103 protein-coding genes and 1 pseudogene are annotated in these 115,343 nt (G+C 44.0%); 58 read left to right on the plus strand and 46 right to left on the minus strand.

The window, feature by feature from the left end; genetic code table 11:
- Nucleotides 1–163: 163 nt before the first annotated feature.
- Nucleotides 164–497, plus strand: a pseudogene (locus tag ACRRS1_RS05965) (transposase); the annotation flags it as partial.
- A 209-nt stretch (nucleotides 498–706) separates the two neighbouring features.
- The gene (locus ACRRS1_RS05970) at nucleotides 707–1,477 is read left to right on the plus strand and encodes a ribonuclease H1 domain-containing protein (RefSeq protein ID WP_432468198.1); all 771 of its coding nucleotides are present in this window, start codon (nucleotides 707–709) and stop codon (nucleotides 1,475–1,477) included.
- 84 nt (nucleotides 1,478–1,561) lie between these two features.
- Here the strand turns inward: ACRRS1_RS05970 and ACRRS1_RS05975 are convergent, their stop codons facing one another.
- Nucleotides 1,562–2,968 carry a PepSY-associated TM helix domain-containing protein gene (locus ACRRS1_RS05975; protein WP_432468197.1) on the minus strand — a complete coding sequence of 469 codons (1,407 nt, stop codon included), beginning with the start codon at nucleotides 2,966–2,968 and terminating at the stop codon, nucleotides 1,562–1,564.
- A 1,315-nt stretch (nucleotides 2,969–4,283) separates the two neighbouring features.
- Here ACRRS1_RS05975 and ACRRS1_RS05980 point away from each other — a divergent pair.
- Nucleotides 4,284–5,522 carry an EAL domain-containing protein gene (locus tag ACRRS1_RS05980; RefSeq protein ID WP_432454062.1) on the plus strand — a complete coding sequence of 413 codons (1,239 nt, stop codon included), beginning with the start codon at nucleotides 4,284–4,286 and terminating at the stop codon, nucleotides 5,520–5,522.
- Between the two features lie 83 nt (nucleotides 5,523–5,605).
- Here the strand turns inward: ACRRS1_RS05980 and glgC are convergent, their stop codons facing one another.
- The 4 genes from glgC to ACRRS1_RS06000 all read right to left on the minus strand — a co-directional run bounded on the left by glgC (nucleotide 5,606) and on the right by ACRRS1_RS06000 (nucleotide 9,482).
- Nucleotides 5,606–6,859 (minus strand): glucose-1-phosphate adenylyltransferase, encoded by a 1,254-nt coding sequence (gene glgC / locus ACRRS1_RS05985; RefSeq protein ID WP_432454061.1) that lies wholly within the window; start codon nucleotides 6,857–6,859, stop codon nucleotides 5,606–5,608.
- 319 nt (nucleotides 6,860–7,178) lie between these two features.
- The gene (locus tag ACRRS1_RS05990) at nucleotides 7,179–7,808 is read right to left on the minus strand and encodes a hypothetical protein (RefSeq protein ID WP_432454060.1); all 630 of its coding nucleotides are present in this window, start codon (nucleotides 7,806–7,808) and stop codon (nucleotides 7,179–7,181) included.
- A gap of 302 nt (nucleotides 7,809–8,110) precedes the next feature.
- Nucleotides 8,111–8,659, minus strand: a complete 549-nt coding sequence (locus tag ACRRS1_RS05995) for an acyl-CoA thioesterase (RefSeq protein ID WP_432454059.1) — start codon at nucleotides 8,657–8,659, stop codon at nucleotides 8,111–8,113.
- A 295-nt stretch (nucleotides 8,660–8,954) separates the two neighbouring features.
- A complete protein-coding gene (locus ACRRS1_RS06000; protein ID WP_432454058.1) occupies nucleotides 8,955–9,482 on the minus strand; it encodes an NUDIX hydrolase in 528 nt (175 codons plus the stop codon).
- 302 nt (nucleotides 9,483–9,784) lie between these two features.
- Between ACRRS1_RS06000 and ACRRS1_RS06005 the strand changes: the two genes are divergently transcribed.
- On the plus strand, nucleotides 9,785–10,900 hold the full coding sequence (locus ACRRS1_RS06005; RefSeq protein WP_432458902.1) for a phosphoserine transaminase: 1,116 nt from the start codon (nucleotides 9,785–9,787) through the stop codon (nucleotides 10,898–10,900).
- Nucleotides 10,901–10,982: 82 nt separating this feature from the next.
- Nucleotides 10,983–12,161 carry a 3-phosphoglycerate dehydrogenase family protein gene (locus ACRRS1_RS06010; RefSeq protein WP_432454056.1) on the plus strand — a complete coding sequence of 393 codons (1,179 nt, stop codon included), beginning with the start codon at nucleotides 10,983–10,985 and terminating at the stop codon, nucleotides 12,159–12,161.
- On the opposite strand, the gene ACRRS1_RS06015 is transcribed toward ACRRS1_RS06010, so the two are convergent.
- Nucleotides 12,158–12,823 carry a trimeric intracellular cation channel family protein gene (locus ACRRS1_RS06015; RefSeq protein ID WP_432468195.1) on the minus strand — a complete coding sequence of 222 codons (666 nt, stop codon included), beginning with the start codon at nucleotides 12,821–12,823 and terminating at the stop codon, nucleotides 12,158–12,160. The two genes, ACRRS1_RS06010 and ACRRS1_RS06015, sit on opposite strands and share 4 nt — an antisense overlap.
- A 367-nt stretch (nucleotides 12,824–13,190) precedes the next feature.
- A complete protein-coding gene (locus ACRRS1_RS06020) occupies nucleotides 13,191–13,895 on the minus strand; it encodes an autoinducer binding domain-containing protein (RefSeq protein WP_432458904.1) in 705 nt (234 codons plus the stop codon).
- A 151-nt stretch (nucleotides 13,896–14,046) separates the two neighbouring features.
- Between ACRRS1_RS06020 and ACRRS1_RS06025 the strand changes: the two genes are divergently transcribed.
- Nucleotides 14,047–14,493, plus strand: a complete 447-nt coding sequence (locus ACRRS1_RS06025) for a DUF4902 domain-containing protein (protein ID WP_432454053.1) — start codon at nucleotides 14,047–14,049, stop codon at nucleotides 14,491–14,493.
- Here the strand turns inward: ACRRS1_RS06025 and ACRRS1_RS06030 are convergent.
- Nucleotides 14,490–15,041, minus strand: a complete 552-nt coding sequence (locus tag ACRRS1_RS06030) for an acyl-homoserine-lactone synthase (RefSeq protein ID WP_432454052.1) — start codon at nucleotides 15,039–15,041, stop codon at nucleotides 14,490–14,492. The two genes, ACRRS1_RS06025 and ACRRS1_RS06030, sit on opposite strands and share 4 nt — an antisense overlap.
- 185 nt (nucleotides 15,042–15,226) lie before the next feature.
- On the minus strand, nucleotides 15,227–15,715 hold the full coding sequence (locus tag ACRRS1_RS06035; protein WP_432468194.1) for a DUF6942 family protein: 489 nt from the start codon (nucleotides 15,713–15,715) through the stop codon (nucleotides 15,227–15,229).
- Nucleotides 15,716–15,832: 117 nt separating this feature from the next.
- On the opposite strand from ACRRS1_RS06035, the gene ACRRS1_RS06040 reads away from it, so the two are divergent.
- Nucleotides 15,833–17,566, plus strand: coding sequence for a GNAT family N-acyltransferase (locus ACRRS1_RS06040; protein ID WP_432454050.1), 1,734 nt, complete (start codon nucleotides 15,833–15,835; stop codon nucleotides 17,564–17,566).
- A 130-nt stretch (nucleotides 17,567–17,696) separates the two neighbouring features.
- Here the strand turns inward: ACRRS1_RS06040 and ACRRS1_RS06045 are convergent, their stop codons facing one another.
- On the minus strand, nucleotides 17,697–18,860 hold the full coding sequence (locus ACRRS1_RS06045) for a PLP-dependent aminotransferase family protein (RefSeq protein ID WP_432458908.1): 1,164 nt from the start codon (nucleotides 18,858–18,860) through the stop codon (nucleotides 17,697–17,699).
- 151 nt (nucleotides 18,861–19,011) lie between these two features.
- Between ACRRS1_RS06045 and ACRRS1_RS06050 the strand changes: the two genes are divergently transcribed.
- The 3 genes from ACRRS1_RS06050 (at nucleotide 19,012) to ACRRS1_RS06060 (ending at nucleotide 23,174) form a co-directional block, all read left to right on the plus strand.
- On the plus strand, nucleotides 19,012–19,905 hold the full coding sequence (locus ACRRS1_RS06050; protein WP_432458909.1) for an AraC family transcriptional regulator: 894 nt from the start codon (nucleotides 19,012–19,014) through the stop codon (nucleotides 19,903–19,905).
- A gap of 393 nt (nucleotides 19,906–20,298) precedes the next feature.
- Complete coding sequence (locus ACRRS1_RS06055) at nucleotides 20,299–22,218, plus strand: methyl-accepting chemotaxis protein (protein ID WP_432458910.1); 1,920 nt, start codon at nucleotides 20,299–20,301, stop codon at nucleotides 22,216–22,218.
- Nucleotides 22,219–22,325: 107 nt separating this feature from the next.
- Nucleotides 22,326–23,174 carry a CvfB family protein gene (locus ACRRS1_RS06060; RefSeq protein WP_432458911.1) on the plus strand — a complete coding sequence of 283 codons (849 nt, stop codon included), beginning with the start codon at nucleotides 22,326–22,328 and terminating at the stop codon, nucleotides 23,172–23,174.
- 97 nt (nucleotides 23,175–23,271) lie between these two features.
- Here ACRRS1_RS06060 and ACRRS1_RS06065 read toward each other — a convergent pair whose 3' ends face one another.
- Nucleotides 23,272–23,664, minus strand: a complete 393-nt coding sequence (locus ACRRS1_RS06065; protein WP_432458912.1) for a winged helix-turn-helix transcriptional regulator — start codon at nucleotides 23,662–23,664, stop codon at nucleotides 23,272–23,274.
- 79 nt (nucleotides 23,665–23,743) lie between these two features.
- Between ACRRS1_RS06065 and ACRRS1_RS06070 the strand changes: the two genes are divergently transcribed.
- The 3 genes from ACRRS1_RS06070 to ACRRS1_RS06080 all read left to right on the plus strand — a co-directional run bounded on the left by ACRRS1_RS06070 (nucleotide 23,744) and on the right by ACRRS1_RS06080 (nucleotide 25,778).
- Entirely contained in the window at nucleotides 23,744–24,496 is a 753-nt protein-coding gene (locus ACRRS1_RS06070; protein ID WP_432458913.1) for an SDR family oxidoreductase, read from the plus strand.
- A gap of 466 nt (nucleotides 24,497–24,962) precedes the next feature.
- Entirely contained in the window at nucleotides 24,963–25,364 is a 402-nt protein-coding gene (locus tag ACRRS1_RS06075; RefSeq protein ID WP_432458914.1) for a GFA family protein, read from the plus strand.
- A gap of 105 nt (nucleotides 25,365–25,469) precedes the next feature.
- Nucleotides 25,470–25,778 (plus strand): DUF1272 domain-containing protein, encoded by a 309-nt coding sequence (locus tag ACRRS1_RS06080; protein ID WP_432458915.1) that lies wholly within the window; start codon nucleotides 25,470–25,472, stop codon nucleotides 25,776–25,778.
- 186 nt (nucleotides 25,779–25,964) lie between these two features.
- Here ACRRS1_RS06080 and ACRRS1_RS06085 read toward each other — a convergent pair whose 3' ends face one another.
- Nucleotides 25,965–26,834, minus strand: coding sequence for an SMP-30/gluconolactonase/LRE family protein (locus ACRRS1_RS06085; protein ID WP_432458916.1), 870 nt, complete (start codon nucleotides 26,832–26,834; stop codon nucleotides 25,965–25,967).
- Between the two features lie 420 nt (nucleotides 26,835–27,254).
- Nucleotides 27,255–28,175, minus strand: a complete 921-nt coding sequence (locus tag ACRRS1_RS06090; RefSeq protein ID WP_432454040.1) for a LysR family transcriptional regulator — start codon at nucleotides 28,173–28,175, stop codon at nucleotides 27,255–27,257.
- Nucleotides 28,176–28,280: 105 nt separating this feature from the next.
- Here ACRRS1_RS06090 and ACRRS1_RS06095 point away from each other — a divergent pair, with 105 nt between their 5' ends.
- Nucleotides 28,281–29,213: a DMT family transporter gene (locus tag ACRRS1_RS06095; RefSeq protein ID WP_432454039.1), complete on the plus strand. Its 933-nt coding sequence runs from the start codon at nucleotides 28,281–28,283 to the stop codon at nucleotides 29,211–29,213.
- Nucleotides 29,214–29,350: 137 nt separating this feature from the next.
- On the opposite strand, the gene ACRRS1_RS06100 is transcribed toward ACRRS1_RS06095, so the two are convergent.
- Nucleotides 29,351–30,289: a LysR family transcriptional regulator gene (locus tag ACRRS1_RS06100; RefSeq protein ID WP_432458919.1), complete on the minus strand. Its 939-nt coding sequence runs from the start codon at nucleotides 30,287–30,289 to the stop codon at nucleotides 29,351–29,353.
- Nucleotides 30,290–30,341: 52 nt separating this feature from the next.
- Between ACRRS1_RS06100 and ACRRS1_RS06105 the strand changes: the two genes are divergently transcribed.
- From ACRRS1_RS06105 to ACRRS1_RS06115, 3 genes are all read left to right on the plus strand, one after another.
- Nucleotides 30,342–31,325, plus strand: coding sequence for an aldo/keto reductase (locus tag ACRRS1_RS06105; protein ID WP_432468192.1), 984 nt, complete (start codon nucleotides 30,342–30,344; stop codon nucleotides 31,323–31,325).
- 198 nt (nucleotides 31,326–31,523) lie between these two features.
- The gene (locus ACRRS1_RS06110) at nucleotides 31,524–32,402 is read left to right on the plus strand and encodes a WYL domain-containing protein (protein ID WP_432468190.1); all 879 of its coding nucleotides are present in this window, start codon (nucleotides 31,524–31,526) and stop codon (nucleotides 32,400–32,402) included.
- 39 nt (nucleotides 32,403–32,441) lie between these two features.
- Nucleotides 32,442–32,660, plus strand: coding sequence for a DUF6500 family protein (locus tag ACRRS1_RS06115; protein ID WP_432454035.1), 219 nt, complete (start codon nucleotides 32,442–32,444; stop codon nucleotides 32,658–32,660).
- Between the two features lie 57 nt (nucleotides 32,661–32,717).
- Here the strand turns inward: ACRRS1_RS06115 and ACRRS1_RS06120 are convergent, their stop codons facing one another.
- Entirely contained in the window at nucleotides 32,718–33,095 is a 378-nt protein-coding gene (locus tag ACRRS1_RS06120; protein ID WP_432454034.1) for a hypothetical protein, read from the minus strand.
- A gap of 476 nt (nucleotides 33,096–33,571) precedes the next feature.
- The gene (locus ACRRS1_RS06125) at nucleotides 33,572–34,453 is read right to left on the minus strand and encodes an NAD(P)-dependent oxidoreductase (RefSeq protein ID WP_432468188.1); all 882 of its coding nucleotides are present in this window, start codon (nucleotides 34,451–34,453) and stop codon (nucleotides 33,572–33,574) included.
- A 438-nt stretch (nucleotides 34,454–34,891) separates the two neighbouring features.
- Between ACRRS1_RS06125 and ACRRS1_RS06130 the strand changes: the two genes are divergently transcribed.
- The 10 genes from ACRRS1_RS06130 (at nucleotide 34,892) to ACRRS1_RS06175 (ending at nucleotide 45,574) form a co-directional block, all read left to right on the plus strand.
- Entirely contained in the window at nucleotides 34,892–35,695 is an 804-nt protein-coding gene (locus ACRRS1_RS06130; protein WP_432468186.1) for a substrate-binding periplasmic protein, read from the plus strand.
- Between the two features lie 213 nt (nucleotides 35,696–35,908).
- Complete coding sequence (locus tag ACRRS1_RS06135) at nucleotides 35,909–37,273, plus strand: PLP-dependent aminotransferase family protein (RefSeq protein WP_432468184.1); 1,365 nt, start codon at nucleotides 35,909–35,911, stop codon at nucleotides 37,271–37,273.
- Nucleotides 37,274–38,015: 742 nt separating this feature from the next.
- Entirely contained in the window at nucleotides 38,016–38,927 is a 912-nt protein-coding gene (locus tag ACRRS1_RS06140) for a sirohydrochlorin cobaltochelatase (protein WP_432468182.1), read from the plus strand.
- Between the two features lie 69 nt (nucleotides 38,928–38,996).
- Nucleotides 38,997–39,878: an ABC transporter ATP-binding protein gene (locus tag ACRRS1_RS06145; protein ID WP_432454029.1), complete on the plus strand. Its 882-nt coding sequence runs from the start codon at nucleotides 38,997–38,999 to the stop codon at nucleotides 39,876–39,878.
- A complete protein-coding gene (locus tag ACRRS1_RS06150; RefSeq protein ID WP_432468180.1) occupies nucleotides 39,871–40,611 on the plus strand; it encodes an ABC transporter permease in 741 nt (246 codons plus the stop codon). The genes ACRRS1_RS06145 and ACRRS1_RS06150 overlap by 8 nt, the downstream gene beginning before the upstream one ends.
- Nucleotides 40,608–41,558 (plus strand): FecCD family ABC transporter permease, encoded by a 951-nt coding sequence (locus ACRRS1_RS06155; protein WP_432468178.1) that lies wholly within the window; start codon nucleotides 40,608–40,610, stop codon nucleotides 41,556–41,558. The genes ACRRS1_RS06150 and ACRRS1_RS06155 overlap by 4 nt, the downstream gene beginning before the upstream one ends.
- Nucleotides 41,551–42,288, plus strand: a complete 738-nt coding sequence (locus ACRRS1_RS06160) for an ABC transporter ATP-binding protein (protein ID WP_432468176.1) — start codon at nucleotides 41,551–41,553, stop codon at nucleotides 42,286–42,288. Before ACRRS1_RS06155 ends, ACRRS1_RS06160 begins: the two co-directional genes overlap by 8 nt.
- Nucleotides 42,239–43,018 carry an ABC transporter substrate-binding protein gene (locus tag ACRRS1_RS06165; protein WP_432454025.1) on the plus strand — a complete coding sequence of 260 codons (780 nt, stop codon included), beginning with the start codon at nucleotides 42,239–42,241 and terminating at the stop codon, nucleotides 43,016–43,018. Before ACRRS1_RS06160 ends, ACRRS1_RS06165 begins: the two co-directional genes overlap by 50 nt.
- A gap of 1,028 nt (nucleotides 43,019–44,046) precedes the next feature.
- Entirely contained in the window at nucleotides 44,047–45,132 is a 1,086-nt protein-coding gene (locus ACRRS1_RS06170; RefSeq protein ID WP_432454024.1) for a glycerol dehydrogenase, read from the plus strand.
- Between the two features lie 331 nt (nucleotides 45,133–45,463).
- Nucleotides 45,464–45,574, plus strand: a complete 111-nt coding sequence (locus ACRRS1_RS06175; protein WP_432468174.1) for a DUF2834 domain-containing protein — start codon at nucleotides 45,464–45,466, stop codon at nucleotides 45,572–45,574.
- 171 nt (nucleotides 45,575–45,745) lie between these two features.
- On the opposite strand, the gene ACRRS1_RS06180 is transcribed toward ACRRS1_RS06175, so the two are convergent.
- The 8 genes from ACRRS1_RS06180 to ACRRS1_RS06215 all read right to left on the minus strand — a co-directional run bounded on the left by ACRRS1_RS06180 (nucleotide 45,746) and on the right by ACRRS1_RS06215 (nucleotide 56,126).
- Nucleotides 45,746–48,877 (minus strand): efflux RND transporter permease subunit, encoded by a 3,132-nt coding sequence (locus ACRRS1_RS06180; protein WP_432468172.1) that lies wholly within the window; start codon nucleotides 48,875–48,877, stop codon nucleotides 45,746–45,748.
- Nucleotides 48,874–50,196, minus strand: a complete 1,323-nt coding sequence (locus ACRRS1_RS06185) for an efflux RND transporter periplasmic adaptor subunit (protein WP_432468170.1) — start codon at nucleotides 50,194–50,196, stop codon at nucleotides 48,874–48,876. Before ACRRS1_RS06185 ends, ACRRS1_RS06180 begins: the two co-directional genes overlap by 4 nt.
- Nucleotides 50,197–50,305: 109 nt before the next feature.
- On the minus strand, nucleotides 50,306–50,674 hold the full coding sequence (locus ACRRS1_RS06190; RefSeq protein ID WP_432454021.1) for a hypothetical protein: 369 nt from the start codon (nucleotides 50,672–50,674) through the stop codon (nucleotides 50,306–50,308).
- 274 nt (nucleotides 50,675–50,948) lie between these two features.
- Nucleotides 50,949–52,033 (minus strand): IS3 family transposase gene (locus ACRRS1_RS06195; RefSeq protein WP_432468169.1). Its coding sequence is split into 2 segments (ribosomal slippage): nucleotides 50,949–51,784 and nucleotides 51,784–52,033, totalling 1,086 coding nucleotides; the frame shifts between segments, so codons are not numbered across the junction.
- Between the two features lie 461 nt (nucleotides 52,034–52,494).
- Complete coding sequence (locus tag ACRRS1_RS06200; protein WP_432454020.1) at nucleotides 52,495–52,839, minus strand: hypothetical protein; 345 nt, start codon at nucleotides 52,837–52,839, stop codon at nucleotides 52,495–52,497.
- A gap of 298 nt (nucleotides 52,840–53,137) precedes the next feature.
- Nucleotides 53,138–53,482 (minus strand): antibiotic biosynthesis monooxygenase family protein, encoded by a 345-nt coding sequence (locus tag ACRRS1_RS06205; protein WP_432468167.1) that lies wholly within the window; start codon nucleotides 53,480–53,482, stop codon nucleotides 53,138–53,140.
- A gap of 253 nt (nucleotides 53,483–53,735) precedes the next feature.
- Nucleotides 53,736–54,725 carry a transposase gene (locus ACRRS1_RS06210; protein ID WP_432468165.1) on the minus strand — a complete coding sequence of 330 codons (990 nt, stop codon included), beginning with the start codon at nucleotides 54,723–54,725 and terminating at the stop codon, nucleotides 53,736–53,738.
- A 543-nt stretch (nucleotides 54,726–55,268) separates the two neighbouring features.
- A complete protein-coding gene (locus ACRRS1_RS06215) occupies nucleotides 55,269–56,126 on the minus strand; it encodes an SDR family oxidoreductase (protein ID WP_432468163.1) in 858 nt (285 codons plus the stop codon).
- 83 nt (nucleotides 56,127–56,209) lie between these two features.
- Here ACRRS1_RS06215 and ACRRS1_RS06220 point away from each other — a divergent pair, with 83 nt between their 5' ends.
- On the plus strand, nucleotides 56,210–56,623 hold the full coding sequence (locus ACRRS1_RS06220; protein ID WP_432468161.1) for a winged helix-turn-helix transcriptional regulator: 414 nt from the start codon (nucleotides 56,210–56,212) through the stop codon (nucleotides 56,621–56,623).
- Between the two features lie 230 nt (nucleotides 56,624–56,853).
- Nucleotides 56,854–57,342, plus strand: coding sequence for an AAA family ATPase (locus ACRRS1_RS06225; protein WP_432468159.1), 489 nt, complete (start codon nucleotides 56,854–56,856; stop codon nucleotides 57,340–57,342).
- Between the two features lie 222 nt (nucleotides 57,343–57,564).
- On the opposite strand, the gene ACRRS1_RS06230 is transcribed toward ACRRS1_RS06225, so the two are convergent.
- Nucleotides 57,565–58,107, minus strand: coding sequence for a TetR/AcrR family transcriptional regulator (locus tag ACRRS1_RS06230; RefSeq protein ID WP_432468157.1), 543 nt, complete (start codon nucleotides 58,105–58,107; stop codon nucleotides 57,565–57,567).
- 202 nt (nucleotides 58,108–58,309) lie between these two features.
- On the opposite strand from ACRRS1_RS06230, the gene ACRRS1_RS06235 reads away from it, so the two are divergent.
- The 10 genes from ACRRS1_RS06235 to ACRRS1_RS06280 all read left to right on the plus strand — a co-directional run bounded on the left by ACRRS1_RS06235 (nucleotide 58,310) and on the right by ACRRS1_RS06280 (nucleotide 68,915).
- Nucleotides 58,310–58,909 (plus strand): hypothetical protein, encoded by a 600-nt coding sequence (locus tag ACRRS1_RS06235; RefSeq protein WP_432454015.1) that lies wholly within the window; start codon nucleotides 58,310–58,312, stop codon nucleotides 58,907–58,909.
- A 195-nt stretch (nucleotides 58,910–59,104) separates the two neighbouring features.
- Nucleotides 59,105–59,461 (plus strand): GFA family protein, encoded by a 357-nt coding sequence (locus tag ACRRS1_RS06240; RefSeq protein ID WP_432454014.1) that lies wholly within the window; start codon nucleotides 59,105–59,107, stop codon nucleotides 59,459–59,461.
- A gap of 167 nt (nucleotides 59,462–59,628) precedes the next feature.
- Nucleotides 59,629–60,198 (plus strand): hypothetical protein, encoded by a 570-nt coding sequence (locus ACRRS1_RS06245; protein ID WP_432468155.1) that lies wholly within the window; start codon nucleotides 59,629–59,631, stop codon nucleotides 60,196–60,198.
- A gap of 620 nt (nucleotides 60,199–60,818) precedes the next feature.
- Nucleotides 60,819–63,263 carry a beta-glucosidase gene (locus tag ACRRS1_RS06250; RefSeq protein ID WP_432468154.1) on the plus strand — a complete coding sequence of 815 codons (2,445 nt, stop codon included), beginning with the start codon at nucleotides 60,819–60,821 and terminating at the stop codon, nucleotides 63,261–63,263.
- A gap of 451 nt (nucleotides 63,264–63,714) precedes the next feature.
- Nucleotides 63,715–63,909, plus strand: coding sequence for a hypothetical protein (locus ACRRS1_RS06255; RefSeq protein WP_432454011.1), 195 nt, complete (start codon nucleotides 63,715–63,717; stop codon nucleotides 63,907–63,909).
- A 74-nt stretch (nucleotides 63,910–63,983) separates the two neighbouring features.
- The gene (locus tag ACRRS1_RS06260) at nucleotides 63,984–64,646 is read left to right on the plus strand and encodes a hypothetical protein (protein WP_432464610.1); all 663 of its coding nucleotides are present in this window, start codon (nucleotides 63,984–63,986) and stop codon (nucleotides 64,644–64,646) included.
- Nucleotides 64,618–65,355, plus strand: coding sequence for a hypothetical protein (locus tag ACRRS1_RS06265; RefSeq protein WP_432468152.1), 738 nt, complete (start codon nucleotides 64,618–64,620; stop codon nucleotides 65,353–65,355). The genes ACRRS1_RS06260 and ACRRS1_RS06265 overlap by 29 nt, the downstream gene beginning before the upstream one ends.
- Nucleotides 65,356–65,517: 162 nt before the next feature.
- A complete protein-coding gene (locus ACRRS1_RS06270; protein ID WP_432468150.1) occupies nucleotides 65,518–66,384 on the plus strand; it encodes a polysaccharide lyase family 7 protein in 867 nt (288 codons plus the stop codon).
- A gap of 84 nt (nucleotides 66,385–66,468) precedes the next feature.
- Nucleotides 66,469–68,418 (plus strand): RecQ family ATP-dependent DNA helicase, encoded by a 1,950-nt coding sequence (locus ACRRS1_RS06275; RefSeq protein WP_432464613.1) that lies wholly within the window; start codon nucleotides 66,469–66,471, stop codon nucleotides 68,416–68,418.
- A 116-nt stretch (nucleotides 68,419–68,534) separates the two neighbouring features.
- Nucleotides 68,535–68,915, plus strand: coding sequence for an STAS/SEC14 domain-containing protein (locus ACRRS1_RS06280; RefSeq protein ID WP_432454006.1), 381 nt, complete (start codon nucleotides 68,535–68,537; stop codon nucleotides 68,913–68,915).
- 77 nt (nucleotides 68,916–68,992) lie between these two features.
- Here the strand turns inward: ACRRS1_RS06280 and ACRRS1_RS06285 are convergent, their stop codons facing one another.
- From ACRRS1_RS06285 to ACRRS1_RS06300, 4 genes are all read right to left on the minus strand, one after another.
- On the minus strand, nucleotides 68,993–70,990 hold the full coding sequence (locus ACRRS1_RS06285) for a BCCT family transporter (protein WP_432454005.1): 1,998 nt from the start codon (nucleotides 70,988–70,990) through the stop codon (nucleotides 68,993–68,995).
- 219 nt (nucleotides 70,991–71,209) lie between these two features.
- Entirely contained in the window at nucleotides 71,210–71,512 is a 303-nt protein-coding gene (locus tag ACRRS1_RS06290) for an AzlD domain-containing protein (protein WP_432454004.1), read from the minus strand.
- The gene (locus tag ACRRS1_RS06295) at nucleotides 71,509–72,237 is read right to left on the minus strand and encodes an AzlC family ABC transporter permease (RefSeq protein ID WP_432461099.1); all 729 of its coding nucleotides are present in this window, start codon (nucleotides 72,235–72,237) and stop codon (nucleotides 71,509–71,511) included. The genes ACRRS1_RS06290 and ACRRS1_RS06295 overlap by 4 nt, the downstream gene beginning before the upstream one ends.
- A 6-nt stretch (nucleotides 72,238–72,243) precedes the next feature.
- Nucleotides 72,244–73,068: an AraC family transcriptional regulator gene (locus tag ACRRS1_RS06300; protein WP_432468149.1), complete on the minus strand. Its 825-nt coding sequence runs from the start codon at nucleotides 73,066–73,068 to the stop codon at nucleotides 72,244–72,246.
- A 477-nt stretch (nucleotides 73,069–73,545) separates the two neighbouring features.
- Between ACRRS1_RS06300 and ACRRS1_RS06305 the strand changes: the two genes are divergently transcribed.
- From ACRRS1_RS06305 to ACRRS1_RS06325, 5 genes are all read left to right on the plus strand, one after another.
- On the plus strand, nucleotides 73,546–73,929 hold the full coding sequence (locus ACRRS1_RS06305; RefSeq protein WP_432454002.1) for a VOC family protein: 384 nt from the start codon (nucleotides 73,546–73,548) through the stop codon (nucleotides 73,927–73,929).
- 70 nt (nucleotides 73,930–73,999) lie between these two features.
- Nucleotides 74,000–74,680 (plus strand): helix-turn-helix transcriptional regulator, encoded by a 681-nt coding sequence (locus ACRRS1_RS06310; RefSeq protein ID WP_432454001.1) that lies wholly within the window; start codon nucleotides 74,000–74,002, stop codon nucleotides 74,678–74,680.
- Between the two features lie 89 nt (nucleotides 74,681–74,769).
- Nucleotides 74,770–75,537: a hydratase gene (locus ACRRS1_RS06315; RefSeq protein ID WP_432454000.1), complete on the plus strand. Its 768-nt coding sequence runs from the start codon at nucleotides 74,770–74,772 to the stop codon at nucleotides 75,535–75,537.
- A 239-nt stretch (nucleotides 75,538–75,776) separates the two neighbouring features.
- The gene (locus ACRRS1_RS06320) at nucleotides 75,777–76,949 is read left to right on the plus strand and encodes a glycerophosphodiester phosphodiesterase family protein (protein ID WP_432453999.1); all 1,173 of its coding nucleotides are present in this window, start codon (nucleotides 75,777–75,779) and stop codon (nucleotides 76,947–76,949) included.
- Between the two features lie 174 nt (nucleotides 76,950–77,123).
- The gene (locus ACRRS1_RS06325; protein WP_432468147.1) at nucleotides 77,124–78,089 is read left to right on the plus strand and encodes a sensor domain-containing diguanylate cyclase; all 966 of its coding nucleotides are present in this window, start codon (nucleotides 77,124–77,126) and stop codon (nucleotides 78,087–78,089) included.
- Nucleotides 78,090–78,208: 119 nt separating this feature from the next.
- Here the strand turns inward: ACRRS1_RS06325 and cowN are convergent, their stop codons facing one another.
- A complete protein-coding gene (cowN, locus tag ACRRS1_RS06330) occupies nucleotides 78,209–78,499 on the minus strand; it encodes a N(2)-fixation sustaining protein CowN (RefSeq protein ID WP_432453997.1) in 291 nt (96 codons plus the stop codon).
- A 296-nt stretch (nucleotides 78,500–78,795) separates the two neighbouring features.
- Between cowN and ACRRS1_RS06335 the strand changes: the two genes are divergently transcribed.
- Nucleotides 78,796–79,047 (plus strand): DUF2999 family protein, encoded by a 252-nt coding sequence (locus tag ACRRS1_RS06335; RefSeq protein WP_432453996.1) that lies wholly within the window; start codon nucleotides 78,796–78,798, stop codon nucleotides 79,045–79,047.
- Nucleotides 79,048–79,237: 190 nt separating this feature from the next.
- Here ACRRS1_RS06335 and putP read toward each other — a convergent pair whose 3' ends face one another.
- From putP to ACRRS1_RS06355, 4 genes are all read right to left on the minus strand, one after another.
- On the minus strand, nucleotides 79,238–80,734 hold the full coding sequence (gene putP, locus ACRRS1_RS06340) for a sodium/proline symporter PutP (RefSeq protein WP_432468146.1): 1,497 nt from the start codon (nucleotides 80,732–80,734) through the stop codon (nucleotides 79,238–79,240).
- A gap of 186 nt (nucleotides 80,735–80,920) precedes the next feature.
- Nucleotides 80,921–81,628, minus strand: coding sequence for a hypothetical protein (locus ACRRS1_RS06345; RefSeq protein WP_432453994.1), 708 nt, complete (start codon nucleotides 81,626–81,628; stop codon nucleotides 80,921–80,923).
- 35 nt (nucleotides 81,629–81,663) lie between these two features.
- On the minus strand, nucleotides 81,664–84,795 hold the full coding sequence (gene putA, locus ACRRS1_RS06350; RefSeq protein WP_432468145.1) for a bifunctional proline dehydrogenase/L-glutamate gamma-semialdehyde dehydrogenase PutA: 3,132 nt from the start codon (nucleotides 84,793–84,795) through the stop codon (nucleotides 81,664–81,666).
- Between the two features lie 268 nt (nucleotides 84,796–85,063).
- On the minus strand, nucleotides 85,064–85,831 hold the full coding sequence (locus tag ACRRS1_RS06355) for a helix-turn-helix domain-containing protein (protein ID WP_432468144.1): 768 nt from the start codon (nucleotides 85,829–85,831) through the stop codon (nucleotides 85,064–85,066).
- A 339-nt stretch (nucleotides 85,832–86,170) separates the two neighbouring features.
- On the opposite strand from ACRRS1_RS06355, the gene ACRRS1_RS06360 reads away from it, so the two are divergent.
- A complete protein-coding gene (locus tag ACRRS1_RS06360) occupies nucleotides 86,171–86,788 on the plus strand; it encodes a hypothetical protein (protein ID WP_432468143.1) in 618 nt (205 codons plus the stop codon).
- A gap of 119 nt (nucleotides 86,789–86,907) precedes the next feature.
- Here ACRRS1_RS06360 and ACRRS1_RS06365 read toward each other — a convergent pair whose 3' ends face one another.
- Nucleotides 86,908–87,537, minus strand: a complete 630-nt coding sequence (locus ACRRS1_RS06365; protein WP_432468142.1) for a LysE family translocator — start codon at nucleotides 87,535–87,537, stop codon at nucleotides 86,908–86,910.
- A 287-nt stretch (nucleotides 87,538–87,824) separates the two neighbouring features.
- Nucleotides 87,825–88,838: a sugar ABC transporter substrate-binding protein gene (locus ACRRS1_RS06370; protein ID WP_432468141.1), complete on the minus strand. Its 1,014-nt coding sequence runs from the start codon at nucleotides 88,836–88,838 to the stop codon at nucleotides 87,825–87,827.
- A 385-nt stretch (nucleotides 88,839–89,223) separates the two neighbouring features.
- On the opposite strand from ACRRS1_RS06370, the gene ACRRS1_RS06375 reads away from it, so the two are divergent.
- Nucleotides 89,224–91,554 carry a methyl-accepting chemotaxis protein gene (locus tag ACRRS1_RS06375; protein WP_432453988.1) on the plus strand — a complete coding sequence of 777 codons (2,331 nt, stop codon included), beginning with the start codon at nucleotides 89,224–89,226 and terminating at the stop codon, nucleotides 91,552–91,554.
- Between the two features lie 789 nt (nucleotides 91,555–92,343).
- On the opposite strand, the gene ACRRS1_RS06380 is transcribed toward ACRRS1_RS06375, so the two are convergent.
- The 3 genes from ACRRS1_RS06380 to ACRRS1_RS06390 all read right to left on the minus strand — a co-directional run bounded on the left by ACRRS1_RS06380 (nucleotide 92,344) and on the right by ACRRS1_RS06390 (nucleotide 95,667).
- Nucleotides 92,344–93,342: a LacI family DNA-binding transcriptional regulator gene (locus ACRRS1_RS06380; protein ID WP_432453987.1), complete on the minus strand. Its 999-nt coding sequence runs from the start codon at nucleotides 93,340–93,342 to the stop codon at nucleotides 92,344–92,346.
- A 71-nt stretch (nucleotides 93,343–93,413) separates the two neighbouring features.
- A complete protein-coding gene (locus ACRRS1_RS06385; protein ID WP_432453986.1) occupies nucleotides 93,414–95,144 on the minus strand; it encodes a dihydroxy-acid dehydratase domain-containing protein in 1,731 nt (576 codons plus the stop codon).
- Nucleotides 95,137–95,667 carry a gluconokinase gene (locus ACRRS1_RS06390; protein ID WP_432453985.1) on the minus strand — a complete coding sequence of 177 codons (531 nt, stop codon included), beginning with the start codon at nucleotides 95,665–95,667 and terminating at the stop codon, nucleotides 95,137–95,139. The genes ACRRS1_RS06385 and ACRRS1_RS06390 overlap by 8 nt, the downstream gene beginning before the upstream one ends.
- Nucleotides 95,668–95,746: 79 nt before the next feature.
- On the opposite strand from ACRRS1_RS06390, the gene ACRRS1_RS06395 reads away from it, so the two are divergent.
- From ACRRS1_RS06395 to ACRRS1_RS06420, 6 genes are all read left to right on the plus strand, one after another.
- Entirely contained in the window at nucleotides 95,747–96,820 is a 1,074-nt protein-coding gene (locus tag ACRRS1_RS06395) for a zinc-binding dehydrogenase (RefSeq protein ID WP_432453984.1), read from the plus strand.
- A complete protein-coding gene (gene idnO / locus ACRRS1_RS06400; RefSeq protein ID WP_432453983.1) occupies nucleotides 96,804–97,568 on the plus strand; it encodes a gluconate 5-dehydrogenase in 765 nt (254 codons plus the stop codon). Before ACRRS1_RS06395 ends, idnO begins: the two co-directional genes overlap by 17 nt.
- A gap of 41 nt (nucleotides 97,569–97,609) precedes the next feature.
- Nucleotides 97,610–98,614 carry a TRAP transporter substrate-binding protein gene (locus ACRRS1_RS06405; RefSeq protein ID WP_432468140.1) on the plus strand — a complete coding sequence of 335 codons (1,005 nt, stop codon included), beginning with the start codon at nucleotides 97,610–97,612 and terminating at the stop codon, nucleotides 98,612–98,614.
- A 66-nt stretch (nucleotides 98,615–98,680) separates the two neighbouring features.
- A complete protein-coding gene (locus ACRRS1_RS06410) occupies nucleotides 98,681–99,220 on the plus strand; it encodes a TRAP transporter small permease subunit (protein ID WP_432453981.1) in 540 nt (179 codons plus the stop codon).
- Nucleotides 99,213–100,532 carry a TRAP transporter large permease gene (locus tag ACRRS1_RS06415; RefSeq protein WP_432453980.1) on the plus strand — a complete coding sequence of 440 codons (1,320 nt, stop codon included), beginning with the start codon at nucleotides 99,213–99,215 and terminating at the stop codon, nucleotides 100,530–100,532. The genes ACRRS1_RS06410 and ACRRS1_RS06415 overlap by 8 nt, the downstream gene beginning before the upstream one ends.
- 7 nt (nucleotides 100,533–100,539) lie before the next feature.
- Complete coding sequence (locus tag ACRRS1_RS06420; RefSeq protein ID WP_432468139.1) at nucleotides 100,540–101,172, plus strand: bifunctional 4-hydroxy-2-oxoglutarate aldolase/2-dehydro-3-deoxy-phosphogluconate aldolase; 633 nt, start codon at nucleotides 100,540–100,542, stop codon at nucleotides 101,170–101,172.
- Nucleotides 101,173–101,269: 97 nt separating this feature from the next.
- On the opposite strand, the gene ACRRS1_RS06425 is transcribed toward ACRRS1_RS06420, so the two are convergent.
- The 5 genes from ACRRS1_RS06425 to betB form a co-directional block, all read right to left on the minus strand.
- On the minus strand, nucleotides 101,270–101,758 hold the full coding sequence (locus ACRRS1_RS06425) for a GNAT family N-acetyltransferase (protein ID WP_432453978.1): 489 nt from the start codon (nucleotides 101,756–101,758) through the stop codon (nucleotides 101,270–101,272).
- A gap of 23 nt (nucleotides 101,759–101,781) precedes the next feature.
- Nucleotides 101,782–102,093, minus strand: coding sequence for an antibiotic biosynthesis monooxygenase family protein (locus tag ACRRS1_RS06430; protein WP_432453977.1), 312 nt, complete (start codon nucleotides 102,091–102,093; stop codon nucleotides 101,782–101,784).
- A gap of 591 nt (nucleotides 102,094–102,684) precedes the next feature.
- On the minus strand, nucleotides 102,685–103,902 hold the full coding sequence (locus tag ACRRS1_RS06435; RefSeq protein WP_432464710.1) for a BCCT family transporter: 1,218 nt from the start codon (nucleotides 103,900–103,902) through the stop codon (nucleotides 102,685–102,687).
- Nucleotides 103,903–104,157: 255 nt separating this feature from the next.
- The gene (gene betA / locus ACRRS1_RS06440) at nucleotides 104,158–105,843 is read right to left on the minus strand and encodes a choline dehydrogenase (protein WP_432468138.1); all 1,686 of its coding nucleotides are present in this window, start codon (nucleotides 105,841–105,843) and stop codon (nucleotides 104,158–104,160) included.
- A 9-nt stretch (nucleotides 105,844–105,852) separates the two neighbouring features.
- A complete protein-coding gene (betB, locus tag ACRRS1_RS06445; RefSeq protein WP_432468137.1) occupies nucleotides 105,853–107,319 on the minus strand; it encodes a betaine-aldehyde dehydrogenase in 1,467 nt (488 codons plus the stop codon).
- A 642-nt stretch (nucleotides 107,320–107,961) separates the two neighbouring features.
- Between betB and ACRRS1_RS06450 the strand changes: the two genes are divergently transcribed.
- The 4 genes from ACRRS1_RS06450 to ACRRS1_RS06465 all read left to right on the plus strand — a co-directional run bounded on the left by ACRRS1_RS06450 (nucleotide 107,962) and on the right by ACRRS1_RS06465 (nucleotide 112,452).
- Nucleotides 107,962–109,740, plus strand: coding sequence for a choline/carnitine O-acyltransferase (locus ACRRS1_RS06450; RefSeq protein WP_432468136.1), 1,779 nt, complete (start codon nucleotides 107,962–107,964; stop codon nucleotides 109,738–109,740).
- Nucleotides 109,741–110,369: 629 nt separating this feature from the next.
- The gene (locus tag ACRRS1_RS06455) at nucleotides 110,370–110,537 is read left to right on the plus strand and encodes a hypothetical protein (protein ID WP_439025080.1); all 168 of its coding nucleotides are present in this window, start codon (nucleotides 110,370–110,372) and stop codon (nucleotides 110,535–110,537) included.
- A 25-nt stretch (nucleotides 110,538–110,562) separates the two neighbouring features.
- On the plus strand, nucleotides 110,563–111,126 hold the full coding sequence (locus ACRRS1_RS06460; RefSeq protein ID WP_432453974.1) for a GNAT family N-acetyltransferase: 564 nt from the start codon (nucleotides 110,563–110,565) through the stop codon (nucleotides 111,124–111,126).
- Nucleotides 111,127–111,222: 96 nt separating this feature from the next.
- Nucleotides 111,223–112,452: a winged helix-turn-helix domain-containing protein gene (locus ACRRS1_RS06465; protein ID WP_432468135.1), complete on the plus strand. Its 1,230-nt coding sequence runs from the start codon at nucleotides 111,223–111,225 to the stop codon at nucleotides 112,450–112,452.
- 10 nt (nucleotides 112,453–112,462) lie between these two features.
- On the opposite strand, the gene ACRRS1_RS06470 is transcribed toward ACRRS1_RS06465, so the two are convergent.
- The gene (locus ACRRS1_RS06470) at nucleotides 112,463–113,353 is read right to left on the minus strand and encodes a LysR substrate-binding domain-containing protein (RefSeq protein ID WP_432468986.1); all 891 of its coding nucleotides are present in this window, start codon (nucleotides 113,351–113,353) and stop codon (nucleotides 112,463–112,465) included.
- A 114-nt stretch (nucleotides 113,354–113,467) separates the two neighbouring features.
- Here ACRRS1_RS06470 and ACRRS1_RS06475 point away from each other — a divergent pair, with 114 nt between their 5' ends.
- Entirely contained in the window at nucleotides 113,468–114,145 is a 678-nt protein-coding gene (locus tag ACRRS1_RS06475) for an FMN-dependent NADH-azoreductase (RefSeq protein WP_432468134.1), read from the plus strand.
- 295 nt (nucleotides 114,146–114,440) lie between these two features.
- Here the strand turns inward: ACRRS1_RS06475 and ACRRS1_RS06480 are convergent, their stop codons facing one another.
- Nucleotides 114,441–114,875: a GNAT family N-acetyltransferase gene (locus tag ACRRS1_RS06480; protein ID WP_432453971.1), complete on the minus strand. Its 435-nt coding sequence runs from the start codon at nucleotides 114,873–114,875 to the stop codon at nucleotides 114,441–114,443.
- Nucleotides 114,876–115,343 lie beyond the last annotated feature (468 nt).

Genomic DNA, 115,343 nt, shown 5'->3' on the forward strand with positions numbered 1-115,343 from the left:
ACATGTCTAAATCTAGAAAAATTATATAGACACCCATGATTGTCGTGAAATATTCGCCACGCTTCTACGCTTAAGTAAAGTCTTAGGCTAATCTCCCCCCCCCGAAAACTAACAGCAGTCAATCGTAGAGTTTTCTCGTAACATAAACGCAGTGAAATTCTGCATGAAAAAATCAAAATTTAGTGACAGCCAGATTCTGGCCATTCTCAAGCAAGCGGAGGTAGGAACACCAGTTCCTGAACTTTGCCGTGAGTACGGTATGAGTTGCGCGAGGCTCTATAAATGGCGTTCAAAGTACGGTGGAATGGATGCATCGCTCATGGCCCCATGAAAGAGCTGGAAGATGAAAACCGTCATTTTAAAAATAGGTATGCCGAAGAACGTCTTAAAGCAGAAGTCATTCAGCAAGCGATGGCAAAAAAGTGGTGAAGCCGAGTGAGCGGCGTATGCTCGCTCAGCAATCGGTGGCGCATCCCCTGACATTATCGCTTTGTTGTGACAAGCCCAGCGGCGAGTTGTTAAACATGCCAGATTATCCCGGTAAACCCTCCAGACCAACATGTGCACGCCAATACATGGCTCAGATGGATAAAAAACTAATTTTTGGACAGTAAAACAACGCTTGGCCTGGCATATTGGCTTTAAGGCTTCAGCATTGTTGCTTTGCTGGTAATATTAGCCAGCAGCTAACTTAAGAGACTTCAACATGGCAAAAAAATATTACGTGGTATGGCAGGGTCGGGAAACCGGCATTTTTAGCGATTGGGCGACTTGTAAAAAGCAAATCGATAAGTTTGCCGGGGCACGTTATAAGTCGTTTGCTAGTCTGGCTGAGGCCGAGGCTGCTTTTGGTGGTCGCGCCAGCTCTGCTATCAAAGCCGCGGGCGCAGGGCCTGCGGCTAAGCGATATAGCGCTCAAACGGTAAAAACCTATACTGCGGCTGAAATTGATAAACTCGCCGCAGAGGTGAAGATTTTTACCGATGGTGGCTGTGAGCCGAATCCGGGGAAAGCGGGTTCTGGTTTAGCGCTCTATCGAGATAAACAGCTTGCCGAGTTATGGTATGGCTTATATAACCCGATGGGAACTAATAATACCGCAGAGCTGAATGCCTTCAATCAGGCCTTGATTATGGCGGCTCAAGAAGTCGCTTTGGGGCAGCGAGTGGTTATCTTTTGCGATTCTAAATATTCGATTCAATGTGTGACGCAATGGGCGGTAGCTTGGCAGAAAAAAGGTTGGAAGAAGGCCGGAGGGGAAATTAAAAATCTCGTGCTGATCCAAGAGATGTTTGAGCGCTATCAGGCACTAAAAGATAAAATTCAGGTGTTACATGTGAATGGTCACGTTGGAGTTGAAGGCAATGAGTTGGCCGACCGCATGTCGATCCATGCCATTGCCGAAAAGCAGACAGGCTTTAAAGCTTATCCTCAAGCCCTGAATATTCAGGCTATCCTGGCGCTGCGCGCAGGCTAAGTTGGTGAAGCGGGAGCTTGTTCGGCTAGAGCACCGTAAATTGTGCTCTAGCCGGACGTTTGCCGATTCAGTATTTTAAGACTCTCAGCTTATAAAGCTTTTTAGTCGTGGGATCCGCGAGAATATAACAAAATCTAATAGTAAGAAGCTTAGTAAACACAGTCCTGCCATTGGAAACATCAGCGATACGGCGAACATCACTAGCGCCGCGCTTTTCCAAAGTGGCATGTTGGTGGGTAAGGGAGGCGCAGCGAGTTTTAATACCCCTTTAGGGCGGCGTAGCCACCACATCACCACACCCGAAATCGCAATCAAAATAAATGCTGCGCAAAGAAGCGTATCGATCAGGACATTTAACCAGCCCATCTCTCCTTGATGCAGAGCAATGCCTACAGCCATTAATTTAGCCATTAGGCTGTAATCAGACCATGCCGCTTCGGCTAATAATTGTCCCGAATATTGATCTAGGTGTGCAGTTCTGTCTTGAGTGGCATCACTTATATCACCGCTCATGGTGTTGGCTGAGACGGTATATACTGCGGTAGCTGAATTGGGTAAGTTGACCCTAAACCGAGTGAATCCATGTTGTTGGGCAAAGTTGACGATGCTATTGAGATTGGTGTGCTGTTTGGCTGGTTGGCCAGTATCGTCTGAGCTAGGTAGTCGCGTTTGTTCAAGATTCCAAGGAACCTCTTTGGTTTGGCTATGATTCATACTGGCGTGCTTGAGTGTTGAAAGTGGCACCGCATCCCATTTTTGTGCGGGGAAGCTATTCCATGCTTGCACGTATTTAGCCCCCCATATACCGGTCCATGAGAGTCCTGAGATTAAGAATAATAATAAAAATACTGAGGTTACTAAGCCTACGTTAGCGTGTAAATCACGCCACATTATTCTTGTACTGTTGTTGAATCTAATTTTGAACAATCCTGACTTACTGATTTTATCGCGTGGCCACCATAGGTAAATTCCAGTAATCAATAGCACGACGCTAAGGCTGGCGGCCATTTCTATCAGTCGATCTCCAGTATCGCCGAGCAATAAGCTGCCGTGAATGCTATTGGCTAAGTTATACCAGCTTTGGTCTCGATTGATCTGCCCGAGAACTTTACCAGTATAGGGATCTACGGTTATGAATAAGGATTCTCCTGCTGCCTTGACAGCAAACCGACTAGCTTGAGTGGCGCTCGCTGGCGTGATGTATTGTTGTATTGTGGCTTGTGGGTAGCTTGCTTGAACTGCTGCAAGCTGTGCGGCCGGGGATACGGTCGTGGGGTATGGTTTTACCTGAATAATATCTGCAAACTGGGCTTGCTCGATGGCGTCGTCGTAGAGCATGACTAAGCCAGTAATCGATAGCATCAGTAGGAAGGGAACCACAAATAGTCCCGCATAAAAGTGCCAACGCCAGGCAATCATATAGTAGCGTTTGGTCTTGGTTGCTGTTTGTTTTTCGGTGTTCGTCCGTTCTGTAGAGGTGCTGCGCAACATTTCATTCATCCTTTATGTTTTAGGCACAAGCATAAGCCCCCGTAGTGATACCTAAATCGCGCGACTCCGGTATGGCTAAGGGGTATGGCTTCATATTAAATAATGATCAGGCGTGACTAAATGCTGGTGGAGAGCGCGGTGTTTGGATGAGGTAACGATGGAAGCGAACCATAAAAATATAGTTATCATCGTTAGACATTATGAACAGTCGTTGAAAAACTGATGTAGCTAAAAGGACGTTGTGAAATGGAAAATAATGACAGAATAAGCACTGCTTTGAATGAACAGTATCTGCGGGTTGTTCGCTTCCTTCATCAATTTGTACCCATTTAAAACCGCTGAGGGTGCAAACCGACAGCCAAACACCAGCTGTGCGACTATGTGCATTGATGGCAGGCATTAATGAAAGCAGCAACCAGCAAAATAGCCATGCTGAAATCATTAGGTGTTTAAAGAATGTTTTGTTTATGTTAATTCTTCCATGAGTTATGTCGCACTCTATGTGGTAAACATAGAGCTTTGAATTTACTTTTTAACCGAAGGGGTGATTCTATTTAACATTTGAAAGCTTGCAAGTAATTATTATCATTTGATAGGGTGAATGCTGGAGGTGATTGAGTCATGAGCCTTTGGATTTGATTTTAATTTTAATTTTACAAAAGTAACAAGATCCGATAATGAATCTGATGAAACTGATTATGGTTTTCGCGCTTTGAGTCACCCAAGCTTGGGATATTTCGCACCAATTTAGTGCGTGGCTTTTGATGTTTGGCTGCAAACGGGATTTTTGAAATAGACTGAGAGCGAAGTATAGTGCAGGGTTGGTTTATTCCTAGAGCCAGTAAAGCAGTCTTAAGGGTGTCTTGTAGCAGTTGGATAAAGTGTGAGCTAAAGGCCAAACCAAAATGCGAGGATGATTGTGGAAGGTGATCATGAGCCACAAGTGTGCCGAAGAAGGATTTCTTTGGCGTTTGCCCCACTTTTCGACACCCATCTTATTGTAATGAGATAGTTTTCTTCTCAAAGGGAAATCAATGTTCGAAGATAGAATGCTTCCAGCAGTTCTCTTATTTGGTTGAGATGGTCGCTATACCCTCGCTCTATCATGACGATGAACAAAGCTTTATTGAGATGCTTAACAGCGCGTTTAAAGATTATTTGATGGTAAAAGTGAAACATTGAGCAACGGATCGAGGATTTATTTACAGAGTTATTAACTGCGAAATAAATTATATTGGCGTGTTTTGTGCTTGCTAAGTGACCTCTTTCAGGTTAATTATAAAATATTGGGTAAACGGATAGTATGGGATCGGGTTTGAGCGGTCGAAAGATAGTCAACATTAATTCTGCGACGCAGGTGACTAAGCAGCGGGTGTTAAATCCGCTGCATTACTTTCCGCATTTTCAACCGATAGTTTTTCTTCCTACGGGGCAAATTGCCGGTTATGAAGCCTTGGCTCGTACTCAAAATAAACTGGGAGAGGTGTTAAGCGCCGGAGGAATATTTTCTAATCAGGAATATACCTTGAACAATCGTCGTCAGGTGGATCGCAATGTGCGTAGACAGGCGTTAGAGCATTTTGCTCAGTCATCACAACAAGGCTTCATTACGCTTAATATTGTGCCTGATTGGGTCGATATGTTGAGCAAAAATATCTGCACTCCCACGATTTCTATGATCGATGAGCTGAATATTGATCCCTCAAAAGTTGTCATTGAAATCACTGAAGCTAGCGGTAATATCGATAATCTACAACGAGTTGTCAAAGATTACCATCGTGCAGGTTTAAGGGTGGCGATTGATGATTTTGGGGTAGGAGCCTCGCAAGTTGATCGAATTATCGCGCTTGAACCCGACATTATTAAATTGGATATGCGTTTGTTTAAGGACGCAGCTAAAGGCGGCTTGCCTGCGGATGTGGTGTTATCTATTTCTGAGTTGGTGCAGCGTGCAGGGTGTGAGTTAATCTGTGAAGGTGTGGAATCAGAGCAAGAGTTTCATTTTGGAGTGGAGTGTGGGGCGCGTTACATGCAAGGGTGGCTATTTTTCAAGGCCAGTGATGATTTTTTATCCGCTCAATTGAGTCATGCCAAGGTTCAGCAATTATTAGCCAGTTATCTGCAGCGTAAAAGTCTACGGACTCAGCAGACAGTGAAGCATAATGTGAATGTTAAATCACAGGTTTTGGCGTTAAAACATCATCTGCAAAATGTGCAATCGATACCTCGAATGAGTCAACAACTCGCTGAAGTGGGGATCCTCCGTTATTTTCTATGTAAGGTGGATGGCACGCAAGTCTCTCCGAATTACGATGTGACTGAACAGGACATCGTTGAAGATGATCGACTGGTTGGTGCAAATTGGAGCTTTCGTCCTTATTTCCATGCCTTAGTGGCTTTAGATTCGATTAAACCTCAGCAACTGATTTTATCTAAGATTTACCGCGATTCCAGCAGCCAAGAAATGTGTAAAACTTTTAGTACATATTTAGCGAAAGACTTGATATTGCTGGTCGATTGTAAGGTGCAAGATGATACTTTGTTTGTAGAGTAATCACCGCCTGTCGGAATTTTTATTTGTAAGGTAAAGTGCTTATTAAATGACCATTGACCCCAAAAGGTCAATGGTCTCTATTGTTAACGTAGCATGTCACTGGAAACAACGATTACACCATCTGCAGAAACGGTAAATCGACGATGGTCTTCAGTTTTGTCATAGCCGATGATTGTGTTATCGGGAATGATGCAGTCTTCGGTAATTATCGCGCGTCTTATCTTACAGTTCTTACCAATACTTGATCCGTTTAAAGCGATCACTTGGTCAAGTTCAGTATGTTCTTCCACTCTCACATCCAATGACAATAACGAACGGTGAACTTTGGCTCCCGATACGATTACCCCAGCAGAAAGTAATGAATCGGTTGCATAACCGCGACGTTGGGCTTCGTTAAAAATAAATTTGGCTCCGGGCCGTTGTTTTTGATCGGTAATGATGGGCCACTCTCGATCATAAAGGTCTAGCTCTGGATCTGGGGCGACTAAGTCCATATTTGCAGCAAAGTACTCATCGATATCTCCCACATCTCGCCAATAAGCGATGCGTCCTGGATGACCTTTTGCGGCAAAAATATAACCATATACTTTCCGGTCTTTTAGGATATTTGGGATCACATTGTGGCCAAAGTCATGTGAGTAACCGGGTTTTATTAGTCCTTCACGTAGCTCATGATCCAGTACATCCATATTAAATATATAGAGCCCCATTGAAACTAAGGCTTGTTCTGGATTACCTGGGTCAGACTTAGGATTTTCGGGCTTTTCTTCAAAATCAACGATTCGCCCCTCTTCATCCAAGCCCATGACGCCGAAAGAAGAGGCCTGAGAAATTGGTTTACGAATGCAAGCGACAGTAACATCGGCATCATTCTCTGCATGAAAGTTTATCATTCGAGAATAATCCATCTTGTAAATATGGTCGCCGCCGAGGATTAGCACTCGGTCGTAACGCTCATGATCAATAATATCTAGGTTTTGATACACGGCATCGGCAGTTCCTCGATACCAGTTTTCTCCAGTGCGCTGTTGTGCGGGAATAATTGACACTCGCTCATTGAGTGCCGGGTTTTGAATTTGCCAGCCCGATTGCAGGTGCATAATCAGGTCGTGGGCCATGTATTGGGTTAATACACCGATATTACGCACGCCAGAGTTTATACAATTCGATAGCGTGAAATCGATAATTCGATATTTTCCTCCGAATGATACCGCTGGTTTTGCGACTCTACTGGTTAATTGCTTTAGCCGAGTGCCTTTGCCTCCAGCCAAGACAAGGGCAACTGTACGCCTGACGAGGCGGTTACTGGAAGTATGAGAATAACGGTTTTCAGACATCTCCAATGTTTCCTTACAACGAGATTAGATAGCCCATGATAACCTTTTCAAAGTAAATGTAACGTCTATACATGACACATTTATTTATTTTGAGGTTTATATTAAATAAAAATAACAGCTTGTTCTGATAAAAAGTCTTTACTAGCGATTATTCTCTTTTTTATATCAGAATTTTAGTGTCTTTTCTATCATTAAGTGGTTTTGTTTTATCGTTTTTAGAATGGGTTATTAAACATTTTGTTATTTGTAATACTAAATTATATATATTAATTATTTGATTGGTAATCTCTTTCTCCAAATTCAAACAGTCATTCAATTTTTATTTGAAAAGTTGAGGCTGTTGGTTTTTTAATTTCTTTAATCCGTGGTTAAATTGATTTCTAAGCTGTTCGTTGTGAAATCCAAGTAAACGAGGTGAAATGGGTAATATATCGTGAAAGCTTACTTCTGGGAGTTGTTGACCTGCGGGCATTCGGGTTTGGTTAAGGTAGGCAAAGATACGTTTATCAATGATGATCACGTCCACTTGGCCGCGGTAGAGGCGTTCTAGTTGAGCATGTTGATTAGCCACTTCGGTGTACAGTTCACTTCTGCTAATCGCTTTAGTGTAGTCTTCGCCAAGAGAGTTTATCGCATTCTTAAAAGCCATCACTTTATACTGGCTGAGTTGAGCCACATGGTTTAGCGGCAATGCCCTCGCTTTAAGGGTGATAGCTGTATTTAGGTAAAATATTACGGGTTCAGAAAGGTAAAAATTTCTACTGGTAGTAGGGGCATTAACGATGGCATCGACCATAAGTTTTTCCATCAATCGTTCAGCTCGTAAATTTGAAGTAAAAACCACTTGTTTTACTTGATGCCCTGCAATTAGGAAAGCTTGCCTAATGATATCTAGTTGTATACCCGACTGAGGTTGTTCAATGATATAAGGCGGGATCGATCTGCTCATCGCAAGTGATATTTGTTTCGCCTGTACGAGGTGATTACCGAAAACATAGATGCATAGCACTGTAAAAATCGTGTTGAGTTGCAGTTGGAATGTTTTCATAAGGCTACGAATGATTAGCTTTAAACTTGAGTATGGTGGACAGCGCTCCATTTTTAAAGAAATCTCTAAGACCAGTGGCTCTTTTGGGGGCTACTTAGCATGGCGAGTACCATGAGCAAACGGCTTAGTCAGTAAGCGTTATTTTGAAAGATTGAATACGCTTAGGCCTGTAATGGAATTTGGGTTTAGCGTATGTGTTCAAGCTATTGTTGCAGTACCACCGCTGATTCTTGCTTTTTGGTGGAGAGCAGCTGCTTCCAGTGTATCACCCTTAAGGGGAGCTCTGGTGATGGCTGTGTATCGCCGATTAGATGAAGTAAATCGGTCATCGTTATGACAGATTTTCCTCGAATAAATACCCCCCGAACCAAGATACTGGCATACAAGGTATCTTGACCAATGAAACGATGTTCAAAGTACCAATATTTTTCATCCCAACCGAGTAATTTACTATGCAACTCTAGTTTGCTGAGTGGTTTAATGGGTCTGATATAAGTGATCGACTGAGCATTCACTACGCCTAACCAACGTTGTTTAAGACTCGCGGCAGCCAATCCTGTTTTTAGCATCATGTCGATCCGCCCTAAGTCTCCGAAGGCGAGATAGCGGGAGTTGGTTAGGTGCATATTGGCATCACAGTCAAAGGGTAGCGCCCGTAGGGAGATAACAAAGTCTTCGCTGACTGACGCTGCTGATTTTGAGCTGAACCAGTGACGAAATAGCAGACTGAATAAACGAAAATATAAATTCATAGTAAATCTCACACTCAAACTGTTTACATCTGTTTAACATATCTGGTCGGATGAGTAAAGCGAAGGGCGTATGCGCTGGTGATTGGTGTGATTAGAATGAGTGCAGTGTAGATGTGATTTTGTTGAAAGTTTAGGGCACTTGAACTTAAATAGTGAGTGCTGTAAGCATCTGGTTTTATCCGATATATTTCACGCATTATACTTGACAGTTAGTGCTTAAGTTACAAGCCGAAAGACTCGCTACATTCATCCAAAGCAAGGTATTAAGAAGATGCCGTTTATGCTGAGCCGGTCATCAGACCGTTTGAACTTGAGTCTGCAATTGCAGCAGGGCTTGATGTACAGAGCTGAAGGCTATTTTATGAAAGGGAAGTGCTGCAATAGGATGCCACTGCCAAGTTGCGACATCATCTAAGGCTTTTAGATTGGGCTGCTGATTCAGCTTACAGCTGAAAAAACTGTCGCAAGTATGATAAAGCACCTGTTTATAATGGTAACGATTGGCGAAAGATCCAAAATATTGTAGCGATTGTAGTTCTACCGATAGTTGTAATTCTTCATATAATTCGCGTTGTAAACCTTGCTCTAAACTTTCCCCATATTCAACGAAGCCGCCTGGTAGATCCCAATCGCCTTTTTGCGGTTTAACCGCTCTGGAAACCAGCAGTACTTGTTGTTGGTAGAGTAATATAGCCCCCGCGGTTGAGGCCATATTGTGAAAATATACAAATTGGCAGCTGTTGCAAGACCACTGTTTAACATCGATTTGCTGTAGCTTCGCTTGACCACATTGAGGGCAGTATTGGGGAATAAATCGATTCACATTTTATCGCTATTTAACGGTTTATGGATGAATGGTAACGATATATACAGGGTTTGCAAAGGAGATTGGGGTAGTCGCTAGTAGTAAATAGCAAGTAACTAGTTAAACATAGCGCACTCAGCGTTTATTTGCCGTTTATACGCTTGATTGTAATGGTTTGCTGTTTTAAGTCCATTGATTATCTTGAAGTTTTACCTCGCAAACAAAATTGGCTCTAAATCATTTTATGCGTCTTGGGTCTGACATATACTGCCTCAGTTTATTTCTATTTCCTTCAATGCTCTTGTTTACAAGGACCAATAATGAAACCCCAGTTGAAACCAAATTGCCCCAATTTTTCTTCAGGCCCTTGTGCCAAAAGGCCTGGCTATCAATTAGCTGAGTTGAATATTGAGACACTTGGACGCTCCCATCGAAGTAAAATAGGCAAAGCGACTCTTTCCCAAGCAATTGAACTCACTCAACAGTTACTGTTGTTACCCGAAGGATATCGGGTGGGGATTGTTCCAGGGTCTGATACGGGCGCCATGGAGATGGCTATGTGGTCTTTGCTAGGCCCCAGAGCAGTGGATATTTTCAGTTGGGAGTCATTTGGTAAAGGTTGGTTTACCGATGTGATTAAGCAACTTAAGTTAGAGCAGGTCCAGCATTACAGCTGTGATTACGGTTTGCTACCAGATCTACATCAAGCAAACTCGGAACATGATTGTATTTTCACTTGGAACGGCACCACTTCTGGTGTCGCTGTACCGAATGGAGATTGGATTGATAGTCAACGCGAAGGGCTCACCATTTGTGATGCTACTTCGGCGGTATTTGCGATGCCCCTCCCTTGGGAAAAACTAGATGTGGTTACATTTAGTTGGCAAAAAGTACTCGGTGGAGAAGGGGCTCATGGGGTGCTTATTCTTAGTCCACGGGCTGTTGAACGTTTAGAAAGTTATCAACCTAGCTGGCCTATGCCCAAAATTTTTCGTTTAACTCAAGGAGGAAAACTCATTGAAGGTATCTTCAAAGGCGAAACGATTAACACGCCGTCGATGTTATGTGTGGCAGACTATGTCGATGCACTCCAGTGGGTTGAATCGATGGGCGGAGTTGCCGAAAGTATTAATAAATCGCAGCAAAACCTCCAAGTCTTAAAGCAATTTGTCGCTGAAAATGATTGGATCCATTTTCTCGCTCAACAAGAGAACACACTCTCTAATACCAGTGTCTGTTTGACTCTCGATGCCAGCCCTGAACAAGTAAAAGAGATCATGAGCTTGCTTGAGCAAGAGCAGGTTGCTTTCGATATCGGAGCCTATAGAGACGCTCCTGCGGGACTGCGTATTTGGTGTGGCGCCACTGTAGAACAACAAGATTTGCAAGCGTTGATGCCATGGTTAAAGTGGGCTTATGCTCAGGTGTGCCTTTAAGTTTTAAGGAAACTATTTAGTTATTCTTTCGTGCTGCAGTTTGTCACGGAAACATCATTTAGGTTGTTTAGGGAGAAACTGTATGCCGAGTATTCGTACTATCAATCATATTCATCCGCAAGGGCTGGCTTGTTTTTCAAGTGACTATCAAGTCGCAGCAGAGTTAGCGACAGCGGATGCCATTATGTTACGCAGCGCCAATTTGCATGACTTTGATATTCCCAAAGCGGTCAAAGCTATCGCACGTTGTGGTGCCGGTGTGAATAACATTCCGATTGAACGTTGTACCAAGCAAGGGGTTGTTGTATTTAATACACCAGGGGCTAATGCCAATGCGGTTAAAGAATTAGTATTAGGCGGGATGTTAATCAGTGCTCGTAACGTGGTCTCTGGTTGGCAGTTTATTGACTCTTTATTACCCACCATGGATGCGAAGGCGCTTGCGCTGAGTGTCGAGCAAGAAAAGAAGCGTTTTGTGGGCTCTGAATTAGCAGGGAAAACTTTAGGCGTCATCGGGCTCGGAGCGATTGGTGCGGCCGTTGCTCACGCCGCTTTAGCTTTGGGGATGAAAGTGGTGGGTTTTGATCCCGCCTTAAGTATTCAAGCAGCATGGCGCCTATCTTCAGAGATTGAATGTGCCGAAGAACTGAAGCAGTTATTAAATGCTAGTGATTATGTCACCCTTCATGTGCCTGCCAATCAACATACGCAAGGCCTGATTAATGGAGATAATACCGGTGAATTCAAACGAGGTGCCATATTACTTAATTTTGCTCGTGGTAGCATCGTTGAGGAAGATGCACTCTTAACGGCCTTGGACCAGCAGCACTTATCTCTGTATGTAACTGATTTTCCCAGTGTGAATTTAATGAAGCACTCGAAAATTTTAATGCTGCCACATTTGGGCGCGAGCACTCAAGAGGCGGAACAAAATTGCGCGGTTATGGCGGCTCGTCAACTCATCGACTTTTTGGAGAATGGCAATATTCACAACTCGGTGAATTTTCCCAGTATTAAATTAAGTCGCAGTGAAGGCTACCGAATTGCTTTTGCCAATGACAACGTGCCCAAAATATTAAGCCAGGTATTAGCGTTATTATCGGATATGAATATTAATGTGGTCGATATGCTGAATAAAAGCCGTAACGATATCGCTTATACGCTGATGGATATTGATATTCCTGCAACTCAGCAGATGTTAGATGCGATCGCGGCTATCGATCACGTATTTCATGTGAACGCTATTGGCGAGCATGCCTAAGGCTTGTTTTGTTGTTTTCTGATTTCCCGGTTTTGTAACTTAGATAGTTTGAAGCTGGGAAAGCGAAGCTCAAAGTGGAGCGCTAATACACGAAGTAAGAACGCAGCGCTGCTTGATAACAAAATATTATGGACTTCGTTGATGCCTAATAGGCCTAATAGTACATAGCTGGTACTGCCAAGTAGACAAACAGTTACGTAGATTTCTGGTTCAAAAATCACGAGTTTTGTCTGTAACATTAAGTCGCGAATCGCTGAGCCAAGCGTAGAGCTAATCACCCCCATGAGTATGGCGACCAGAGGCGTTGCTTCATAACTCAGTGCTTTGCTGGTGCCGAGTACCGCAAACAAGGCGATACCCGCAGCATCTAGCCACAATAAAAACCGGTCAATTCTAATCACCCAATGGGCGAAGAAATAAGTCATGACCGATGCGGTAATACATACGCTTAGATAACTAGGATCAGCAATCCAAAATATTTTTTCGGTTTGTAGTAAGAGATCGCGAATCGTTCCACCGCCAATGCCCGTGACGATACCCACAAAAATAAAGGCAAGTATATCCAATTCGCGTTTGGCGGCCGCTAAAGCGCCAGTTAAGGCAAACACAAACACTGCGATTAAGCCGAATTGATATAAGGCTGAATTAAAATCTAAGATCATGATTCACAAATACAATAAAAGAAAGTGTAACGATTATAGTTGCTGATGAACTTTAGCGGCAGTTAGAATTTTGTGAATATTTTGGCTGTTGATTAAGGTTTATTTCGATGAAGCTGGATTTGCTGAAAAATTCTAATTTATAGCATCATGAGCAGATATGGAATGAATGAAGTAATAGTGCAAACCTGAAGGTTTACTGAAGTGAAGGTATGTCGGCTTTTATTTTTGGCTAGGAAGTCGGATCGTGATTAAATTTGTTCACTCGGCACTCTTCGCATCGAGGTTCAACTCTTGTTATCTCAACTCATCATGGTTCATGAAACAGAGTTGCCTACAATTTATTTTGACTGCTAATGTTTTTACTGGATTAAATCAGCCCCATGACCGCAGCCTTAACCGTTGCCGCAGTTTTGTTGACGACTTCGAGTTTACGCATTGCTTGGCTTATATGAAAATTCACGGTGCGAGCAGTGATGCTTAAAATCGTTGCAATTTCTTCTGATGTCTTGCCATCTGCTGTCCACTTCAGCATTTCTAGTTCTCGCTGACTAAGTACCGGGATCTGAAGTTTTTCGGCAGTGATTCTAGCGGATAAACCGTGATGGGTAACCTGAGTTAACCAGAGCAGTTGGTAGCGATAGCGAACTAACTCTGCGGGTGATAGCATTTCTGTTGATCTTGCCAGTGTTAACATTCCGACTGTGCCGTTGGCTTGTCTTGATGATTGAGCCCAGCCATATTCTAAACCTACGGCTCGAGCGTCTTCCATTAAATCTGGTGTTTGAGCAAATAACTGGTCACTCCAAACGATAGGGAGTTGCGAGGTCATGCCGTGATGTACTGTGGGATCAATCTCCAGATAGTTATTTTCTTTATAGGTTTGCTGCCATATTGTCGGGTAATTATTGAGCATTTCGGTGCGAGGCGCCGATAATGGATAGGGGATCCGTAGACCATAGGCGCAAAAATCAAAGCCTAATGCATTGGTGACTTTTGATAGTTCAGCAAAAAAATCGCTACTTGAGCCTTGCAGCTCTAGTAAACAGAATTGTTCTTCTAACCAAGCTTCCATGAATCCTTTATCTTCCTGTAACTATGCAAATATGACGCATAAATATAAACCTGTTTAAAATTGAGTATAGCGCAACTGTTAATGTTGACAATTGAAGCGAAATTTTGCGCGTGTTTTTATGAGCTAAGCTTCATATAACTAAAAATAAATAATGAAAATACGGGAAAGTAGACAAATTGTTGTCAAAGCTATTGATTATTTAGTCACGCCTTGCCCTGATGGTTTAGTTCGTTTGACTGTAGAGCAGCTATCAGCATTGACATTTGAGCATATAATATCGGGTTTAGATAGTGTTAGCGCGGTAGATTTTGAAAGTGAACGAGCCTCATTTTCGGGGTACACCGAATGGTTATTTGAAAATAGGTGCGCGATCACCCTCGGTTGGGATTGGCATTGGTTATGGCGTGACGGCCAAATGACGTGTTGTGTGAAAGCCTTACCGCGAAGTAATATTCAGTTATTAGAACAAGGGCTTGATGTGAGCCCTCGTCGAAATGATGAGCTATTGATAACCGTAATCAATCTTTTACCATGGCAAAAGATTACCGCGGAGGCGATCAGTAAGCGTTACCGTGAGTCTCCAATGAAGTTGCGTTAGTTAATATCGATGTAACAGGCAAATAGAGCGTAACCGTTGAGAATTTTTGGAGGGCCGGCTCGGTGATGACGAAATCCAGCATGACGGAGCATCCGTTCGATGCCTAAAGGTGACACTGAAATAAGCCGTTTGGCACCATGCTGTTTGGCACACTCGATGGCTGCTGTGAGTAAGCCGAGTGCTTGACTAGACATCAGTTGAGTTGGCGCTTCGTTATCATTGTCAAAATCTACAGCGGCAAAGCGAGATAGTTCCCAAATGTCATCTTGTTTTGGACAAGGCAGGCCATTGAGTAGTTCGGGAAAGACTTCTTCTAATAAGTAAGGTTGAGTTGTCGGAAGCAGGCGTGCGCAGCCACTGATGTTATTTTTCTCATTTTTAGCGATAACATAGACAGTATCGTCGCGGTCAAATTGGTCTTGCTCGATGCCTTTTGGGGTATTCAGTTCCCAGCCAAGCATTTCAACGAAGACTTGATGCCGATAATGATTTAAGTGATTCATGGTGGTTGCTGGTAATTGTTCGGCAAGGCCGTTAACGTAGTTCATGAGCATCTCCTTATGATGATGCTATGAGTACAATTCAGCTTGTTGATAATTTAAACTGTCAAATATGACAGCTAGCTAATTTGTCAAGGATCAGCTATGCTGTTGTTTTTGTTAGTTTTATCAGTAAGGGGGTTGTTTTTTTTAGCTAGATATGAATTTTGTAAACTTGTATATGTTTCAGTAACCTAGAAATATTCCCTCTTAGCTTCATCTTGCCAGCGTCGGTATTCGGCGACTAAAATATTGGGGAACTGGCGGTAATCGGGGTAGGGACAGAGTAAAATATTCGCGGCGATAAATTGTAATTTTTTATGACTTATAACATCTTTGGGTTGCACGATATGGTCAAATCGTTGCCAATTGTTTTTACCTGCAATGATGTGTTGTTTTGCTTTGCTGACTATTTTGTCGCCAAAGTTGATTTGTTGCTCTGCCAGTAAGCCCTGTTGTAGGTATTCCCTCCAGTTATCATCTGGTGCTGTTAGCTTGGCATAGATCGTTAATATTTTTCGCCAATTGTTATTGTTGTTGAGCAGTAGTTGCTGAGTCAATATAGCGGAATCAAGTTGCTCAAAATTTTCCGGTAAGTTTGGCAAACTGCTGTGCAGATATAAAACCGTATGGGCTTGTTCGCAGCCGATAAAAAGCTTGTTTTTCGCCGCTAGTTTTGGCATTCCCTCTCCCCCTGTGATTCCTCTTGTTGCTTATTGCTTGTCATATAATTGCCATTTTTCTGTTGCTTGTTTGTCATGTTTGGCTTCTAGCCTAGCGACGAATACAGGGAGAGAATCATGATTTCTGCGCAACAAGTACTCAATCAACATTTTCCTAGCTTAGTTCAGCACCCGCGTCGCCATCGCTTAGCGAAGTGGTTCTTTTCAAAAATACTGTTTGAAGATGAATTTCAAGCGTTTGCCGATAAACATCCCCATTTAAAGGGAGTTGCATTTATTGAGCAAGTGTTTACTGAATTAAATATAAGTTACCGAGTTAACCAGAATGAGCATGAGCGGATCCCTAGTGAAGGTCGGATCATCATTATTGCCAATCATCCTATTGGTTCCATCGATGGTTTGGCGCTATTACATCTGGTAAGCCAAGTGCGCCATGATGTTAAAATTGTGGCTAACGAAATTCTTTCTGCGATTGAGCCTTTGGCTGATTTGTTGTTACCCGTAGATAATATGCGAGGCAATAGCCAACGTAAGCAATTAAATGCGATTAGAACATTACTCGATGATGAAGGCGCTGTGATCATTTTTCCTGCGGGGGAAGTATCGCGACTCAAGGGCATTAAGGTGCTCGATGGTAAGTGGACTAAAGGTTTTGTGAGTATTGCGAAGAAAACCAATACACCTTTGCTCCCCATCTGTGTAAAAGCTAAAAATAGCTGGTTGTTCTATATTAGCTCCTTAATCTATCGTCCCTTGTCGACGCTGTTATTGGTGAAAGAGCTTTTTTTCCATCGAAATAAGGTTTTTTCGATGGTGGTTGGTGAGCAGATCCCAGTTAAAAGTTTTGGTTTGAGTGGGTTAGAGCGTTCGACTCAGGCTCAGTTATTAAAAAAGCACCTCTATCGAATTGGCAATAATAAAAAAGGTCTATTTCAAACAGAAGCAGCAATAGCCCACCCTGAACAACGCCTTCCTCTCAAACAAGCGATTAAGCAACTCGAAAAAATCGGAGAGACTCCCGATGGAAAGGGGATTTATATTTGTTATGGGAATACACAACCAGTGATTTTGTCGGAGTTAGGTCGTTTACGTGAATTGGCTTTCAGGGCTGTGGGTGAGGGAACGGGACGGCGTAACGATACCGACAAATATGATGCCCACTATATGCACTTGATCCTCTGGGATACCGAAGAGTTAGAAATTGCCGGTGCTTATCGTTTTGCCGATAGTCAACGTCAAATAAAGCAACTGGGGGTAGAGGCTCTGTATAGCCATTCACTCTTTGAATATGATCTTAACAGCTGTGGTTTTCTTGAATCAGGTATAGAGCTTGGGCGAAGCTTTGTTCAGCCAAAGTACTGGGGAAAGCGAAGTTTAGATTACTTATGGTTAGGGATTGGTGCGTTCTTGGCCCGTCATCCACAGTATCGTTATTTGTTTGGCCCAGTCAGCATAAGTGCGGCCATGCCGGAAGCGGGTCGAGACTTACTCATTTATTTCTACCAAACTTATTTTCCGGCAACACAGGTATTTGCCCGTTCGCGTCAGCCTTACCAGCGGGCGAAACAGATCAAGAATAATATTCATATTTCGTTTTCTGGCGAGGATTATAAGGCCGACTTTGCCCAGTTAAAAAGTGCGCTTGCCAGTATGGGAACCGCTGTACCCACTCTGTTTAAGCAATATACGGAATTATGTCATCGAGGCGGTGTACAATTTATCGACTTTAATGTTGACCCTGATTTTAACCAATGTATTGATGGTTTGGTCTTGGTTGATTTAACCCAGCTAAAAGATAAGAAGCGCGCCCGCTATATCGAGAGTCACCTTATGGTTGAAGCGGCTGTTTAAACAACTGTGTTCGATTTATTCTGAGGGCTTTATTCAGCTTGTAGTTGGTGTCCATATCAAGCCATTCGAAGCGCAATAGGTCTTTACTTCTTTGGGTTATATTTAAGAAGTAAAGACTATTGAGTTTATCTTACTCCGCGGTGATATCGCTTTGTTGCATGACTCTTGCTAAGCGGATGACTGCTTGCTCTAACTGCGGAGCGTCGAGGGCAGTATAGTTCAAGCGGATTGCTTGGTCGTGAATTTCGCTATTGGCTGGCCAAAACTCATCACCCGGAACCACCGCGACTTTTTCTTTTAGAGCTGCGGCGGCTATCTGATGGGCTTGGTGTCGTTTTAGGTGGCACCAGACAAACATTCCGCCTTCAGGTATCGTAAATTCAACATAGTCACTGAGATGCGTGTTGAGGGCGTTTACCAGCGCGTCTCTTCGGCTGCGATAATGCTGGGTTAATTGTTCCAGATGCTGCTTAAAATCAGGGTGGCAAATGGTCGATAACAACATTTTTTGCATTGGTAGCGCAGAGTGTAAATCACTGGCTTGTTTTACTTTCTTCAGTGGCGCGAGCAATTCTTTGGAGGTCATTACATAACCTACCCGCATACTTGGGGTGGCGATTTTAGAAAATGAGCCTAGGTAAAAAGCATCCCCATCACAGAGCTCGGTGACGGTCGGTAAGCTTGCGCCTTCAAAACGTAACTCTCGGTATGGGGCGTCTTCAATAAAGGCAACCTTGTACTTGGCGAGCAGTTCGGCCACTGCTTGGCGCTTGGCTAGGCTCCAGCAGCAGCTGCTTGGGTTTTGAAAATCGGGAACGGCATAGAATAACTTGATTTTCTGGCTTGCTAATAGCTGTTCCAGCTCTGCCAAGTTGGGGCCATCTGATTCACTCTTTACCGTTAGCGTTTGTGCTTCGGCAAGGTCGAATATTTGTAATGCGCCTAAATAACTGGGCGCTTCGCAAAGGACTTGGTCGCCAGGGTTTAAGTAACAGCGCGCAATTAAGTCCAGAGCCTGTTGTGAACCGCTGGTGACCATTACGTCATCGGCCAGCGCGACATGTTCAAGTAACCAATTGCGTAGTTCGCTTAGTCCTTCGGTGGCACCGTATTGATAAATGCTTGGTTGTTCGGCAAGCTCGGCGGCTGCTTGCGCCAAGATAGCTTGCGGAAAACGGCTGGCGTCTGGCAAACCGCCAGCCAGCGAAAGCATACCAGGTTGCTGGATTACTTTTAGGATATTACGGATGTAAGACTCTTTGGTCTGCTTTACCCGATTGCTTTGTTCTATCATGAGCTGCTCTATTATGGTTGTTAGGTTGCGTTTACAGGGGCACATCATTACAGATCTCAGCCCAATAAGGCATTAGTATTTATGTGCAAACTCTTGTCCATTTGTGCTATTTTTGGATAAATGTGTTGAGCGAATACTTTTAGGAAGTGCTATGTCATTGAATACCGATGTAAATAGACAAAGCCGGATCAATGACGTGCTTTATTATATTCATCAAACCATTGCCGAGCCGCTGAATGCCAAAGCCTTAGCTGCAATCGCCGCTTATTCGCCGTTTCATTTTCATCGTTGTTTTAAACAACTCACCGGGGAAAGTGTGAACGATTATATTCGGCGTACGCGTTTAGAGCGTTGTGCTAACTTACTGATTTTTTCACCTCATTTGACGGTGCAAGATGCAGCTCTAAGTTGCGGTTTTCAATCTCCAGCCTCTTTTTCTCAGGCTTTTAAGAAACATTTTGGGCAATCTCCTCGGCAATGGCGCGAAGGAGGCTACAGTGTTTATAGTCAAGCAAACTATCAGCAAAGTTGGAGTGAAGAATTACAGCAACGGATGCGACAGGCACAAACGCTTAGTTTACCAGTGGTAAGTGTTCGGCGTTTAGAGGCGCAAACCGTGGCTTATGTGCGCCATCAAGGCTACGATCGCAGCATTCGCCAAGCCTACGAAAAGCTTCAGGTTTGGGCCGATAGTCAGAAGATTGATTGGAGTCAGGACAAGCTTTTGGGCTTATACCATTCTAATCCCGATATCGTGCCTGCCCCCTTATGCCACTATGTTGCTTGTCTTGCTGTGGACACACCGTTTATTCGCCGTGGCCCTGTAAGTTGTTTAACGATTCCGGGCGGCATGCATGCAACTCTGGAAGTGGCTGGACAATATGGAGAGTTACTGCCAATGCTGCATCAGTTTTATATGCAATGGTTACCGAATAGCGGTTATCGTATGGGTAATATTCCGGCCTTTGTTCGTTATAAACAATGTCAGTTTATTGATCCTGAAGAACGCTTTGAGTTACAGCTTTGTGTGCCTATCACCCTCTAAATGAGCAATATGATTGAGCCGATGTTAGCGTTTAGTTGGATCTTTGTGTCATCTCTTCGCCTCGTTTTTGCTGTCATTAATTTGTCATAATTCCTTCATAATATCGCCACTTAATTTGGAGCCTAATAGCTGCCAATAACATGAACATCGGTCGACGATTTGTGATTGTTTTGGATGGCTTAGTCGTGCTTGCTGACGGCGTTCATTATCAGCATTGCTTGGAGGGTTTTGCCAAACGTTTTGCTGCTTTGTTGCTCGTTACTTGTTGAACACCGCTGACCTGCACAGAGCTCAAGAAACCTTAAAATTGAGCGAAAGTTAAATTCGAAAGGTCAATGACCCCTCGAATGCCAGAGCGGCTTTAGCGCTTCGTTAGTTGTATTAGGAGTTTTTATGCGAGTTTCAAAGTTTTCAAGCTTATCTGCTTTTTCCTTACTGGCAGTGAGCTCGATACTGATTGTGGCGCTGTATTTTTCTTTAGCGAAGTTGAATGTATCAAACCAACAGTTGCAGCACTATCAGTCGCTCAAGTCACAATTTAATCAGCACTTAGTGGCAAAGGTGAATCGCTATTTAAGCACTGGTAATGCCATCGAATTGAGTGATGCAGAGAGTTTACTAGAAGATTTAGTGGCTCGTACTGAAGGGTTGAAACTTAGTCAGTTATCTCAGCAGTTGAATGAACTGCTTGAGTCTTTGCATACTCGCTACTTGGCTCTCGGTAAATTAAGCGGCAATGAGCAGGGTTTATTGATTAATGCTGAGCGAGAGATGCGAGGCTGGGCCGATAGTTTTATTGATTACGGTTTAGCGGCAAAATATGACGATTCAGCCAAGGCCTATATCACCGGTGGCAGCGAATTGCTGAATTCGGTGGCGTCTTTGTCGATGCAGCGTAATCGCTACTTCGCAAATGCTTCAGAGCAAAGCAAGCTGGCTTATGATGATGCCTTGAAGCAGCTCCGCCAACAATTTGAGTTAATTGATAAACAGCCCTTGCTGGGAGTGATGAGTGAAGTGGAAGTGGATGAGTTTGCGCTCGGTGAGCCTGATGAAGCAGTCGATTTAGGGGAAGAAATTAAAGCGGAGCTAGGTAGCTTGATCCAACGTTATCCGAAAGAGCTCAACTCTTCTGCTGAGCTAATTCAGCAGCGAAACATCATGCGTGAGGCATTGCTTGCTGATATAAACCAGTTGACTCAACAGATTGACCAAGCTGAGCTGCAAGTGCTCGAACAGCGAGATGCGGTGATGCAGCGAGTGGCAGCGACTCTTTATAGTGTGGCGGGCTTGATTTTATTGATTGCGGTGGTGATGCAATGGGTTATGAAGCGCACGGTGCTAACACCTTTGCGCGAGTTACGTAATGGCTTTGCTATGTTGGTACAAAATGGCCTGATCGAACGCTTAAGAGTGAGACGTGATAACACTGAAATAGGTGAAATCGCGACTTTCTTTAACCAGTTGCTGGCCAAACAAGAGCAGTTAGAGAAACTTAAAAATCAACAGTTGTCGGTGGTTTCCAATTCACTTGACGCTGTTTCTGAACAGGTGCGCCAAGTCTATTTAACTTCTGAGCAAACTGATCATCAGGTCTCTGAGTCGCAACTGTTGATGGTGCAACTAGGGAAATTGACCGAGCAGTTAAATCAAATTTCCAGTGATGTGGAGCATAATGCAAACGCGACCGAACATGCGATGAATGAATCCCAGCAAGATGTCGCTCAAGTGATTGATGCCAATCAGCGAACCAGTACTGCGGTTGTTCAGGGTCGCGCTTCTTTAGCCAGTTTGGTGGGAGCGGTCAGTGATGTAAGTGCCATTTTGGATGTGATCCGCAATATTGCAGACCAAACTAACTTGTTGGCTCTAAACGCGGCAATCGAAGCGGCGCGGGCCGGAGAGCACGGCCGTGGTTTCTCGGTTGTGGCCGAAGAGGTGAGAAGTTTATCGATGCGGACCCAAACGTCGCTGGAAGAAATCACCGCCATTTTACAGCATCTTAAGCGCTCGTCATCTGAGCTAGAGGTGAATATTGGCGGGATTGAACAGGCCAGTGAACATCAACAACAAATATCCTCTAAGTTGATGGAAACTACTTATCAAGTAAGGGAGCAGGCACAAACTTCGGTAAAAGTGGCGCATCAAGCAGGCCAATTCATTCGTGAGCAGAGTCAACACATGGGAAGTTTCAGCAGTAAAATGAACACTGTGAAAGCTCAAGTGGAATCGGCCTATCAGCTCGCTACCAAAATTGAATCGGATGTTAGTTTGCAGGTTTTAACCATTGTGAACACTCTTAAACCCGCTTAGCGAAGCCTTTGTATTAAAGTGAGGGCATTAGTTAGAATTCGTTTTTAGCATGTTATACTGACATCTTGGCTCAGCAGGAGTCGGTTGAACGTAACAAGAGAGTGAGCATGTTGGAAATTGGACGCCTTAATCAATTAGCCGTGATTGAAATGGCTGACTTAGGTGCCTACCTAGATGGTGGCGAGTTTGGCGATGTATTATTACCATCCAAAGAAGTGCAGCCCGAGCTGGCGCTTGGAGATAGCTTATCGGTATTTGTTTATCGTGATAGTGAGCGTAACCTCATCGCCACTTTACAGCATCCGCAGGTGCAAGTGGGCCAGTGCGCTAACTTGCGAGTGAAAGATATCAATGATGTCGGTATTTTTCTCGATTGGGGTCTAGATAAAGATCTGTTCTTGCCTTTTGCAGAGCAGCAGCAACCAATGGAAGTCGACCGTCATTATGTGGTCTATGTTTACCTCGATAATGAACAACGTATCGCTGCGAGCAATAAATTAGATCGTTATATTGATAAGTCAGACCATCACTACAAAGATGGTGATAAAGTGGATTTGTTAGTCGCTGGGCGTACGGAGTTAGGCTACAAAGTGGTGGTTAACCATCAGCATTGGGGCGTATTGTATTATGACCAAGTGTTTAAGCGGATCCGTGCTGGCTATGCCTGCCGTGGTTATATTCAAAAAGTACGTGATGACCGAAAACTCGACTTGAGCTTAGAGCCCATCGGTATTCAAAAAGCGATTGATATTGGTGATACTATTTTAGCTAAGTTAAAAGAAGAGCAGGGCTATTTGGCGCTCAGCGATAAAAGTTCACCACAAGCGATTTCAGCCATTTTTGGGGTGAGTAAAGGTACCTTCAAAAAAGCCATTGGCCGTTTATATAAAGACGGTTTAATTACCATTAGCAAAACCGGCATCGTGTTAAATAAAGACGACTCAACTCAAGAGTAAATGGGTTGAGGCCAGCTTAGATTTTCGACGACAACAAGGTCTTCTCTCTGATGCTCATTATCCTATGAGCATCCACTCAATTCTTCGGTATTTGAGCTTAAGTATTATCAGATTGAATTAGCATATTTGTTAATAGCTCCTCCCGATGTTCGTTCATCCAGAGTGCCAGTAAATCGAGGGTCGGTTTTAATGTTTTACCCAGCTCGGTAATTTGATATTCGACACGAGGTGGCATTTCTGGATATACATGCCTTGATACGATCCCTAAAACTTCAAATGCTCTGAGTTGTTTGGTCAGCTCTTTCTGAGTAATCGTACCGATCGCTCTTTGTAAAGCCCCGAAGCGAATCACGTCATCGGTGATGATTAATCGGTATAGAATTGGGATGGCCCATTTTCCGGACACGATATTGACAAAATCTACCATGGGGCAGCGTGAGTTTTTTTGAAGTTTTTGGTCTCTCATATTCATTATCTCTTTAGTATCCATTTGGTACCTACTATCTAAATGATACAAGTCGGATAATAATATGTGCCTCCCCCTCAGGCAACTTGTGAAGGTAAAGCTCATGACAAAACGACTCCATAATAAATATGCACTGATTACTGGTGGTACTGCCGGGATTGGTTTAGAAACGGCCAAACAGTTTCAGCTGGAAGGTGCCACTATCGCAGTGACTGGTCGCAATGAAACAGGTTTAGTTGATGCTCAAGCGCTGTTGGGAAATCAGGCCTTAGTTCTAAAAAGTGATGCTTGTAATGTTGAGCAGCAAGCAGAATTAGCACAGCGTTTAATGGATGAATTTCCCAAGCTGGATATTGTCTATATCAATGCTGGCGATGTGACCCATAAGCCCCTGGAAGACTGGGATGAAACTAGTTTTGATCAAGTGATGAATACGAACTTAAAAGGCCCATTTTTTCTGATTCAATCTCTGTTACCACTATTATCCGACTCTGCATCAATTATTCTCTGTGGTAGTGTTTCCGCTCAAATAGGTTTAGCGCAAAGCAGTGTTTACGCAGCCAGCAAAGCGGGGCTGATCTCTTTGGCGAGAACCTTATCCGGCGAACTCAAAGAGCGAGGGATCCGAGTCAATAGTATTAGCCCTGGTCCAACGCAAACGGATGCTTTTAATAAATTTGGCTTGTCGAAAGAAAAACGCGAGGCTCTGATTGAAGAGGTAAAAGCATTGGTCCCCTTAAAAAGAATGGGCTCACCGTGGGAATTAGCACAAGCTGCAGTATTTATGGCCTCGGATGAGTCAGCTTATATGCTCGGATCTGAATTGTTGATCGACGGAGGCGTCGGCAATTTATAAGCAGATTTTGGCTCATCGAGGCTTGATAAGTTTATCACGATTTATTTGGCTCAAAGTGTCAACGAGGGTTGGTTGATACTTTGATGGTTTGCTTTAGAAGCCAACAAAGAGCGGCGCCTGAAACCTTCACTGAGGTTTGAATATTATATGGTGACTGGTGATTTTAACAGGGCTATATTGGCAGGCGATATGCCTGTGCGCCCCATAGATAGTTCAGGTATAAATATGCGCGGCATACATTAGACATAGAATTTTCGTAGTCGATGCCTATTCTGTTTTTAAATCAATTGGATACTCCTCTCGATCGTAAATAGCCCATAGATTTTTTAAGACTAGGCTTACCGATTTAGCTTGCTTTGAACCATGCTTATCCGGTTCTCGACAGTGGAAAATTCGGTTGTTAGGATGGCTGTCTGATTACTGTTAGTCTGGTTACTGTTGTTGATTTGTAAAGAGAGAAACTAATATGAGTTTGAAAGGCAGTTGTCTATGCGGTGGGATCCGCTACGAGATTAATGGAGAACTAAATCCAGCCATGTTTTGTCACTGTAGCAAATGTCGAAAGTCTAATGGTTCTGCCTTCGCATTAAATGCTCCGGTTAAGTCGCTTGATTTTAATTTTCTGGCAGGAGAGCACCTTTTACGGAGCTATGCTTCGTCAGACGATGCGAAGCGTTTTTTCTGTGACACTTGTGGTTCGCCAATATATAGTCAGCGTATGTCTATACCGGAAATTTTGCGGCTTCGAGTGGGTACTTTGGATGATGACATCGCTGTCGAAAAGGCGAGTCATATTTTTGTGGCCAGTAAAGCCTCATGGGATGATATTCACGATGACTTACCTCAATTTGCAGAGCGTCCTGAATAAAGTATCTATCAATTGTGGGCTCGATGACGTTTTTTCATGTGGCTTTGCTTCTATTTTTATGCGGCGCATACAGAAGCTTCATGTTTATCAACTTGGCGTTAGTATATGCTGCAAATTAGACCTAATTGTGAGTGCTGTGATAAAGATTTAGCGCCAGATTCTACAGAGGCAATGATTTGTACATACGAATGCACTTTCTGTGTCGCATGTGTAAGTGAGATATTAGAAAATGTATGTCCAAATTGTGGTGGTGGCTTTGTCTCTCGTCCTATTCGCCCTAAAATGGCGAGGCGCACTGGCGTAAGTATTGGCCACCAGCCTGCTTCAGTTGAAAGAGTGCATAGCAAATATAGTATCGAAGAACTGAAAGAATTTTCGGCAAGCGCTAAACATCTAAAACCGGAAGATCGATGATGCATCAATTTACATCATGATTATAGGTTTGCATTGCTTTATCGCGGGGTGCAGTTATTCGCGTTATATGACTCATAGCGGCTTTGGTGACGGGTTATTCTGAGCTGAATCGCCATATAAGCCGTTAATTTTCTGGGGGATGACTATTTGCCTGTGAGTCATCTCATGCCCACCATACTTGAGCTTTTAGCCTTTAAACTTCGGTTCAAGCAAGCCTGTCACTGCTAAGTTTATCGCAAATATGCTACCAGACAATGGATACTGAGCCTTCTCTGCTGGGTCATCTGTATCAGCGCTGGTAATAAATAAGGTATTTAGCGAATCACCACCAAACGCCACCATTGTTGGCTTTTTGGCTGGCACAGTAATCGTTGCAACTATTTTTCCCGCTGGACTGATACGTACAATTCGACCTCCATCGTAAAGCGCGCTCCAGTAATAACCTTCGCTATCAACGGCTGCGCCATCGGGACGTCCAAAACCATAAGGAAAACGGATAAATTCACGTTGCTTACTCACTGTCCCTGTATCGACATTATAATCACAGGCAAATATCACATGACGTGGCGTGTCCGAGTAATAAAGGGTTTTACCATCGGGACTAAATGCTAGGCCGTTCGAGGTCCAATTTTCCCCTACGATCTGACGCACTGAATGATCGATGTCTAGCGTATAGAAATGGCCACTATAGGCATCTTTGTTTGGATTCAACGTACCAGCAATAAAACGCCCAGCAGGATCACAGCGGCCGTCATTAAAGCGTTGTTGTGGTTTGTCTTGCTCCGGATCGACAATGGGCGTGATACCACCTTGCAAAGAATCGATGGTGACCAAGCCTGATCTTAGGCCAGCAACAAAGCCGCCTTTCTCCCGAATAGCGAAACAAGCAATTTCTTCATCTAATTGCAAAAAATCATCTTGTCCTGTTTTGGGATCAAATGCGTGTAATCGGCCTGCCTCAATATCAACCCAATATAGAAGCCGGCGCTCTGGATCCCAGCGTGGGCATTCTGCCAGTTGAGCACAATTGGCCAGCAGCGTGACGACTTCACTCATGATTTGAGTGCCGAAATGAATTCATAAAACTTTCCTAGGTGTTAGATACCAATCTAACTCATTGTCTGTTGATTGTCGCGGGCTTAAATCACCGCTAATTGCGTGATGTATCAGTCATTAGAGCCACGAGTTACTGCTCTTCATGGCTGGTTATCGACAGATTTATGCTGGGTAATCAGTTGCTCATATAATGAATCTGATTGGTATTCGCAGATGGGAAGATGCCCATAGGCGCTGCTGTTTGGTGTCTCGTCGTTAGACTCAATAGTTTGTATCTCAAGGTTTGTAGGTTCTCCTATTCGACCTTTTTACGATCTGAGCGATAAGCAAAAATGACCAGACTGGTTGTGCCTGCTCCTTAGCTTACGGGATAAGCATAGAACAGAGCTACATTCAGCGCTTGGAATGGAGTAAAGGGAGTCATGAGTTAGAATGGTCATAGCGTTCAGTCAGAAAGTCAATGAAGGCTTTAAGTTGATTCGGAATGTATTTTGATTGCGGGTACTGCGCAACAACATTTCCTTGGTAATCTCCTTTGATATGCCATTCGGGTAATACTTGAATAAGTTGCCCAGAGTCGAGGTATTTAGATACGGTAAAGTCTGGGAAAATCGAAATCCCCAAACCTTGCAATACAGCTTCTCTTCTTATTTCACTATGATTAACCGCCAGAGGTCCCTTAATTTTAATAGTATGTTTTTTATTGTGATGACTTAATGTCCATGAATTATCAGCAGCCGTTTCGCCATAACCGATGCATTGATGCTCCATGAGATCATTTGGATGCGTTGGTAAGCCATGTTGTTGGATATAATTGAGATTAGCGCAAGCAATACGTTTCACTCGGCCCATTTTTTTTGCAATTAAACCTTCAACAGGATTATCGGTAATATGAATCACGAGATCCACTTCTCCCCCAATTGGGTCAATATAATGATCAGCGATTTTCCATTTTAACGAGACATTGGGATAGGCTCGAATAAAAGCTAAAACTATTGGCATCAGAACTTGACGAGCTAAAGCTTTCGGCGCGGCAACCGTCAGGTCTCCTGACACTGTATTTTGATTGACTTGCGCAGCATCGACGGCTTGTTTAGCAAATTTAAGCATATCAAGACAAAGTTGAAATACATCTTCACCAATACTCGTTAGACGTAAGCTTCGAGTGGTTCTTTCAATCAGTTTTTGTTCCAGCATCTTTTCAAGTTTACTGATTGAACGGCTAACAGACGAGGGCATCACGCCTAGTTTGACTGCCGCTTTAGAAAAGCTCCCTTGTTCAATCACTGTCACAAAGGTGACCATTTCGGGCATCAAATTCATGATTCTATTTGTGTCCACAGTGCAATTATCCTTTGCGTATCAGCTGTATTGTTCCGTTTAAGTTACTCATTGATACTGTTGGTGTCAAACGACTTACCGTTAATGTGAATTTAAGGAGCGACTATGAATGACAGCATACAACTCGAAGTAAAAGTGACTAAAAAGAATCACCGGAAACTTTATGTTCCCGTCTTAGAAATTGCGCTTCTGTCGGTCGCTATTTTTTGGGGAACCAGTTATGGCTTAACGAAGCAGGCGCTCATTTATAGCTCAGTGATGGTGTTTATTATGCTCCGTTTTTCGGTTGCTTTTTTATCGTTGTTGCCGATGGCACTTCGAGATATCTACATGGGGCGTAGTAAAGATTGGAAAGTTGCTTTTCCAACGGGATCTATTTTGGCTGCAATTTTCTTTTTTGAAGTGACAGGAGTATTTCAAACCTCTGCGAGTAAAGCTGCATTTTTGATCAGTTTGTCGGTCATATTTACTTCGTTTGTTGAAGTCTTCATTAACAAAAACGCTATCAGCAGGGGGATGTTTTTTCTTGCGGTCTCAAGCGTTGTCGGGGTTTTCTTGTTAACCGATTCTAGTGGCTTGGAATTAACATTAAATCGAGGTGACTATTTTATTTTATCGGCGGCATTACTTCGAGCGATGATGGTGACAACGACTAAGCGAATCACTCAAGATAAGGTCATTACCAACGTAACGCTTACCTGCATTCAATCTTTAGTTGTCGCGGCCAGTGCTGGTGGTGTTATTTTATATAATTCGGGTTTGAATATGACATTTCCAACGAATGTCGAATTTTGGTTGATCATGGGATATTTGGTTGTGTGCTGTACCTTGTTTGCTTTTTTTGTGCAAAATCATGCGGTGAGAAAGTTATCCCCGACCAAGGTTTCACTATTAATGGGCAGTGAACCGATGTTTGGTGCTATTTTTGCGGTGATTTGGCTAAATGAATCCTTATCCGCGTTACAAGTTTTAGGCGGCTGCATTATTTTTGCGAGTGTGATGGTCGCTTCAATTCCTAAAAAAATTGAGCCAAATTGAGTCATAGAGAAAGTACGGACTCAATTATAAAATGGTGTCTAGATTCACTTGACCACTTTCACGGTCCCCGATATTTAGGTGGTATAAAGAGCACCGACTGGGGCTTTAAGTCCATCAATCTAATTGGTATTTGCGGGTCATTCCAGTTGATGTTGATTGGACTTCACTAAATCGCTTAAGAAGTCTGCCATGGCTCTGATCCTTGGCGAATGGCAGAGATCGGCTTGGATCACCAAATAAATAGCTTGATCTATGGCGACATCTGTATCGATACGTACTAAGCCTTGTTTGACCGCAAGAAGGTTAGGTAGCACCGCAAAACCAAGACCGGAGCAACAAGCTGAGAGCTGTGAAGCGACAGAGCTTGTGGTTAGTATTGGCTCACAACCTTTGAGTATTTGTTGCACCCATTGCGCTGCAGGTAGGTGACTTTCCGAGTCATTCCAGCTAATGAATGCATCGTTTTCGTTTACGGAATGGCTTGGCGTTAATTGCTGCTGTTCTAGAAATCCGAGGCTGGCGTATAGCCCGTAACCGAGTTGGCCGATGCGTTTAAAACTAACGTGACCGCTGCTTGGCCTTACCATTCGTAATGCAAGATCGGCATCGTTGCGGTGTAGGTTACTGGTATGGATCCCGGTGAGGATTTCTAATTTGAGTTGTGGGTATTGTTGATAAAACGCAGGCAACGCAGGCAGGATCAAATGGCTCGCTAAATTCTCCGCAGTGGCGAGGCGAATTTTACCCGATAAGCTTTGATTACATTCTGCATCCGAGATAAATGCTTGGCTTGCTGCCTCCATTTGTTCTGCTTTATTTAATAGCGCCTTTCCTTCTTCGCTGAGCAGGTAACCAGTTTGTTGGCGTATAAATAGAGGAAGCCCCAGAGCCTTCTCCAACCTTTCTATTCGTCGGGACAAGGTGGCGATACCGATGCCCATGGTTTGCGCTGACGCTGTCAAAGTGCCATTTCTGGCGAGCGCCAGAAAGCAGCGTGCATCATCCCAAACCAGTTGTGTAACGATGCTTTTTTCAATTTTGGAAGATTGATTGCTAGTTTTGTCTAAATATTTCATTTTTGGAATATGACATGATGTTTGCTTTGGATCAATAAGCTGAGAAATGAATATGAAACAAAGACAACTAGGGCAATCCTTGATGGTGTCATCTATGGGCTTAGGGTGTATGGGCATGAGTGAGTTTTATGGCCCTAAGAATGACGAGCAGTCGATGAAGGTATTAGCCCGCGCGGTAGAGCTTGGTGTCAATTTTTTTGATAGTGCAGATATGTATGGTTCTCATCATAATGAACAGCTGCTTGGTCGTTTTCTTGCGCAAAGTTCTGCCGATATAAAAATTGCCACTAAGTTTGGCATTGTGCGTGAACCCGGAGAATATGCTCGTCGTATTAATAATCATCCAAGTTATGCACGACAAGCATGCGAAGCATCATTACGTCGCTTAGGTGTCGAGCAAATTGATTTGTATTATGTGCATCGAATTGATGTTGAGCAACCCATTGAAGAAACCATGGCGGGTTTAGTTGACTTGGTGAAAGCTGGTAAAATTGCTCATATCGGTTTGTGCGAAGTAAATGCCAGTACCTTGCGAAGAGCGCATGCAGTGTATCCAATTACAGCGGTGCAAACCGAGTATTCTTTGTGGTCAAGGGAGGTTGAACAGCAAGTCTTACCAACTTGCCGAGAATTAGGCATTGGCTTTGTGCCTTATTCACCGCTGGGGCGTGGATTTCTCTCGGGTTTGTTTCGGCAACACCAAGCTTTTGAGCAAGGCGACTTTCGGGCTATGTTGCCACGCTTTTCCGCGCAGGCGATGGCCGAGAATCAACCCATTGCGTCTCTTATCGCACATATGGCGCAGCAAAAACAATGCAGCCCAGCGCAACTTTGTTTGGCTTGGCTATTGTCTAAGGGAGAAGACATTGTGCCGATTCCTGGAACGCGTCGCTTGTCCTTTTTAGAAGAGAATTGCGCGAGTCACGATATCGTTTTATCCGCGCAAGAACAAAGCGCCTTAGAGCAGCAGATTGAAAAGATGCCTTTGTCAGGCGATCGTTATCCGCCTGAGGGGATGGTGGGTTTGAATGCCTAAATGTCAGCCCATTGACTGCTCTCTGATGTGTCTTTTCGCATTTATTCGGTGATTCACTTCAATGGGGCCCCTAGTAAAGCGACAGATGTCGGACTTAGTGGCTTTGCCGCTTTATGCTTCAATACCCCTAATCATAATGATTGCCTATGGCGTATGCTGTTGATAGTATTTCCATTGTTGAAGATGGAGATTTTTGAGATGGAATTGAAGCAATTAAATCATGGACAACGAACTCGCTTGGCCTTTATTGATTTTAGTTTGGAATACTTTGGAGAAGTGAGTCGTAGCGATCTGATTAGTCGATTTCAGACTGGATTAGCGGCAGCGACTCGTGATTTAGCCGCCTATAAACAGCTCGCACCGACAAATGCGGTGCTGGATCATAAAGCCCGACGTTACCTGCGTAGAAACCAATTTGAACCGCTGTTTTCGCATAATCCAGAAGCGATATTAACGGGGTTGTCGCAGGGATTTGGCGATGGTTTATCTTTTCCTTTAGAACCAAGCGATAGCTGCTTTGATGCAGTTCGTCTGGTTCATCCTAAAGCAGAATTTATTGCTGCCATCATGCGCGCTATTCATCATCGAGTGGCATTAAGTTGTGCTTATGTTTCGGTTTCTTCTGGAGAGACTCGCCGCGAAATTGTGCCACATAGCTTAGTGAATAACGGTCATCGTTGGCATGTTCGCGCCTTTGATCGGCAGAGCCAGAGTTTTAGAGATTTTGTTTGTACTCGTTTTACTCAGCTTGCCTTACTCGATGCTTCAATATCCACCGTGGAAGGTCGACAATATGATAAGCAATGGAATCAAATGCTTGAGTTAAATTTGGTGCCGCATCCCCGTATTAAAAACTCATTAGCGATTGAGCTTGATTATGCGATGCAGGATGGTTGTTTAAGCTTAGTTGTGCGTGCTGCATTGGCTGGATATCTATTAAGACAATGGAATGTTGATTGCTCGGCTGAGCATGTTTTGAGTGGTGCTGAATATCAATTAGCTTTGCAGGACAGCTCGGTATTAGCAGGCGTGTCGGGTTTGGCGATTGCGCCAGGCTGGCAGGGCGATTTTAGTTGATGAGCGCTATGTTATTTAACAAACGATGGGTAGTTGAAGATGCGTCAAACTTTACGCGATAAAATTATTGCGGTATGTGAGCAAAAGATCCAGCAGAAGGGCGAGAGTGTTGGTTTGTCTTTTTACGCATTTTTTGCCAATAGAAATGATGACCCAGAATTACTGATGGAAGCTGCAAGCTGGTGGATCCTCGAACATAAACTCGATCATTTTGAGAAGGCATTCAAGATTAGAGCATTGGTAGAGCAGGGTAAATAACTGAGTTAATGGGTGATGTTCACGCCGGACTGAATCGGCGTGATAGTTCAAGCTATACTAGTTTGCGTAGCAGCTGTCCCAGTCTCCGTAGTTTGCATCACCCGCTAAAATATCTAGTTCAACGGGACCGGCAAGTTGGGTAATCACTTCGGTGGCGGTGGTTAATACTTCTTCGAGCGGAGTTTGTTCAGTCAAAAAGGTGATTGCCACATGATATTGTTGATTAAAGTAGGCAATAAATAACTCCCAAGTTTGCTGCTGTTGGACTTGCACTAGCGCTGCTTCAATTTCGTCAAATTTTTCAATATCAGTGACGAAACGAATTTCGGCACAGGTTTGAGCAAAAGGGCCAATCGCCATCTTTTTAAGGTGGCGTAGTTTGTGATGATTTCTAATTTCTGGTTTAGCTAATTCGGGAACGGCAATAATAGTCATTGACTTACCTATATCTGATAAATGTGGCGTGATTTCGCCAGGAAAATGTATGTCGCTACTGCGATTGGCCGCGAGCTTAGTCTAGCTTTGGAAGCGGTGCAAGTGAAAGCTTGGTGCTCTGTTGTAATCATTGAGCGGAATCCGCTTATGAATCGCTGTACCGTTATCCTTACAGTTGTTTAAATTTCATTCACCGGCTTGGTTGTTAATTGAGCTACTATACAGTGGTTAGCAGTATTTAAGCCAGTTTTAGGGGTTTGAATAAGTTTGAGCCAACGCTGCTAGTTCCGAGTCACTACGTGCCATACATGGATGAAGGCAAGAGTTGTCTCTTGGTTATCTGTCCTCTGGTGCCGCTGTATTGTACTCAATGTGTTTTACTTCTAATGTTTTTTAACTTTTGAACTAATACCCACGTTCTCGCGTGTGACTGACCTAAGGCCTGTGGCCTTAGGTTTTTTTTGTATTTTTATCGGTTATTTATCAAACTGTTTAATCAGTACCGAGGTATCGCTACGTGAGTAACCGCGCTGTTGCAGTTTCGCATACTCCGCATCAACTTGTTTAGCAAGGGGTAAATCAATTCCTAGATTTTCAGCTTCATCGAAACAAATGGCTAAGTCTTTGCGCATCCAATCGATCGCGAAACCAAAATCAAACTTGTCGTCAGCCATACTGTTTGCCCGATTTGCTAACTGCCAACTGCCGGCGGCACCGTGCTGAAGAACATTGACCACCGTATTGATGTCCAAGTCGGCCGCTTTTGCTAATTGTAGTGCTTCCGATAGGCCTTGCAAGACCCCAGCAATACACAGCTGATTGACCATTTTACAGCGTTGCCCATAGCCTGCACCTCCGACAAGATTAACCGCTTTGGCGTAGCTGTTAAGTACCGCTTGTACTTTATCTAAGGCGGCTTGTTCTCCGCCTACCATCACAGTTAAGGCACCGTTGATTGCTCCGGCCTCACCACCAGACACTGGGGCGTCTAAAAATTGCAGTTGCCGCTGTTGGGCTTGGGCGTAGAGTTCTCTCGCTAGGCCTGCCGAGGCGGTGGTATGGTCAACTAAGATGCTATTGGCCTTCGTTTTGGCGAAAATGCCATTTTCGCCGCAATAAACTTGTCTCACGTCTTCATCGTTACCAACACAAGTGAGTATAATATCGGCTTGAGCTGCGGCACCCCCCGGTGTGGCAGCTTGAGTCCCCTGATACTCACTCAACCAAGCCTTCGCCTTGGCGTCGCTGCGGTTATAAATGACCACCTTAAATCCTTGTTTACTTAAGTGGCCTGCCATGGGGTAACCCATTGTGCCTAAACCGATAAATGCAACGCTGCTGGTTTGAGATGTATCCATTGGTAATCTCCCTCTGTGGTTAGATGGCTTAAGATTTGTTGCAATGATAGTTACATTGAACTAGTTCAATTTCAAATGATGAGCATGTTTTCATCTTATTATTTGAAAATTGACTTATTTAGCTGAGTCAATCATGAGACCTCCAATGACTGTGAAACAGAATTTTGTTCGGGAGGGTAGTATTTCATCGCAGAGAGCCTTACGTGATTGAGGAATGAACGGTGTGAGCTGCGTATGTGGTCAACATTTTTACAAGCGCGAACGGTGATGAATAACGCCGACAGATTTAAAAGTTCGGCTATTTAATCATTTATAATTGAAGGGGCTGGCTACGATTATAGAGCGTTTGGATCAATATCCGCTCTATTTTGTAAGAGTAAGATGTAGTGAAGGTGGTTTTTGTTTCGTTCTTCAAATGGTATTGGAGATATCAACATCATGAAAAAAAGAGCAGTGACCCAACTTTTTTTAATGGTGTGTTGCTTTTTGGCGGAGCCTATAGAGGCATATGCTGAAGATAGTTCAATTAAACTGTCGGCCTGTGGCCATCATGATTATCCGCCTTGGAACTGGAGCAGTGGCTCGGAAATTAAAGGCGCGTGCGCAGAAGTCACTAAAACTTTGTTTGCAAATCTGGGGGTGGATGTTGATTTGACCTATGTGGGTCCATGGAAGCGTTGCCAAAGTTATATTGAAACGGGGCGGGTTGATATCAATATTTGCTCGTTTATTAATGAAACCAGAAAAAGCTATTCAACATTTATTGCCACCCCAATGGGCTTTAATGAGCAAGCTGTATTTGTGAACAAAAGTGCCCAATTAACCTTCCAAACTTGGCAAGATTTAGCAGGTAAGAAAGCGGGGATGGTACTTGGTGTGAGTATTGGGCAGCGTTTTGATCGATATCTAAAAAACAATACCAATATTGAGCGAGTGACAACTTATCGGCAGAATTTTCACAAATTGTTTCATCAGCGGGTTGATTTTATTCCGGTCGGGCGGTTTTCTGGTTTAGCGATGTTGCAAGCCTTTGGGATTAAGGATGACATCGTTGATTTACCCACTTCGATCCTCACTGGCAATTTGTATATCTCTATGTCTAAAAAGTCCCCCTATTTGTACCTATTGCCTGAAATTGAAAAACAGATGCAAAGCGATGACTATCCGGTATGGGTCAAATCGTTGCTGATTAAGTACGCGGGAGTATATGCAAAAGAGGCTCAACTGACACCGATAGAGTGAGGTTTAGCATTTTGTCATGGTTTACCTTAAGTCCAATGTGATTAAATAAGGACATCTGGTGGCTTACTTTGAGCAGAAGCACTGTTGCTCGGTTGAATTGAGCACTTCATTTTTCTTTGTTGCTATTGCTTGTTGAGTTGCTGGGATGATTGTTGTTGTGGGCAAAGTTGTTATAGTTGCGGCTATTCCAATAACGCCTATCAAGATGAAACGATGCAGCATTTATTAACTGGCTTTAATCCTCAGGCTCGACCACTTTACTTAGAAATTGCGCGATGTATTGAGAATGCCATTCTTAAGAAACAGCTTACCTTTCAGGACAAATTACCTGCTCATCGTCAGTTAGCGGCTTACATTGGGAGTAGCGCGGTCACAGTTCGTCAAGCTTATCAAGCATTGGAAGCCAAAGGCTTGCTGAGCGCGGGTGTGGGCAGAGGCACTTTCGTAATATTTAACGGTAATATGAGTGATGGTATCAAAGGACGCACCGATGGAGAGGTGAATCTGTCCTTGGTTGCCCCTTTAGTTAGTCCTTTGCTCGGGCCATTGCAACGACATCTAAAGCAATTTAGTGATGCAGATCTGGAACGTTATTGCGGTTATGAAGATGGTGCAGGTAATCCGCAACATCTCGCCACTTTTAGTCAATGGTTGCAGCGCCAAGGTGTTGTTTGTGAGGTTGAGCAAGTGATCCCTTGTCATGGCGCCCAGCATGGTTTGCTGCTTGCGATTCTTGCTTGTACTCAGGTGGGGGATCGGGTGGCGGTTGAGTCTCTCTGTTATCCGGGGATCTTAGCGGTATTGCGCCAAACTGGTCGTGTACCTGTGGCAGTGTCATTAGATGAACAGGGGCTTTGCCCACAATCTTTACGTGAACAGCATTCTCAGCAATCGATTCGAGCCTTGGTATTGGTTGCGTCTTGTCAAAACCCCACGGGGAGTGTGATGCCAAATAATCGCCGTGAGGTGCTTGCTGAGTTAGTGAAAGAGTTTGACATACAAGTAATCGATGACGATATCTATGGTTTTCTCAGCGAGGATGAAATCAAACCATTTTATTCATTTGCACCGAGTCAAACTATTTACTTGAATAGCTTATCGAAAAGTGTTTCGCCTAGCTTGCGATTGGGCCTATTGGTTGTGCCTAAAGCTCAGCGAGACGATTATATTCATTTGTTGCGAACAACCCTATGGCTTCCTTCTCCAATATTACAAGAATTGGCCTGTCGAATGATTCGCAGTGGTGACGTCGATCGAATTAGTCAGTGGCAAAAGCAGCAGGCAGGGCAGCGTCAGCAATTGGCGAAACAGATCTTTGCGCAATTTGATTTTGTTGATCAGCAATTGCCAAAGCATCATGCATTCCATATTTGGTTATTACTGCCTCAAGGTTGGAGCAGCCAAGTGTTTACCGAGTTGATGGCTAAACAGCATATTCGAGTGAGCGCCGACTATCACTTTGCGGTGGTCACTAATCAGCAGCCAGCGGTGCGAATTAGTCTCATGGGGTGTCGCAGTATGACACAACTAAAGCAGTCCTTGCTGCAAATTCGCGACGGTTTACTACGCCGCTGTTAGCGTTGATTGAGCGCTCGCGAGATACATTTTTTAAGTAAACCTTGGGTAAAGTCTGCGTTTCACTAAACTGCGTTAGCCGATGATCGACATTGACGTAGATGGCAACATTTCAGATGTATTTTATTGTTTTAGTCAGTGACTCACGGCTGTAAGAACAATCACTAGAATTCAATCAATCCTAGGCGCTTAGGGCAAATTTAAATGCTGTTAGCTGCTTGAATTAAGCTCAGTTTATCGCCAGAGATTTGCGTGCTTTGCATCGCCAAAGATAGAAAAATATTGTCGACTTGTAACAATATTTTACTGAGTCATTCAAATTAAAAAGCAATCCACAACTTGTTTACAGTGAGCTAGTTACAATGTTTTTTGTAGATGAATTACCTTGTTTGCAAGGAAAAATCAATAACAGGAAATGATCATCAGGCCTAGCCTGATCTTGCTCAAATGACGATTGATTTATTTTTGAGAAGATGAGGGGGCGTTGATGAGGTGTAATCAGCTACCGATGTTTGTGGTCGCCTTCGAGGCTATCAAGACGGCAATCATCTTAAATGCTGCGTTTCATTAATCAATCGCTTATAGACTCGCTTACAAGCAGCAAAAATTTGAGTTTATAGGCACCAATCTATTTATCGGTGAATATATGCAAATTTCGACAGTATTAACTCGGTCTATCCAGTATTTATGCCTGAGCCTCATTGGTTTCGCATTTACAACAAACTCATCCATGGCATCTGATTTAATGAATAAAAATGAACCGCATACATCCGCAATTGTATTAGCCGCTTTTGGTACCACATATGATTCTGCCGTCGAATCGCTGTTGGCGATTAAACGAAGCGTCGAAAAAGCCTACCCGAATACACCGGTACGTTACGCTTTTACCTCGAATATAATTCGCAAAAAATGGCATAAAAGACAAAGTGATCAGCAATATCAGCAAGACCACCCAGAAATTCCCGCGTCTTTTTATCAAGTGAAAAATGTATTGGGAACGTTGGCCGATTTACAGAATGAAGGCTACAACCAGATTGTTGTGCAAACCACTTTATTGTCTCATGGCGAAGAGTTTATCGACTTAAAAGCTTATGTGGATGCACTCAACTCTATTGAAACCATCAAGCCGGAATGGAAGCCTTTTAAGCAGATCGCCTTGGGTCGCCCCTTAATGGGAACTTGGGGGAAACAGTACTCTTATTCAGAGGATATAGAAAAATTGGCGACATCTTTAGTCGACGATGTTGAGCAAGCGAAAGCTCAGCACAGCGCCTTAGTTTATATGGGACACGGTAATGATCATCTCTCGACCGGTTTGTATTACGAGTTAGAAGAGCAGTTAAATCAGCTTTATCCTGACCTACAGATCTATGTTGGTTTGGTTGAAGGCCATCCTAATTTTGCTGCCTTATTGCAAAAGCTAAAAAATGACCGGATCCAAACCGTCATGATTAAACCACTGATGGTGGTTGCGGGTGACCATGCAAATAATGATATGGCTGGCGATGAAGATGATTCTTGGAAAGTAATGCTGAGCAAAAATGGGATTGCGGTTACTCCTATCCTCGAAGGTCTAGGCAGCAACGACAAGATCCAACAACTGTATTTGCAACACCTTCGCGATGCGGCAAAAGACGCCAACATTACTTTGAAATAATCAGTTAACGGAGCTGGGCGAAAAACTCGCTAAGTTCCGTATGTTCTCTTCATTAGGTAGACCATCCATTTGCACAAAGCGCTGAACCAAAGCTCAAAGGTCATTATTGAAGCAAGGCAATTAAGCCGTTGTTTTGATCGCACTATAGCTGTCGATAAGGTTGATTTTTCTCTGAACCGGGGGGAGATTTGTGCCTTCCTTGGTCCCAATGGCGCGGGTAAAACCACCATTATAAAAATGTTAACTGGGCTACTTGAGGCAAGTTCTGGGGAAATTTTATATGAAGGTGAACATTTCCATCCCCGCCGTTTAAATTTGAAGAAGTTGATCGGAGTGGTTCCGCAACACAATAACTTGGACCGAGAATTGAGCCTGGTCCAGAATCTGCGGGTGCATGGTATGTTATACCATTTACGAGGTAAGGCGCTGGAGCAGCAAATTGAGCAAAGTTTGCAATTTACTGATTTGTACGAGCATCGAAATAAACCTGCAGAAAAACTCTCTGGTGGTATGAAACGCAAGTTGGTGATCGCTCGCGCCTTAATGCATCAGCCAAAGATCTTATTTTTAGATGAGCCAACGGTGGGACTCGACCCACATAGTCGCCGGCAAATGTGGCAATTTCTGAGTCGGATTAACCAGCAGCAACAGTGCACCATATTTTTAACCACTCACTACATTGAAGAAGCCGAGCGTTTGGCGCAGCGGGTGATTTTTATTGAGCAAGGCAAACTGATCGCCGAGGGCACGCCCGAACAATTAAAAACCAAGGTTGGTCAGTTTGTACTCGACATTCAAGGTGAAAACTTAGAGCAAGAGTTTTTTGAACAGCGCCAAGATGCACTGAGTCGTTTGGCGAATATTACCGATGCACCAGTCAGCATTCGAGAAACCACGCTCGAAGATGTGTTTCTAACGCTCACCGGCAAGAGGCTAATCAAACATGCTTGATGGGATTTATGGCATTTACTATCGAGAGTGCACCATTTTACGTAAAAAATTAGTGCGTACGGTGTTGGCTGGAGCGGTTCCTCCTTTTTTATATTTGATGGCCTTTGGCTTTGGGGTTGGTAAAGAAACTCAGGTGGGGGGAATCGATTATCTCACCTTCTTATTGCCTGGTTTGCTGGCAATGTCGAGTATGAATCAAAGCTACAATATTGCCTCAGAAATTAATATTAGCCGTTTCTACTTAAAGATTTTCGAAGAGTTTTTGTTGGCACCCAATCAGCGTTGGCAAATTGTTGCGGGTGAAGTGTTATACGGTATGACCAAAGGCTTGATCCCTGTGGTGATTATTGCTGTTTATAGTGTGTTATGTGGCGTAAAACTGCACTTTTCAATACTGTTTTTTGCCTCATTAGTCTTGCACTTAGCGGCGTTTTCCTTGATTGGTTTTATTGTGGCATTAAAGATGAAAAATCATCGTGACCAAGCCACCATGAACGCCTTTATTATTACTCCCATGATGTTTCTCTCGGGGACTTTTTTCCCGGTTGATCAAATGCCAAGCATTATTCGGGTGGTGGCGGCATTTTCACCGCTGACATACAGCGCTGAGCTGCTCCGTTCGGCTTTGCTAAATCAAGGGACTTTTAGTTTTCAGTCTCTTGGGATTTTGTTGCTGCTTAATTCATTATTGCTGTGGATTGCTCACTACATTGTTCAGCGAGTTGAAACATGAAGCCGCTGTTGCTCAGCTTATTTATCGTTTCGGCGTTGCTCTCCACCATGGTCGGCCCGCACTGGATTAATCCTTTGGCGATGACCAGTGTTGAGCAAAGTATTCTGCTGGAGTTACGCTTTCCGCGGGTATTATTTGCCGCTGTCATCGGTGCCATGTTGGGCCTTAGTGGCAGTATCTACCAACTGACCTTAAAGAACCCGCTGGCCGATAGCTTTACCACGGGTGCGGCCTCATCATCGGCGCTTGGCGCTGTACTGGCGATAGCGATTGGCGTACCAGTGTACTTGGTCTCGGTGTTTGCCTTTGTCACTGGGCTTAGTGGTTTAATCTTGGTCTATCGGATGTCTTTAACTCAGGGGCGGATCAATCCTATCACCATGATTTTGGCTGGCGTGGTGATGAATATTGTAGCGTCGGCCATGATTAGTTTCTCGAAATACTATTTTGAAGACTCTTTGAACTCAATTGTGTACTGGTTAATGGGCGGCATATTTCTAGTCAGTTGGGACAAGCTCGCGTTGTGCACCCTGATCTTGACTGGCGTTTACTTCTATTTGCAGCGACAAGCCTTAAAACTCAACATCTTAGCTTTGGATGAACAATCGGCGCAAAGCTTGGGGCTAAACGTGCACCGCTTACGCTCGGTCGCTTTTGTGTTATCAACTATTTTGGTGTCAGTGGCGGTGAGCTTTTCTGGCATTATCGGTTTTGTTGGGCTGATTGTTCCGCATGTTGCACGTAGCTTGTTTGGTAGTGACATGAAACTGAATATTTTTTATTCCAGCCTGTTGGGTAGTTTTTTGTTAATGTTATCGGACACCCTTTCCCGAGTGATTATCCCCGGAGGTGCAGAGCTCCCTGTGGGGATTATCACGGCCATTTTAGGTGGCCTATTTTTCTTTTACTTGTTACGTACTCGCAGAGGGCGCTTCTGGAATGGCTAAAATTAGCATTAACGCGCTCTGTTATCAGCGTGGTGACTTCCAACTTGAGCTGGATTCTCTCACCATTTCCGAGGGGGAGAAAGTGGCCTTAATGGGGGAGAACGGTTGTGGTAAAAGTACCCTGATCAATCTGCTAACTGGTCTGATTGAACCGCAGCCAAATAGTGTATTTTATGATGGGTTTGATCTTCGAGATACGCCCCATTTAGCACGGGCTAAACAGTTTGCCTTGTTGTCGCAGTTTTCTGATATTTCTTTTCCGTTTAGTGTTTTTGAGGTAGTGCAGCTGGGCCGATTTGCCTGCTCCAATGGCCAGTCTTTTTCGCAGCAAGACAGAGACAAGACCCAAGCGCTGCTGTCGCTATTGGATATACAGCGCTATCAAAGTAAAAGTTATACCGAGCTGTCTGGTGGCGAGCAGCGTCGGGTGATGTTGGCTCGGGTGCTTAATCAAGATGCACCAATTGTTTATTTGGATGAACCCAATGCCAGCTTAGATATTCGCCATACCTTGCAGATCTTTGAACATCTATATAGTTTGCCGCAAACTATCATTAGTTCGGTTCACGATATCAACTTAGCGCATCGTTATTTCGATCGTTTTCTTTTCTTGAAGCAGGGCAAGCTGTTGTACGATGTAGTGCAACAACAGTTAAGCCCTGCACTGCTTTCTGAGGTGTATGATGTGTCGGTTACTCGCAGCGATACTAGCTTTTGTTTTAATCCCTAACGCTTTTGCTTATCAGCGAATTGTTCTGCTTGCGCCCGCCGCTGGCGACATCCTGATCCAGCTCGGTGCGGCAGATAAGGTAGTTGGGGTGACTCGCAATAACTTTGATTTTCCCAATGCCACTAAAATAGGCTCGCATATCAAACCTAATGTTGAGTTGATTAAGAGACTTAAGCCTGATTTATTAATTATTAGTTCTAATCGTTTTTTCTCTCAGCAAATGGCCGCTTTAATTGACGCACAAACGCTGCTGTATAATCCCTTAACCTTGGATGACATTCTGGTGCAAGTACAGCAGCTAGGCGAGTTAAGCGATCACCAGTCGCAGGCCAAAGCATTAATCGATAAACTCACCCTGTTACGCGCCGAAATTAAGCCTTTAAAGCTTAAACCAAAGGTGGTTTATGAAGTGACCGAGCATCCCTTCATGATTGCGGGGAAGGGCAATATTGTGAATAGTATTATTGAAGCGGCTGGGGGAGAGTTATTTGCGCCCTCGCAACGAAAGATTGCTAAGTTTAATTTCGAGAGCGTGCTGTTTGCCGCCCCCGATTATTATATTTATCAAACGGGACCGATGAATAAAAATCCCACCCCGCCTGCACAAAGAGCCAATTACCAAGCGCTACACAGTCATTACATGAAGGTGGACCAGCTGAGTTTCTCGCGTGCCAATACGGCCTCTTTTTATCACGCTCTAGCCTTAAACCAAGCCTTTGCTCAACAATAAGATCCCTCATTTTCGATGCTCTCAGCGAAATTGGAGCCAACGTTTCGCCTGTTGGTGTCGGCAGCCATATATATACAAGCTAGGTCGTTACCATCTATTTGACATGAAACGCTGTGTTTAATATTTTTTTTCAAAACCTTACTGATACTCTATTGATTAATATAGAATTACTTTGAATGTGAAACAATCTATGTGTGATACATGCTAACTGCATGTGCCTAAAAGATGGGAGTTTGCATTACATTAAGCTGTTAGCTTTAGAGTGTATGTTGCGAAGATTTTTTACTGATGTTCATATTTTTTGCTATATGTTTCGGAGAAAATAAATTGAATTGGGTATTTGCTCAAGAAAGTAATGTTGCAACTAAGTAAGTGATGGATGATAGTTGGAATGGGAGACGTTATTGATACCGACCTTTCTTTAAATATTATCGCGGATTTCCCCCTGACTGGAGTGCATATCGAGAATCAGTGAAGCATAAATCGGTACGGCCCAAAGGGGAATAAACCTCACAAGTCAAATTACTAAAACAAAATAAATAAGACATCCATCGTAATTAGAGAATAACTAATCACGTTATAAAGCGATTCTCTTCAACTAGTGAAATAGAAGCTTGAAATGGCTGTCCTTATCGAACAAGGCTTGAGTCGCAACTATAAGATAATTAATATTTTTTGTGTTTTTAGACACGAATTTTCAAGACAGTCAGCTTAAAACTACTTATTCATTTTGCTCAAAAATCAGCTTAAAAGTATTTAAATTTGATTATCATTTTAGTGAGCGTTTGCAAGCTAATGAGTCCCCATACGATCAAACATGATGGCTTGCTCGATCAATCATTGTTCTTCCACAATAGGCTGGCCGCAGGGTATCACTATCTTGTCTACCCATCATAATAATTTGTCATCTCTGACAAAATGAACCGTAGCGCACAATTTGTCCATGCTTGGCTCTTTACAATCAGTTAAGCAAAGCAACGATGGCGTTTTATAGCCACTTTTATCGATAACAATTAGTGAGGCTTAACATGGACAAGATCATTATTTCCCCAAGTAAATATATTCAAGGTTCCAAGGTTATGGCGAGCATCGGCGACTATCTTAAACCCTTAGCTCATAAGGTGATGGTAATTGCCGATGGTTTTGTCACCGAACTGGTGGGCGCGACGGTAGCGAACAGTTGTCAACAATCGCAAGTTGAGTTGAGCATGCTTGAATTTACTGGCGAATGTAGTCGACCCGAAATTGAGCGCTTAACTGCGATTGCTGAACAACAAGGAAGCCAAGCGATTGTTGGAATTGGCGGCGGAAAAACCTTAGATACTGCCAAAGCGGTGGCCTTTTACAGCAAGCTACCGGTGGTGATTGTGCCAACGATTGCTTCGACCGATGCACCAACGAGCGCCTTGTCGGTTATTTATACACCTGAAGGGGAGTTTAGCGAGTATCTGGTTTATCCACGTACCCCAGATATGGTGATCATGGACACCGCTATTATTGCCGCTGCGCCAACCCGTTTATTGGTGTCGGGGATGGGGGATGCTTTATCGACCCACTTTGAAGCGAGAGCAAACAGCATTTCTAACAAGGCGACAATGGCGGGTGGCGCACCAACTCGAGCCGCACAAGCGCTGGCTAAATTGTGTTATGACACCCTGCTTGCTGATGGCTTAAAGGCTAAAATAGCCTGCGATCAAAATTTATCGAATACTGCTTTGGAAAATATTATTGAGGCGAATACCTATCTTTCTGGGATCGGTTTTGAAAGTTCTGGTTTAGCCGCCGCACATGCCATCCATAATGGTTTAACCAAGCTTGAAGAATGCCATCATCTCTATCATGGTGAGAAGGTGACATTTGGGACCTTGACTCAGTTGGTACTAGAGAATGCGCCGCTGGCTGAAATCGACGAAGTCATTGAGTTCTGCCGCTCGGTGGGTCTGCCGACTAACTTTCAAGCCATGGGGGTGACTAAGATTAACCGTGATAAATTACTCGAGGTTGCAGAAGCGTCTTGTGCTGAAGGGGAAACCATTCACAACATGCCCTTTGAAGTCACGCCAGAGTTAGTATTAGCGGCAATGTTAACTGCCGACCTACTTGGTTCTCGCTAGTGCCGTTTTGCGCAGTAGTTTGATGGACTCACTGAGTACCTTGAGACTCGAGTTTGGATTGAGGCCGCTGTATGCGGCCTTTTTAGTTTCTATTTTAAGCCAAAGCATGGGACATTTTTGCTTGAAGGTATGCTTTGATTCAGGAGATTCATCGCGATTTAATCTATGCGATGTTTGACATTCGCGTAATAAATTCTAGTTTGATTCGTTTTGCAGCCGAAACCTGATTTTGAATGAAAATTGGCTCGATGTGGTTATCGCAGCTGTAACTTTATTAGGCTTTATTGTGGTTGTTGGGCAAAGGCGTCAGGTGAAAGCTTGAAGCTTCGCCATGCTGGAAACTTTAATCATCGGTGTTTCCTTTGGATTACCCTTATACCTTTATCTAAAGGAAAAACAGTTTTTGAGTGCTGATTTTTGGCTTGATTCTGTCGCTGAATAAAGGCAGATGAGGTGCTAAGAATTCTTTATTGAGCTTTTGTTCATGAGCCGTTGCGCAGCACACAATCATTGGGTTTCGCGCAGATCACCCATCTTGACAGTGAGCGACGGACTTGTGCGCCGACACTTTGCCTAAGATGGGCTGCAGCAATGGCTTGTTGTCAGTTTTCTTTTACTCCGTTGTCATCGGTGGTTGGATATTTGCTGGTGATGGCACTTGATTAAACTTGCTCCAGTTCAAATCATCCAGAATTAACAATACGCAAGGCACGATGATCGAAGCCAACAGGGTGGCCGAGATCAAACCAAAGGCGATACTGGCAATCAGCGGGATCAGAAATTGTGCCTGAGTGCTGGTTTCCGTTAATAAGGGCAATAAGCCGGCAAAGGTGGTTAAAGAGGTGATGAAAATCGCCCGAAAACGGTCGTGGACTGCGGCCTGACAGGCCTCCATCAAGCTTCCCCCTTGAGCGATATTTTGTTTCACAAAGTTCACCAGCAGAATATTATCGTTCACCACGATCCCGGCAAGGGTGGCAAAGCCAACCAAGCTGGGAATAGTTAAATCGAGCCCCATACCAAGGTGACCCCAGACGACTCCTATCCAGCCCATGGGGATGGCCAGCAATACCGCCAGAGGTTGGCTGTAACTTTGAAACAGGAAGGTGAGGATCAAGTAGATACCTATCACTCCCAAGATAAAGAAGGTTAATAACGAGCGACCGGTGTCGGCACTTTCCTTATCTTGCCCTTGCGAGACAAAACTAAGTTCGGGAAACTTCTGCTGCACATTGGGGACAAACTCTCGATAAAACTGCTGCATGATTTCTCTGGCATTGGCCACATTGGTATTAATATTACCCTGCACCGTGACGGTGTTATTGCCATTGATCCGGTTGATTCGTGAGTAAGCCTGTTGCTCGCTAAATTCAGCTACGCTGGAGAGTGGCACCAAACGCCCATTACTGGCAGTCACGGCTAAGTCTTTTAGCCCTTGTAAGCTAGCCTGAGCGGTGAAATCAGCGAGGCGCACCGTAATGTCTAGGGTTTCGGCCTGTTGAAACACCGTGAGCTCGGTACTGCCTTTAACCGCACTGCTTAGAGTTTGGGCAATTTGCGCGGCGTTCACGCCCATCACTCCAGCTTGATCTTTTAGGCTCACCAGGATCTCAGTTCTGCCTTTGCGCTGGTCGCTGGACAAGTTAAACACGCCATCGAAACCTTTCAGCCATTTAATCAGTGAGCGGCTCACCTGATCCAGATCATCTAAGGAAGCGCCTTGCACTCGAATATCGATACCATTGCCGGCAATCCCTCTTTCTTTATCGGTGAACTTGAGTGACACCACATCGGCGACTGGCCCCACTTTCTCTTTCCAGCTTTGGATCAAGCTCTTAATACTCTGTTGGCGAAATTGCGCGGGCAGCAGATCGGCACTCACCGTCGCCATATGAGGCCCCGATTCATTGGCGTCTAGATTACTGTTGTAAGTGATGGTCGTGCTATTAATTAGCGCTTCAGACCGAGGAAAAGCCTCGGCATAATCTTGATTCAGCTGCACTAAAGCCGCCGATACTTTTTCAACGACCGTTTCAGTTTGGCTGAGTAAACTGCCTTGTGAAAGCAGAATACGAGCCTGCAAGGTATCACTCTCCAAGGCGGGCATGGCCTTAAATTTCAACCAGCTGGCAGAGAAGGTTGCACTGGACACAAGCACTGCCATTAACAATAAACCTAAGGTGAAATAAGGTGCGCGCATCGCTTTCATCGACAGCGGGACAAACTGGCCATCTCTTAATTTTTCAAAGCCGGCAATAAAACGCGCGCGCACTGGATTCGGTTTCGCCTGCAAGTCACTGTGGGCAAGGTGCGAGGGGAGGATCAGCAGCGCTTCGACTAAGCTCACTAACAGGGTGATGAGCAAAATAATCGGTATATAGCGCAGTACGTCGCCCATTTTCCCGCTTAAAAATATCAACGGACCAATCACCATCAGAGTCGTAGCAAAGGAGGCCAGCACGCCGGGGAACACTTGTTTGCTGCCAACAATGGCCGCTTCAATCGGCGGCATCCCTGCTTGGCGCTTCGCGGCAATGTTCTCGGCAATAATTAAAGAATCATCCATCAATAAACCAATGGCGACGATCAGGCCGACCATGGTCATCATATTGATGGTATAACCGAGCACGTGCATCACAAAAATTGAACCCAGAAAGGACACCGGTAAGCCCATCGCGACCCAAAAACTAAAGCGAATATTAAAGAAGGCCCATAACATCAGGAAGGCCAATAGCAAACCCTGTATGCCGTTGCTGCTAAGAATGCGTAAACGTTCTTTGATGTTGACACTAAGGTCTTGAGTGATATCGAAACTGACCCCCTGCGGTGCCATGGCTTGCTCTTTCGCCACTAAGCTCTCTAATGCCGCTTTGACCTTGAGCGAGTCTTGAGCGTTGCTTTTTGAGATCTGTAAGATCGCCGCGCGCTGGCCTTCGAATAATATTTTATCTTCATCGAGCGCAAATTTTTGCTCCACCTCTGCAATATCGCCGAGTCGCAGTTGGGAGCCCAATTCACTACTTTTAATGATGATGTTTTTTATTTCGTCGACACTGTTACTCTGTTGTGCCAGACGCACGCTGGTCTCAGCCAAATCGCTGCGAAACACTCCAGCTGGCGCATTCAGGTTTTGTTGTTCAACCACCGCCGAGAGATCAGCAATACTCAGGCCATATTGTTTGAGCGTCCAGTCAGACACTCGAATTTCAATTTCTTGTTCGGAAAATCCGCCGACACTGACCTGAGCAATCATCGGATTGGCTTTTAAACGCTGCTTCACTACTTGCGCAAACAGGTAAAGATCACGCGCCGACATATCGCCACGAATCGCCACACTGGCAACTGTGGCAACCCGGTCCAATTTACTGACGCTGATTTGTTCAACCCGTGCCGGAAAATCGTGAATGGCATTCACCTGCTGCTGAACGTCGGCGGTGATGATGTCGATGTCTTCGCCAGAATTAATTTCGGCATTGGCGATGGCTAAGTTTTCTCTGGCATCACAGCTGAGCTCTTTAATCCCATTGAGTTTGTCGATGGCATCTTCCAGTGGTAGGCAAATTTCTTCGAGTACCTCGTAGGGAGAAGCGCCGGGATAATTAACCCGAATTTCAACATCTTTAGTCGGGGTGAGAGGAAAGGTATCTTTCTGTAATTTGGGAAGCGCAAAGGCACCGAGTAACAGTAGCGCTAGCATCAATACATTGGCACCGGTGGCATGGCGAGCAAATAAGGCAATCATCATTGACCCTCCATACTTTGCGGCTTCGACGCTTTAAACCCAGTGGTTTTATCCAGCCATGCTTGAATTTTAGGATCGACCTGCGGTTTTAGTTGCATGCCTGTAACTGCCGGTGAAAGCTGACTTAAGACCACCTTATCATTGGCCTGCAGACCCGATTGGATCACCGCAATTTGCTGTTGAATAAAGGCGACCTTAACTGGCCGAATCACCAGTTTGCCTTCTTGACCGACCAGATAGACCTGATCATTGTGAACGGCATTGGCTGGGATCAGCAGCTGCTCGTTTAATACCGGTGCTTTGAGCGTGACTTGCACGAAGGTATCGCGGATCAACGGCGGTTTTTCACCGGGTTTGGCTTGCTGATAAGGATTATCGATGTGAACCATAATGCTTTGACTCTGGGTTTGCGCATCAATTTGCCCTCCGGAGCGACTGACCTGTGCCTGCCAATGGACCAGCTGTTCGCCCACCTTGAGTGAGACCCGCGCGCTTAAATTGTTATGCGCAGTATCTTCCATGGGCGCAAGGGCAGTGGCCTGATGTAGCGGGCGCATTTTGCCTAAGGGAAACTGAGCCTTAACCTCAACCGCACTGATCCCGTCGGCACGAAGTAAAGTTTGCCCCTTGCTAACGTATTCTGCCTTATCGACCAAGGTCTCGGTAATGCGCAGAGCAAAGGGGGCAACAATGCTGGTATTGATGAGGTCTCGCTCGGCCTGAGCCAACTGTATTTGTAAAACCTGCTGCTCCGCCTGATTGATCACCAGACTGTTTTTTAGGGTTTGCAGTTGCTGTTGGCTACTGAGTAGTTGGTGGCTTGCGTTGTCTTTTTCAGTTTTTGAAATGTGCCCGGTGCTGCTTAATTTTAGAATCCGCTGATACTCGGATTTTTGCAGCTCATATTCTTGCACGGCAATGTTCAGCGATTCGCTAATCGTGCGGTCTTTAAGCTGGGCCACTGCAATCTCGGCATTCAACTTCGCGACTTCCAGCTGATAAGTGGATGGATCGAGCTTGAGAATCACCGCCCCCTGCTGGATCACTCCGCCATCGGCAAAATCCTGATGGACCCAAAGAACTGTCCCTTCTAATTCTGCTTGCGCCTGCCACTGTTGCTCGGGTTCGGTGTAACCATAACCTTGTACCATTGGCTGAATTTTACGTGGCAGCACTTTAAGGACTCGCACCACCTTTTTGGGAGGCGCTTGAGAGGCCGCTGGCGGCTCGGCTTTCATACTTGAAGCAAAGGCAAGGAACAGGCCACCAAGTATCAGGGGGGGAATAATCACGAGTCTCTGCTTCCAGCTGAAGTGGGACATGTCGCTCTCCTTGGACAATCACATGTAATACGTGTTTTTTTGTGTTTTAAAAGTTGTATTTAAAGCTCTAAATAAAGAAGCCACTGGGTAAGCAGTGGCTTAGCTTCGATTAGAAGGCTCGTCCTTTTCCTTGGCCACCTTCTCTTTGACCACCTTGTCGCATTCCTCGTTGGTGATTTAATTCATTCTGGTCGAGGAATTGATCGCCATTACTATCTAGGCTTTCAAAGGTCGGCGAGTTGGCTATGTTTTTTAAATTGCGACCGGCTTCGGTTTGTTGTGCGATACGCTGGGCCTTAAAGGCATGAAACTCGTCTGCACTAATCCGTTGGTCCTGATTGGTATCCATTGTTGTGTAGGCTGGCATTTGTTGGCGCTGACTACTGTTGTTATTGCCTTTAGCTGTGGCATAAGCTCCGAGGCTAAGAACAAGACCTAAGGCGGCAATTGCTGAAATAGTTAATTTGCTGTTCATCATGTATCCCCTCTTGTTTAGTTATTTAAAGGATAGCGATTTGAATGTATGGCAACGTCAGTCAATGTAAATACTTGTAAAATATCAATTAAATAAGGGTGTAAATGGTATGTGTTCGTATTCTTGTTGGGTGTGAAGCGATGCTAAGTGCTGAGAAGGGAGGGTATCGTTTGGTGCCTTATTTAATGTTTGTTGTAACTCAATTAACCTTTCTTCAAATCGACTCACATTGGTGATTGGTAATCCTCCCATTATTAACCGCATTTATTCGTAGAATTCATGCTGCCGTTTTTAGTGGTGGGAACCCTCCATTTGCAAGGTGTGGTCGTTGATGATTGTAGAACCATAACCATTGGGTCGCCCGATCTTGAACCTCTTCAAGTGTGTCAAACAAATACTTACTCACTAAGCCAAACCTCATAGTACGGTTGAACCTTTCTATATACGCGTTTTGTTGTGGGTTCCCTGGCTGAATATAATCGATTCGAATGTCGTGGTTGTTGGCCCATTTAATAAACGCATGGCTAATGAACTCAGGACCATTGTCGCAGCGGATCGCAACAGGTTTGGTTCGTTGTTCGATGAGCTGCTCTAAGATCCGAGTGACTCGTACTGTGGGCATTGAAAAATCAGGTTCTGACGCCAGACCTTCACGTTTGTAATCATCTATCACATTGAATAAACGGTACTTCTGGCCATCAGATAGCTGATCATGCATAAAGTCCACGGACCAAACTTGGTTTGTTTTAATCGGCTCTTTAAGAGGCTCTGGCGTATGGCGATTCAGGCGTCGTTTTGGCCTAATACGTAAGTTTAGAGCCAATTCGCAGTAGATCCGATAAACCCGCTTATGGTTCCATGTATACCCTTTAACGTTCCGCAAATGGTGAAAACACAGGCCAAAGCCCCAGTCAGAGCAGTCTTCACTGTTGCACAGCGTTACTAACTCTTGAGCTATCAACTCATTCTCAGGTTGAAGCTTCGATTTATAGCGATAGCAGGTCTCGCTGATCCCAAACCAATAGCATGCACTTTTAATGCTGATGTGATAGTTCGCCACCGAACGCTGAGCCATCAATCGACGCTCACAGGGCTTCACCACTTTTTTGCCATCGCCTCTGAGATCACCTCTGCTTTAAGGCGTTCTTCCGCATACATCTTTTTAAGCCGTCGATTTTCATCTTCGAGTTCTTTCATCCGCGCCATAAGGGATGCGTCCATACCACCGTATTTCGAACGCCACTTGTAAAAGGTTGCGTTGCTCATTCCATGCTCACGACAGAGCTCAGGAACAGGTGTACCAGCCTCAGCCTGCTTGAGAATAGATAAGATCTGACTGTCCGTGTAACGTGACTTTTTCATGTTGAATCTCCTGTATTTACTATACGAGAAAATTCTACTTTTGCATGGGATTAATTTTCGGGGGGATTACCTTGACACTCGGCTGCCAAAAAGAACTTGAGCTAACAAATGAGAAACCTGACAAATATGCCATTACCTTTTTTATCGTTTTCTTAGAACGATGGCGCTAAATCAGGAGATGCCATTGGAATACAAAGGCGTTAATCGGCCATTGCAGGGCGAGATCGCGAACATTTATTAATCAAATGTTGACTAATTATCAAACGAAAGCTGATTACTAAACAGTCGCTTTAATTGTGCTGTTTTCGAAACCTGGTTGGTTTGAAATCAAACTGTATGCAAAATGAACACTCACGCTCTCACCCTGTCGGCCATTGTATTTTAAACATTTTCAGGATAAGCCCAGTGCGGAGCTGTATACAGGTGGAGGGGCCAGAGGTTAGATACCTGCGGCTACTTGATTATGTATTTGCGTTTTGTACTGTACTTATTTTTACCCAAAATGCTTCTTGGCAATGATTAATAAAATTTTTACGCTTTGGGTTAATGTCATAATCTTCAGGCTCAAATAAAACTTCATAATTGATAAAGGATTCTTCACAAGCCACTTCTGTATTCGAAGATTCAACGTCCTTCTCAATACTCTGCTTTATCGTTACACCATTTCTAAACTTAACTATTTGCTCTGAATATTGAGTAACAACCCCATCATCTTCAACTAACTCATTTACAAGATTTCGCTCAACAATCAATTGATTTTCGAGTGAGTTGGTTATTATCGATACATATGTAAATAAGTTGTTCATAATATAAATGCCATAAAATTGAGGCTCACATAACGCCGCACTCTAGCGAACTCCCTCGTAATCCTTAGGATATTCATATAAGTAAAACTAATTAGACAGCCATACTAACTATCCAATGAGCATCAGTCGATGTCATCAACTCAAATCAACTTTGAAGAGCCAACTTGTTCTTAAAAATCTTACATACTGGGGCGTTAATCAAGACAAGATATTCAAAGAGATATTCAAGACAGCCATTTTATTCAAGAAAGATATTCTAAGTAAGCGATATTCAAGACCAATTAGAATGGCTGTCTAGTTATTTTGTAGTTATTTTTTGTTCGTACTCTGAAGCCAAAGTGGTTTGCAGATAGTCATCGCTGACTTCTAACTTATAAACTGTTCTCGATTGGACCAAGCAATTACGCATTTCTTCGCGAGCATTTTCGTACAGCAAACCCGTTAATTTGTGGTCTTTTTCCCATTGCTCTCGACTAGGCCACTGTGCATAACCCACTAAAATATTAGGCTTATCAGATAGGTGAAGTCTTGAGCCAAAACTACCACAATGCTGATAAATTACCTTTGTCACTTCAAGCCATGCTTCTCGAAATGACGCTTCCGTGCCTTCTTTTATTTCAAACTCATAGACTGCTATAAACATTTTCCATCCTCCCCGAGTGTTAAAACGAGTTATTCTCAGTTATTCTAGACAGCCACTTTTGGGCTTCAATTGAACAGCCAACATCATGCAATGAACATTACTTATCATCCGCATAAAAAGCAGCCTGATACTGAAAATTGCAATCTTAATACACGTTTTTACAACGAAAATCTGCAACAAGCAAGACGGCAAGCGCTGCGATTCTAGATAACCTGAATCACTCGCGAGTCAATGAAATTGAACCTGTAAGTTCTTAATCTAGATCCAGCCAGCGCTTGGCAGCTGCCATGCCTTTGATGCGAAGTTGATTGTGCTCACGCTTATAGCGTTCTAGTGAATGCCCAGCCCCAACCACGCTGGCAAAGTGATGCTCTAAGCCAGTGCTTAAGGCTAACCAGCTTTCTTCATCGATTTGTAAGCGCTGTAAAATGGGCGCTTGTGCATCATCGATATAGCCACGTTTATCTTCTCTGATAACTCGACCGGTAAGTTCCACCAGTTGCAGGTAATCTTGTAACTCGAAGGGTAAACCTTCGGGCATGGTTTCTCTGGGATTGCCGACAAAGGGCATCAGAGGTTTGGGCTGTTGCCCTTGTTTGGCTTGCTGAATGCGCTGTTTGATACTGGTGTGGTCTGAGGTTTCAGGCGTACTCGCTATATTTGAGCGAACCGGGTTTAAATCCACATAGGCCATACAAGCTGCTAGGGCTGCTTCATCTAAAAGCGCTTGAGATTTAAAACGCCCCTCCCAAAAACGACCGGTACATTGGTCTTCTTTATTGGCAGCTCGAGCAATGTATTCATTCAAATGGAGCATAAACCAGCTTAAATCAAAGAGGCGAGTCCGATACACTTCGGCGGTGGCGTGAATGGCCTGTAGTTGCACCTCACTTAACTTTGGACGTAACTCAGAATTGAGATACATCTGAGTCAGTAAGGTGCCTTGGTGCAAACAATGCCAGCGTTCCAAGACTTCATCCATGGACCAGGCTTCGGCTTTGGCCTTATCAATATGCAATACCACATGGGTATGATTACTCATCACTGCATAAGCACAGACATCAATGGCAAACACCGCGGCAAGTTGCAGCAAATAGTCTTCCACCCACTGTCGTCGATGCTCATAGTTCTTGCCCGTTTGCTTGTCTTCGCCACATAAAAAAGCCCGCCGAACACAGCGGGAAACACAGTGATAATAAGGTGTATCCGATAAGCTCACTTGCGACTGTCTTGACCTAGGCATGGCAATAACTCCAAAAAAACACTATTGATAGTTTAGACTATTACCGAGTTCTGGCTAGTTGAGATGGCTGTCTAAATATTTGTCCTGCTGTCTAAATATTTGTCCTTTATCGTTACACCATTTCTAAACTTAACTATTTGCTCTGAATATTGAGTAACAACCCCATCATCTTCAACTAACTCATTTACAAGATTTCGCTCAACAATCAATTGATTTTCGAGTGAGTTGGTTATTATCGATACATATGTAAATAAGTTGTTCATAATATAAATGCCATAAAATTGAGGCTCACATAACGCCGCACTCTAGCGAATCCCCTCATAATCCTTAGGATATTCATATAAGTAGAAGGACGATATTCAAAAGATATTCAAAGAGATATTCAAGACAGCCCCACCTTAGGGCTTCAATTGAACAACCCGCCAATTAGAATGGCGGTCTAAATATTTGCAGAATTTCGACTCATCGTTGAGGGCAAACTTGAGCGAGAACGCCGAAGTTTACCCCATTTTCAATGTTATCGTGGACGCAGACAATTTGTCATCAGATGCCTTCAAGCGTGGCTTTGATGGTATCTTCAAGGGCAATGGTTGGACGACCAATGAGGCGTGACAGGTCGCGGCTTTCACTATAGAGTCCACCTTTGGCTGCACCAACCTCTGAATTAGCCAAAAGAGTGGCAAATCCTTCTGGTAAGCCCGCGCCAAGTAATAACTGAGCAAACTCTGCTTCTGGCATATCTTTATAAGCAATGACTTGGCCTGCTGCTTTGCTAACTGCTGCCGCGTATTCACTAAGTGTAAATGCTTTATCGCCGGCTAATTCGTAAACCTTACCAGCTTGTTTGTCGCTGGTGAGCACTACCGCTGCGGCTTCTGCATAATCGAGGCGGGGAGCGGTTGAATATTTACCGTCAGCTGAACTACCACATATCACACCGTGGGTTAGGGCCATAGGAATATTCATTGTGTAGTTTTCGGTATACCAGCCGTTGCGCAATAGGGCGTGAGGGATCCCTGATTCTGCTAATAGTTTTTCCGTTGCAATATGATCTGCTGCCAGTGCTAAGGGGGAGCTATCCGCGTTTAATAGGCTGGTATAGGCAATAAAAGGGATGCCCGTAAGTTTGGCGGCGGTAATGACATTGTGATGCTGAGATTGTCGATTCTGCATATCACTTGAAGAAATCAATAATAACTTAGTGATACCTTTAAATGCTGTGTTCAGTGTTTCTGGTTGATCGTAGTCAGCAAGTCGGAGCTGGATCCCTTTTTCAGCGAAGTCTTTTGCGTTGTCAAGGTTGCGCACGGCAGCAACAATTTGACTGGCATCGGTTCTTTTTAATAGAGCGTCAATTACTAAACGTCCAAGTTGACCAGTGGCACCTGTAATTAAAATCATATTTTCTCCTATTAATTTTATCGCGTTGAGGCGTAGAATAAACGACTCGCTAACATATAGTAAGTACGCACCAAAAGGTAAGTATGAAAAGAGTGGATGAAGAATATGGCCAGCAGCCAAAAGTAGGGTTTTCAGAACGTTTCATCCGTGGTGATGTTTTTTCTGCTCAATGCCCCTCACGCGAAGTCTTAAAACATATCACCAATCGGTGGGGCGGCTTGGTGCTGATAGCCCTTAAACTGAACCAAGGACCAGCTTATCGATTTAGTGAGTTGCGCCGTCTTATCCAGGGGGTGAGTGAAAAAATGTTGGCACAAACCTTAAAAATGCTGGAACAAGATGGTTTTGTACAGCGTACTGATTTTCAGGTTGTACCACCTCATGTGGAGTATAGTTTAACGCCCTTGGGTGCCGAAGTTGCGGTGCATGTGGTGGGTTTGGCGGATTGGCTCGAAGAGCATATTCAAGACATTTTGTCGCATCGCAAGCTAAGCTGATTCCGGCGTGCCACCATTAAAAATGGGTCCTTGCTTAATCCGTTCCGTGGTGAAGGAGCGCCTCATTTGTTTGTTGCAGTTTATGATTCGCTTTCCATCGCCAAAGGAGAGTGCTTTACAAGTATAGGGGGGAAGATTTAGTCTCTCTTGCGAGACTAAAGAGTTATTCTTCGTCCTTTAAATTGCAAGCCATGATTCTCGGTCTCGAAACGAATTTAGGAGAAAACTTAATGAAGCAAGTGGGGCGGGTTTACCTGTTATGCGGAAAAGTTGCGAGTGGCAAGACCACCTATGCCAGAAAACAGGTTCAGCAAGGGAGGGCTATTTTGTTGTCGTTAGACGAGTTACATCTTAGTATTTTTGGCTCAGAGCCAACTCGAGAGCAAATTGACGATAGCTATGATAGTTGTTGTGCTTACCAACAGAACTTAGCCTTAAAGTTATTAAATTTGGGGATCGATGTTTACATCGATTGGGGTTTTTGGAGCCGAGCCGCACGCGTACAAGCGAAGCGTTTTTTTGAAGCGCAAGGTATGGTGGTTAGCATGATTTACTTTTCGCTGACCGATGAAGAGCGCCTGGCGCGAAACCGCCTACGCAATGCGGGCTCTGATCCCCATTCTTTTAAAATAGAAGAAAAGGATGTGAGTTTGTTCGATAGTTACTTTGAAACACCGAGTCCTGAGGAATATGACCTTGTGATTGGGGCTGAGCATTAAGTCTTGGTTTTTATTGTATCGCTTGATATGAATCGGGTACGCACGACATTATGATTTGTTTCGGCTGCTACTTCGCCCTATGACTAGTATTTAGTCTAGGCAAACCATCCGTTTAGAGCACTATCGGTGAGATTGCCGAAGTGACTCTATTAATGGCTGTCGTTTGAACTTGTGGTCGTTTGAACTTGTGACAGAACAGACTTTTTAAATCTACTGGATCAGTTAAGGCGTATTGAGCGCACTTAACAGCCAAATTTTAGCTTCATCCCAAGTGGTTGTTTGCCCATCCATTAAACGGCCCAACATCACTCCCATCAAAATGTGGTAGGTTTTTTTTGCTGATTGCTCTCCGACATATTGAGCAATGAGTTCAAGGTACTTTTTTTCGGCGAGTTGCATATGCTGATCAGCACGAACTTGCTGGCTATTCATGCCTCGAATGTAGTCGAGTACTAACCCTATTTCATTCGCAAACCGTTGTTCAATTTGTTGCATCAGTGATAGCAGCGCATCAACTCGTTCAGTTAAAGGCGCGGTTAAGCAGAGCTGCGATAATTGCATGCCTTGCTGAGTGATGGCCTCGAGACTTGCAGAAAATAAACTCTCTTTACTAGGAAAGTAATGGTACAGCGCGCTTTTCGACAAGCCTAATTCTAGAGCCAGTTGGCGCATGCCAAGTTGTGAGTAACCGTGCTTTAAGAACAGCTGTGCAGCTTGCGTGGCAAGCTTTTGTTTGTACTGCTGGCGATCGACAATTTTGGGCATAACCTGTCCTTTTATAGTCCGTTTGGACTATAAGTCTTTGGCAAATCAGTCGCAAGCTGATATTTTATAGTCCAGTTGGTCTAAAATGCCAAGTGCTTAAGTACAATCCCAGATCATGAACTGCTGTATATCATGCTATTGCTGCTTATTTCGATTTTAGACCTCTGAATATTGGCTCACAGATAAGCTCGAAAGGAATTATATGATGTTTATTAATTGGCGTTATCCCCAACCTCGCCGCGGTCTTGCTGGCGCGATCGATAAATTTATTGGCCCTGGAGCTACTCGGGCTGAGTGGGGCTTGCAAACCATCATTCCAGCTGTTGCTGCAATTGCCGCTTTACTGAACGCTTGGCAACTTGGTGCTGAGTGGACTTGGTGGCAAAACATAGTGGCGGCCTTGATTGCATTTGATGTGATGGGTGGAATTATTACCAATGCTACTTCTAGTGCAAAGCGCTGGTATCACCGAGTGGGGCAGGGACGCAAACAACACCTGAATTTTATTGCGCTGCATTTTCTCCAATTGAGTTTGATTTCGTGGTGTTTCTTAGATTTTGATTTTGTCTGGATTGGTATTGCTGGGCTCTATATGATGGGTGCGGCTTGGCTGATTTTAACGACCGTTTTATATTTGCAAAGGCCTATGGCGATGGCCTTGTATTCTGGAGCCTTGTTGATTTCGCTCTATGTATTACCCGCAGCCTTAGGTCTCGAATGGTTTTTACCGATGTTTTATCTTAAGTTGTTGGTGAGCCATTTACCGCAAGAAGAGCCTTACCGGCCAAGCGATGAAGTGTGATTGTGGTTAACGATAGATTTATTGTGTCTTGGCTAAATGCTTTATTTGGGTAAGCGCTTTGATGTATTGATCGTTGTGGTTGATAGTTATCGTAAACTTTCGACATCACTCGATACAGAGGTTGAATTTGGTGCTGTGCAATGGTAATGCTATTTATCCATTTAGGGTAGATGGCTTAAATATCAAGGGATAGTGATGAAACCAGCGAAGGAATACATTGGCAGTTGCCACTGTGGTTCAGTTAAGTTCAAAATAAACAGTGACTTTAGTGAACTAACGACCTGTGATTGTTCTATTTGTCGACGTAAAAACGCTTTAATGGTGAAGGTTCATGAAACTGAGTTTACTCTACTTACCGGTGAGTCATCGTTGAGCGAGTATCAATTCCATAGCCATACCGCGAAACATTTTTTCTGTAAAATCTGCGGTATTTACCCGTTTCATCGAAAGCGGGTGACGCCTGATTATCTTGGGATCAATGTGTTTTGCTTGGATGATTTTGAGCCCAAAGATATACCTGTAAGAGCAACCGTTGGCGCAGGCATGAAATGAAGCGTATACCAAGCCTAAATGACTAAACTGTGAGAGTTTACTGCACTAATTTATTATTGGTGCCTTATCACGCTTGATTCTACTACTTGCGTCATAACAAAGGGTGATGAGTGACGATCTCTTTGCTCACTATTTCACTGAGATACTCATAGAAAATATAGTATTTTTTGTTATTAAGATTAACTTTCTTCTTAAAGGATATGCGTATGGGCATTGCAGTTGTCATTGCCTTGTTGGCTATCATTATCTTGATGTTTTTTTATTGGCGAACCGAAAGCCGCCAAGCACAAAAGCCCTTCAATAAAAGTGAGATTGAAGCGTGTGTTGCGCAATGGAAAGGCTGGATTGAAGTCTGCAATTCAGAGTTTAAACCGATTTTTCAAGGCAAGGCTCTTGGTCAGGCCGATGGATGGGAGGGACTTTTGTTGGTAGGCGTTTTGATCGAAGATAATATTCCTGCGCCGCTTGCCCAAGCCCTTAAGCGCAGGAATCCCGCATGCACCTCGGAAGGGCAGTTCTTGGTTCGCTGTTTGTCAGCTCACGATAAAGATTTCATCATGTCTGGGATTGAACCGCCAGAGAGAATTACTATGCTTGAATCACTTCTTGTTGCGCCAGATAAAATTGAAAGTCGGATGGTCCTGAATTCTGAATACCTTGACGCTATAGACATTCCCGAAGGGATCCTGCAATTCGATATTATTTGGCAAAACTCAAGCAAGCAGGCCGCCGGATAATAGGTGGCTTCGACCATCATTGACGCCTCTATAGTGTCAATGATGGTGATAACTAATTCCCCTCCCTTAAACAACCAATCTAAGCTGCTACACGGCTCCCTTTTAAAATAAGTTGTGTTTAAAGGTTTCGCTGTTGAGGTGTCTTCGGTCACTCCTTATCCGCTTATTTATTAACGAAAATTTATATTACCCAGTTATTGGAGTGGTTCATGGCGAACCTCTGCCAATTTTTAAAAGAAAGGCTTGAGTGTCTTTGCTCGCTTCACTTTACGGCACACTGCTGGCTGCGCCTAGTAAGCTTTTATCTGGAACATATCAAGTATCAAAATTAAACGGGTCAATCATTCCTTGCTATATGTGACAATTTGTAACCAATTGTAATTTTTCCTAGCACCTCTTAAAACAAAGTTTTAGCCCCTCAAAGGTAAATTTTGCTCCTTTGGGTAAAGCTTATGGTGGTCTTTACTCTATAGAATCAAATGGTTGTAGATTAGCTGTGTGTTGAAAAAATATGCGCGATATCGTCATTGAGAGAAATTCTTTGGATGCGCTTCCATATTCATGTCACCAGCAATTTTACCGTATAAAAACTAATAAAATTAGATCAAGGAGTGAAGGATATGTTAGAGCTAAAACCCAAAGTAGGTCTTGTTGCATTGGCCGTGACCATTACTTTGAGTGGCATGATTGCTGGGTGTAACGATGATGACGAAGTCACAGTAGACAGAACCAGTGACACTTATTATAAAACACTCGCAGAATCGATGCTTAAAAGCCTGACCCTCAGTGAGAAGCTCGATATTGTTGCGGGCCCTGGGATGGATTTAAGCACTTATGCTGGGATCGATCCAATTAACCTACCTGAAGAGAAACAAGTAGACGGTGTCGCGGGCTATATTAACGGGGTAAGCAGTGATAGTTTAAGTATCCCGGCGGTTAAATTAGCCGATGGCCCCGCTGGTTTACGTATATCCCCAACCAGAGAAGGGCTTGGTGGTACTTACTATGCAACGGCTTGGCCTATCGGGACCTTACTTGCTTCCACCTGGAATACCGAGCTAGTTGAGCAAGTAGGCCAGGCTCAAGGGAATGAAGTTTTAGAATATGGCGTGGATATACTGTTAGGTCCCGGCATGAATATTCAACGTAACCCTTTATCGGGTCGAAATTTTGAGTATTACTCTGAAGATCCGGTTTTGTCGGGGATGATCGCTTCGGCTATGGTGAACGGTCTTCAGTCTAATGGCATCGGCGCAACTCTTAAACACTTCTTCGCAAATAATGCCGAGACCAATCGCTTCTTTCTTGATTCAGTTGCCGATCCCAGAACACTTCGAGAAATTTACTTAAGAGGTTTTAAAATCGCGGTTGAGCAATCGAAGCCGTGGGCAATCATGAGTCCTTACAATTTGATTAATGGCACTTATGTCAATCAACGCGCAGATATACTGACCGATATTCTACGCAACGAATGGGATTACACCGGCTTGGTCATGTCAGATTGGTTTGCTGGCAATGTTGCAGGATTTTCAACTGACTTTTCCGGCATGGTTGGACGGGATGAAGACTCAGCTGGCAAACAAATCGCGGCTGGCAATAATTTAATTGAGCCTGGTAATTTGAAAGGTGATTTAGAAGCTGCGCTTGAAAAGGGTGTGTTAACAGAGGAACAAGTCGATACCAGTGTGGTGGCGATTTTAACCCAAGTACAAAAAACACCGTCTTATAAACAGTATGACTATTCAAACAATCCAGACTTAAATAGTCACGCGGCGCTTGCGCGAGAAGCGGCTGCAGAAGGGATGATTCTTTTGCAAAATAATGCTTCAGCCTTACCGTTGAGTAAAGGTAAAAGCTTAGCCTCATTTGGGACTGTGCAAATTAATACCTTAAAAGGCGGCACCGGTAGCGGCGATGTGAATGCGGCTTATACCGTTGATATTGCCAGTGGTTTGGCACAGTACTACACCTTAAATGCTGACTTGAAAACTTTTTATACGGATTACTTCAACGAAAACAGTTACAGCAAACAAGCCTTGCTTGGCAGCTATCTTTTTGCCGATGAACCTTCGGTTTCTGATAACGCAAACTTACCAACGCTGATCGCAGAAGCGGCTGAATCAAACGATGCAGCAATCATTACCTTGGGGCGTCAGGCGGGTGAAGGTGAAGACCGCACCAATACTCAAGGAGACTATCTGTTAACGGATGAAGAATTGGAAATCATTGACGCAGTATCCAGTGCCTTCCACGCCAAGGGTAAAACGGTCACCGTGGTACTGAATGTTAACGGCTTAGTCGATACTTCGCAGTGGGGAAGTAAAGTTGATGCCATTCTTCTCGCCTATATGGGGGGGCAAGAAACTGGGGTCGCGGTTGCTGATATTATCTCGGGTGAGGTCAATCCGAGTGGTAAATTGGCGCAAACCATACCTGCTTCTTATGCTGATGTACCATCGGCAACAACTTTCCCCGGTGTCGATGTTGATGCCGATGGGCTGGCGGATAAGTCGTATTATAACGAGGGCATTTATGTTGGTTATCGATACTACACCTCGTTTGATAAGAGTGTCGCCTACCCATTTGGTTATGGTTTGTCGTATACCGACTTTAGTTATAGCGATACTGGTATCAGTGCAAACACTTTTGCTTCCGATGGTGCGTCTGGCCAAGTCACCGTGACCGCAACGATTAGCAATGTAGGCAATGTGGCAGGAAAAGAAGCGGCTCAGGTGTATGTTTCAGCACCCGAAGTTAAGTTGAAAAAACCAACTATTGAGCTAAAAGCATTTGCTAAAACTAAACTTTTAAATGCAGGTGAATCACAAACTTTAAGCTTTAACATCTCGGCGGAGACTTTGGCTAGTTTTGATGCTGAACATCATCAATGGATTGTTGAACCCGGTACCTATCGTGTTTATGTTTCACCATCATCAGATGTCTCAAATGTAGCACCGCTTACCTTCTCGGTTAATCATGAGATTGTGATTAGTGAGACCACTCCGGGGGCGCTTGCCTTAGCTGAAGGGGTTGTGGCCAGCGATTTTATAACTATAAACGAGTAGCCTCTCATTAAATGCTTTAACTTGGCTGAATCGTGATGCTGCGTACTCAAAGTGAGTAGCATGTCAGAGGAACTAAGTAGCATTTTTTAAGAGTTTGCCCTAGGTCGTACTGGCCTAGGGCCTTTTTATTTATATCGAGCTTAGCGATTTCTATTGCCCAGACTGTTGTTTGTTTAGCAGGCTGGTGCGATAAGTTTCATCACTCCCGCTAGTTGATCATAGCAAAATCATCCTCAATGAATTTACCATTCAGGATATAAACACTGCCATTTGTATAACAATAAAATGAAATCCTTTTCAATCACAAATTGGAGATGTTTATTTGACTGAAGCCTCAGTTTGTTTGTTTTCATGCGCACTTTTTCAGAAGAGTCGATTATGGTCAGTCTGGAAATGACCGAAAGAGTCATTAGAGCTTGGCTAACAGATACATTCGAATTAAGGAAATATCATGAACAAGGTAGTTTTACTGGGGCTGTTAACCGCTTCTCTTTCTGCTCAGGCAGAATGGGAATTCCGGGGAACCCCTAATGGTTGGCAAAACACGCCACTGGAGCAGCTTGCAAGCAATCACTATCAAACTTGCCAAAGTTTTGGTAACAGTGATCCTCGCTTTAAAATCGTTTACATTGCAAAAAGTAACTAAATAAGGTTACTTTTTACAATGTAATCTATTTGAGTTACTATTCGTTGAGGGGACCCTCCAACTAAAGGATGTTTATGGCCGATGTTGCAGTGTTAAGTGGAGATATTGTGGGCTCCAGCGACTTACCAGCGGACATTTTTGCTGAACTGATTGGGTGCTTAAACCAAAGTTTAAGTTTACTTTGCGAGCGTTACGATGCGCGTTATGAAATGTTCCGTGGGGATGCTTTTCAACTGGTGGTGAATCAGCCTGGTTGCGCTATCGACTGCGCTTTAACCATCCGCTTAGCCTTAAAATCGTTTGGCTCGAAACGGCAAGGTTTTGATGCTCGCATTGGCATAGGGATTGGCCAAATCGACCCTTTAGATGAATATGTGTCGCGTTCTAGTGGCCAAGCCTTTGTGTTATCGGGGCGCGGTTTAGATAGCTTAAAGCGCCAGTATTTAGCCATTTTTGCCGACAATCCGCAGTTTTTACGTGGGATTGACTTACTCACCAAGTTTGTTGATTTGCAGATCCAAGAGCTTACAGTCAAACAAGCCCACGCCTTAGCCACCTATTGGCAGCTCAGCGAGCCAAGCCATGCGGCCTTAGCCAAGTGTTTGAATAGCTCCCGAGTTAATGCCACCAAGTTATTGAATCAATCACAGTATTTGCTTCTCGACGAATACCGCCAACTATTTAGGCAACTTACGGAAGAATTTTTTAATGGAACCCTTACTATTGATGCTCACTAGTGTGGGCTGCGCTTATGTTGTATTTGAATTTTATCTCAGTCCTCGACGTTGGCCCGAGCAGATCCAACAGACGAAGTTACGCGCTGCAGCCTTGTATATACGCGCTTTATTTATCACGCTGTTATTTGCGGGCATTACCAGCTTATTTATCGGCGTTTCGATACAGTTAGCACTGGCTTGTATCACCTTGTTCTTTGCAAGCCTTATTATTCCTTTAGTTGGCGCTTACTTACCTTTGAGTGCCGCCTATTTATTCGGACAACAAATTATTCATTTGGCCGTACTAATGGTGTTATTGGTTGATTTAACCAACCATTGGGAAGGCTTTACCCAAAAGTTGCTGCAACTGGTCGATGCGGGTGGTCTGCTGGTGGTGCTGGCTTACCTGCTGGTTCTTAAACCCAGTTCATGGCTATTGGCATTGTTATTAAAACGTTGGACCCCCAGTGTTCCGTCGACTCAACCGACCCTTGATTCGGCGGGTCAGACAATTGGTATGGTCGAGCGCAGCTTAGTGCTCACTTGCGTACTGATAAACCAGTTTGCCGCCATCGGCTTTATTGTGGCGGCGAAATCGATTTTTCGCTTCGGTGATTTAACCGGGAAAAGTGATCGCAAACTCACGGAATACGTGATGCTGGGAACTTTGTTAAGTGTTGCGATTAGCGTATTTGTTGGTTTGGCGGTAAAGGCTTTGATCGAAAAGTAGCGCTGTATGACCAGTTTTTTTGTTGCGCGCAGGCCGAGGGCATCGAGTATAGTTTAAAGTGCTTTTCTTGAATTGTATGACAAATCGAGCGTTGTCAACTCATGGTCTACGCTTTTTCGTTAGACTAAGCAAAGTCTTAATTCCGGTTTGGTGAAAACTTAATTGAAAATAGTCTCCGTGTTTAATATCACTCTGTTACTTATGTTTTGGGTTTCGAATGCTCAGGCGGTTACTGATCTACAGCGTTGGATGCTAAGTATTCCGGTTGATGAGACGCACAATGGCCGAGCCGATAATATTAAAGAGCGCGAGTTGGTCGCGGGCTTTGCGTATTCACCTTATTTTGAAGTGACAGCCGACCGCTTGGTATTTCGCTCGCCCGTTCAGGGGCCAAAAACTTCATCGAATACCAGCTATACACGTTCGGAGTTACGCGAAATGCTGCGCGCGGGCGATAAGCAGATCAAAAGCCAAGGGGTGACGCGCAATAATTGGGTTTTTTCTTCAGCCCCGGAGCAAGACCAGCGTTTAGCGGGCGCGGTTGACGGGGTGATGGAAGCCGAGCTTGCGGTTAATTATGTCACGACTACGGGTGATAAACGTCAGGTGGGGCGAGTGGTGATCGGGCAAATCCATGCCAACCACGATGAACCAATTCGGCTCTATTATCGTAAACTGCCACAACATCAAAAAGGTTCTATTTATTTTGCACATGACCGCATTGGTCGAAAAAATCAGTGGATTGAAATGATTGGCAGCAAGTCTAGCTCAGCCCCCGAACCGGAAAACGGGATTGCGCTGAATGAGCGTTTTACTTACCGCATTGCGGTGAGCGGCAACTTGCTGACGGTTACGCTGAAAAAAGCGGGCGATGAGGATATCGTGCAACAGCTCGACATGTCGCACAGTGGTTATGATCAAGGCGGTCAATATATGTACTTTAAGGCAGGGGTATACAATCAAAATAAGTCGGGTGAGCCAGACGACTACGTACAAGCAACGTTTTATCGTATAGATGTTTCTCATTAAAGGCTTAAGGCGCATACAGCTTAAGAGATAGTCGGTATACTAATGGTCTTCTCGTTCCCTTGTTAACCCCGCATAAGGTTTTTCATGAGCGCTTCCCTAGAGCAGCAACTTCAGGCCAGTTTTGGCTTCGATTCCTTTCGCCCTGGCCAACAACAGGCGGTTCGTCAGTTGCTGGCGGGCCAATCGACTCTGGCCATTTTTCCAACGGGCTCGGGCAAGTCTTTGTGTTATCAGTTTAGTGCCTTGCAGCTCCCGCATTTAACTTTGGTAGTTTCACCTTTATTGGCCTTAATTAAAGATCAATTAGAGTTTTTACATGCCAAGGGTATTGCGGCGGCTAGCCTTGATTCAAGCTTGAGCCCGGCGCAAAATCAGCAAGTGATGAGCGAGGTGCGCAGTGGCCAAACCAAGATCCTGATGGTTTCGGTGGAACGATTTAAAAATGAGCGCTTCCGCCAATTTATTCAAGCGGTGCCTTTATCGATGCTAGTGGTGGACGAAGCGCACTGTATCTCGGAATGGGGGCATAACTTTCGACCCGACTATTTGAAATTGCCAACTTACCGGGAACAACTGAATATTCCCTTGGTGTTGCTGTTAACAGCAACTGCCACCAAGCAAGTCAAATTAGATATGGCGCGGCGTTTTGCAATCAGTGAACAAGCCATTATACAGACTGGCTTCTATCGTAGTAATCTTGATTTAACGGTGACGGCGGTGACCTCGCAAGCAAAAGATCAGGCCTTGTTGCAGCTGATCAGTCAACAACAGGGCGCGGGTATTGTTTATGTGACGCTGCAACATACCGCCGAGCAAGTAGCCAATCACTTACGAGCCCATCAGGTCAACGCCCAAGCCTATCATGCGGGTTTTAGTAACGAGCAACGTCAGCAAACGCAAAACGATTTCATGCAAGATAAGCTGCAAGTCGTGGTGGCCACCATTGCTTTTGGCATGGGGGTTGATAAAGCCAATATCCGTTTTGTGGTGCATTATGACTTGCCCAAATCGATTGAAAATTATAGCCAGGAAATTGGTCGCGCAGGGCGCGATGGCTTGCCATCGCAGTGTGTGACACTGGCCAATCTGGACGGTTTAAGCACCGTGGAAAACTTTGTCTATGGTGATACACCGGAGCTGAACGCGATTGAATATGTTTTGGAAAACATTCGTCAAGAGGGCCAGGGTGAACAGTGGGAGTTACAGTTAAATCGTTTGTCGAGTGCTGCAAATATTCGCCAGTTACCGCTAAAGACCCTGCTGGTGCAGATGGAGATGCAGGGGCTGATCAAGCCCTTGTACGCCTACTATGCCGACTTCCGCTACAAGTTTATTCAAGACAAGGCAGCGTTGTTGGCGATGTTCAAGGGCGAGCGACAGCAATTTATTGCGGCCATTTTTGAGCATACCCAAATGAAGAAAATATGGGGTAGCTTAAACTTCGACAGCTTATATCAAAGTTATCGTGCGGAACGCTCAAGGGTGGTGGCCGCTCTAGAGTACCTACATGAGCAAGGTTTGATAGAGCTAGAAACTAAAAAGATTACCGAGGTCTATCAACTCAATTTAAGCGCGTTGGCAGAGCCGACTCTCGCCGCTAACTTGCATCATTATTTTTGTGATAAAGAAACCAAAGAAATTCAACGAATTGCCAAGTTAGTCGGTTTTTTTGAGTTAGATAGCTGTTTGAGTTACCAACTCGCGGGATACTTTGATGATCGGCAGGCACCGCAGCGTTGTGGTCACTGTAGTGTATGTCGAGGAAAGGTGGCTCGCTTGAGTCATTCACAAATTCCGATGGTGCCTAATCAAAGTCAGTTATTGAGTGACTTACAAGGCTTGCAACAACATATACACAGTAAAGCCGATGGGGCATTTAGCCAAACCTTAGCTTGTCGTTTTTTGGCGGGTATTAATGTGCCTTTATTTACTCGTTTGAAAATTAAAGCGTTGCCGGGCTTTGCGCGTTGTGAGCAACAACCCTATGCCGATATTATGACGCAAGTGCAGCGATTGTGGTCTGAGTTAATGTAGTTGAATTGTTTTAGATCAAAGGCTTGAATTAATCACCAGACAATTCACGATGAGCGCTTCAATCTCTACCATACTGTAAGGAACGCCGTAGCGGATTATTTACATGGGAGCAAGGCATGACTATTCTCAGACATGGCATTACTATCGGAATTGAACGCTTAGAAACTCGTTTATTGCTGTCGATGAAAGCTTGTGGCACCTTGACTCATCAGGACTATCAACAAGTGACTCCGTTGCTTGAGGCGGCTTTAGTTGAAGTGAAGCATGCGCCGGTTCGGGTTTTTTTTGATGCCACAGAACTTGAAGGCTGGGAGCTTAGAGCCGCTTGGGACGATTTTAGACTCGGTCTTAAATACGGCCAAGATTTTGATAAAATAGCTATTTTAAGTCAGAAGCAATGGTTGGAATGGGCATCCAAGGTGGGGCGCTGGTTTGTCAGTGGTGAAGTGCAAATTTTTGAGAATGAACAAACTGCCTTAGTGTGGTTGGAGCAATAAACGGTAGTGACAAACCATGAAAAATAAGGCCAGAGCAAAGTCTCTGGCCTTATTTTTTAGTCACTAATCATTAAGCATTAAATTTGCTCATGACTTGCTTGTTGCATCGGGCTTTCCTCTTCCTCTAATATTTCAGAGCTGGCTAAATATAAGAAATGCAAATGACGTTCGTATTGGCTGATCACATCAACAATAATTTGGTCTTCGGTATAACCAAATACATCGTATTGCTGGCCGCCTTGTAATAGAAATACTTCGGCTCGGTAATAGTCATTATGCTTTTCGTCGGCATAGCTGGGCATCACAAAGTGACGTAAGCGGATCCCATAGGCGAAGTTTTCAGCTTCTTCCTTATAAATGGTTAAGCGGATTTTCTCACTATCTTCAATTAACTTGGCGTTTAGCCCATTGGCACTGAAGTGTTCGACCAATTGCATAAATGCCGGGCGTACCACTTGGCTCACAAATCCTTGTGCTTCGGGCCTTAAGGGGTGAACTAACAGTGAGTCTAAGCGGTCTTTCCATGAAATATTTGCCTTGGAAAATTGCACCGAAGTATTATGGGTTTGTACGCTGTTTTGTAGCATGTAGTCGTGTTTTAGTGCTTTTAACAAGGCATAGCAAAAACACAGTAAGACAAACATAAACGGAAACGCCGAAGCGATGGTTAAAGTTTGCAAGGCTGCTAAGCCGCCTGCAAATAATAAGGCTGCAGCAATAAAGCCAATTAACAAGGTCCAAAAAATTCGTTGCCATAATGGGGTATTGGTTTCGCCGCCTGCAGTTAAGGTGTCAATCACCAAAGCGCCAGAGTCAGCTGAGGTGATAAAGAAAGTGGTCACTAACAATACCGCAATACCAGATAGCAGAGACGAGAAAGGAAGTTGTTCAAAAAACACAAATATTGCAGTGGCAACATCGTGATTGACTGCTAAAGCTAATTCGCTCATCGCATCGCCAGCAATCAAATGAATTGCGGTATTGCCAAACACGGTCATCCACAAGAAAGTGAATCCTGAAGGGATAAACAACACGCCAATAATAAATTCACGAATAGTTCGGCCACGAGAAACCCGTGCAATAAATATCCCAACAAAAGGTGACCAGGAAACCCACCATCCCCAATACAACATGGTCCAACCGCCAATCCAGTCTTCTTTGCGATCGTAAGCATATAAATTAAAGGTACTACTGACCAGCTCACTCATATAGGTGCCAGTGTTTTGTACGTATGATTTTAAGAGCAACTCGCTGGGACCAAGCAATAACATGGCAATGAGTAGCAACAAGGCTAAAAACATATTCAGATTGGATAAGCGCTTAATCCCGCCATCTAAGCCTAAAACCACAGACACGGTAGCCAAACCAATCACCACAACAATTAGGCCAAGCTGTACCCATTCGTTTTGTGGAACATCAAATAAGTAACTTAAACCAGCGTTGAGCTGTTGAACGCCAAATCCCAAAGAGGTGGCGACACCAAAAATTGTCCCGACCACTGCAAAGGTGTCGGTGGCATGGCCAATCGGCCCATAAATACGATCACCAATCAGTGGGTATAAAGATGAGCGGGGTAATAAAGGCAGCTTATGTCGATAGCTGAAGTAGGCTAGTGATAGCCCCACTACCGCATAAATCCCCCAGGCATGCAGTCCCCAATGGAAAAAGGTAATCCGCATCGCTTCTTTGGCGGCAGCAATGCTAGCAGGATCGCCCACTGGCGGTGACAAATAGTGCATTACTGGCTCTGCTACACCAAAAAACATCAGGCCAATGCCCATTCCGGCCGAGAATAACATCGAAAACCAAGAAATATTGCTGTAGTCGGGTTCCGAATGGTCGGGACCCAATTTAATGTCGCCTAAGCGGCTGACCATAATGAACACGACAAAAATAAGAAATATCGCAACCGATAAAACATAAATCCAGCTGACATTCGTCGCCAACCAAGATTGAATCAGGTTAAAGCTTGTCCCTGTATATTTGGGGCGTAAGGCTGAAAAAATTGCGATCGATAAGGTGATAATTAAGGATGAATAAAATACCGGAGCATTTATTTTTTTAGTTAAGCGCATTAAAAACTCTTGTTAGGCAGGTCTGCCATAAGACAGAAATATGATGACTGCTATCACACCACGAGGAAGCCAGAACGTGGGGGTAAGCTTGTGCGTAATATTGAGTTACGCGGAGTAAACAGCCGAAAAAACACGTTAATACTATTCTTCTTAGAATAATACTTCACTTACATGTGCATTATTCGGCGTATTATAACAGATGTGTCCGCCTTTTGCTGGCTAGTGAATCAAGAAGAAAATCGCCATGCTAAGGACTGCGGTAATGAGCGCATTGCGGGTAAATATTGCCAGTAAGGTGGCGAGTACCGCACAGACTAGATAGGGGTTATCGAATCCAAGGCTTAACTGTCCATCCCGAACAAAAACGATGGGGGCAAAAATAGCAGTGAGCACCGCAGGTGCAGAGTAACTTAGAAATTGTAGCGCACCTTTGCCTAAACGTAGCGGAATACGCGGTTCTAAAAATAAATAGCGACTGGCAAAAACAATCCCTGCCATAGCAATAATGCTTAACCAAATCATAGGGTCTCCTCACGCCACCGCGCGTAAGCGGTGGCCAAACTCATCGCTAAAATGGCCGAGATTAATAATCCACCCGGTATCGCAAATAATTCACAAGTGACGGAGCTCACCAAGGCAATCAAAACACACAGTAAGCCCGAAGCTTGTTTGATACTGGGCACGACTATCGCGATAAAGGTGGCGGCGATGGCAAAATCGAGTCCCCAGCTGTCGAGATTTGCGATGTTGCTGCCAGCAATAATGCCCACTGCCGAGGCGATATTCCAAGCCAAATAGAAGCTTAGGCCGCCGCCGAGGGCAAACCAAGGATCAAAGGGTTTATCGACGCCTTTATTGGCAATCGCAAATAACTCATCGGTGAGTAAATAACCTAAAACAAAGCGCCACTTGAGCGGTAGTTGGCTTACCTGAGGGCGCATCGCCATGCTATAGAGCAAATGGCGCGAGGTGATGAGTAGCGTGGTGAGCAGCATACTGAGCAGGCTGGCTCCAAGTTTAAACATGCCTGTGGCCACTAGTTGTGCCGAACCGGCAAATAAAATGGCTGACATGGCTTGGCTTTGTAGGGGACTTAAACCTGATTCTAAGGCATACGAGCCTGCTAGAATTCCCCAAGGGATCACCGCAATCGTCAGTGGTAATACCGCCAAAGTACCCTTTAAAAATGCGCTGATTTTATTTGACCAGCGGGAATGTTGAATGTAGCCGATAGTTGTCACAGGGATCCTATATTAAAGCTGAACTTCTTTAGCATAGCGGCCAGGACTGACGCCTAGCGCACGCTTAAAATGGCGGTGAAAGTGGCTTTGATCATGGAACCCACAATCTAAGGCTACTTTAAGCAAGGGTTGACCTTGGCGCAGTAATTGTTTCGCTTGCCTGAGCCGAGCTTGGATCTGATAAGCGTGGGGTGGCATACCATAACGTTTCACAAATTGCTTCGCCAAGTGGCAAGGACTGAGATGTACCAGTCTGGCTAGTTCACTTAAAGATACATTTGCGGCAGGCTGCTCGTCTAAGCACTGCTTTACCAGTATTAGTGCCTTGCTGGCCGGTTTGAGTGAGCATTGTGGTGGCACACTTTTGCCATGGCTCGCCATTAGTTGACTTAGGCAAGCGTAGACCAAGCTCTCACGTAATAGTCGATTGCTTGAGTAGTTTAAACTGTGGATGGTATTTCGCAGTAATTGCGCTAGTGCTGCATCTTGTACCACGGCTTGGGTAAAGTAGGGAGCAAAGTTATCACTTAGCCCCTGAGCTTGGTTGACTTCGGCAAACTGTTCGGGGGTTGGATATATGGCTTGATAAGACCAGCCCCCTTCGCTTGCGGAACAGCCGTTATGGATCTCATCGGCGTTGACTAAAATGATACTATTGCTGGGCGCGATATGATCCCCGCCAGTGCGATAAAAGCGCTGTGCGCCAGTCTCTATAATGCCAACCGTAAAACCTTCATGGCTATGCCGAGAAAAGTTTTGTTTCTCATAGTGTGCCTGCAGAATTTCGATGCCACCAAGTTCATCGGCAAACTGATAATGTGCTTGTTCTTTTGACATTTCACTCACCTCCTTGTTAGCAATTTAAGATCGTCATCATAGCCTAATTGGCCCCCCAAGTTTTGTACAGAATTGTTCATTTACAAAAATCCGCTAAGTATTATTGGGTGGTAGGGCGATTTTGTTTGTAATAAACCGGCTTCCAACGAGACGAAGTCGTTTCGTGAAACAAATCTGTACCGTTCAATCTTGGCTTCACCGAGCGGAAGTTAATGATTTCTAGTTAATACCTTGACACTGTATTTAAGGTTTATTTATTTGGCATTCTACGATGCCTAGTGTTGTAGGGGGAGTTTTGAGCTGCACGCGCGTTAAGCGCTTGCTGCCAATATCACACCTTAAGATAAATGGTTTCTTGCAAAGTCTAAAGCCTACTGACAGGAGGCTGTCAGTAGGGAGGGCTTATGGTTGCTTTGTCAATCACAAGGTAGAGAAGGCTCTATCTTATTGGCATCCAATTATGTTAAGGAGAATCACATGTTAGCAGTAGCACCTTTAGTTTGGGGCGAAATCGCAGTCACCGATATGGAGCGCGCCGTCGCATTTTACCAGCAACATTTTAACTTGAGTTTTCATCGTGAAGTGATGGATATGATGGAAATGGCTATTATCGAAACCGAAGTATTGGATGGTGCAAATGTGGCCCTATGTAAACATCCGTTAATGATACCAAGTCTTGAGGGCGCAACTGTGTACCTCCATGTGACGGATAAACTGAATCCTTTATTGGAAACCATGAGTCGCGCTGGAGTACAAATATTGTTACCACTGACACCAATTAAAGGCGGGGAAAAGGGCTATATTAGCTTGTTTGTGGATAGCGAGGGGAATAAAGTCGGCCTATGGGCTAAACAGCAGTAATCGCGGTTCCTTGACAGCTCGTTTGGTTTTCTGGGCGAGTTGTCATTTCGGTGGATGAGAAGAGAGGGATATGAGACGGGCAGACAGACTCTTTCAGTTGGTGCAGATTTTACGTTTACGTCGTTTGACCACTGCGCAGCAGTTAGCCGAACGTTTGGAGGTTTCTACCCGCACCATTTATCGCGATGTGCAAGATTTGTGTCTCAGTGGTATTCCCATAGAAGGTGAGGCGGGAGTCGGCTACATATTGCGGCAAGAGGTTAATGTGCCGCCATTAATGTTTAATGAACAAGAATTGGAAGCGATACAGATTGGGATGCGGATGGCGCAGACTTGGGCGGGGAAAGAGCTAGCTGCGGCGGCGAAACAAGTGATGATTAAGGTTGAGGCCGTATTGCCAGAGCGCTTACAAGCCTATCAATCATTAATGTTTGCGCCAGATTTTTACATCGATCAGCAAGAATTTAGATTTTTGGATCCGCTACGTGCTGCGACCCGTGAACGAGAGTATCTACAACTGCTCTATCAAGACGCAAAGCAGCAGCTGAGCGAACGAGAAGTGCGCCCATTAGCGATTTATTTTTGGCGAGGAAGTTGGACGCTGCTCGCTTGGTGTGAGCTTCGACAGGGCTTTCGCAATTTTCGAGTCGACCGAATTACTCATCTGAATCATTGCCAACGTAGTTTTGCTTATAGTCCGGGTAAGGAGCTGAATGACTTTGTTGCCTCCTTAGCACCACAAAATTGTTAGCTTTTGTTCTGTTTTTGTTAATTCACGCATGGCGGTGAAGCACATATCTGAGTATTATCCGCTTTTATGTTTTTTAATAGTGGTATTGTATGATTATTGAATTGGATGTCGTTGAAGCCGCGCAAACTTTGCTCAACAACCGGAATACATCGATCAAGGCGAAACGTTTGGCGCCGACACTTCGCCCGCAATCTATTGACGATGCGCTAGCCATTCAAGCGCAAATGACCGAATTACGTGAAGATGGCATTGGCGGCTGGAAATGTTTGTTGCCCCTCGCTGAAGATAAGTTAGTTGTTGCACCTATCTTTGCCGATCTCGTACAACGGGGGGAGTCTTGTTCACTTTACGCCGATGGCGGAGTGGCAAGAGTTGAGCCTGAAATTGCCTTTGTATTAAGCCAAGATTTACCCGCTCGTGATAAAGATTATAGTGAGGCGGAAATTGATCAGGCTATTGGTCGTTGTCATATGGCTCTCGAGCTGATCCAAGGGCGTTTTGCAGATACCGAGAATGCTGCCTTCTTTGAAGTATTAGCCGATGGTTTAGTCAACCAAGGTTTATTCCTTGGTCCCGAAATTGACAAAGCGGCGGCTTTTTCTGCCAGTAATATTGAGATCAGTTTTACTCAAGGTGAACAAACTCAACAGTTGGCTGGAGAGCATCCGAATCAAAATCCGGTGAGTCCTATCTATTGGTTAATTAATTACATGAGTAAACGTGGCGTAAGCTTTAATGCCGGACAAGCGATCATTACCGGCTCTTATGCGGGTATTGTTGAGCTTAATTTTGCATGTGAGACCGAAGTTGAATATCAAGATTTAGGCGCTTATAAGCTGAAATTTTTAGCGCGTTGAGCGATTGCACTGTAATAAATTTTTAGTCTAAAGGTGCTTAATTTGTATTAAGCACCTTGGTGTTTGCCTGAGCTGTCCCTTCTGAGGCTTGTTTCGTTGTTCTCTGCCGCACTCTGGTGAGCTGTAACCCTGCATAACCTTGTGAATACACAAATACAACATCAATTGTTCATCTCCTTGTCATCGGGTTAAGCTCAACTAAACGTCCTCTATTCATTTTGTTTAAAAGGACTTTCTTAATGAAATTAACTCAGTTGGCTTTTGTATTGTGTCCGGTGTTATTGCTTGGTGCTTGTAATGATGATGATATTGTTCAAGCAAAATCGGCTTCCGGCCCTACCAGTAAGGTACAGTTAGGTCCTCGTCCCGGCTATTTGGTGAATCAACTTGCAGCAGGGACCTTAAAGGATACCCTGAGCGCTTGCCTCGAGAGCAAAAGCAGTTATCAATCGAGTTACTTGTCAATTGGGCATCGCGGTGCACCGTTAATGTTTCCAGAGCATACCCGCGAAGGCTATATCGCTGCTGCGAGCATGGGAGCTGGAGTGATTGAATGTGATGTTGCGCTAACCAAGGATGGGGAGTTGGTTTGCCGTCATTCCCATGCCGATTTACATACCACCACCAATGTATTAGCCGTCCCCGAGCTGGCTGCCAAGTGTTCTCAGCCCTTTACCCCAGCGGATCCGGTCAATGGTCTTAAAGCGAATGCCGAGTGTCGTACCTCAGATTTTACCTTAGCGGAATACAAATCCTTACAAGGTAAAATGGACTCGAGTAATGCCAATGCAACATCGGTGCAAGAGTACATGCAAGCGACGCCTAATTGGCGTACCGATTTGTACGCTAATACAGGTACTTTGATGTCGCATAAAGAAAGCATTGCTTTATTTAGGCAACTCGGTGTGAAAATGACGCCCGAACTTAAAACACCAAGTGCACAAGATCTCGCAGCAGCCGGAATGACTCAACAGCAGTTTGCGCAAAAAATGATTGATGAATATACCGAAGCAGGCGTTGAGCCGAGTGAAGTCTACCCACAGTCATTTTTGATTGATGATCTGGAATATTGGTTGGCGAATAATTCTGATTATGGGCAGCAAGGGGTATTTTTGGTGAGTAAACCTGCAGATGTACCCAGCCCCAGTGAGATCGCAGCGAAGGGGATCAAGATTGTTGCCCCGATCTATACGCTGTTAGTGGAAGAACAAAATGGTGAATTGCAGGCCACCGATTATGCAAAAGAACTTAAGGCACAAGGTTTAGATTTAATTACCTGGAGTTTAGAGCGGCGCTATACAAGCTATCCTGAATTAGCGGTATTAGATGTACTTAAGCAGCAACTTGGTGTTATTGGGGTCTTTTCTGATTGGCCTGCAACCGTCACCTTTTACGACAATTGCACCCAATAAACAGCGACGAGTTTGTGGCCGTGGTATTACGAATTTACAACGGCTATTTTGGGTTCATCAGAGCGGCTGGGGTCACGGAACCTATTGCTTACAGCCGCCTGAATTATTCTTTATATATATCTGATTTATTTGACTATAGTTATCTTATTGTAAGAGATAATCAATGGGTCTGGAATGCAAGCCCCTAAAACACCTGATAACGAAGCGAGTCGTCTGAAAGCTTTATGCCAGCTGAATGTCTTAGATACTCAGCCAGAAGAGCGTTTTGACCGGATAACTCGAATGGCTAAACGACTATTTGATGTACCGATAGCTTTGGTGAGTTTGGTTGATGAAAATCGGCAGTGGTTTAAGTCATGCTTTGGACTGGACGTCTGCGAAACTGGGCGGGACATTTCTTTTTGTGGACACGCTATTCTCGGTGAGCGAACTTTTATCATTGGCGATGCGACCCAAGACCCTCGTTTTGCCGATAATCCACTGGTGACCGATAATCCCCATATTCGTTTTTATGCAGGACATCCTTTAAGTGCAACTTCTGGTGAAAAGCTGGGTACTTTGTGCATTATCGATAGTCGTTCAAGGCACTTTACTGACGACGATCTGCAAGCCTTGGTTGATTTAGCGGCGATGGTTGAGCAGGAGTTGGCTGCGTTGTTACTTGCCAGTACCGATGAACTCACTCAAATCTCTAATCGACGTGGTTTTATGAAGTTGGCAGAATATGCCTTTGCGATGTGTAAACGCCAGCAACTGCCGTTGGTTCTCGCTTATTTAGACCTGAATCAATTTAAGCCGATTAATGATCAATATGGTCATGTTGAGGGGGATCGCGCCTTACAGCTGGTGGCCCAGCAAATGCAACTCTCTTTGCGCCAATCTGATTTATTTGGCCGACTAGGCGGCGATGAGTTTGCGGTGTTGTTTACAGACAGCACTCTAGCGCAGGCCGAAGAGGTATTACAGCGTTTTGCCGATGACTTAAAGCAAACGGCTGAACATTTGGGGCTGGCTTATGCCTTGGAATTTAGCTACGGCATTACTTATGTTGATTTTTCTCAAGCGCTTAGCGTTGACAGTGCATTAAAGTTGGCCGACCAACAGATGTATCGGCAAAAGCATCCAGATAAGCTTGGTTAAGCACCGCTAGCATTGATGATTTATTAGGCCATATTGGCGGCGCTAAATGGGAGAGCATCTTGAGCGCTTAATTTTATGGCTCAAGAGCTACCTCGCTATTGCTCGAAATTGTAATAAAGTTAACAACATTCTTGTTCGATTCGATACAGTAATGCTAGCGCTTGCTGATCTTGGCATTGCTCAAAATACTCATACAAGGTATTGGTTTGATTGCCAATAAAATGTAGGTTGTCGTGACCGGCTTTGGTCTGTTGTTGAAGTTTTTGTTTAAAGTAGTCATGCCATTCTGGAGCGCCTTGTTGCTGACTTAGCTTCTTTTTTAAGATAGCGATTAGCTTATCAGCATTCAGGTCGCAGCTGATCCCAACAAACGACACGTAACGGTCGCAGTTGTCTACATTATCTTTCATCTTTTTGGCTCCTTTAGACGGTCTCTGGTTGATGCTAATTTAAGCTTGAACTGCAAACTTAATACCAGTTGATTGAGTCGCGGATCTGAAGTGCTAGATGAACGTAGTCGTAAGAAGAGAAAGCGATGCCTTGCATTTCTGACATGGTCCTCGTTTCGCGGAAACTTATGTTTAGCCGCCACCACTTCGCATTTTTCGTTTCATGTTTCATTTCAATATTTGCGTTGTATTTTAACTAAGCTGAGCCAAATGTTAGACTGCGTTTCTATTTCATTGAGTGTTTAAAAGGTAATGTGATGAACCCGATCCTTGGGATGTTAAAAGAGCATAATATTAGCGACCAGAAAATTAGTGAGCTTTTTCAGGCGCTCACCGAAAATCCTCTGGCGGCTATGGCCACGGTCAGTCAACTCGGTCTACCGCAAGACAAGCTCCAGTTGTTGATGGGACAGGTGATGCAGAACCCTGCTTTGATTAAAGAAGCTGTTGCAGAATTAGGGCTAGATTTGTCAAAAGTTGAAGAGGCTAAGAAAAAACTTCAACAGTAAGTCAACTTACGCCTGAAGCTTAAAGCATCGTTGAAAATATAGAATCGAAACGCTTGAATGATTTTTTATTTTGAGGTGTGAGGAGTGAAGAGAGCAAGGTTTTTGCTTGAGAATGGCGCCTTGTTAGACAACAGATACAGGCAAAAAAAAGCCAACCACTGAGGGTTGGCTGGTTCCTTGGCAACAATGATTAATCCATGCTGTCCAGTTGGCGTTGATATTCTAGGTGAGTTTTGAGTATTGACTCGCTGGCCCCGCCAGTGAACTTACTGACTAAGATAATCGCGGCTGAGGCTAGGATGAAGCCGGGGACAATTTCATAGAGATCGAAAATACCGCCCTCTAGCTGTTTCCAAAGCACCACGGTTACCCCACCGATAACGACACCGGCTAAGGCACCATTACGATTCATATCTTTCCAGAATAAGCTGAGTAAAATCGCCGGACCAAAGGCTGCACCAAATCCAGCCCAGGCATAAGAGACTAAGCCTAATACCGAGCTTTCTGGGTTCATGGCCAGCATCAAGGCAATTATGGAAAGACCAACAACCGCAAGACGGCCCACTTGAACCACTTCTTTTGGACTGGCGTTCGGGCGAAGCACTTGCTTGTAGAAATCTTCGGCTAAGGCTGAAGAAGAAACCAATAGCTGAGAATCGGCGGTACTCATAATGGCGGCTAAAATTGCCGCTAATAGGATCCCCGCAACCACTGGATGGAAGATAGCGTTAACCAATAGCATAAAGATTGTTTCGCCATCTTTAATGCTTCCTCCCATATGAGCATCGACATAAACAATGCCCACCATACCAATCAGTAAGGCACCGGCCATTGAAAGGGCTGTCCAGCTCACTGCAATACGACGTGCAGTGGTAATATCTTTATTACTGCGGGTGGCCTTAAATCGAGCCAGAATATGTGGCTGACCAAAGTAACCTAAGCCCCATGCAATTAATGAGATGATTGCAACAGCCGATAAAGGTTGACCCTTCGCATCATTCCATAAACTGAGTAGTTCTGGGTTTTTGGCATGTAAGGCTATATTTAAATCGCCAAACGAGCCTTCAAAAGCGGCGATAGGTACAATCACCAGGGCAGCAGACATCAACAAACCCTGCACTAAGTCCGTCCAGGAGACCGCTAAAAAGCCACCAAATAAGGTGTAAGATACCACACAGATGGTGCCGACGATCACAGCCGTGGTGTAATTTAAGCCAAATACGGTCTCAAATAGTTTTCCGCCTGCGACTAAGCCTGAGCTGGTGTAGAACAAGAAAAACAATAAGATGAATAAGGCTGAAATAGTTTGCAGTAGTTTCGATTTATCTTCGAAGCGTTGGGCAAAAAACTCAGGAATGGTCAGGGCGTTATTCACAACGATGGAGTAAGTGCGCAATCTTTTGGCGCACAACAGCCAATTGAGCCAGGTTCCCACTAAGAGACCTCCGGCTAGCCAAAACGATTCGATGCCAGCTGCATAAGCGTAACCAGGCAAACCGAGCAATAACCAGCCGCTCATGTCGGAGGCTCCAGCTGACAAGGCTGCTGGCCAGGGACCCAATGAGCGACCACCTAAAAAGTAATCCTCGGAGTTAGACGTTCGTTTGTATGCATAAATGCCAATTGATAGCATAACAATGAGATAGGCTATAAATGTGGCACTGATAGCAAAGCTATTTTCAATCATTCTATTTCCTTTTTGTGTACAAAAATGTTGTGTTTTCCCTATATCAAACCGATCAACTCAACTGCTCAATTTAGACAGCGGGCGGTGAATCAGAGCAAGCGATTGATGAGCTATATTTGCACATCAGTCGTGATGCCCCGATTCAGCGACACCCGCTGAACCAATTGATAAGGAGAGGCTTGACTATTATTCGCCGCTACCTAATTCCAGCAGCTTGGCGTTACCACCGATGGCGGTAATATTGATGGTTCGGGTACGCTCGGTAATAAAGCGTAATAAGTAATGCGGCTCGCTCAATTGCTTCAATTCAAACATGTCGGTTTCGCATATGATTTGAGCCAGTTGTCCTTCGCGTTGAGCCAGCAACTGGGCGTAGTGCTTACAGTTCTGTTCGGTACCGCTGATGACGACAGCGGCAATCGCAGGCTGTTCTGCCATGGCCTGGTTTTGTTCCGGCGGTAACGAAATGGCCACTCGGTTTGGACAACCAGCTTTGAGCAGGTCTGAAAGTAGCAGATCTAAGTCACATTCAGCCTGAGGGTTGATACTGCATATCACAGTATTGCCGGCAACCAGAGCGGCGCTGATTTGACCAACCATGGCGACTTCGTTGGCGGTTTCGTCGCCCAGTACCAGCATGCTACCGCGACCAACACAATATAAATGATTACTCTCACCTGTGGGGCCCTCGAGCTCCTGTTCTTCGGCAATTAGTCCTAATGCCTGTTGGCATTGAAAACGAATCATCGCGGCGCTCTTATTGTGAGCGTCAGAACGTCGGCTTAATAGCTGAGCCCAGAGCTCTAATAGTGCGGCACGCTCCGCCACGCTTTGTTGCTGCCAAGCTTCGAATACCGCCTGGCTTTGCTTTAATATTTTGCTTACATCACTCATTATTATTCTCCACGCGCTAATTTCAATATTCAGTCTTAGTTACTTACCACTGCTTTTGAAAAGCGGTAAAGATAATGAGGGCCACCTGCTTTGGGGCCGGTACCAGAGAGTCCTTGTCCGCCAAAGGGTTGAACGCCCACCACCGCACCAACCTGGTCACGGTTAATGTAGCAATTACCTACCCGCGCCCGTCGCTCGATATGCTGATAGGTGGCTTCGTTACGACTATGCACCCCTAAGGTTAAACCAAAACCACTGCCATTGATTTGATCAATCACCTTATCAAGTTGATTTGCTTTGTATTTTATCACGTGAAGGATGGGGCCGAAGTGTTCTTGGCTGAGCTGTTCAATACTGTCTATCTCAAAGGCGCAGGGGGCAACAAAGCTGCCTTGTTGGCAATGCTTGTCTAGGTTTAGCTGATAAATGGGACGAGCATTTTGTTGTAACCAAGCAATATGTGCAAGTAATTTTGCCTGCGCAGCTTCGTCGATGACCGGACCCACGTCGGTTTTCAATTGTGCCGGGTTGCCCACGCAGAGTTCCGCCATTGCCCCCTGAATTAGGCCAATGACTCGCTCGGCAATGTCTTGCTGGATATACAAGACGCGCAGCGCCGAGCAACGTTGTCCTGCAGAAGCAAAAGCGGAACGAATCACGTCTCGAACCACCTGCTCTGGTAGTGCGGTGCTATCGACCAGCATTGCATTTTGCCCACCGGTTTCGGCGATGAAGGGGACAGGCATGGCATTGCGTCGACTGAGCTGACGATTAATGGTTTGAGCGGTTGGAGTGGAGCCGGTAAAGGCCACGCCAGCGATTCGTGGATCGGCGCTTAAACATTCACCCAGCTCGGCACCACTACCAATGACTAACTGAATTACCCCTGAGGGGATCATCGTTTCCAGGAGTAATTCAATACAGCGAGCGGCAATCAACGAGCTCTGTTCGGCAGGTTTGGCGACGACAGTATTACCGCTCACTAAGGCGGCGCAAACCTGGCCAATGAAGATCGCCAGAGGGAAGTTCCAAGGGCTAATGCAAACAAACACGCCGCGGCCCTGATAGCGATAGTTTTGCGTCTCGCCCTTGAAGTTGTCCAGAGTTAACGGCTGGCTAAAGTTTGCGCTGGCCTGTTGTGGGTAATAGCGCAAGAAATCAACCGCTTCTCGAATTTCATCGATACTATCCAGTACCGTTTTACCAGCTTCCCGGTGACATAATGCAACTAACTCGGGCATATGTTGCTCTAATTTGTCGGCGAGGCTTAATAGGTACGCGCCGCGTTGCTCAACGGAGGTATCGCGCCATTGGGGATAAGCTTGCTCGGCAAATTCAATGGCTTCGGCGGCCTGTTGTGGCTTGGCCCATGCGACAGAACCCACCTGTTGTTGCCGTTCGTAGGGCGCATCAATGGGGCGCGCAGTCCCACTCAGTGCCTGACCATTTATAATGCTGGATTTATGCCATTGGTATGGTTCCATGAACTGATGAACCTGTTGCTCAAAAGGTTGCCATTCACTGGCAATATCGCAGGCAACTCCTAATGAGTTGTTGCGCGCTTCACCGAATAGTTGTGGCGGCTTAACGATGCGTGGGTTGGCTAATGTTGGACGTGAACGTAACACTTGAGCCGGATGAACGGTGAGATCGGTGACCGGACAGTTGGCATCGACGAGGCGGTGAACAAAAGAACTATTGGCACCATTTTCCAGTAGTCTGCGCACCAAATAAGGGAGTAAATCTTTATGACTGCCAACCGGCGCATAAATTCTTACATCGCTATTGATGAGCTCTCGAGCGTGATGATATAGAGCATCGCCCATACCGTGTAAACGTTGAAATTCGTAATCTTTATGCTGAGCCATTGCCGCAACCGCGGCCACGGTATGCGCATTGTGGCTGGCGAATTGCGGGTAAATTAATCCGCGGAAATGTTCGCTGAGCAGTAGTCGGGCGCAGGCCAGATAACTCACATCAGAAGACTCTTTGCGAGTAAACACCGAATAACCATGATGACCATGCTGCTGGGCCAACTTAATTTCTGCGTCCCAATAAGCACCTTTCACCAGGCGCATTGGAATCAAATCACCCTGTTGTTTAGCTAAAGCGCCTAGCCAGGCAATCACGGGTAGGGCACGTTTTGAGTATGCCTGGATCACTAAGCCAAACTTTCCCCAACCTCGAACCGCAGGATCCTGATAGAGTTTAGCAAACAGCTCTAAAGATATTTCTAAACGGTCGGCTTCTTCGGCGTCGATGGTAATAGCAACATCGTGTTGTCGTGCATGGATCAATAGCTTGAGGATACTGGCAAACATTTCATCTAAAACGCGTTCACGATTAGCCGCTTCGTAACGAGGATGGATCGCCGATAGCTTGATCGACATCGAAGGAGTGGCGCCTAAAGCCTGAGCACTATTGCTATTATTAGCGAGTTGGGTGACGGCTTGGTGGTAATCTTGCAGGTATCGGTTGGCATCCTGCATGGTAAGGGCGGACTCGCCCAACATATCAAACGAGTAGCCATAGCCTTGGATGCGGCTTTTTTCGGCATTTTTTAGCGCTTCATGAATACTCTGACCTAATACAAATTGATAGCCCATTATTTTCATTGCCTGGTTCATCGCTTGGCGGATCACTGGCTCAGAGAATTTATTCACTAATTTGTTGATGACTTTATTTGGTTGAGCTGACTCTGCATTGTCGAGATTGACCACCTTTCCGGTGAGCATTAAACCCCAAGTCGATGCGTTGACAAACAGAGAGTCTGAGTTTTTCAGGTGAGATTTCCAATCGGCAGCACCCATTTTATCGCGGATCAGCGCATCGGCAGTCGCGGCGTCAGGAACCCGCATCAAGGCTTCGGCTAAACACATTAACAAGATCCCTTCACGGGTATCCAAGCTGTACTCCAGCAGTAGGGCATCGATCATTTGTACCGCTTTTTTATCGGCTCTGACCCTTTCGATAAGCTGGGTGGCAAATACGGTGCTTGCCGTGAGCTCTTGGTCTGAGGGCTGAGCGAGCGGTAATAGTTGCTCTAACAATTGATCTTCGTCAACACAGTACAGTGGCGAAATGGTGGGCCATATTTGTTCAGGTGCCTGCTCAATATAGGCTGGATTAACGATTGCCTGAGCATCAAAATTTAAGTGTTTCAGCATGCGACTTCCTTGATTGCGATTCTTGCTGAGGGGTCAAGAATGTTATTGCTTTGTTATTGCTCAATCGATTGTAAGGGGCTTTTTTCGCCCTGTATTAAGAAATGCTACGCTGTTTTTTAGAAATACTCTGGTAACTAACACGAATTTAAGGATTTGCTAACATTTGTTTCATCATTTTATTTTGTGTTACAAATGTTTCACTGGCTTGAGCTGATGTCGTTTTAGCGGATTTGCATTGAAGAAAAAGTGGCTAAAGCTAATTGCTGGTTCAGCGAAATTGACGTTGGTAGCGGGCCGGAGATACGCCAAAATAATTGGAAAATGCACTGGTAAAACTGCTTTGGCTGGCGAAACCACAGCTATCGGAAATCTGAGATAGTGTCAGTGTAGCATCGTCTAACAATTGTTTGGCTAACTCAAAACGTTTGCGTAGCAGATACTGGTGAGGGGTGATGCCATTTTGCTGGCGAAATAATAGATGAAATTGGCTTTCTGCTAAATAGACACAACCAGCCAACTGCGCAACCGTGATCTTCTGATGTAGATGTAATTGAATGTAGCTGTCAATCACATCCATCTGTAAGCGGACGAGCGGGCGTTGCCGAAGCTGGGTTTGGGCTAATTGGTTTTGTAAAACACAGACCAGGGTATGGGCGCAAGCTTGCCCGAGCAACTGATCTTGTGGCTGGCTAAGTATTTCGTGGCATAACGCTCCGATAAGCACCTGCGCTTGGTTACCTAGCTGAAAATAAGCTTGGCGCTCGAATAGCTGCTCAACTTTGTCTTGCATTTCATGGGTTTGTTCTAGCGGTAGATTGACGACTAAAATTTGGTTACGCCCCAAGCCAGTAAATGCATGTTTGTTGTCGGCGGATACCAAGCAGCCTTGACCCGGCCCAACCAAGTTACCCGCGCCTTCAATATCAAACTCGGTCTGTCCTTGTAGCCCTATTACCACTTGATAAAAGTTGTGGCTGTGATGATGGGCTTGACTAGGCAGTGTTAATACTTGAGATAAGCTGTTGGTTTTAACCATATATGTTTACTTTGCAAATTAAGAACTGTCATAAACCACATCATTTACATTGGTGTGAGTCGTTTGCTTGGGTGTTTAATAAACGATAGTGGATTAATTTGTAATATGTGTCAATTGACTTGCCGATTGAGCGACGCATCAACAAGTGTAATCTTTAATTGAAGACATCGTCATGTGCTGCGTATTGTCAATTATGCTTTTTTTGACATTATGTATAGTTCTGTATAGTCAAATAAACCAACGCTAAATACTATATTGGTCATTTGTGTTGGTGTTAGGGGGTCTATATGGCAGAATGTTCATTTATTTGTTGATCTTATTTTAGTTGAAGGACTCATCATGAAATTTCGTTTCGCACTAGGTGTTGCTGTATTGGCCTCGCTGCCAGCTTTGCCAGTTCAGGCTGACTTGCTTGGTCTTACTTTTGCCAGCCATATTTCCCAAACCGATAGCGAGCCTAAAGCCTCGTCGGCTTGGCAGGGTGATATGGAGTTAAGGTTGAAGCATTTTGTTCCGGTGATTCCTAATGTCGCGATTGGTATGAATAAAAGAAAGCAAGGTGATGCTGCGGATGGTTCAAGCTATCAAGCGGAGTTATATTACAATCTTTTAGATACGGCAGGTTTTTACATCGACTTAGGTGCTGGATATGAGCGTTGGGATAGTGCAAACAGCTTATTATCGGGAACTGACAATGGTGAGCAGATGTATGGTGTCGGCCGCGTTGCCTGGCATTTTGTGGGAACCGGTTTTGGCCTTGAAAGCGATCTAAAATTGTCGCTTGTAGACGATGATTATCAAGCGAATCGTTTTAGAGCGGGTGTAAGCTATGAATTATTAGATTTGGCGGTGAGCACTATCGACCTGTCTGCGGGTTACCTATATGAAGATATTTCGACTCGTCGTTACAGCACCAAGAATAATGGTGCCTACCTAGGGCTTGCAGTTAAGTTTTAAGCAGAACTCAATGGATAAGGGTTATAGACACGAATGTTCATGTGATAACCCTGACTGCTGATTTGCTTAGGCATGGTTTACTTTTGCCGTCAATTAAACTGCTCACCTTGACGTTTTGATTATTTGCTGCTGATTAAACGAGCAGCTAAACCCAAGAAAATCAATCCTAAAAGGCCATCGGCATGTCGGCCAAATTTTAAACCATTGGCGAATAATTTTCCTAATTTACTGAATGACAGAGAAAAAATGATGTTGATTAGTAACACGACGCTGCTAAGTAAGACGCCTAGTAGCAGGATTTGTGTAGTCAAATTTTGTTGTGGATGGGTAAATTGAGGTAAGAACATGCTAAAGAAAAGCAACGCCTTTGGATTCATTAAATTATTGAATAAACCTCTTGATAGCAGTTGCTTATTATTTAAGCTCAGTATTTTGGGAGAGCTGGAATGATTGTGATCTTGTAACCAGCCTCGCAATAATTTAATACCGAGCCATGATAAATAGATCGCACCTACAACCTTAATTGCAATAACCAGCGGTGGTAGAGCCTGCATTAATTGGCCTAAACCGAATGCTACTAATCCAGTTTGAATTAAACCTGCCAAAAAAATACCGAGTGATATTATTAGCCCTGCCTTGAAGCCTGTGATTGATGAATAAGTGGAGATAAGCAGCATATCTGGGCCTGGAGATATAGCTAAAAATCCGATGCTCACTAAAAATAGTGGCAGTATAGAAACATCAATCATGGTCATCCTTACCGATTTTTTCGCAGATTATACAGAGTCCAAGGCGCGAGTGCATATGGGTTATTGGCTGCCATCGTCAGCGATGGAATTAACGCTGAATAATGGTTTTTTGGGAGGGTATGTTACTTCTGTTCGTGGCAGGCTGATGGTTTTCCTTGGTTCAATTTACTCGTATCAGCAGATATTTAATCCTCAGGGAGCGATTGGTTTAGTCGAGGTGTTTCGAATAAAGATATAGGCTGCAGTCGTTGAAGACACACAGCCTGGAAGTAACAAAACGAGTTAACTTACCAACATAAAGTTAAACCTTCGGCTGATGATTTAGAAGGAATGCCATCAACTGGTTTATCGGTGATCAACTCAACGCCTGTGTTTACGAAGTCCAACCCAGCGGTATTTTGTGGTTTTTTACCACTTTGAATAAATTCATAAACGGCTTCAACTCCCATTGACGCCATTCGAAGAGGAAATTGCATCGAAGTCGCCCCAATGACCCCAGCTTTAACATTCTCAACTCCAGCGCAACCACCATCGACTGAAACGATCAGCGCATCTTGTTTGCCGAATGCAGAGAGCGCTTCATATGCACCAGCGGCAGCCGGTTCATTAATGGTGTACACCAGATTAATGCCAGTATCTTTGGGAAGTAGATTTTCGATGGCGGTTCGCCCACCATCTTGAGAGCCTTGCGTCACTTCGTTACCAACAATGCGCGGATCATCTTCATCCCCCATATTTTTGGGATCTTTTAAATCAATACCAAAGCCATTGAGGAAGCCTTGATTTCGAGCGACATCAACACTGATTTTATTTTCGTTGAGATCAAGTAAAGCAATTTTGGCAGATGAGGCGCCGTCACCCATTTGCTTCTTCGCCCACTGTCCAATCAAATCTCCTGCGGTAAAATTATCGGTAGCAAAAGTGGCGTCTGCCGCACTCGCAGGATTCAATGGTGTATCTAACGCGATTACTAATACGCCAGCTGAGCGGGCCATTTCTAAAACCGGCACAATAGCGACCGGATCACTCGGGGTAATTAGGATCCCTTTTGCGCCCGAAACCACTAGATTTTCCACCGCTTGTATTTGAGTTTGATTGTCACCATCAAAATTACCAGAAAACGTCATGAGTTCTAAACCTAATTCATCGGCTTTACTCTTCGCGCCTTCTTGCATTTTTACAAAAAATGGATTGGTATCGGTTTTGGTGATGAGCCCAACAATGGGCTTGTCCGCAGCAGACACGATACCGTTAACTATCAGGCACGAAGTCACTCCGAGTAATGTAATAAACTTGTTCATATCTTTCTCCGGTCTTGTTGTTAAGCAGCAGACGCTACACCTTAGATGGATGCACTTACTTGAAATAAGAAATCATTCGAATATGAATGACTCAAGTTTGCTCAGTGATTAAATTTATTCATTTATTACTTCGCAAATAAGTATGGTTGATATCGATATGAAGACAAGTAGGGTTGATATATTTTTGAGAAGCTTAAAAATAGTAGAGAATGACCTGTTCAAAATTATAGGTTTGGACACAATATCGACTATGGTTATCGGGGATACTTATGGTTGTCCGTTGGTATAACTAGGTTCATGTGATTGAAAGAACCTTGAATACTTAGGTTGACTCCTAAGGTATTCGGTACCGCTTTATTTATATGAACAGAGAGTACAGTCAACGATGAAAATCAGTTCAAAATTTATTCTCAGTATTGTTACTATCGCCGCTTTAGCGGTGGTGAGTACGGCGGCTGTGATCGCTTCGTTTTCGTCCTATAAAACAGAAGAAATACTGCTGGAAGCGCGTCGAGATCAAATGATTTCCTTACGCAATGTCGCATCCGAAATAGTGAAACAGTATTTTGGGTCATTGGAAAGTCAGTTGCTGAATGTTTCGCAACAACAAGCGCTGATTGATGCAACGCGTAATTTATCATCGTCTTATAAGCCGTTCTCGTTTTTTGTTGGACGAAATGATCGTCAGGGGCAAAAAGATCAACTTGCGAGTTATTATCAGGCCAATATTGCTGGGCAATATAAAAGTCTTCATGCAGGGAAGGCGCTTGATGTAACCACCTTGATTAACCAGATGAGCGAACCGGCGATCGCCTTGCAAGCGCAATATATTGTGAACAACCCGAGTGATATTGACAATAAAGATGAAATGCTTGCTTCATCAGACAAAACTTCTTATACGACAAATCACCAGCGTTATCACCCTTATTTCAGGGCCTTTTTAAAACGTTTTGGCCTGCAAGATATTTTGCTGTTAGACACGAATGGCAGTGTAATTTATTCGGTGAAAAAGCATATTGATTTCGGAATGTCGGTGACTAATCCCATGCTCGCTCAATCTGGATTAGCTGAGGCGTTTAGCCAAGCCTCGAAACTTAAAGGGGATGGACAGAGTTATGCGTTTATTGACTATGCTGCTTACCCTGGAAGTTTAGGTTTACCTACTGGATTTATAGCTGCACCAGTGTATAACAAAACGGAAGCGGTTGGGGTCGTGGTGTTTGCACTTCCTTCCGAAAAATTAACGGCATTGATGACCTATGGTTATAGTTGGCAAGCCTCTGGCTTGGGGAAAACTGGGGAAACTTATTTGGTTGGGCTTGATAACAAACCCAGAAGTGCCAGCCGTTTATTGTTAGAAGAACCGCAAAGCTTTAACTCTTTGATGACCCAGTTAGGCGTGAATCAAACAGAATTGGACGAGATAGTCGCTGCCAAAACCAATGTTGGTTTTCAAACCGTTCAATCGGAAGCTATCCGTCGTGCTTTAAGTGGAGATTCCGGCTCGCTGGTTAATCAAAATTACCGAGGAGAAAAAGCTTTATCGGCTTACGCTCCCATCGAAGTTATGGGTAAGCGTTGGGCGATCCTTAATGAAATCGACATGAATGAAGTGACCTCGAAGCTTTCTGAAATACAGCGATTGATTTTGCTTTATGCAAGCTTGACTGCGCTGTTAGTGATTGTGTTAGGCGGTGTTGCCGGTTACATCATTACCAGGACCATTGTCCGGCCGATCCGAGAAACCAGCCATTCCTTGCTGGATATTGCCGAGGGTGACGGTGATTTAACCCAACGTTTGAACGAACAACGTAAAGATGAGCTCGGCGAGCTTGCCAGTGGCTTTAACCAATTTGTGGCTAAGATCCAGCGAGTGGTTCAAGGCATTCGAGGTTCGGTGGGCACCTTGGCTACAACCGTTGGCGATATGAATAGGATTGTGGAAGAGGGCAGTCAAGCGGCAAACGCACAACAACGCGAAATGGAAATGGTGGTGACCGCTATCAACCAAATGGCGGCTTCGGCACAGGAGGTTGCAGGTAATGCCTTAAACGCGGCAGGGGTTGCACAATCGGCAGATGTTGAGGGGCAGCATGTGCAAACGGTTGTTCAAGAGGCGATTACTTCGATTGAGAATCTTTCTGCAGAAATTGACCAATCTTCAGAAGTCATTAGTGAATTGGAGGGGAATGTTGGCAGCATTGTGACCATTCTGGACGTGATCCGTGGAATTGCAGAACAAACCAATCTCTTGGCACTCAATGCTGCAATTGAATCAGCCCGAGCAGGAGAGCATGGGCGAGGCTTCGCGGTCGTTGCAGATGAAGTTCGTACTTTGGCTAAGAAAACTCAAGACAGTACCGAAGAAATCCAAGCCATGATCGAACGTTTACAAAAAGATACGGTTCGAGCTGTTGATGCAATGGCGTCTAGTAAAGCTAATGGTGGTAAGAGTGCTGATATTGCGCGTAATGTAGGAACATCGTTAATTAAAATTGCGGAAGCGATATCCACCATTAGTGATATGAACGCACAAATTGCTAATGCTTCAGATGAACAGAAAGTTGCGATTGAAGAAATCAACCGCGGTATCGTGACAATTTCTGATTATGGGGAGAAGACTTTAGATGGTGTTAAAGAAATTAGTAAAAGTAGTGCCGGTTTAAGTGTGCTTTCAGAGGACTTAGACGGGCAGGTGAAACAGTTCCGCGTATAGCGCTGTTGTAAGGTGTGATTACGTGGATTAGTGTGAATTAGCTGTATTGTTCATATGCGATCAGACACATCTTAATACAGCTCGCAATCTAAGCTGACAGTTGAGAGTGTGCGTATCTAACGCGCTTTTGTCCCGTTCTGTGTTAGCAACGGGGTAGAAGCTTTCGCCTACGGCGACGTCATTAAGCTTCAACGAGCAAAGCTTAGCGAAGCAAAAAGAAAGCTCGCCCTGCATCTTCTTAAACCCTGCGTGGCTCATTCTCAAGGGCGTTGAAGTAAACACTACGCTCAACAAACAGACTTCAACTTTGCTCCCTTGTTCATTTGCGCGACTCGGCGAAGATGATGGGATTTAAAAGCGTAACCTTGGCTATCGAGAGTATGAAAGGTTTTTGTTTTTAGAATGGGTGTCTAGTTTATTGCATTCGATATACTTTTCTTTGACGAGCAAAGAAAAGTATATCGCCGTCAGGGCGAAACCCTCACTAATAGATCCCCAAAATAAGCTAACTCATTTTGGGGCTGAACCAATTTAGGGCAATCTGTGATATCTAGTCACATCGAGGTAACGAAACTGACAGATAGCATTTAGACTAATTCACGTAATCACTGTTAACACCAAGCGACTTTGTCGTAATCGCTAATTACCAAGGGACTCTGCTGTTGTCGAAAGCATTTTTGAGGCACCCTATACCATCGCTTTATCGCTGGCTTGTTTCACATCATCGCGCCATTTAGAAGCGAGCACCATTAGCCCCAAAAGTCCTCGCTTTGGCTAATGGTGCTATTGTTATGCGCTTTCTCTAATCATCAGTTCATAAGGGAGTGTTTGATGCAAATTGGCTACACCTTTCTGCTCTATCAATGAAATAATCGTGGTGACAGCTAGTTCGGCCATTTCGACTCTAGGGATGCGGATGGTGGTGAGCCTAGGGTTAATTACTTCGGCGAAATCGAGGTCATTAAACCCTACAATATCAATATCTTTGCCAACTTTTATATCGTAGCGCTGACATTGCATGATGGCTCCGGCAGCCATATCGTCATTGACAAAAAATATTGCATCGGTTTCTGGCCATTGATTCAAAATTTCCGAAATGGCATTTGCGCCATTATGAAAAGAGGTTCGTTCTTTGGTATTAATGAATCGATGATAATCTAAGCCATGTTTTTCCATGACCAGTTCCCATGCTGTTTTTCTCAACATTGCCCGTCTATCTAGCCATGTTGAGCAAAACGCAATATTTTTTCGTTCTTTAGAGATCAAGTATTCGGTTAGCTCTGTGGCAGCATCTGACTGGTTGACACCAAAGTTAGCATCGAAGGTTGGCTTATCAAGGATATCCATAATTTCAACGGCTGGAATATTGCTATTCTTGATCATGGTTTGGGTGGCGAGAGAGTGCTCCGTTTCAGTAAAAATAAAACCATCAACATTTCTTGAAAGAAAATTTTCTACGACTTTTTCTTCCCCAAGTGTTGTATAAGATGAATCACCAATGAGTAAGTTATAGCCAAGGCTTTCACAACTAATCTTTGCCGCGCTAATAATCTCGGCAAAAACCGAGTTTGTGAAACTTGGAATGATTAAAACAATTGATTTGCTGGAAGATAACGCAAGCGTTTTTGCCGCTACATTTGGAATATAATTGAGAACTTTACATGCCTCAATCACCTTCGAGTGAACGTCGGCAGATACCCGATTCGGGTTATTTAATGCTCTAGAAATTGTCGACTTGTTTACGCCTAAATATTCAGCAACATCTGCGATGGTGGTTCTTTTATTCATTTATTATTATCCAAGTGTTGAACACACCCATTTATCGGATGCATTCAAATCGCATTTAATATCGTTGTAACTTAGCTCATCGCGCCATTATTAGGATGACCTAAAGCCAGCCGGAGTCCATCGAATAGATCCTTGCTGGCCCAGCCTTGAGGCTCGTATGCTATCTCATTAGTGTAAGTAAGTTCAATATCATTTAATATTCCATGGATCCCGTCCACCTCTATGATTTGGCCATCTTTAATTAAATCTATGCTGCCTCCTTTTTTGGCTTCGGGAGTGATATGAACGACGGCGGGCACCTTTCCTGAAGCGCCAGATAAACGTCCGTCAGTCACTAATGCAACTTGATAGCCTTTATCATAAATAATCCCCAGTAAAGGAATTAGCTTGTGAAGTTCAGGCATACCGTTTGCGGTTGGGCCCTGGTTTTTAACCACGACGACCACATCTTGCCATAGCTCATCGTTTTGGAACGCTTGGTGAACCGCCAGTTGGCTTTCGAACACTCGCGCAGGTGCTTTTACGATCCGTTTCGCTTCGCTAACCGCAGAAACTTTCATGATCCCTTGTCCCAAGTTACCTTGGAGTAATTTTATACCACCGCTTGGGCTGAAGGGATGCTCAACGTCTGCAATGATAGCTCGATCGCTCACTTTTCGTTCTGCTGTGAGGATTTGTTTTGAAATGGGCTGATTGTTAAAACACAGTGCATCGGGGTGTAATAGTCCAGCGCTTAATAATTCGGCCATGATTGCCGAGACCCCACCAGCATCATGAAATTGATTGACGTCTGCTGGTCCATTTGGGTAAATTTTAGCAAGCAAGGGTACAATATCAGAGAGTTGATCAATGTCTTCCCAGCGTAAGTCTATACCCGCCGCTCTCGCAATCGCGACCAGATGCAAAGTATGGTTGGTGGACCCTCCGGTCGCTAACCAGACAACACAAGCATTGATTAACGATTTTTCTGTAATCACTTGGTACAAGGGTAATGCAGTATTATCCAGCAGCCCGGAAACCACTTCGTTAATCACCGAGGATTTATCCATACAAGCTTTGGATAAACCACTATCGATGGGTTGTAACCCAAGTGCTTCCAACATGACTTGATTGGTATTTGCGGTTCCATAAAAAGTGCAGGTCCCTTCACTGTGATAACATTTACACTCCGTGTCGGTGAGTTGTTCCAAATCGATTTCCCCACGATGAAAATCTTGTCTCGCTTTCGATTTTTCAGCATTGCTGATTCCAGTGGACATAGGGCCTGCGGGTAAAAAAGCACTTGGGATATGACCCCTTGATAGGGCGCCAATTAGCATGCCAGGAACAATTTTATCGCAAGTGCCAAGTAAAACAGCTCGGTCTGCAGTGGCACAAGATAAAGGTATCGCGGTTGCCATGGCGATGACGTCTCGGCTCATCAAGGATAGTTCCATTCCTTGATAACCTTGTACTACGCCATCACATATTGCAGGTACGCCCCCAACAAATATCGCACTGTGTCCAAGCTTGGCACTGATTGATTTTATTTTTTCGGGGTAATGACGGTAGGGCGCATGTGCCGAAACCACTTCGTTATATGAGCTGATGATCCCTAAGGTATAACTTGATTTTTGACGAATAATTGTTCGTCGTTGCTCATCAAGTGCGGCAAACACATGTGCTGCATTGCTGGGTTCGATGGAGTGGGTTGACAGTTGGTTTTCTTTCAGATTTTTTAATCGGCTAAGGTATTGAGTTCGGGAAGAAATACTACGCTGTTCGAGATTCTCGGTGATCTTTGCTAATAGCTTATTACACATAATTAAGTTCTCTTAAATTTTTTACAGTGAGTTCTACGACTGCATTTATGTCATTTTCTAGGATTGAAACCTCAATATAATCGATGGGTTCATTGGTACTCGGTTCAATCAAGGTATCAAATTGGCTTCTGAGCATAGAGTCACCATTGAAATAGTGCTCGCCACGTTTTTTCATCCTTTCGCTAATCACTTCGAATGAACCTTTTAGGTAGACAAATAAGCAACTTTCTTGGATCCCAGCCTGAAGTATTTTTCGATACTCAGGCTTTAAACATGAGCAAGCGATTACGAGGTTTTCATTTGAATCAATGCATGCGGTTGCCATTGTATTTAAGGCATCCAACCAAGGTTGCCTATCCACATCATTAAGTGGGATGTTATGTTTCATTTTTGCGATATTAGCTTCAGGATGATAATCGTCTGCATCAATATAAATATATGATAATAAACTAGATATTGACTCTGCCACGGTGCTTTTACCAGATCCGGAAACACCCATTATAAAGAGTATTTTCTTTTTCATCAATTTGTCTCACCTCACACTTTTTAAAAGTAACCCTTCCAATATAGCTGATCGATATCTAACATGGCAAGCGGTTGCCTTGTTTTGTTTTGAGATGAGGAAGCAAATGTCAATAGGTAATAATATGAAAGTTAAATCGATAAAAGTTTTTGGTAAAGGAGAGGTTGGCCTTGAAGAAACCTCATTTGCGGTTACCGCGGATGAAACGCTTGTACGAGTGACTCGAGGCGGAATATGTGGTTCCGATATTCATTACTATCAACATGGCGGGATAGGCGATTTTAGTTTGTGCCACCCGATGACTCTTGGACATGAAGTCATCGGTCGTATTCATCAAAGCGGACAGACGGTTGCTGTCAATCCAAGTAAAGCATGTGGTAAGTGTTTTTATTGTGAAAGCGGTAATTCTAACCAATGTGTGAATATGGAGTTCTTTGGTAGTGCGATGCGTAACCCCCATGTAGATGGCGGATTTTCGGAATATTTGAGCGTTAGCAAACAGCAGCTTGTTCCCTATGACGACACTATTAGTGACGATGTGATGGCTTTTTCCGAGCCACTTTCGGTTGCGATCCATGCCATCAATCAGGCCGGTGGTGTGTTGGGGAAAAGGGTTTTGGTGACCGGATGTGGCCCCATTGGTTGTCTCATTATTGCAGCCTGCCAAGCTGCTGGCGCAAGTGAAATCATTGGTACTGATTTGAGCGAGCGCTGTAGAGATATTGCTCTTGAGATGGGGGCCGACAAAGTTTACTCCCCATTAGAAAGCTTGCCGACAGAATACACTGCCGATAAAGGCTATTTTGATGTGTCTTTCGAAGCTTCTGCTGCTGTGCAGGCTTTTCATGGCTGCATTGATATGACTCGCGCGAAGGGAGCATTAGTTCTGGTTGGGATGCGACCCGGCATGGTGGATTTCCCATTAACAAAATGTCTGGCTAAAGAAATCAACATTCGCGGGACTTTTCGATTTGTAAGCGAATTTGAAACTGCAGTGAGATGGCTTGAGAAAGGGAAAGTCAATCCACTTCCACTGCTTACACGAGTATTTCCATTTACCCAAATAATTGACGCTTTAAAGCTGGCTGAAGATAAAACTTCGGCAATGAAAGTTCAATTATCATTTGAGAGACAAGATGAAAAATTTATTTGATTTGAGCGGAAAAATAGCACTGATTACGGGTGCTGCACAGGGCATTGGTAATCTTTTAGCCAAAGGTTTGGCTGAACACGGTGCCACCATTGTGATTAACGATATTACTCAAGAAAGAGCAGAAAATGCAGCCAAGGAATTGGTTGATTTGGGGTTTCTTGCATATGGCATTGCATTTGATGTTACGAATAAGCAAGAAATTGTTGATTCCATTAAAAGAATCGAAATGGAAATTGGTGAAATTGGTATTTTAATCAATAACGCCGGTATTCAGCGAAGACATCCTTTTCTTGAGTTTCCTGAACAAGACTGGGATGACGTGATTCAAGTTAACCAAAAGGCCGTCTTTTTGATGATGCAAGAAGTTGGCAAATATATGGTTGAGCGACAGTGTGGAAAAATAATAAATATCGGTTCCATGCAAAGTGAATTAGGCCGAGATACCATTACTCCTTATGCCGCATCTAAAGGTGCAGTGAAAATGCTGACTCGTGGTGGGTGCGTTGAATTAGCAAGACATAATATTCAAGTGAATGGTATTGCTCCAGGATATTTTATTACAGAGCTAACCAAACCCTTGGTTGAAAATAAAGAGTTTACGGATTGGCTTTGTAAAAGAACTCCGGCAGATCGTTGGGGTAAACCTGAAGAACTAATTGGTGCTGCTGTATATTTGTCGTCGGCAGCTTCTGATTTTGTTAATGGGCATCTATTGTTTGTTGATGGTGGGATGCTCGCCGCTGTGTAGTGATTAAAATAATAACCTAATTAAAACGTGAAGGTAATAAAATGAAAATAAAACAATTTGCTTTAACTATATCGTCAATTCTATTGGCGGGTTCAGCTTTGGCTGCTGATATTAGCTTGAACTTTCAAAGTTCTAATTTTACAGGAGAACAGGTTTATACGGTTCAAAAGAAATGGACGGATACTGTAGAGAAATCATCTAACGGTCGTATTCATATTGATTTGCTACCCTTAGATTCAGTATTAAAATCATCAGATATGTTAACTGGTGTTCGCAATGGCATTATTGATGGCGCAATTGCAACCGCTGCAATGTATTCTGGAGAGGACCCAGGATTTGGCTTAATTGGCGATACTATTTCAGCTTGGAATAGTGATGAAGATATTCTCAAGTTCTACTACGGCGGAGGTCTGGAGGTGGTAGATAAGATTTTTCAAGCTTATGGTGCGAAGTTAATTGGTGTTTCTGTGACTGGCTCTGAATCCTTGCCTTCAAAAGTTAAGTTGGAAAAGGTTGAAGACTTTAAAGGGGTTAAAATGCGAGCGCCTTCAGGACCGATCCAAAAACTCTTTGCTAGGATGGGGGCCGCTCCAGTTGGTTTACCGGGTTCTGAGATATATACCGCACTTGAAAAAGGGATCATCGATGCCGCCGATTTCTCTACCTTTGCAAACAACCAAAAGCAAGGGGTTCACGATATAGCGAAGTACCCAATCTACCCCGGTATACATTCTTCACCCACTGTACACGTTATTATGAATCTGAAAAAGTGGAATGCTTTACCAGAAGATGATCAAAGCTTCCTCGTCGAGCATTTTAAAGGTATGGCCCTCGAATCACTATTACAGGCTCACTATGAAGACCGGATTGCTTATGGTGAAGCAATTAAAGAAGGGGTGACGCCGATAGCTTGGGAACAAAAAGAAATTGATAAGGTTAGAGCTTACGCAAAAGCGATTTGGAAAGAAACTGCAGATAACTCAGAAATAGGGAAGATGTATTACGATGTTCTTATTAAATATCTTGATTCTCAAGGTATGCTATAAAACATAATATTGTAAGTTATTAATGGCAGGCGAGTCCTGCCATTAATTTTAAAATGGAAGGTTTATATGAAAAGGTCTTTTTCTGAAAAAATAGATCATCTTTGTGTTAGTGCTGGGGAATGGGTTTCAATCCTGTTTATTGTTGTTGTGGTAATTGGTTTTTTTGAAGTTGTTATGCGTTACGTATTTAACAGTCCAACGAATTGGGTTCATGAAACGACTACATTTTTAGTGAGTATCTCACTTATTTATGGAGGTGTATCTTGTTATGCAAGTAATAAACATATCTGTATGGACTTTATTCGTCAAAGATTTAGAAGAAAAACACAGTGGTGGATGGAATTACTTGTTGAACTATTAACCTTTGTTTTTATGTTGATGCTAACTTACGGATCTTTTTGTGCAACTAAAGATGCGTTCTTTTCTCCTTTCGGTAAATTTAAAATGCAGACTTCTGGGAGTGTTATCGATACTCCATTTCCTGCATTAAACAAAGGATTCTTTTTCCTTTCATGTCTGGTGATGCTACTGCTTTGTGTCACTCATATTTACCGCCATATTGTTAAACGAAATGATCGATTAAATTTGGGGAATCACAATGCTTAGTGTGGTTGGTATTGGAATGGGGACAGCGATTATTTTCGCTGCAATGATTTTTCTTTTATTCATAGGGATGCCTCTCGGATTTCTTACGGGGCTTGTTGCTCTTTCCTTTTCATATCTTTGGTTTGATACGACGGTCATTATGCAAATGGTATCGTCTCGGGTCACCGACTTTACTTCATCGTATACTTTTGTAGCTGTGCCGATGTTTGTGTTAATGGCAACCATGCTCGATAAAACTGGCATTGCCAGAGATCTATACAATGCGATGCGAGTTTTGGCGGGCAGAATAAAAGGTGGAGTGGCCCTACAGAGTATGATGGTGGCGGTATTGCTGGCATCGATGTCCGGTATTATTGGCGGAGAAACGGTGCTCTTAGGGATGCTTGCTTTACCGCAAATGTTACGTTTGGGCTATAACCAGAACTTGGCGATTGGTACTGTCGTTGCTGGCGGTGCTTTAGGCACGATGGTTCCGCCAAGTATTGTACTGATTATTTATGGCATGACCGCCAATGTGTCTATTGGTGATCTATTTTTAGCCTCAGTCCCCGCAGCGGTATTACTTTCTAGCCTTTACATGTTGTATATCTTGATCCTATGTCATATTAACCCAAGCTATGGTCCGGCGATGGATGCAAGCGAATTAGAAGGTTTAAGTCGAGAAGATAAAAAGAAAATTGCGAAGGATATTGCGATACCAGTTGCGATTGCCGGATGGATATTAGGCAGCATTTACGGGGGAATTGCGTCGGTTACTGAATCAGCCTGTGTTGGGGTCGTCGGGGTCGCGATTGCGGCTTGGTACCGTAATGAGCTTAACTTGAATATCATTTTTGACGCCTTAAAACATACCCTAAAAACCGTCGGGATGATTATCTGGGTTGGTATTGGTGCCACGATGATCATTGGGGTATATAACCTGATGGGGGGAGATAAATACATTGCAGATCTATTTATTGGTTTAGATGCGCCGCCAATTTTTACCATTCTAATCATGATGGGCGTTTTGTTGGTACTGGGTATGTTCCTCGATTGGATTGGCGTTGCTATGCTAACCATGCCCATATTTGTTCCCATCATTATCGCATTAGGTTACGACCCGGTCTGGTTTGGGGTTCTATTCTGCGTCAACATGCAGGTCTCATTCTTAAGCCCACCATTTGGTCCAGCGGCATTTTACCTCAAGAGTGTAGCCCCGGCTGGTATCGAACTCACTGATATATTCAAATCCGTCTGGCCGTTTATTTGTATGCAGATAGCCGTATTAGCTTTGCTGCTCACTTTCCCTGAAATTGTGACTGTTTTATTGTGAGGTAAGTATGTCTGATTTATTGAACAAGCTTTCGAAGCTTAAAGTTGTCCCAGTGATTGTTGTTGAGCATGCTCAGGATATATTGCCTTTAGGCAAAATACTTGTTGATAACCATTTACCCGTAGCAGAAATAACCTATCGCTCATTCGCCGCTGAAAATGCAATTAAGGCATTGCGCGAGTCACAGCCTAAGATGTTGATTGGTGCAGGCACAGTGTTGAATGAAGCGCAGGTGATATCGGCCAAAAATGCGGGAGCAGATTTTATTGTTTCACCAGGCATTAATCCTAAAACCATTGAGGCATGTATCCACCATAACATTCCGATTATTCCAGGCATTAGTCGCCCTTCAGATGTTGAATTGGCCTTGAATTATGGCATTCATCTCGTGAAGTATTTCCCGGCGGAGGTCTCTGGCGGGATCCCCATGCTTAAAGCCTTACTTGGTCCTTATTCTATGTTGAATATTATGCCGACAGGCGGGATTTCGGAAGGTAACATTAATGATTATCTTGCTATCGATGCGGTTGTTGCCTGTGGTGGCTCATGGATGGTTGATAAGCAACTCATTCAACAATCTGACTGGGATAGCGTGAGTGAATTGGTGAAACGCACTGTTGCGCTGGTTAAGCAAGCGTGATGCCTAAGCCAAGCCATCATCGCTGCTGATCCGCACCATATACCTTGTGAATCTAAATTGATTCACAAGGTATATATTAATTATTAGTTGTTTGTCATCAGCGCTTAGACGGCCCTTCCAGAATTTTAGACATATTGAAGCCTGAAATACTAAAGCCTAGTGCTTGGTAGAGTTTGAGCGCACGTTTATTCTGGTAAGCAACTCTAAGCTTGATTTGTTTTATACTCTGCTGCTGAAGCTGAGCTTCTAGAAGCGCAATCGCTTGCTTAGCATAACCTCGACCTCGATAGGTTTCGTTAACATAAAAGTCATAGATGAATGTCGCCTGGTCCTCTGTATTAATGGCATGCCATAAATAGCCCACCACATTTGATTGATTGTCTATGCTGATTTCAAGACATAATAAGGCGTGTTGTTTGGTATCTAGACCATTTGGAAAGCTAAGCTGTAATGCTTTTTGTGCCATCTCGATTGCAAGGTCTAGCGGGTGGCCATAATTTTCTGCAATTTCACGGCTGTAATCATCAATGAAATACTCACAATATGCGGGATACTCGTTTTGTTTCATTGGCCTAAGAGTAAGCATCTTCTTCCTTTTTCCTTTTAGAGCTAATAGTCGCGTTCAACCTTAGCGATTCTAGTTTTAAATGATGAATACCAATGCTCTCGACCCATTTTTTGAGCTTGCTGATGTTCTATATTGGCTTTCCAATGTTTGATTGAGTCAAGATCGGACCAGTATGAAACCGTAATCCCTAGTTCTTCTCTGGCAGACTCAATGCCAATAAAGCCAGCTTGCTTGGAAGCGAGTGTAAACATTTTTTCGGCCATTTCAGCATAGCCCTGATCACCTTCCGTGCGAAGAGAGGTAAAAATAACGGCGTAATAAGGTGGTGCTGGTGTCTCGGCCATTAACGACATATGCGCTCCTGATGTTATTTAAGGCTGTTTGTCACTGTTCAATATAACTCTCTCTAATAATCGTAGCCATGTTTGCTCCACTTGGTTTGACGGCATTGCATCATGGTATTTGATTGTTAGATGCTTACAAAGCTGATGTTTTCGAGTTTAATTGATTTAACATCTTGGCAATGACTTAAGCCTGGGAGGAGGATAGCAAGAACTCATTGGCGGCTAAAGCCTTATACTCATCTAACTCATTGTCGGTTCATTCTCGCAGCTATAAATCAGCGCTAACTGCATTATTTTTCTTGTAATTAGAGCCACTCGTTAGCGCACTTTATCTCTGGTTATTGGCAGATTTATTCTGTGCAATAAGTTGATCTGATGACTCATCCGCTTGGTATTAAGGGGCTTTAACAAACGTGGTGCAATATAAAATGCTAGATAAGCTGAAAGCTGAGTGGGCGTATTTAGAGATTTGCACGCTTTAGGTTTTGTTGTGTAGTCGCTAAATCAAGCAGAGTCAGCTGGGACGCTATTCTGCTTGATTTAGCTATCGAGCAGCGTGGCTTTCACTATCGCGCAAACCACGCTCTGAATTGACCTTATCTAATTAGATAGTTCAATTTTGTTATAGTCGATGGTATTCCCTTTTGGTGAACATTTTATTTTGACGACTTGGCGATAGTGGGTCAGTAAAATATAGCCAAAGCAGCCTAAGATGAGTCCTATCGCTAATGCGCCAACCCACTGGATTTGTAGAAAATCTAGTTTGAATAATAGTGTTAGCCCACTGAGTACGGCAATATTACCGATAATATAGCTTGTTTTGCCAAAGCGCTGTACGGTTAAATTTAGGTTATCGGTATACAAGCGCACCAATGAATCAAGCGAATTGATCACAAATGTTACCCCAACAAATACCATTGCTAAATTGTAAAATCCCGCTACAGGAATTGCATTGACACTATAGTAATATAGTACCGTGAACCAAATGGCGATAGGGATCGATGGGAATACCATCATCGCAATTAACACTTGATAAGTTCTAAATCCGCCGACAAAACGTGCGGTAAACTGACCAATCATAATGCTCCAAGCAAACCACCAAAATAAGTAAAATTCATGGTAGTCGTTAATCGGTAAGACAAAGTGATGTAGATTGGCAAAATAATCCCCAATTAGCGCAAAGGTTGAGAAGAATTCACCAAGACCCGAACCATCGGCAAGGAATGCGCCAGCCCACATTAAGCCGATTAAAGCTAAAAACAGCCAGCTGCTCGCCAAGCTTAAAACTCTTACGTAGCGAATGTTGGTACTCGAATATACCGCCGTGGCAATCACCAATAATACGATTAGATAAAAACTGCCTACGATGGTCTCGCCATCACCCAACTCTGGTAAATACCAGGGGAGATTCACCAGTAATAAGTAAGCAGTAAAGGCGCAGGTACCAATGATAACAATGTTGTTGATGAGTTTAATCAACGGGATTTCGAAAAACTTAACTCTGGGCTCTATCACACAAAAGTAGAAGCAGGTTAAGAAATAGAATGCCCAAATAAAGAAACCCCAAAAACCAAATTCTATCGCTAATGGATTACTAAAGGCGTATTCAGGGCTGGTCACTAAATCCGCGTATCCAGAAAACTCGGTGAGTGGGAACATGATAAGCCCGACATCTAATCCCGAGGTAAATAGGATGGCGATAAAGGTAAACTTACGCACCGGAGTGACCCCAATACACTGGATGTTTCCCCAACGGTAAATGATAAATGCAATGGCAACGAAGGTAAATAAAATGCCGATAGATAGCCAAGTCGTCATCATTTGGCCTCCGAAGGTATATAACTAGCAAACATAATTAATTCCTTATTTTATGTTTTAACTGCCAGGTCTCAATTTTTAATAAAGGCTTTTGCCATCAGACCTTAAGTATCGTGCGGACGATAGTTAAAACCTGATAAATTGAACTTAGCTAAGGGACCATTTGCGAAATCGCGTCGGTTGGTCCGTTACCGCATATTTGTGATAAGCGAGGCGATCCCCCATTTATTACAATAAAATGATAGCGATGGCTGATTAGCTGGCCGGCCGTTTTGCAGCCCGTAAGCGCTGATTATTTTGCCAGTCTTCTGCAACCACGACTTCAGCGGTGCTAGGCGCCAGAGTTGCTACACCCAAAACCATATCTGCGGCGCGCTCGGCCAGCATAATGGTGGGTGAATTCAAGTTGCCATTAGGGATGGTTGGAAAAATCGAAGAATCAATCACCCTAAGGCCCTCAATCCCATGAACCTTTGTTTCTGAGTTCACCACTGACATCTCATCTTCACCCATTTTGCAGGAACAAGACGGATGATAAGCACTCTCTACCGAATTTCTGACAAAACGGTCAATTTCCTCATCGCTTTGTACGCTTAATCCAGGCTGAATTTCTTCACCGCGATATTCGTCTAAGCCTGGTTGATTAATGATTTCTCGGGTTAAACGAACACAGGCTCGAAAACCTTCGATGTCGTCTTGATGAGATAAATAATTAAATTGAATTTTCGGTGCCGTATGTGGGTCGCTAGAAACCACTTTCACAAAACCTCGACTCTTGGGTTTGTTATGACCGATATGCACCTGAAAACCGTGGCCGGCAAAGGCTTCTTTACCATCGTAGCGCATCGCTGCTGGTAGAAAGTGATATTGTAGGTCGGGCCACTCTAAGTTTGCTTTGGAACGAATAAAGCCACATGACTCAAAATGGTTGGTTGCACCTAAACCCGACTTATTCAGGATCCAACGGGTTCCAATTAACATTTTGTTCCAAGGGTCCAGCTTTCCATTAAGAGATATTGGTTTTAAACACTTAAATTGAAAATAGAACTCGAGGTGATCTTGCAGGTTTTCGCCCACACCGGGTAGCTGGTGAATTTGTTCTATGCCAGCTTTGGCTAAAGTACTCGCTTCACCAATGCCCGAAAGCTGTAATATATGTGGAGAACCGATGGAACCAGCAGATAACAAGACTTCTTTATCACTAAATACATCAATGACTTGTCCTTTACGCTCGTAGCGCACGCCGACCGCGGTTTTACCTTCAAATAATACTTTGTGCACCAAGGCATGGGTAATCACTGTTAGGTTATCACGCTGCATAGCGGGTCGGAGGTAGGCATTTGCGGTCGACCAACGAACACCATTTTTTACCGTCATATGCATCGGGCCAAAACCTTCTTGTTGCCCGCCATTATAGTCTGCAGTCGCCAAATAGCCGGCATCTACCCCTGCATTTACAAATGCTTGATACAAGGGGTTCTTCATTTGATTGCCGTTATTGACCGCAAGTGGCCCCGTATCTCCTCGGTATTGATTACCGCCAAATGACCAAGTTTCGGCTTTCTTGAAATAGGGCAAACAATGCGCATAATCCCAATTCTTTGCCCCATGTTGCTGCCATTCGTCAAAATCGCGCGCATGACCTCGCACATAGACCATGCCATTTATCGATGACGAGCCGCCCAGTACTTTTCCTCGAGGACAATGCATACGGCGCTTGTCTAAAAATGGTTCTGCTTCGGTTTCAAACTGCCAGGCATATTTTTTAGTATTCATCGGAATGGATAATGCGGTTGGCATTTGAATAAAAATACTTTTGTCACTGCCTCCAGTTTCTAATAGCAACACCCGATTGCTCGGATCTGCTGATAAACGATTGGCCAGCACACAGCCAGCACTACCCGCGCCTACAATGATGTAATCTTGCTGAGCGTTGCTCATATTTATTCCTTAAAATGGGCTTTCAAGTGGCTGCATGCCCACATAGACCGCTTTAGTTTGGGTATACGCTTTTAATGTTTCGCTGCCATTTTCTCGGCCAATACCAGACATTTTATAGCCACCCACTGGCATTTCAGCTGGTGAAGCACCATAGGCATTGATCCAGCAAATTCCAGCTTGCAACTGATGTATCACTCGATGTGCACGGTTAATATCTTGAGTAAATACGCCAGCGGCTAAACCTAGTTGGGTATGATTTGCCCGCTCAATCACTTCGTCTTCTTCGCTAAACGTTAGTATCGACATCACCGGGCCAAATATTTCTTCTTTTGACAAAGTCATATCGTCGGTGCAATCCGTGAAAATTGTTGGCGCAACAAAGAAACCTTCGGGTGCATTTTCTGGTTGTAAGGCGCAACCACCAGTGAGTAGTGTCGCCCCTTCAGCTTTGCCAATTTCGATGTAATCGAGGACTTTCTGTTGATGTGCTTTTGATATCAGCGCACCAAAATTGGTGTTTGGATCCATCGGATCGCCGCAAACAATGTTTTGTTCGGTGCGCGCGATTAAACGCTCGATAAAACGAGGGTAAATATCTTGTTGCACAAACACTCGTGTGCCATTGGTACAGATTTCACCCTGAGTATAAAAATTACCTAACATGGCCGCAGAAACAGCATTGTCTAGGTCTGCATCATTAAAGATGATCAGCGGTGATTTACCGCCTAACTCCATGGTGACTTGTTTTAATGAGCTAGCAGAAGCTTGCATCACTTTTTTGCCAGTGCCTACTTCACCAGTAAAAGACACTTTGGCAATATCTTGGTGCCCTGTTAACCAAGCGCCAACTTGAGCATCGCCTTGAACCACATTAAACACGCCATCGGGAAGACCTGCCTGAGTCAAAATTTCAGCTAAGCGCATTGCGCCGCGCGGGGTTTCCTCTGAGGGTTTAAAAATCATGGCATTGCCACAGGCCAGCGCAGGGGCCGCTTTCCAGCAAGCAATTTGCAGAGGATAGTTCCAAGCGCCAATTCCCGCACAAATTCCAAGAGGCTCACGGCGGGTATAATAAAAATCATCGCCAATCGGTTGCTGACTTCCTTCAATGCTTGGCGCTAAGCCTGCAAAAAACTCAATTGAATCGGCACCTGTCACGACATCAACCACCGATGCTTCTTGCCATGGTTTGCCGGTATCCAGAACTTCAAGCGCAGCGAGTTCATCATTGTATTCACGCAATAAAGCCACGGCTTTTAACAAAATACGGCTGCGTTCGATGGGGAGCATTTTTGACCATGTGCTAAACCCAGATTGAGCACTCTTTATGGCCGCTTCTTGAATCGCTTGATTGGCCGTTTCAACCAGGTAGCTGACGCGACCAGTTGCCGGGTTAATGACTTCAAATGTTTCACCCGTACCATTAGATATATATTGACCATGAACATAGTTTTGATAAACGACTAACGATGGCATCAAGGTTTCTCCATACTGGCCAATTACTGCTTTAGTTCTCGTTTTCATACCGCTGCAGAGTTGCCTGTATTTTTAAGTTGTTGTATCAGCGCGACATCAAAAGTGCGGCTGTAATTAGATATGTTATACCGAGTGATTTGGCATAGATAAGCCTAAGCTTCGTTTAAAAAACAATCAGCTGGGTGTTTATTTGATTACGATCCTAATGATTAGAGCTCTAATTATCAAGTGGTGAATAAGTATTTACTGAATTGTAAATTTATACTCAATTAGATAACACATTGTTTTAAATGTACTAATTAATATAACGCTAGTCATGTTCAGATCAATAAAAGATATAATTACAGCTAAAACAATTTGAATTGTAATCATTTTATAGCTGTACTGATGAACGCACAGCCCTGACGGGCGTGGTTCTCATCAAATGGTCGCAGAGTGCAAATAACGCTCACCTTTTAAAATAAACTCTACTGACATTCGTTCCGATGTTACAGGTCGTTGGCTGGGTAAATGATGATAAAAGGGGATGCTTCAAACTCGATAAAGGGTTTATATCTTAGGACTAAATTACGCTAGTTTTTTGGATGTTCGTTGGTGACTGATGAGAAGGAAACACTTGTTTGTTTGAGGAGTGAAAGGTCCATGGATAACACATTTAGTTGTCAAAAAGAGCTACCTATTATGCCGGTGCCAGAGCTAAATGAAACCTGCGGTAAATTCATGGAATGGGCTGCGCCATTATTGACGGAACAAGAGCGAGGTCAAACTCGAGCGCTTATTACGCGGTTTCTTCAGCCCGGGGGGGAGGGAGAAAGGCTACAGCATGATCTGATTGAATGGGCTCAAGCCCCCGCAATTTCTAACTGGTTCGCCCCTGTTTGGCGTGACTTTTACTTAGCATGTCCCAAATCGCTGGTGATCCACAGTAACGTATTTTACTACCTGAAAAGTAAGCTTGATGAAAAAACAAACTCACAGGCAACTATTGCCGCTGCGCTGATTGTGAGTGTTTACCAGTTTATCGCTTTGATTGATAACAAAACCTTGAAGGTTGACATGCAAAAAGATCTGCCACTTTGCATGGAACAGTATCAAAATATTTTTTCTGCAACCAGAATACCGCAGCAAGGCACTGATGCTCTAAAAGTCGGGTCGTCTAGAAAGCATATTGTAATCATGCATCATCAGCGGATCTATCAGCTCAATGTCTTGGATGAATACGGTAATATTTACGCCCCATCTGCACTTAAAGCTGCGTTTGATGAAATTCTTTCTGGTTCAGAGAAAGGACAAAACTTTGGTTTACTCAGTACTTTGCCACGCGATAACTGGGCAAAAAGTAGAGCCGATTTACTTGACATATCGGCGAGAAATGGCGAGCGAATGCGCATTATCGAAGATGCTGCTTTTGTCGTGAGCCTTGATGAAGATTGCCCGGAAGCACTCACCGAGATCTCAAAACAGTTACTTCACGGTTCTGGACAGGATCGCTTCTTTGACAAATCACTGCAGTTTATTGTTTTCAAGAATGGTAAAACGGGGATCAATTTTGAGCACTCAGGCGTGGATGGTTCGGTCATGCTTCGTTTAATCGCTCATATTTATGACACGATTGATCAGTGTTGTTTGCCTCAAGCGAAAGTTTCTGCGAAGAGAAATCAAGCGGCTGTTCCTCTCGTTGAAGAAATTGAGTTTGATTTAAACGATGATTTGAAACAAACGCTTTGCTCTGCGGAGGATTGGTTCGCTCTGCATGTTGCCAATACTCAAACCAGAGTTTTGAATTTTACTCAGTTTGGTAAAAATCAAATTAAACAATTTGGCGTCAGCCCTGATGCGTTCGTGCAGCTTGCGCTGCAGTTGGCTGAATATAAACTCTATGGCAAGTGCTTCAGCGCCTACGAAGCTGTGATGACTCGAACCTTTCTCGGTGGGCGTATCGATGTTTTGTATACGGTTTCTCCTGAATCGATGCTGTTTATCGAAAGTATAGGTGCGGCCAATTGTTCTACAGAGGCCAAAAAATCGGCGCTGATTCAAGCGACTCGCAAGCACGTGGCACGAGCCAAGGAGTGTCGTTTTGGTCAAGGCGTTCATGCGCATTTACTGGCCTTAAAATATCGTTATACCAGCGTGGGGGATGCGCTTGGTATTGAGAATCTTCCGCAAATATTTAGCGACGTGGGTTATCAAGCACTGACACACAGCATTGTGTGTACCAGTACCACATCAGAATACGGCGTTGAGTTGGCAGGTTATGGACCGATTGTCGATGACGGCTTTGGGATCCGTTATTTTAAGCAACATGATTCCATTTGTTTCAATATGACCAGTAGAACGGCAATGCAGGACAAACTTGAGCAGATGCAAGCTTATATAGAGCAATCACTGCTTGAAATGGCGGAGTTAATGCGAAGCTAGTATTGTTTGGGCTTCAGGTGCTAGGCGTAAATTCACTTCTATTCGAAGTGACAGTGAATTAAGTGAGTTGGTGCTTACTCCTGCCAAGGGGTTCCTAATCGCATCGATGATGTCGCCGCCTAGTTCTAAGCTTAATCATCGCCTACTTCGCACTCATTTTTGTCGTCTTTATGTTGACATCATTCAATAACATCACACTTATCATTGACCGTGGGCCAGCAGAAGGTCACCGCGGGTTTCCTCGAACATGATGTCGCCCTTGGAGTCATACTTGGCGAAGAGAGGCTCGGGTATATGCTGCCTATATCGCCCAGTGGTTAATGCGCATAGAGAATCTATAAGGCTTCTGTTGGGGCAGATAACGATATATTTTTCGAATCAATACTGAACAATAAATTGCAGTGAACGCAGCAGCGGAGGTATTGCGGTTTACAATTTGTTGACTTGTTGGTGCGATGTGCCATTTAATTGGTTTTTAGCTACCCGAGAATATTGAATTAGAGTCGGGCCCAAATAGAAGTTGTACAGCAGAAACGGTCGAATCAAGTTGTGTTTACATTTCATGATGACTGAGTGACAGCTTTGCTGTCGGTGCGGAAACTGGCTGGCATAAGCATCGATATGATTATATTGTTGTCCTAAATGTGAAAGGTGAGTTGCTTCTTGAAACCTGTGAAGGTCCAGGCATCGCTGAACTAAAAGCGGGGCAGTCTTGTTATCGTTCTATTGGTGTAGAGCATCACGTAGTGAATGCCAATGATTATCCGTTTTCATTTGTAGAAATTGAGTTGAAGTAAAACTCGAATCAATATGGGGAAGTGCTTGAAACATTTGCACATCGCACCGGGGATGGAAATTAATACAGAGTTTAAATCAGATAGATTACAATTTCGGCCAATTAAAGTGAGTGATTGGCAAGCCATGCAAACCGCGCTTCATTGCGAAAAATTCCCCAGACAGCTACCACTTGCACGGCTTAAAACTAAAGCGCAGATCATTGCTTGGCATGAAAGCCGAGTAAAAGACTGGGAAAGTGGTTCATGTTATGTATGGAGCATTCGCCATAAATATACTCAGTTAGTTATTGGTCAACTCTCATTGTCACGAAGAGGAGCTGGCTTTGCTTTAGCGTATTGGATCGATCCATTGTATTGGGGGGCAGGTCTCGCGACAGAAGCTTGTCAGGCATTGATTCACCAGCTAAAAGCGACCGGGTTTCAGAATTTGTTGTGGGCAGGGACACAGCCATGGAACAGTGCGAGCGGTGCAGTACTTAAAAAGCTTGGTTTTCAGTTCACGGTACAAATCGCTCATGAACTGGCAAATGATCGGATTGAGCGAATCAATGAATACCAGTTGGATTTCTCTTTGAAGCCCCCATTGTGAATGTAGGCGCTCATACCGATCCTGCAGGCGAGCTCTTCACGGCACTAGACTTACTATTCACCTGCGCTTTGACGCTAAATAAGGTCTCATCCAACGATGATTGAATTGAAACATCCTAAAGACTTATCTCGTCTTCGCCGTTTTGCTTTGGCGTCTCAATGTTTGTTGCAGGCTCAGCCGTTTGGGCGTGGCCTGGCGGGGGCGCGTAAGGCGATTCATCACTTAGGTTATGTTCAGCTCGATACCATATCGGTGGTGGAGCGGGCGCATCATCATGTACTCCATTCTAGAGTGCCGAAGTTCGAGCCTGCGATGAGCAATCAACTGTTGTTAAATGGTGATCTTTTTGAGTATTGGTCACATGCGGCAGCATTGCTACCCATCGATGATTTTCGTTTTTCCTTGCCCTACAAGCAGGCAATTAAGAGTGGTCAAACGCACTGGTATAAAAATACCGATAAAAAGCTGATGCTTGAATTGTTGGCGCGGATTCGTGCCGAGGGTCCGTTGCGCTCCCGAGATCTGGAAACAAGCTCGATAAAGCGTGCTGGCTGGTGGGATTGGAAGCCGGCGAAGAAAGCGCTAGAACAGCTCTACATGCAAGGCGATTTGATGGTGAGTCATCGTGAGGGATTTCAGAAAACTTACGATTTAACCGAGCGAGTATTGCCTGCCCATGTTGATTCGAGCATGCCGAGTATGGAAGCGTTTGCGAGCCATTTGGTTGAGCAGCAGTTGCGCTGTCATGGTTTAGTTTCTTTGAAAGGACTAACCTATTTACGCCGTGATTCTAAATTACGCAGTGCGGTCAAAAAACTGGTGAACGAAGGCTTGGCGCAGGGCATTTTAGAACAGGTGAAAATTGCCAGTGGTGAAGTTTTTCTAATCAAAAGCAAGGCCATTGAAAATGGCGTTCTCGATGGCCGTCTTCCAAGTTTGAATAAACGCTTATTAATTTTGTCGCCATTTGATAACTGTGTCATTCAGCGTGAACGACTGAAAAGCCTGTTTCAATATGATTACCAGATCGAGTGTTACGTGCCACAAGCGAAGCGCCAATATGGTTATTTTTGTTTGCCGTTGCTTTTTCAGGATCAATTCATCGGTCGAATGGATTGCAAAGCGCACCGGAAAACACGCCTTTTAGAAATTAAATCGTTGTATTTAGAGCAACAAGCTTTCAATCGAGAACTCATGATAAGCGCTTTTGTAGAGGCTATTGAAAAATTCCGGTCTTTCCAACAGTGTGATTCAGTCTCGCTTGTGAATGTTCATCCCAAACACCTCAGTCAAGCGCTGCAAGATGCGCTAAAGCCGCTGGCTTAAATGACTAGGGTTAGCACTTCGCTAATGCTTGTAAAAGCCAATTTTTAAATTGAACCACGGCTGGATTAGTTTGCTGCCTTGTTGGGATCACCAGATAGTAATGCAGCCCGGAGAATTCTTTGGCCATGTCGAGTTTTCCTGGTACTAGCCAGCCATTTGTGACAGATGTTTCAACAGCGAGTTGACTCATTACTCCAATGCCCTGTCCCGAAAGAGCTGCTTGGACGGTTTGGTTTTCATCATTAAAGTAACGTATTGCTGGTGAGCTGACGCTGCTGAGAAGACTTGGTAAAAGTGTTTCTATTGCCAAACTCGGTAAATTTTGATTCTTCCACTGGGTGCAGTAAAAAATAGAATCAGAAGGATTTTTATAATGCTTTTCCCAATATTCTGCTGTGGCAAAGCAGGCTAGTTTTTCTTGAATAAGTACCTCTGTACCAGCTTGAGCATGTGGTGGCTCCCCATAGCGGATCACCATATCAACCCGTCGATCATATTCAATATCGATTAATGATTCCTCCGCTCTAATGATGATCTCAATCTCTTGGTTTTGTTGTTGGAAATCGGAGAGATGAGGGACCAACCACATGGCCGCAAATGAGTTCGTGGTGCTGATGGTGAGGGTGTTGGGTGAGGAAGTTAGCTGGTTTACCGTATGCAGTAAATCATGCAACGATTTATTGGCTGTGGCTGCCAGTAATTCTCCTTCGTGAGTCAAAACTACTGACCGAGTTTTTCGTTCAAATAAACGGATCTTAAGTTTGTCTTCAAGACCTCTTATTTGGTGTGAAATGGCGGTCGGCGTAACGTTTAATTCATTGGCCGCATCTTTAAAGCTATTAAGTCGCGCCGCAGCTTCAAAGGCACGAATGGCATTTAAGGGGGGAAGTCTCTGAAACATATACAAGCCCTATAGGTGAGATAAATTACTTTATAAGGAAAATATGAGCATTTGTCTAACCAACTTACTTGGAAGAGACTAGGGCTACTAATTATGCAAAAAAGGTAGCAAACAATGAACAATATTTTACATATCGATTCTAGCGTTCGTGGTACTGATCATGATACCGCAAGCTACAATTCGATCTCTAAGGCTCTGGGTCGTCGCTTCATCGAACTATGGATGAGAAAAAATCATCAAGCAAGGGTGGTTTATCAAGATATTGGCCTTCATCCACCAGCGTTTATTTGTCAAGACTGGATTGCCGCGGCGTTTCGCCCGGAAACCGATCGAACTGAGCAGCAGCATTTGGTTCTCGCTCAATCAGAGGCTTACCTTGAACAGGTGAGCAATGCAGATGTTATCGTGATTACTTCACCGATGTATAACTACGGTATGCCTGCGGTATTGAAGGCATGGTTTGATCAAGTTATGCGGGTGAATAAAACCTTTAGTTTTGATCTTGCGCGAGGCGATTTTCCAATAGAACCTTTAATGAGAGGAAAGATATTGGTGCTACTGACCTCCTGTGGCGAATTTGGTTTTGGGCCTGGTGGAGTACGAGAGAACTTGAACCACCTGAGTCCACATATTAAACAATTAGCAAAATATTTAGGGGCCGAGCGTGTTTATGAAATTGGGGCTGAGTACCAAGAGTTTGCTGATGACCGGCATCAATTGTCTATTGAACACGCCAAACAAGCGATTGCAGCCTTGGTGGAAAATCTTGCCTTAAGTTGTATTCGCTCATAGATGAGCTTTCACGGTTGCGGATAGAGCTTGGCAAGATCGTACAGTCGGCCTGCGGATATCGTAACTGGACAGAAGCTTGTTAGCGTTAAGACTCCTGAAGTGAAAGCTTTCATTAGAAAAAATATGGCAAGTAAGGGCTTAACGCCATTCCCCCAGTCTTAGCCAGACTCGCCTTGGGAAAACGAACAAGGCCTTGGCCCCGCCAGCATCAACACCGTTATTTACTATAGAAAGGAGCATCGGGCTTGTTCAACACCCGAATAGGTGTCGGCTGCGCGACACCTATTCTTATTTGTTATATGTTCGGTTGGCTCAAACGCATTTCAATTAACTGATGCTCACCGACTTTCTCAACTTTCTTTACAAAATTAAAACCAAAATTTTCGTAATATTCTTTTAGATATTCGTGAGCATGTATTTCAATACTGTTTATATTTAATTGTTTGGCCTTATCAATTAATGAATCAATCAATTTAGTTGCCACTCCATTGCCTCGGTAGTCTTTTTTTATAGCAATTCTAGCCATAACAGCATTGTTATTTTCTGTTAAGGCCAACCTAGCAACGCCAATGGCTAAATCATCAATATATGCTAAAGAATGATAAGCATTTGAATCTAAACCATCTAGGTCTAAGTGTAATGGTATTCCTTGTTCTCGAACAAAAATTTCATTACGAATTTTCTGAGAAATTTTAATAGACTCTTTATCTTTACTTACAACAATTCTCACACTTACCTCTAATGTAGATTAGAAAAATTAAGAACATATAACAGTATATTAATATGCAAATTCCCATCTTTCACGCATGCGAAGTTACCACCTATCACGCACCACAGAAACTCACATATCCTTTAATGTTTAAATTTATCAACAGCATACCAGTCAATCACCATTTTGACCATGCGGAAAATAAACTAATAAACTAGACACCCATTCTAAAAACAAAAACCTTTCACACTCTCGATAGTCAAGATTACGCTTTTAATTCCCATCATCTTCGCCGAGTCGCGCAAATGAACAAGGGAGCAAAGTTGAAGTCTGTTTGAGCGTAGTGTTTACTTCAACGCCCTTGAGAATGAGCAACACAGGGTTTAAGAAGATGCTGGGTGGCTTTTCTTTTGTATACTTTTCTTTGGCCAGCAAAGAAAAGTATATCGCCGTCAGGGCGAAAGCCTCACTAACAGATCGATCCAAAAC

This window comes from Agarivorans sp. Z349TD_8, from assembly GCF_050870825.2.
In the GTDB taxonomy this organism is placed as follows: Bacteria; Pseudomonadota; Gammaproteobacteria; order Enterobacterales; family Celerinatantimonadaceae; genus Agarivorans.

Coding starts and splice junctions, on each gene's coding strand:
- ACRRS1_RS05970 (WP_432468198.1), top strand. CDS start 707: ATGGCAAAAAAATATTACGTGGTATGGCAGGGTCGGGAAACCGGCATT.
- ACRRS1_RS05975 (WP_432468197.1), bottom strand. CDS start 2,968: ATGTTGCGCAGCACCTCTACAGAACGGACGAACACCGAAAAACAAACA.
- glgC (WP_432454061.1), bottom strand. CDS start 6,859: ATGTCTGAAAACCGTTATTCTCATACTTCCAGTAACCGCCTCGTCAGG.
- ACRRS1_RS05990 (WP_432454060.1), bottom strand. CDS start 7,808: ATGAGCAGATCGATCCCGCCTTATATCATTGAACAACCTCAGTCGGGT.
- ACRRS1_RS05995 (WP_432454059.1), bottom strand. CDS start 8,659: ATGAATTTATATTTTCGTTTATTCAGTCTGCTATTTCGTCACTGGTTC.
- ACRRS1_RS06005 (WP_432458902.1), top strand. CDS start 9,785: ATGAAACCCCAGTTGAAACCAAATTGCCCCAATTTTTCTTCAGGCCCT.
- ACRRS1_RS06010 (WP_432454056.1), top strand. CDS start 10,983: ATGCCGAGTATTCGTACTATCAATCATATTCATCCGCAAGGGCTGGCT.
- ACRRS1_RS06015 (WP_432468195.1), bottom strand. CDS start 12,823: ATGATCTTAGATTTTAATTCAGCCTTATATCAATTCGGCTTAATCGCA.
- ACRRS1_RS06020 (WP_432458904.1), bottom strand. CDS start 13,895: ATGGAAGCTTGGTTAGAAGAACAATTCTGTTTACTAGAGCTGCAAGGC.
- ACRRS1_RS06025 (WP_432454053.1), top strand. CDS start 14,047: ATGAAAATACGGGAAAGTAGACAAATTGTTGTCAAAGCTATTGATTAT.
- ACRRS1_RS06030 (WP_432454052.1), bottom strand. CDS start 15,041: ATGAACTACGTTAACGGCCTTGCCGAACAATTACCAGCAACCACCATG.
- ACRRS1_RS06035 (WP_432468194.1), bottom strand. CDS start 15,715: ATGCCAAAACTAGCGGCGAAAAACAAGCTTTTTATCGGCTGCGAACAA.
- ACRRS1_RS06040 (WP_432454050.1), top strand. CDS start 15,833: ATGATTTCTGCGCAACAAGTACTCAATCAACATTTTCCTAGCTTAGTT.
- ACRRS1_RS06045 (WP_432458908.1), bottom strand. CDS start 18,860: ATGATAGAACAAAGCAATCGGGTAAAGCAGACCAAAGAGTCTTACATC.
- ACRRS1_RS06050 (WP_432458909.1), top strand. CDS start 19,012: ATGTCATTGAATACCGATGTAAATAGACAAAGCCGGATCAATGACGTG.
- ACRRS1_RS06055 (WP_432458910.1), top strand. CDS start 20,299: ATGCGAGTTTCAAAGTTTTCAAGCTTATCTGCTTTTTCCTTACTGGCA.
- ACRRS1_RS06060 (WP_432458911.1), top strand. CDS start 22,326: ATGTTGGAAATTGGACGCCTTAATCAATTAGCCGTGATTGAAATGGCT.
- ACRRS1_RS06065 (WP_432458912.1), bottom strand. CDS start 23,664: ATGGATACTAAAGAGATAATGAATATGAGAGACCAAAAACTTCAAAAA.
- ACRRS1_RS06070 (WP_432458913.1), top strand. CDS start 23,744: ATGACAAAACGACTCCATAATAAATATGCACTGATTACTGGTGGTACT.
- ACRRS1_RS06075 (WP_432458914.1), top strand. CDS start 24,963: ATGAGTTTGAAAGGCAGTTGTCTATGCGGTGGGATCCGCTACGAGATT.
- ACRRS1_RS06080 (WP_432458915.1), top strand. CDS start 25,470: ATGCTGCAAATTAGACCTAATTGTGAGTGCTGTGATAAAGATTTAGCG.
- ACRRS1_RS06085 (WP_432458916.1), bottom strand. CDS start 26,834: ATGAGTGAAGTCGTCACGCTGCTGGCCAATTGTGCTCAACTGGCAGAA.
- ACRRS1_RS06095 (WP_432454039.1), top strand. CDS start 28,281: ATGAATGACAGCATACAACTCGAAGTAAAAGTGACTAAAAAGAATCAC.
- ACRRS1_RS06100 (WP_432458919.1), bottom strand. CDS start 30,289: ATGAAATATTTAGACAAAACTAGCAATCAATCTTCCAAAATTGAAAAA.
- ACRRS1_RS06105 (WP_432468192.1), top strand. CDS start 30,342: ATGAAACAAAGACAACTAGGGCAATCCTTGATGGTGTCATCTATGGGC.
- ACRRS1_RS06110 (WP_432468190.1), top strand. CDS start 31,524: ATGGAATTGAAGCAATTAAATCATGGACAACGAACTCGCTTGGCCTTT.
- ACRRS1_RS06115 (WP_432454035.1), top strand. CDS start 32,442: ATGCGTCAAACTTTACGCGATAAAATTATTGCGGTATGTGAGCAAAAG.
- ACRRS1_RS06120 (WP_432454034.1), bottom strand. CDS start 33,095: ATGACTATTATTGCCGTTCCCGAATTAGCTAAACCAGAAATTAGAAAT.
- ACRRS1_RS06125 (WP_432468188.1), bottom strand. CDS start 34,453: ATGGATACATCTCAAACCAGCAGCGTTGCATTTATCGGTTTAGGCACA.
- ACRRS1_RS06130 (WP_432468186.1), top strand. CDS start 34,892: ATGAAAAAAAGAGCAGTGACCCAACTTTTTTTAATGGTGTGTTGCTTT.
- ACRRS1_RS06135 (WP_432468184.1), top strand. CDS start 35,909: ATGCAGCATTTATTAACTGGCTTTAATCCTCAGGCTCGACCACTTTAC.
- ACRRS1_RS06140 (WP_432468182.1), top strand. CDS start 38,016: ATGAATAAAAATGAACCGCATACATCCGCAATTGTATTAGCCGCTTTT.
- ACRRS1_RS06150 (WP_432468180.1), top strand. CDS start 39,871: ATGCTTGATGGGATTTATGGCATTTACTATCGAGAGTGCACCATTTTA.
- ACRRS1_RS06155 (WP_432468178.1), top strand. CDS start 40,608: ATGAAGCCGCTGTTGCTCAGCTTATTTATCGTTTCGGCGTTGCTCTCC.
- ACRRS1_RS06160 (WP_432468176.1), top strand. CDS start 41,551: ATGGCTAAAATTAGCATTAACGCGCTCTGTTATCAGCGTGGTGACTTC.
- ACRRS1_RS06165 (WP_432454025.1), top strand. CDS start 42,239: ATGATGTGTCGGTTACTCGCAGCGATACTAGCTTTTGTTTTAATCCCT.
- ACRRS1_RS06170 (WP_432454024.1), top strand. CDS start 44,047: ATGGACAAGATCATTATTTCCCCAAGTAAATATATTCAAGGTTCCAAG.
- ACRRS1_RS06175 (WP_432468174.1), top strand. CDS start 45,464: ATGCTGGAAACTTTAATCATCGGTGTTTCCTTTGGATTACCCTTATAC.
- ACRRS1_RS06180 (WP_432468172.1), bottom strand. CDS start 48,877: ATGATGATTGCCTTATTTGCTCGCCATGCCACCGGTGCCAATGTATTG.
- ACRRS1_RS06185 (WP_432468170.1), bottom strand. CDS start 50,196: ATGTCCCACTTCAGCTGGAAGCAGAGACTCGTGATTATTCCCCCCCTG.
- ACRRS1_RS06190 (WP_432454021.1), bottom strand. CDS start 50,674: ATGATGAACAGCAAATTAACTATTTCAGCAATTGCCGCCTTAGGTCTT.
- ACRRS1_RS06200 (WP_432454020.1), bottom strand. CDS start 52,839: ATGAACAACTTATTTACATATGTATCGATAATAACCAACTCACTCGAA.
- ACRRS1_RS06205 (WP_432468167.1), bottom strand. CDS start 53,482: ATGTTTATAGCAGTCTATGAGTTTGAAATAAAAGAAGGCACGGAAGCG.
- ACRRS1_RS06210 (WP_432468165.1), bottom strand. CDS start 54,725: ATGCCTAGGTCAAGACAGTCGCAAGTGAGCTTATCGGATACACCTTAT.
- ACRRS1_RS06215 (WP_432468163.1), bottom strand. CDS start 56,126: ATGATTTTAATTACAGGTGCCACTGGTCAACTTGGACGTTTAGTAATT.
- ACRRS1_RS06220 (WP_432468161.1), top strand. CDS start 56,210: ATGAAAAGAGTGGATGAAGAATATGGCCAGCAGCCAAAAGTAGGGTTT.
- ACRRS1_RS06225 (WP_432468159.1), top strand. CDS start 56,854: ATGAAGCAAGTGGGGCGGGTTTACCTGTTATGCGGAAAAGTTGCGAGT.
- ACRRS1_RS06230 (WP_432468157.1), bottom strand. CDS start 58,107: ATGCCCAAAATTGTCGATCGCCAGCAGTACAAACAAAAGCTTGCCACG.
- ACRRS1_RS06235 (WP_432454015.1), top strand. CDS start 58,310: ATGATGTTTATTAATTGGCGTTATCCCCAACCTCGCCGCGGTCTTGCT.
- ACRRS1_RS06240 (WP_432454014.1), top strand. CDS start 59,105: ATGAAACCAGCGAAGGAATACATTGGCAGTTGCCACTGTGGTTCAGTT.
- ACRRS1_RS06250 (WP_432468154.1), top strand. CDS start 60,819: ATGTTAGAGCTAAAACCCAAAGTAGGTCTTGTTGCATTGGCCGTGACC.
- ACRRS1_RS06255 (WP_432454011.1), top strand. CDS start 63,715: ATGAACAAGGTAGTTTTACTGGGGCTGTTAACCGCTTCTCTTTCTGCT.
- ACRRS1_RS06260 (WP_432464610.1), top strand. CDS start 63,984: ATGGCCGATGTTGCAGTGTTAAGTGGAGATATTGTGGGCTCCAGCGAC.
- ACRRS1_RS06265 (WP_432468152.1), top strand. CDS start 64,618: ATGGAACCCTTACTATTGATGCTCACTAGTGTGGGCTGCGCTTATGTT.
- ACRRS1_RS06275 (WP_432464613.1), top strand. CDS start 66,469: ATGAGCGCTTCCCTAGAGCAGCAACTTCAGGCCAGTTTTGGCTTCGAT.
- ACRRS1_RS06280 (WP_432454006.1), top strand. CDS start 68,535: ATGACTATTCTCAGACATGGCATTACTATCGGAATTGAACGCTTAGAA.
- ACRRS1_RS06285 (WP_432454005.1), bottom strand. CDS start 70,990: ATGCGCTTAACTAAAAAAATAAATGCTCCGGTATTTTATTCATCCTTA.
- ACRRS1_RS06290 (WP_432454004.1), bottom strand. CDS start 71,512: ATGATTTGGTTAAGCATTATTGCTATGGCAGGGATTGTTTTTGCCAGT.
- ACRRS1_RS06300 (WP_432468149.1), bottom strand. CDS start 73,068: ATGTCAAAAGAACAAGCACATTATCAGTTTGCCGATGAACTTGGTGGC.
- ACRRS1_RS06305 (WP_432454002.1), top strand. CDS start 73,546: ATGTTAGCAGTAGCACCTTTAGTTTGGGGCGAAATCGCAGTCACCGAT.
- ACRRS1_RS06310 (WP_432454001.1), top strand. CDS start 74,000: ATGAGACGGGCAGACAGACTCTTTCAGTTGGTGCAGATTTTACGTTTA.
- ACRRS1_RS06315 (WP_432454000.1), top strand. CDS start 74,770: ATGATTATTGAATTGGATGTCGTTGAAGCCGCGCAAACTTTGCTCAAC.
- ACRRS1_RS06320 (WP_432453999.1), top strand. CDS start 75,777: ATGAAATTAACTCAGTTGGCTTTTGTATTGTGTCCGGTGTTATTGCTT.
- ACRRS1_RS06325 (WP_432468147.1), top strand. CDS start 77,124: ATGCAAGCCCCTAAAACACCTGATAACGAAGCGAGTCGTCTGAAAGCT.
- cowN (WP_432453997.1), bottom strand. CDS start 78,499: ATGAAAGATAATGTAGACAACTGCGACCGTTACGTGTCGTTTGTTGGG.
- ACRRS1_RS06335 (WP_432453996.1), top strand. CDS start 78,796: ATGAACCCGATCCTTGGGATGTTAAAAGAGCATAATATTAGCGACCAG.
- putP (WP_432468146.1), bottom strand. CDS start 80,734: ATGATTGAAAATAGCTTTGCTATCAGTGCCACATTTATAGCCTATCTC.
- ACRRS1_RS06345 (WP_432453994.1), bottom strand. CDS start 81,628: ATGAGTGATGTAAGCAAAATATTAAAGCAAAGCCAGGCGGTATTCGAA.
- putA (WP_432468145.1), bottom strand. CDS start 84,795: ATGCTGAAACACTTAAATTTTGATGCTCAGGCAATCGTTAATCCAGCC.
- ACRRS1_RS06355 (WP_432468144.1), bottom strand. CDS start 85,831: ATGGTTAAAACCAACAGCTTATCTCAAGTATTAACACTGCCTAGTCAA.
- ACRRS1_RS06360 (WP_432468143.1), top strand. CDS start 86,171: ATGAAATTTCGTTTCGCACTAGGTGTTGCTGTATTGGCCTCGCTGCCA.
- ACRRS1_RS06365 (WP_432468142.1), bottom strand. CDS start 87,537: ATGATTGATGTTTCTATACTGCCACTATTTTTAGTGAGCATCGGATTT.
- ACRRS1_RS06370 (WP_432468141.1), bottom strand. CDS start 88,838: ATGAACAAGTTTATTACATTACTCGGAGTGACTTCGTGCCTGATAGTT.
- ACRRS1_RS06375 (WP_432453988.1), top strand. CDS start 89,224: ATGAAAATCAGTTCAAAATTTATTCTCAGTATTGTTACTATCGCCGCT.
- ACRRS1_RS06380 (WP_432453987.1), bottom strand. CDS start 93,342: ATGAATAAAAGAACCACCATCGCAGATGTTGCTGAATATTTAGGCGTA.
- ACRRS1_RS06385 (WP_432453986.1), bottom strand. CDS start 95,144: ATGTGTAATAAGCTATTAGCAAAGATCACCGAGAATCTCGAACAGCGT.
- ACRRS1_RS06390 (WP_432453985.1), bottom strand. CDS start 95,667: ATGAAAAAGAAAATACTCTTTATAATGGGTGTTTCCGGATCTGGTAAA.
- idnO (WP_432453983.1), top strand. CDS start 96,804: ATGAAAAATTTATTTGATTTGAGCGGAAAAATAGCACTGATTACGGGT.
- ACRRS1_RS06405 (WP_432468140.1), top strand. CDS start 97,610: ATGAAAATAAAACAATTTGCTTTAACTATATCGTCAATTCTATTGGCG.
- ACRRS1_RS06410 (WP_432453981.1), top strand. CDS start 98,681: ATGAAAAGGTCTTTTTCTGAAAAAATAGATCATCTTTGTGTTAGTGCT.
- ACRRS1_RS06415 (WP_432453980.1), top strand. CDS start 99,213: ATGCTTAGTGTGGTTGGTATTGGAATGGGGACAGCGATTATTTTCGCT.
- ACRRS1_RS06420 (WP_432468139.1), top strand. CDS start 100,540: ATGTCTGATTTATTGAACAAGCTTTCGAAGCTTAAAGTTGTCCCAGTG.
- ACRRS1_RS06425 (WP_432453978.1), bottom strand. CDS start 101,758: ATGCTTACTCTTAGGCCAATGAAACAAAACGAGTATCCCGCATATTGT.
- ACRRS1_RS06430 (WP_432453977.1), bottom strand. CDS start 102,093: ATGTCGTTAATGGCCGAGACACCAGCACCACCTTATTACGCCGTTATT.
- ACRRS1_RS06435 (WP_432464710.1), bottom strand. CDS start 103,902: ATGACGACTTGGCTATCTATCGGCATTTTATTTACCTTCGTTGCCATT.
- betA (WP_432468138.1), bottom strand. CDS start 105,843: ATGAGCAACGCTCAGCAAGATTACATCATTGTAGGCGCGGGTAGTGCT.
- betB (WP_432468137.1), bottom strand. CDS start 107,319: ATGCCATCGTTAGTCGTTTATCAAAACTATGTTCATGGTCAATATATA.
- ACRRS1_RS06450 (WP_432468136.1), top strand. CDS start 107,962: ATGGATAACACATTTAGTTGTCAAAAAGAGCTACCTATTATGCCGGTG.
- ACRRS1_RS06465 (WP_432468135.1), top strand. CDS start 111,223: ATGATTGAATTGAAACATCCTAAAGACTTATCTCGTCTTCGCCGTTTT.
- ACRRS1_RS06470 (WP_432468986.1), bottom strand. CDS start 113,353: ATGTTTCAGAGACTTCCCCCCTTAAATGCCATTCGTGCCTTTGAAGCT.
- ACRRS1_RS06475 (WP_432468134.1), top strand. CDS start 113,468: ATGAACAATATTTTACATATCGATTCTAGCGTTCGTGGTACTGATCAT.